Origin of the sequence: Ensifer sp. M14 (assembly GCF_003355565.1) — a bacterium.
Lineage (GTDB): Bacteria > Pseudomonadota > Alphaproteobacteria > Rhizobiales > Rhizobiaceae > Ensifer.
Map to the genome: position 1 here is coordinate 100,369 of NZ_QJNR01000018.1, position 115,343 is coordinate 215,711.

Annotated in this window: 103 protein-coding genes and 1 pseudogene (2 of these 104 only partly in view); 40 read left to right on the forward strand and 64 right to left on the reverse strand. The window is 61.0% G+C overall.

Annotated elements, in window-relative coordinates; all coding sequences use genetic code 11:
• The 6 genes from BLJAPNOD_RS32950 to BLJAPNOD_RS32975 all read right to left on the reverse strand — a co-directional run.
• Positions 1–247, reverse strand: partial view of a polysaccharide pyruvyl transferase family protein gene (locus tag BLJAPNOD_RS32950; RefSeq protein WP_077502430.1) — the 5' end (the start) only. 926 nt of this gene lie to the left of the window's left edge; only the first 247 of its 1,173 coding nucleotides appear in the window; it begins with the start codon at positions 245–247; its stop codon lies off the left edge, out of view.
• A gap of 104 nt (positions 248–351) precedes the next feature.
• The gene (locus BLJAPNOD_RS32955) at positions 352–1,530 is read right to left on the reverse strand and encodes a polysaccharide pyruvyl transferase family protein (protein WP_115422925.1); all 1,179 of its coding nucleotides are present in this window, start codon (positions 1,528–1,530) and stop codon (positions 352–354) included.
• 36 nt (positions 1,531–1,566) lie between these two features.
• Positions 1,567–4,242 carry a glycosyltransferase gene (locus tag BLJAPNOD_RS32960; RefSeq protein WP_115422926.1) on the reverse strand — a complete coding sequence of 892 codons (2,676 nt, stop codon included), beginning with the start codon at positions 4,240–4,242 and terminating at the stop codon, positions 1,567–1,569.
• Positions 4,232–5,689, reverse strand: coding sequence for a DUF6212 domain-containing protein (locus tag BLJAPNOD_RS32965; RefSeq protein ID WP_115422927.1), 1,458 nt, complete (start codon positions 5,687–5,689; stop codon positions 4,232–4,234). Before BLJAPNOD_RS32965 ends, BLJAPNOD_RS32960 begins: the two co-directional genes overlap by 11 nt.
• Before the next feature lie 216 nt (positions 5,690–5,905).
• Positions 5,906–7,135, reverse strand: a complete 1,230-nt coding sequence (locus tag BLJAPNOD_RS32970) for a glycosyltransferase family 4 protein (RefSeq protein ID WP_115422928.1) — start codon at positions 7,133–7,135, stop codon at positions 5,906–5,908.
• Between the two features lie 47 nt (positions 7,136–7,182).
• Entirely contained in the window at positions 7,183–7,755 is a 573-nt protein-coding gene (locus BLJAPNOD_RS32975; protein ID WP_077502435.1) for a MarR family transcriptional regulator, read from the reverse strand.
• Positions 7,756–7,948: 193 nt separating this feature from the next.
• Between BLJAPNOD_RS32975 and BLJAPNOD_RS32980 the strand changes: the two genes are divergently transcribed.
• The 11 genes from BLJAPNOD_RS32980 (at position 7,949) to galU (ending at position 22,862) form a co-directional block, all read left to right on the forward strand.
• Positions 7,949–9,721, forward strand: coding sequence for a type I secretion system permease/ATPase (locus tag BLJAPNOD_RS32980; RefSeq protein WP_077502436.1), 1,773 nt, complete (start codon positions 7,949–7,951; stop codon positions 9,719–9,721).
• Positions 9,718–11,118 carry an HlyD family type I secretion periplasmic adaptor subunit gene (locus BLJAPNOD_RS32985; protein WP_115422929.1) on the forward strand — a complete coding sequence of 467 codons (1,401 nt, stop codon included), beginning with the start codon at positions 9,718–9,720 and terminating at the stop codon, positions 11,116–11,118. The genes BLJAPNOD_RS32980 and BLJAPNOD_RS32985 overlap by 4 nt, the downstream gene beginning before the upstream one ends.
• A gap of 267 nt (positions 11,119–11,385) precedes the next feature.
• Entirely contained in the window at positions 11,386–12,045 is a 660-nt protein-coding gene (locus BLJAPNOD_RS32990) for a calcium-binding protein (protein WP_077502438.1), read from the forward strand.
• A gap of 196 nt (positions 12,046–12,241) precedes the next feature.
• Positions 12,242–14,356, forward strand: a complete 2,115-nt coding sequence (locus BLJAPNOD_RS32995) for a glycosyltransferase family 2 protein (protein ID WP_244611196.1) — start codon at positions 12,242–12,244, stop codon at positions 14,354–14,356.
• Positions 14,353–15,192, forward strand: coding sequence for a class I SAM-dependent methyltransferase (locus tag BLJAPNOD_RS33000; RefSeq protein WP_115422931.1), 840 nt, complete (start codon positions 14,353–14,355; stop codon positions 15,190–15,192). The genes BLJAPNOD_RS32995 and BLJAPNOD_RS33000 overlap by 4 nt, the downstream gene beginning before the upstream one ends.
• A complete protein-coding gene (locus BLJAPNOD_RS33005) occupies positions 15,189–16,442 on the forward strand; it encodes a glycosyltransferase family 4 protein (RefSeq protein ID WP_115422932.1) in 1,254 nt (417 codons plus the stop codon). The genes BLJAPNOD_RS33000 and BLJAPNOD_RS33005 overlap by 4 nt, the downstream gene beginning before the upstream one ends.
• Before the next feature lie 9 nt (positions 16,443–16,451).
• Positions 16,452–17,180: a hypothetical protein gene (locus tag BLJAPNOD_RS33010; RefSeq protein ID WP_115422933.1), complete on the forward strand. Its 729-nt coding sequence runs from the start codon at positions 16,452–16,454 to the stop codon at positions 17,178–17,180.
• Between the two features lie 185 nt (positions 17,181–17,365).
• Positions 17,366–19,423, forward strand: coding sequence for a hypothetical protein (locus BLJAPNOD_RS33015; protein WP_147294631.1), 2,058 nt, complete (start codon positions 17,366–17,368; stop codon positions 19,421–19,423).
• Positions 19,423–20,730, forward strand: a complete 1,308-nt coding sequence (locus tag BLJAPNOD_RS33020; protein ID WP_115422935.1) for a glycosyltransferase family 4 protein — start codon at positions 19,423–19,425, stop codon at positions 20,728–20,730. Before BLJAPNOD_RS33015 ends, BLJAPNOD_RS33020 begins: the two co-directional genes overlap by 1 nt.
• Positions 20,731–20,754: 24 nt before the next feature.
• On the forward strand, positions 20,755–21,942 hold the full coding sequence (locus BLJAPNOD_RS33025) for a polysaccharide pyruvyl transferase family protein (protein ID WP_115422936.1): 1,188 nt from the start codon (positions 20,755–20,757) through the stop codon (positions 21,940–21,942).
• A 17-nt stretch (positions 21,943–21,959) separates the two neighbouring features.
• On the forward strand, positions 21,960–22,862 hold the full coding sequence (gene galU / locus BLJAPNOD_RS33030; RefSeq protein WP_199566095.1) for a UTP--glucose-1-phosphate uridylyltransferase GalU: 903 nt from the start codon (positions 21,960–21,962) through the stop codon (positions 22,860–22,862).
• A 120-nt stretch (positions 22,863–22,982) separates the two neighbouring features.
• Here galU and BLJAPNOD_RS33035 read toward each other — a convergent pair whose 3' ends face one another.
• A complete protein-coding gene (locus tag BLJAPNOD_RS33035) occupies positions 22,983–25,433 on the reverse strand; it encodes an FAD-dependent oxidoreductase (RefSeq protein ID WP_115422937.1) in 2,451 nt (816 codons plus the stop codon).
• Positions 25,434–25,521: 88 nt separating this feature from the next.
• On the reverse strand, positions 25,522–26,304 hold the full coding sequence (locus BLJAPNOD_RS33040; RefSeq protein ID WP_115423180.1) for a DeoR/GlpR family DNA-binding transcription regulator: 783 nt from the start codon (positions 26,302–26,304) through the stop codon (positions 25,522–25,524).
• A gap of 209 nt (positions 26,305–26,513) precedes the next feature.
• Between BLJAPNOD_RS33040 and BLJAPNOD_RS33045 the strand changes: the two genes are divergently transcribed.
• The gene (locus BLJAPNOD_RS33045; RefSeq protein WP_158556212.1) at positions 26,514–27,563 is read left to right on the forward strand and encodes a GlxA family transcriptional regulator; all 1,050 of its coding nucleotides are present in this window, start codon (positions 26,514–26,516) and stop codon (positions 27,561–27,563) included.
• 88 nt (positions 27,564–27,651) lie between these two features.
• On the opposite strand, the gene BLJAPNOD_RS33050 is transcribed toward BLJAPNOD_RS33045, so the two are convergent.
• Positions 27,652–28,662: a C-terminal binding protein gene (locus BLJAPNOD_RS33050; RefSeq protein WP_115422939.1), complete on the reverse strand. Its 1,011-nt coding sequence runs from the start codon at positions 28,660–28,662 to the stop codon at positions 27,652–27,654.
• Positions 28,663–28,696: 34 nt separating this feature from the next.
• On the reverse strand, positions 28,697–30,058 hold the full coding sequence (locus BLJAPNOD_RS33055; RefSeq protein WP_115422940.1) for an aspartate aminotransferase family protein: 1,362 nt from the start codon (positions 30,056–30,058) through the stop codon (positions 28,697–28,699).
• A 140-nt stretch (positions 30,059–30,198) separates the two neighbouring features.
• On the opposite strand from BLJAPNOD_RS33055, the gene BLJAPNOD_RS33060 reads away from it, so the two are divergent.
• Positions 30,199–31,089 carry a LysR substrate-binding domain-containing protein gene (locus tag BLJAPNOD_RS33060; protein WP_115422941.1) on the forward strand — a complete coding sequence of 297 codons (891 nt, stop codon included), beginning with the start codon at positions 30,199–30,201 and terminating at the stop codon, positions 31,087–31,089.
• A gap of 533 nt (positions 31,090–31,622) precedes the next feature.
• On the opposite strand, the gene BLJAPNOD_RS33070 is transcribed toward BLJAPNOD_RS33060, so the two are convergent.
• The 7 genes from BLJAPNOD_RS33070 to BLJAPNOD_RS33100 form a co-directional block, all read right to left on the reverse strand.
• Positions 31,623–33,638: a putative 2-aminoethylphosphonate ABC transporter permease subunit gene (locus BLJAPNOD_RS33070; protein ID WP_115422942.1), complete on the reverse strand. Its 2,016-nt coding sequence runs from the start codon at positions 33,636–33,638 to the stop codon at positions 31,623–31,625.
• A gap of 2 nt (positions 33,639–33,640) precedes the next feature.
• Positions 33,641–34,804, reverse strand: a complete 1,164-nt coding sequence (locus BLJAPNOD_RS33075; RefSeq protein ID WP_115422943.1) for a putative 2-aminoethylphosphonate ABC transporter ATP-binding protein — start codon at positions 34,802–34,804, stop codon at positions 33,641–33,643.
• 80 nt (positions 34,805–34,884) lie between these two features.
• The gene (locus tag BLJAPNOD_RS33080; RefSeq protein ID WP_199566102.1) at positions 34,885–35,895 is read right to left on the reverse strand and encodes a putative 2-aminoethylphosphonate ABC transporter substrate-binding protein; all 1,011 of its coding nucleotides are present in this window, start codon (positions 35,893–35,895) and stop codon (positions 34,885–34,887) included.
• Positions 35,896–36,242: 347 nt separating this feature from the next.
• A complete protein-coding gene (gene phnY, locus BLJAPNOD_RS33085) occupies positions 36,243–37,697 on the reverse strand; it encodes a phosphonoacetaldehyde dehydrogenase (protein WP_115422945.1) in 1,455 nt (484 codons plus the stop codon).
• Between the two features lie 10 nt (positions 37,698–37,707).
• Positions 37,708–38,976, reverse strand: coding sequence for a phosphonoacetate hydrolase (phnA, locus tag BLJAPNOD_RS33090; protein WP_115423181.1), 1,269 nt, complete (start codon positions 38,974–38,976; stop codon positions 37,708–37,710).
• A gap of 21 nt (positions 38,977–38,997) precedes the next feature.
• Positions 38,998–40,200 carry a 2-aminoethylphosphonate--pyruvate transaminase gene (locus tag BLJAPNOD_RS33095; protein ID WP_077504588.1) on the reverse strand — a complete coding sequence of 401 codons (1,203 nt, stop codon included), beginning with the start codon at positions 40,198–40,200 and terminating at the stop codon, positions 38,998–39,000.
• A gap of 101 nt (positions 40,201–40,301) precedes the next feature.
• Positions 40,302–41,960 (reverse strand): Na/Pi cotransporter family protein, encoded by a 1,659-nt coding sequence (locus BLJAPNOD_RS33100; protein WP_115422946.1) that lies wholly within the window; start codon positions 41,958–41,960, stop codon positions 40,302–40,304.
• 112 nt (positions 41,961–42,072) lie between these two features.
• On the opposite strand from BLJAPNOD_RS33100, the gene BLJAPNOD_RS33105 reads away from it, so the two are divergent.
• On the forward strand, positions 42,073–42,963 hold the full coding sequence (locus tag BLJAPNOD_RS33105; RefSeq protein ID WP_077504627.1) for a LysR substrate-binding domain-containing protein: 891 nt from the start codon (positions 42,073–42,075) through the stop codon (positions 42,961–42,963).
• A 185-nt stretch (positions 42,964–43,148) separates the two neighbouring features.
• A complete protein-coding gene (locus BLJAPNOD_RS33110; protein WP_244611211.1) occupies positions 43,149–43,913 on the forward strand; it encodes an inositol monophosphatase family protein in 765 nt (254 codons plus the stop codon).
• Here the strand turns inward: BLJAPNOD_RS33110 and BLJAPNOD_RS33115 are convergent.
• The 7 genes from BLJAPNOD_RS33115 to BLJAPNOD_RS33145 form a co-directional block, all read right to left on the reverse strand.
• Complete coding sequence (locus BLJAPNOD_RS33115) at positions 43,894–44,493, reverse strand: hypothetical protein (RefSeq protein ID WP_244611197.1); 600 nt, start codon at positions 44,491–44,493, stop codon at positions 43,894–43,896. The two genes, BLJAPNOD_RS33110 and BLJAPNOD_RS33115, sit on opposite strands and share 20 nt — an antisense overlap.
• A gap of 224 nt (positions 44,494–44,717) precedes the next feature.
• A complete protein-coding gene (locus tag BLJAPNOD_RS33120; RefSeq protein ID WP_115422949.1) occupies positions 44,718–45,773 on the reverse strand; it encodes an ABC transporter ATP-binding protein in 1,056 nt (351 codons plus the stop codon).
• Positions 45,774–45,809: 36 nt separating this feature from the next.
• Positions 45,810–46,619: an ABC transporter permease subunit gene (locus tag BLJAPNOD_RS33125; RefSeq protein ID WP_115422950.1), complete on the reverse strand. Its 810-nt coding sequence runs from the start codon at positions 46,617–46,619 to the stop codon at positions 45,810–45,812.
• Entirely contained in the window at positions 46,616–47,470 is an 855-nt protein-coding gene (locus BLJAPNOD_RS33130) for an ABC transporter permease subunit (RefSeq protein ID WP_244611198.1), read from the reverse strand. Before BLJAPNOD_RS33130 ends, BLJAPNOD_RS33125 begins: the two co-directional genes overlap by 4 nt.
• Positions 47,471–47,487: 17 nt before the next feature.
• Positions 47,488–48,630 carry an extracellular solute-binding protein gene (locus BLJAPNOD_RS33135; protein ID WP_115422951.1) on the reverse strand — a complete coding sequence of 381 codons (1,143 nt, stop codon included), beginning with the start codon at positions 48,628–48,630 and terminating at the stop codon, positions 47,488–47,490.
• A 36-nt stretch (positions 48,631–48,666) separates the two neighbouring features.
• On the reverse strand, positions 48,667–49,599 hold the full coding sequence (locus tag BLJAPNOD_RS33140) for a carbohydrate kinase family protein (RefSeq protein WP_158556214.1): 933 nt from the start codon (positions 49,597–49,599) through the stop codon (positions 48,667–48,669).
• Complete coding sequence (locus BLJAPNOD_RS33145) at positions 49,596–50,981, reverse strand: 6-phospho-beta-glucosidase (RefSeq protein WP_077504596.1); 1,386 nt, start codon at positions 50,979–50,981, stop codon at positions 49,596–49,598. Before BLJAPNOD_RS33145 ends, BLJAPNOD_RS33140 begins: the two co-directional genes overlap by 4 nt.
• A 124-nt stretch (positions 50,982–51,105) precedes the next feature.
• Here BLJAPNOD_RS33145 and BLJAPNOD_RS33150 point away from each other — a divergent pair, with 124 nt between their 5' ends.
• The 5 genes from BLJAPNOD_RS33150 to BLJAPNOD_RS33170 all read left to right on the forward strand — a co-directional run bounded on the left by BLJAPNOD_RS33150 (position 51,106) and on the right by BLJAPNOD_RS33170 (position 57,653).
• Positions 51,106–51,897, forward strand: coding sequence for a GntR family transcriptional regulator (locus BLJAPNOD_RS33150; RefSeq protein ID WP_115422953.1), 792 nt, complete (start codon positions 51,106–51,108; stop codon positions 51,895–51,897).
• 141 nt (positions 51,898–52,038) lie between these two features.
• Positions 52,039–52,272: a BrnA antitoxin family protein gene (locus tag BLJAPNOD_RS33155; protein ID WP_077504597.1), complete on the forward strand. Its 234-nt coding sequence runs from the start codon at positions 52,039–52,041 to the stop codon at positions 52,270–52,272.
• 360 nt (positions 52,273–52,632) lie between these two features.
• Positions 52,633–54,537, forward strand: a complete 1,905-nt coding sequence (locus BLJAPNOD_RS33160) for a sigma-54-dependent Fis family transcriptional regulator (protein ID WP_115422954.1) — start codon at positions 52,633–52,635, stop codon at positions 54,535–54,537.
• Positions 54,538–54,696: 159 nt separating this feature from the next.
• Entirely contained in the window at positions 54,697–55,773 is a 1,077-nt protein-coding gene (locus tag BLJAPNOD_RS33165; RefSeq protein ID WP_115422955.1) for a 2,3-butanediol dehydrogenase, read from the forward strand.
• A 77-nt stretch (positions 55,774–55,850) separates the two neighbouring features.
• Positions 55,851–57,653, forward strand: coding sequence for an NAD(P)/FAD-dependent oxidoreductase (locus BLJAPNOD_RS33170; RefSeq protein ID WP_115422956.1), 1,803 nt, complete (start codon positions 55,851–55,853; stop codon positions 57,651–57,653).
• Between the two features lie 86 nt (positions 57,654–57,739).
• Here BLJAPNOD_RS33170 and BLJAPNOD_RS33175 read toward each other — a convergent pair whose 3' ends face one another.
• From BLJAPNOD_RS33175 to BLJAPNOD_RS33185, 3 genes are all read right to left on the reverse strand, one after another.
• Positions 57,740–59,146, reverse strand: coding sequence for an FAD-dependent oxidoreductase (locus BLJAPNOD_RS33175; protein ID WP_115422957.1), 1,407 nt, complete (start codon positions 59,144–59,146; stop codon positions 57,740–57,742).
• Positions 59,147–59,149: 3 nt separating this feature from the next.
• A complete protein-coding gene (locus BLJAPNOD_RS33180) occupies positions 59,150–59,527 on the reverse strand; it encodes a cupin domain-containing protein (protein WP_158556215.1) in 378 nt (125 codons plus the stop codon).
• A gap of 75 nt (positions 59,528–59,602) precedes the next feature.
• A complete protein-coding gene (locus tag BLJAPNOD_RS33185) occupies positions 59,603–61,324 on the reverse strand; it encodes an amidohydrolase (RefSeq protein ID WP_199566096.1) in 1,722 nt (573 codons plus the stop codon).
• 201 nt (positions 61,325–61,525) lie between these two features.
• Here BLJAPNOD_RS33185 and BLJAPNOD_RS33190 point away from each other — a divergent pair, with 201 nt between their 5' ends.
• Positions 61,526–62,422, forward strand: coding sequence for a LuxR family transcriptional regulator (locus BLJAPNOD_RS33190; protein ID WP_158556216.1), 897 nt, complete (start codon positions 61,526–61,528; stop codon positions 62,420–62,422).
• Between the two features lie 52 nt (positions 62,423–62,474).
• On the opposite strand, the gene BLJAPNOD_RS33195 is transcribed toward BLJAPNOD_RS33190, so the two are convergent.
• From BLJAPNOD_RS33195 to BLJAPNOD_RS33240, 10 genes and pseudogenes are all read right to left on the reverse strand, one after another.
• Positions 62,475–63,269, reverse strand: a complete 795-nt coding sequence (locus BLJAPNOD_RS33195) for an ABC transporter permease (protein WP_115422960.1) — start codon at positions 63,267–63,269, stop codon at positions 62,475–62,477.
• 9 nt (positions 63,270–63,278) lie between these two features.
• On the reverse strand, positions 63,279–64,163 hold the full coding sequence (locus BLJAPNOD_RS33200; protein ID WP_199566097.1) for an ABC transporter permease subunit: 885 nt from the start codon (positions 64,161–64,163) through the stop codon (positions 63,279–63,281).
• A gap of 11 nt (positions 64,164–64,174) precedes the next feature.
• Positions 64,175–65,242 carry an ABC transporter ATP-binding protein gene (locus BLJAPNOD_RS33205; RefSeq protein WP_343215840.1) on the reverse strand — a complete coding sequence of 356 codons (1,068 nt, stop codon included), beginning with the start codon at positions 65,240–65,242 and terminating at the stop codon, positions 64,175–64,177.
• 39 nt (positions 65,243–65,281) lie between these two features.
• Positions 65,282–66,388 (reverse strand): polyamine ABC transporter substrate-binding protein, encoded by a 1,107-nt coding sequence (locus BLJAPNOD_RS33210; protein WP_199566098.1) that lies wholly within the window; start codon positions 66,386–66,388, stop codon positions 65,282–65,284.
• 277 nt (positions 66,389–66,665) lie between these two features.
• Positions 66,666–67,688, reverse strand: a pseudogene (locus BLJAPNOD_RS33215) (fatty acid desaturase).
• Between the two features lie 281 nt (positions 67,689–67,969).
• The gene (locus tag BLJAPNOD_RS33220) at positions 67,970–68,776 is read right to left on the reverse strand and encodes a PhnD/SsuA/transferrin family substrate-binding protein (protein ID WP_115422962.1); all 807 of its coding nucleotides are present in this window, start codon (positions 68,774–68,776) and stop codon (positions 67,970–67,972) included.
• 308 nt (positions 68,777–69,084) lie between these two features.
• Complete coding sequence (locus tag BLJAPNOD_RS33225; protein ID WP_115422963.1) at positions 69,085–70,086, reverse strand: TRAP transporter substrate-binding protein; 1,002 nt, start codon at positions 70,084–70,086, stop codon at positions 69,085–69,087.
• A gap of 17 nt (positions 70,087–70,103) precedes the next feature.
• Complete coding sequence (locus tag BLJAPNOD_RS33230; protein ID WP_115422964.1) at positions 70,104–71,933, reverse strand: TRAP transporter large permease subunit; 1,830 nt, start codon at positions 71,931–71,933, stop codon at positions 70,104–70,106.
• A gap of 25 nt (positions 71,934–71,958) precedes the next feature.
• The gene (locus tag BLJAPNOD_RS33235; RefSeq protein WP_115422965.1) at positions 71,959–73,089 is read right to left on the reverse strand and encodes an LLM class flavin-dependent oxidoreductase; all 1,131 of its coding nucleotides are present in this window, start codon (positions 73,087–73,089) and stop codon (positions 71,959–71,961) included.
• Positions 73,090–73,099: 10 nt separating this feature from the next.
• A complete protein-coding gene (locus BLJAPNOD_RS33240; RefSeq protein WP_115423183.1) occupies positions 73,100–73,945 on the reverse strand; it encodes an ABC transporter substrate-binding protein in 846 nt (281 codons plus the stop codon).
• A gap of 221 nt (positions 73,946–74,166) precedes the next feature.
• Here BLJAPNOD_RS33240 and BLJAPNOD_RS33245 point away from each other — a divergent pair, with 221 nt between their 5' ends.
• Positions 74,167–74,532, forward strand: coding sequence for a metalloregulator ArsR/SmtB family transcription factor (locus BLJAPNOD_RS33245; protein ID WP_115422966.1), 366 nt, complete (start codon positions 74,167–74,169; stop codon positions 74,530–74,532).
• Positions 74,533–74,539: 7 nt separating this feature from the next.
• Positions 74,540–75,199, forward strand: coding sequence for a glutathione S-transferase N-terminal domain-containing protein (locus tag BLJAPNOD_RS33250; protein ID WP_115422967.1), 660 nt, complete (start codon positions 74,540–74,542; stop codon positions 75,197–75,199).
• A 20-nt stretch (positions 75,200–75,219) separates the two neighbouring features.
• Here BLJAPNOD_RS33250 and BLJAPNOD_RS33255 read toward each other — a convergent pair whose 3' ends face one another.
• The gene (locus BLJAPNOD_RS33255; RefSeq protein WP_115422968.1) at positions 75,220–76,410 is read right to left on the reverse strand and encodes a cystathionine beta-lyase; all 1,191 of its coding nucleotides are present in this window, start codon (positions 76,408–76,410) and stop codon (positions 75,220–75,222) included.
• 105 nt (positions 76,411–76,515) lie between these two features.
• Entirely contained in the window at positions 76,516–77,421 is a 906-nt protein-coding gene (locus BLJAPNOD_RS33260; RefSeq protein ID WP_244611212.1) for an ABC transporter substrate-binding protein, read from the reverse strand.
• Positions 77,422–77,558: 137 nt separating this feature from the next.
• Between BLJAPNOD_RS33260 and BLJAPNOD_RS35285 the strand changes: the two genes are divergently transcribed.
• The 4 genes from BLJAPNOD_RS35285 to BLJAPNOD_RS33275 all read left to right on the forward strand — a co-directional run bounded on the left by BLJAPNOD_RS35285 (position 77,559) and on the right by BLJAPNOD_RS33275 (position 81,726).
• Complete coding sequence (locus tag BLJAPNOD_RS35285; protein WP_147294633.1) at positions 77,559–78,002, forward strand: hypothetical protein; 444 nt, start codon at positions 77,559–77,561, stop codon at positions 78,000–78,002.
• Positions 77,954–78,766 (forward strand): aminoglycoside phosphotransferase family protein, encoded by an 813-nt coding sequence (locus tag BLJAPNOD_RS33265; RefSeq protein ID WP_115422970.1) that lies wholly within the window; start codon positions 77,954–77,956, stop codon positions 78,764–78,766. The genes BLJAPNOD_RS35285 and BLJAPNOD_RS33265 overlap by 49 nt, the downstream gene beginning before the upstream one ends.
• 400 nt (positions 78,767–79,166) lie before the next feature.
• Complete coding sequence (locus tag BLJAPNOD_RS33270) at positions 79,167–80,330, forward strand: MFS transporter (protein WP_077504633.1); 1,164 nt, start codon at positions 79,167–79,169, stop codon at positions 80,328–80,330.
• A gap of 280 nt (positions 80,331–80,610) precedes the next feature.
• Positions 80,611–81,726, forward strand: coding sequence for a Glu/Leu/Phe/Val dehydrogenase dimerization domain-containing protein (locus tag BLJAPNOD_RS33275; RefSeq protein WP_115422971.1), 1,116 nt, complete (start codon positions 80,611–80,613; stop codon positions 81,724–81,726).
• Between the two features lie 124 nt (positions 81,727–81,850).
• Here the strand turns inward: BLJAPNOD_RS33275 and BLJAPNOD_RS33280 are convergent, their stop codons facing one another.
• From BLJAPNOD_RS33280 to BLJAPNOD_RS33305, 6 genes are all read right to left on the reverse strand, one after another.
• Positions 81,851–82,105: a hypothetical protein gene (locus tag BLJAPNOD_RS33280; protein WP_077504618.1), complete on the reverse strand. Its 255-nt coding sequence runs from the start codon at positions 82,103–82,105 to the stop codon at positions 81,851–81,853.
• 83 nt (positions 82,106–82,188) lie between these two features.
• Complete coding sequence (locus tag BLJAPNOD_RS33285; protein ID WP_115422972.1) at positions 82,189–83,055, reverse strand: glycine betaine ABC transporter substrate-binding protein; 867 nt, start codon at positions 83,053–83,055, stop codon at positions 82,189–82,191.
• 64 nt (positions 83,056–83,119) lie between these two features.
• On the reverse strand, positions 83,120–83,998 hold the full coding sequence (locus BLJAPNOD_RS33290) for a proline/glycine betaine ABC transporter permease (RefSeq protein WP_115422973.1): 879 nt from the start codon (positions 83,996–83,998) through the stop codon (positions 83,120–83,122).
• A gap of 25 nt (positions 83,999–84,023) precedes the next feature.
• Entirely contained in the window at positions 84,024–85,256 is a 1,233-nt protein-coding gene (proV, locus tag BLJAPNOD_RS33295; RefSeq protein WP_077504621.1) for a glycine betaine/L-proline ABC transporter ATP-binding protein ProV, read from the reverse strand.
• 441 nt (positions 85,257–85,697) lie between these two features.
• The gene (locus BLJAPNOD_RS33300; RefSeq protein WP_244611199.1) at positions 85,698–86,249 is read right to left on the reverse strand and encodes an SH3 domain-containing protein; all 552 of its coding nucleotides are present in this window, start codon (positions 86,247–86,249) and stop codon (positions 85,698–85,700) included.
• 12 nt (positions 86,250–86,261) lie between these two features.
• Entirely contained in the window at positions 86,262–86,762 is a 501-nt protein-coding gene (locus tag BLJAPNOD_RS33305; RefSeq protein WP_115422974.1) for an invasion associated locus B family protein, read from the reverse strand.
• Between the two features lie 293 nt (positions 86,763–87,055).
• On the opposite strand from BLJAPNOD_RS33305, the gene BLJAPNOD_RS33310 reads away from it, so the two are divergent.
• Entirely contained in the window at positions 87,056–87,304 is a 249-nt protein-coding gene (locus tag BLJAPNOD_RS33310) for a BON domain-containing protein (protein WP_115422975.1), read from the forward strand.
• A gap of 200 nt (positions 87,305–87,504) precedes the next feature.
• Positions 87,505–88,293, forward strand: coding sequence for an FkbM family methyltransferase (locus tag BLJAPNOD_RS33315; protein WP_115422976.1), 789 nt, complete (start codon positions 87,505–87,507; stop codon positions 88,291–88,293).
• Between the two features lie 376 nt (positions 88,294–88,669).
• On the opposite strand, the gene BLJAPNOD_RS33320 is transcribed toward BLJAPNOD_RS33315, so the two are convergent.
• Both BLJAPNOD_RS33320 and BLJAPNOD_RS33325 read right to left on the reverse strand, forming a co-directional pair.
• Positions 88,670–89,095: a DUF4168 domain-containing protein gene (locus BLJAPNOD_RS33320; RefSeq protein ID WP_115422977.1), complete on the reverse strand. Its 426-nt coding sequence runs from the start codon at positions 89,093–89,095 to the stop codon at positions 88,670–88,672.
• 328 nt (positions 89,096–89,423) lie between these two features.
• Complete coding sequence (locus BLJAPNOD_RS33325) at positions 89,424–90,179, reverse strand: SDR family oxidoreductase (protein WP_115422978.1); 756 nt, start codon at positions 90,177–90,179, stop codon at positions 89,424–89,426.
• A gap of 234 nt (positions 90,180–90,413) precedes the next feature.
• Here BLJAPNOD_RS33325 and BLJAPNOD_RS33330 point away from each other — a divergent pair, with 234 nt between their 5' ends.
• The 7 genes from BLJAPNOD_RS33330 (at position 90,414) to BLJAPNOD_RS33360 (ending at position 95,471) form a co-directional block, all read left to right on the forward strand.
• Positions 90,414–91,004, forward strand: a complete 591-nt coding sequence (locus BLJAPNOD_RS33330; RefSeq protein WP_115422979.1) for a L,D-transpeptidase — start codon at positions 90,414–90,416, stop codon at positions 91,002–91,004.
• A gap of 124 nt (positions 91,005–91,128) precedes the next feature.
• Entirely contained in the window at positions 91,129–91,263 is a 135-nt protein-coding gene (locus BLJAPNOD_RS33335; RefSeq protein ID WP_115422980.1) for an ABC transporter, read from the forward strand.
• A gap of 126 nt (positions 91,264–91,389) precedes the next feature.
• Positions 91,390–91,974, forward strand: a complete 585-nt coding sequence (locus BLJAPNOD_RS33340) for a hypothetical protein (protein ID WP_115422981.1) — start codon at positions 91,390–91,392, stop codon at positions 91,972–91,974.
• A 76-nt stretch (positions 91,975–92,050) separates the two neighbouring features.
• The gene (locus BLJAPNOD_RS33345) at positions 92,051–92,632 is read left to right on the forward strand and encodes a protein-S-isoprenylcysteine O-methyltransferase (protein WP_115422982.1); all 582 of its coding nucleotides are present in this window, start codon (positions 92,051–92,053) and stop codon (positions 92,630–92,632) included.
• 10 nt (positions 92,633–92,642) lie between these two features.
• A complete protein-coding gene (locus tag BLJAPNOD_RS33350) occupies positions 92,643–93,428 on the forward strand; it encodes a hypothetical protein (protein ID WP_077504760.1) in 786 nt (261 codons plus the stop codon).
• Positions 93,425–94,315 (forward strand): SDR family NAD(P)-dependent oxidoreductase, encoded by an 891-nt coding sequence (locus BLJAPNOD_RS33355; protein ID WP_115422983.1) that lies wholly within the window; start codon positions 93,425–93,427, stop codon positions 94,313–94,315. The genes BLJAPNOD_RS33350 and BLJAPNOD_RS33355 overlap by 4 nt, the downstream gene beginning before the upstream one ends.
• 169 nt (positions 94,316–94,484) lie before the next feature.
• Positions 94,485–95,471: a TerC family protein gene (locus BLJAPNOD_RS33360; RefSeq protein ID WP_077504762.1), complete on the forward strand. Its 987-nt coding sequence runs from the start codon at positions 94,485–94,487 to the stop codon at positions 95,469–95,471.
• A 120-nt stretch (positions 95,472–95,591) separates the two neighbouring features.
• On the opposite strand, the gene BLJAPNOD_RS33365 is transcribed toward BLJAPNOD_RS33360, so the two are convergent.
• On the reverse strand, positions 95,592–95,819 hold the full coding sequence (locus tag BLJAPNOD_RS33365) for a DUF6500 family protein (protein WP_077504797.1): 228 nt from the start codon (positions 95,817–95,819) through the stop codon (positions 95,592–95,594).
• Positions 95,820–96,060: 241 nt separating this feature from the next.
• Between BLJAPNOD_RS33365 and BLJAPNOD_RS33370 the strand changes: the two genes are divergently transcribed.
• Both BLJAPNOD_RS33370 and BLJAPNOD_RS33375 read left to right on the forward strand, forming a co-directional pair.
• Positions 96,061–96,456, forward strand: coding sequence for a MarR family transcriptional regulator (locus BLJAPNOD_RS33370; protein WP_077504763.1), 396 nt, complete (start codon positions 96,061–96,063; stop codon positions 96,454–96,456).
• Positions 96,457–96,494: 38 nt separating this feature from the next.
• Entirely contained in the window at positions 96,495–97,790 is a 1,296-nt protein-coding gene (locus BLJAPNOD_RS33375) for an MFS transporter (protein ID WP_077504764.1), read from the forward strand.
• A 46-nt stretch (positions 97,791–97,836) separates the two neighbouring features.
• Here the strand turns inward: BLJAPNOD_RS33375 and BLJAPNOD_RS33380 are convergent, their stop codons facing one another.
• The 14 genes from BLJAPNOD_RS33380 to BLJAPNOD_RS33445 form a co-directional block, all read right to left on the reverse strand.
• Positions 97,837–99,150 carry a TRAP transporter large permease gene (locus tag BLJAPNOD_RS33380; RefSeq protein ID WP_077504765.1) on the reverse strand — a complete coding sequence of 438 codons (1,314 nt, stop codon included), beginning with the start codon at positions 99,148–99,150 and terminating at the stop codon, positions 97,837–97,839.
• On the reverse strand, positions 99,147–99,659 hold the full coding sequence (locus tag BLJAPNOD_RS33385) for a TRAP transporter small permease (RefSeq protein ID WP_077504766.1): 513 nt from the start codon (positions 99,657–99,659) through the stop codon (positions 99,147–99,149). The genes BLJAPNOD_RS33380 and BLJAPNOD_RS33385 overlap by 4 nt, the downstream gene beginning before the upstream one ends.
• A 160-nt stretch (positions 99,660–99,819) precedes the next feature.
• Positions 99,820–100,797 (reverse strand): C4-dicarboxylate TRAP transporter substrate-binding protein, encoded by a 978-nt coding sequence (locus tag BLJAPNOD_RS33390; protein ID WP_077504767.1) that lies wholly within the window; start codon positions 100,795–100,797, stop codon positions 99,820–99,822.
• Between the two features lie 233 nt (positions 100,798–101,030).
• Positions 101,031–102,308: an L-fuconate dehydratase gene (locus BLJAPNOD_RS33395; RefSeq protein ID WP_077504768.1), complete on the reverse strand. Its 1,278-nt coding sequence runs from the start codon at positions 102,306–102,308 to the stop codon at positions 101,031–101,033.
• Positions 102,309–102,329: 21 nt separating this feature from the next.
• Positions 102,330–103,175, reverse strand: a complete 846-nt coding sequence (locus BLJAPNOD_RS33400) for a fumarylacetoacetate hydrolase family protein (RefSeq protein WP_115422984.1) — start codon at positions 103,173–103,175, stop codon at positions 102,330–102,332.
• Between the two features lie 25 nt (positions 103,176–103,200).
• Positions 103,201–103,935: an SDR family oxidoreductase gene (locus tag BLJAPNOD_RS33405; RefSeq protein WP_115422985.1), complete on the reverse strand. Its 735-nt coding sequence runs from the start codon at positions 103,933–103,935 to the stop codon at positions 103,201–103,203.
• A 10-nt stretch (positions 103,936–103,945) separates the two neighbouring features.
• Positions 103,946–104,392, reverse strand: coding sequence for a MaoC/PaaZ C-terminal domain-containing protein (locus BLJAPNOD_RS33410; RefSeq protein ID WP_077504771.1), 447 nt, complete (start codon positions 104,390–104,392; stop codon positions 103,946–103,948).
• 2 nt (positions 104,393–104,394) lie between these two features.
• Positions 104,395–105,474 carry a Gfo/Idh/MocA family oxidoreductase gene (locus BLJAPNOD_RS33415; RefSeq protein WP_115422986.1) on the reverse strand — a complete coding sequence of 360 codons (1,080 nt, stop codon included), beginning with the start codon at positions 105,472–105,474 and terminating at the stop codon, positions 104,395–104,397.
• The gene (locus BLJAPNOD_RS33420; RefSeq protein ID WP_077504773.1) at positions 105,467–105,817 is read right to left on the reverse strand and encodes an L-rhamnose mutarotase; all 351 of its coding nucleotides are present in this window, start codon (positions 105,815–105,817) and stop codon (positions 105,467–105,469) included. Before BLJAPNOD_RS33420 ends, BLJAPNOD_RS33415 begins: the two co-directional genes overlap by 8 nt.
• Positions 105,818–105,828: 11 nt before the next feature.
• On the reverse strand, positions 105,829–106,941 hold the full coding sequence (locus tag BLJAPNOD_RS33425; RefSeq protein WP_115422987.1) for a mandelate racemase/muconate lactonizing enzyme family protein: 1,113 nt from the start codon (positions 106,939–106,941) through the stop codon (positions 105,829–105,831).
• Between the two features lies 1 nt (position 106,942).
• Positions 106,943–108,040: a sn-glycerol-3-phosphate ABC transporter ATP-binding protein UgpC gene (ugpC, locus tag BLJAPNOD_RS33430; RefSeq protein ID WP_077504775.1), complete on the reverse strand. Its 1,098-nt coding sequence runs from the start codon at positions 108,038–108,040 to the stop codon at positions 106,943–106,945.
• Between the two features lie 4 nt (positions 108,041–108,044).
• Positions 108,045–108,911: a carbohydrate ABC transporter permease gene (locus BLJAPNOD_RS33435; protein WP_025428739.1), complete on the reverse strand. Its 867-nt coding sequence runs from the start codon at positions 108,909–108,911 to the stop codon at positions 108,045–108,047.
• The gene (locus tag BLJAPNOD_RS33440; protein ID WP_077504776.1) at positions 108,911–109,807 is read right to left on the reverse strand and encodes a sugar ABC transporter permease; all 897 of its coding nucleotides are present in this window, start codon (positions 109,805–109,807) and stop codon (positions 108,911–108,913) included. Before BLJAPNOD_RS33440 ends, BLJAPNOD_RS33435 begins: the two co-directional genes overlap by 1 nt.
• A gap of 177 nt (positions 109,808–109,984) precedes the next feature.
• Complete coding sequence (locus BLJAPNOD_RS33445; RefSeq protein ID WP_244611213.1) at positions 109,985–111,265, reverse strand: sugar ABC transporter substrate-binding protein; 1,281 nt, start codon at positions 111,263–111,265, stop codon at positions 109,985–109,987.
• A 206-nt stretch (positions 111,266–111,471) separates the two neighbouring features.
• Here BLJAPNOD_RS33445 and BLJAPNOD_RS33450 point away from each other — a divergent pair, with 206 nt between their 5' ends.
• Together BLJAPNOD_RS33450 and BLJAPNOD_RS33455 are read left to right on the forward strand one after the other, a co-directional pair.
• Positions 111,472–112,260 (forward strand): IclR family transcriptional regulator, encoded by a 789-nt coding sequence (locus tag BLJAPNOD_RS33450; protein ID WP_077504778.1) that lies wholly within the window; start codon positions 111,472–111,474, stop codon positions 112,258–112,260.
• 116 nt (positions 112,261–112,376) lie between these two features.
• Positions 112,377–113,213, forward strand: coding sequence for an amidohydrolase (locus tag BLJAPNOD_RS33455; protein ID WP_115422989.1), 837 nt, complete (start codon positions 112,377–112,379; stop codon positions 113,211–113,213).
• 210 nt (positions 113,214–113,423) lie between these two features.
• On the opposite strand, the gene BLJAPNOD_RS33460 is transcribed toward BLJAPNOD_RS33455, so the two are convergent.
• Positions 113,424–114,560 (reverse strand): ABC transporter substrate-binding protein, encoded by a 1,137-nt coding sequence (locus tag BLJAPNOD_RS33460; RefSeq protein ID WP_115422990.1) that lies wholly within the window; start codon positions 114,558–114,560, stop codon positions 113,424–113,426.
• A protein-coding gene (locus BLJAPNOD_RS33465; protein WP_115423185.1) for a CaiB/BaiF CoA-transferase family protein crosses the window boundary here: on the reverse strand, positions 114,557–115,343 show its 3' portion. 374 nt of this gene lie beyond the right edge of the window; 787 of the gene's 1,161 nt are visible here — the last part of the coding sequence; its start codon lies beyond the right edge, outside the window; its stop codon occupies positions 114,557–114,559. The genes BLJAPNOD_RS33460 and BLJAPNOD_RS33465 overlap by 4 nt, the downstream gene beginning before the upstream one ends.

Genomic DNA, 115,343 nt, shown 5'->3' on the forward strand with positions numbered 1-115,343 from the left:
CGTCCGAGGATCGGTTATTGGCCAGATGCCAGAATGGCACATAGGTGACGTCATGTCCCCGCAGGCTTTGGGCTGCTCCCTCGCCGATCAGATAGTTGCCGGTATTGGCAATCTTCCGGACCTGGGAGAGGAAGTCCTTTTTCGCCGTCACCTCGTCGAAATAGGGACGATGGTGCACCGTTTTGCCGGCAACCGAGCCGATCGTGCGCTGCAGATACGAGGGGATCCCTGTAAGTAAGATACGCATAACTGTCCTTTGAACGAGCCCTTGGGAGGATGCCAGGTTCAGCCAGAGCGTTTCCGGCTTGAACGAAGCCCTCGGAAACGCTCTATCTCTTTGTTTTAACGAAGTTACTGGCCGATGCCGATTTCCCGCAAAGTCGAGCGGAATGCGCGCTCGCGATCGGAGTATCGGTCGACGAGTTCCGAAGCATTGAGCTTAGACAGATGGGCGGCAACGAATTCGCTGCGGTTCTCGGCCCCGTCGATCTCGTTGATGTCGACCGCCGGCAAACCGGTGTAGCCGAGCATTTCGCGCATCCGGTCGTCGACCGCAACCATCAGGCTCGGCACGCCCGCCTGCATGGCGATGATCGAGCCGTGGAAGCGGCGACCCAGATTGAAGTCCATCGACGAAGCCCAGGCGCGCCATTGGTTGGTGTCGAAGAAGGTGCGCACCTGGAAAGGTTTGCCGAGCCTGTCGGCGCCGGGGTAGGCGAGATTGCCCACCATCGTGCCCGACGCGGTGTCGTAGACACGCCCCTCGGCATTGGGCTCGACGCTCATGTCGAAGTGGAGAAACTCATCCTGGACCACATATTGCGGGACGCTGTCGCCGCCGGGCAGCGCCTTGGCATCGAGCACCGTATCCTGGTTGCCGCCGAGGTAGCCGGAGAAGATGGTGCGCGCCTTGCTGACATCGACTTCCGGCAGTTTCTTGAGCGATTTGCGCATGTTGTCGGGCATGAAGTAGACGGATGGGCAGCCCGTCGGCCGGACGAACTTGAAGCCCTGGTCCTTGAGAAAACCTTCCGTCTCGAAGCCGCGTGTTAGGAAGAAATGCTCACGGTCCTTGAGGATGGCGAGGAGCCGCTTGGTACCCTCCGGCAGATTGTTCTCCAGGTCCTTGCGGTTCTGCTGGCCAATGCCGAGCATGACGATCGGCATCTTGAGCTTCTCGAGCACATCGGCTTCAGCATCAGCCGAAAGGCCCTTGCGCAGCAGGTTGGCGCAGGTGAAGACGCAGATATCGAAATTGGCGTTGAACTCGTCGAGGCCGACACCGTTCTTGGCGCAATTGTAGAGATGCCAGAACGGCACGTGCTTGGCATGGGGTGAAAGCGCGCGCAGCGCACCTTCACCGATGAGGTAATTGCCGGTGTTGCTGATATTGCGCAGCTCCTGCAGAAACTCCTCTTTGGTCTCCGGTTGTTTCTGGCGCTCCGCATAGGAGACGGACAAACCGTGAGCGCCATTTACGAGGCGCGTGTAGTGACCGGGAATACCCGTCACGAGAATCCTTGCAGGCATGCAATCGACCTTTCTGCTTAAAAAACTGGCGTGGGCTCAACCGGCCGCCCGGATGCCGGCATCAACCGCCGGATCCGAGGGAAAGACGGCCGTTCTTGCCTGGGACGAATTGTCGACCGAGGTGTCGCACCACGCGAGAAACTGCGAAAATGAGGATGTCCACGAACGACGGGCTGCAGTCTTGATGCAGCCTTCGATCAGCGGAGCAAGTTGGTCAGGGTTGCGGGCTACCGCTTCGATGACTTCGGTCATCGACCGGACGACTTCGGGATCGGCCGCCGCATGGATCAGCACACCGTCTTCGCCATCGACGATCAGTTCATCGACGGCCCCGACCGATGTGGCGATCGGAACGCATCCGAGCTGCTGCGCTTCGGCTATGACGAGCGGTGCCCCCTCCCAGCGCGAGGGCATGACGAGCACATCCGCCCAGGACAGCGCCTTGATGAGTTCCTTGGTGGCAAAGGCCGGTGGACGGACGTCAACCGAAAGATCCTTCAATCGTTCAGTCCAGGAGACGCTGGTATCGGCGAGAATTTCCCCGCCGATGGCGCGCGCCTCGAACGGAACATTCCTTGCGCGGAGCTCGGACAGGGTCGCGGCCAGCCGATCGATGCCCTTCTGACGGTCGAGCCGCCCTAGGTAGAGCACGCGCAGCTGCGCGTCGCCGCGCGGCTGTCTCCGGGCTGTGAAGACTTCGGTTTGAACTTTCGGCGGGACCGAAAAGCCGGCGCTGTTTGCGACCGCGAAGACCTTTGCGTGCGGCACGCCGAAACTGTGCAGATAGGTCTTGAGCTGTTCCGAGCAGGTCAGGAAGGCGTCATAGCAATGTTCGTGGGCAATGGCGGCAAAAGGCTGGCCTGCCGGACGCTTGAAGGCGGTGTTGTCGACGACGTGTAGATAGCATGCCGTGCGCGTCCCCTCGGAGCGCAGCCGGGCGATCAGGGGATGGACGGCCATGACATGGTTGTTGATCACCAGGTCGAAACCCGAAAGCTGGCCCTTCAACGCTTGCCAATCGACACCATGCTCTTCGGCGATGAAGTCCTGGCCGAGGAAGGAGCCTGACCCACCCCATGCGGGAACGCCGAGATCCCAGAAGTGGATGTGATCAAAGCTCTGATCGAACTCGTCGATGACGTCCATCTTCGCGCTGCCGAGTACGAACAGATGCGTCTCGAAACCGGTTCGCTTCAGTTCTCGCGCCACGGCATAAACGACCTTCTCGGCGCCGCCGAAGGAGGCGTTCGGCACCAGAAGTGCTGCGGTCCGCTTGCCAGCGCTGTGCCCGAGCGGCAGGACGGGCGAGCCACCGACTTCCCTCCGCAGTTCCCTATAGAGCTCGCCATAGGGCACCAACCGCGAAGGCCGCCATGTCCAACGCTTGCCCGAGGTGTGACGCAAGGGGCTTGAAGCAATCGCGTTGATGCAATTGACCATCATCTGCTGCGGCGTGATCAGCGATCGGCGCGGCAGGCTCTTGGGGAAAGGAAAGCGAACCTTCAGCAACGTCACCGTCGGCCAGACCTGCTGGTTGCCGATCGATGCGAACCACTCCACCGCATTGTTCAGGATCACGTCCCTGACGAGCGGGGTCGGAACGAAAACGAGGTCCGCAGATCCTACATTCTGAGATCCAGCCGGCAGGGCAACCGCCTCGATCCCGCGCTTCGCGCCGTCATTGGCAAGCTGCACGAACAACGCGTTGGTATTTTCGCTCAACCGCTCCAGGTGGGCGAGAATGTTTGGAAGCATGCGTGAGCGCAGCAAGAGGTCGAACGCCGAACCGCTGCCTGCCACGAGAAAGGGCGGGAAATGCACGTTGTCCGGTTCGCCGACATTCGCCCAGAACGCTGGGATGATATCATCGAGGCGAAGCACGGTTGGCGACTTGGTCGGATCGGTAAACAGCGAGATCGACGCATTTTCTGTACGCGCGAAGAGATAGCGCGGGGCCTCCTCATGCTCGAAGTCCACGAGCATCGGCCGTCGATAGAGGGCCTTGTGGCGTTTTCTGAGGTAGCTGACGGATGTGGCGCGCTCCCGGTTGGCTTCCTTGAACCGGCTTTCGGCACGCAAGCGATACTCAAAGACCGTGTCGTGGCAGGGCACCCCGACGAAGCCGTTCTCGATACAGGACAACCAGAATTCCCAGTCTTCAAAGCCGTTCTGCCGGTCGTCGCTGAAGCGCACGCCTGAGCGGAAAACGTCGATGGAAATCAGGGAGCCCGTATCGCAAATATTGTCCGTGATGCAATGCGCCAGCCTAGAGTATTGATTGCCGTAATGCGCACGCCAGGATACGGAGAACGTGTCGATATTGGTATAGACCCAGCCGCAGGCAGTATCGATGAGCTTCTGGTAAAGCGTTTCGATCGTTCGCGGTAGAACACGATTGTCGGCGTCGAGGAAATACACCGCCCGAGCCTCGGGCAGGCGCTCGACAATGAAGTCGATGGCGCGATTGCGGGCACCACCCGGTCCCGCATTGCGGCCGAATATCACGTGAATGAATGGATGGGTCGCGGCGTAGAGCAACAGCTGGTCGAATGTCTCGTGGCACGGGTCTCCATCGACCGAAACAACGATCGCAAGTCGGGATTTGCTGAGGTCGGACGCCAGTGCGGATTCGATCGCTTCCAGGACAAGCGCTGCATGACCGTAGAGCGGCATCGCGATCGCGATGAGATCAGCCTCCGGATTACCGGACATTCAGGGCCTCCGTCGATTGCTTGACCAGCCGGAAGCTCGACACCTTGAGCCAGCAAAAATCGACGCTGTCGCCCGCCGCCCTGCTAAGGATGATCAGATCCATCGGAACACGGATCGCCTCGTCCATCTGCATGCTGATGCTGATCGATTGCTGAGCACCGACCTCTCGCCAACCGCTGAACACGGTCGAGGGTTTTACCGTCCCCTTGCGGGCGAGTTCAGCGACCTCCGCGCGGGCGTTCGAACTGGCCGGGCTCAACAGAAAGCTGACGGCTGCCGGCGCGCCTTTGGGGTGATCGATAATGGCGCTTGCCGACAACGAGACCGTTCCAGGCTCGATGGCGCGATTGATCGCGCCGGCCGAAATGCCGCTTGCCAGGGGATGACAGACGATTGCGTGTTCGTGGTCGAGAAACCGGATGGTCTGGAAATCCGGGACGATCTGAGTGACGGAAACGTCGGCAATCTGGCTGAGCTTGTCCAGCCCGAGCCTGTAATCGACGGTGAATTGCCCTTCCAGCAAGCTGGTGGGGGCAATCATGTTCGCAGTGCTGGCAGGCTTGACCCCAGGCAGACCCGTGAACACTCTGAACGCGAGCGGGCGCAGATCGAGGTCAGGATGCGGGTGCTCCGAGCGCGCCGAGTATCGCTCGCTGGCGATATGATGCCCAAGCGAAAGGCCAAGTGCGTCCGAGCCGCTGGCGGATACGCGCAGACGAAGGGTCCTCGCCGCGCCACCGCAGGCACGCGGCAGCGAAAAGAAGTTCCAACCGGAAACCAGGCCGCCATAGGGAACGTTCCATTCCGCAATGCCTTCTCCGCTCTCCAGATAGCTCAAGGTAACAATCAGCTCTCCACTGCCCTTCGGCAATGCGTGGAGATGAAGGGAAAAGCCTGCCACGCCGAGGCTTGAGACGGGAAGAAGCTGCTCGATGAACGCGCTGCTCAACAGCTGTCCCACGCCCTCATCCTTTGGATCGGCAAAGGGATCATGGGCAAAGACTTCGGCAACCGGCTCCCAGTTTCGGGCATGGAAGGCGTCTTCCAGGAGACGATAGTTTTCAAAGAGTTCTTCACGCTCGCGCCGGAGCATTGCAAGCTCGGACGTGATCGAGGACGTGTATCGGGCCAGACGCCCGACCCCGTCTTCGACAAGCGCGCGCAGAAGAGCAGAGCTTTCCGTCACATTGGCGGGATCAAGGCGCAAGACCGCCAACTCCGGAACGGTGCGCAAGGCAGAAAGCCGCGCCAGCCCCTTCTTCAGATCCGCCTCGCCCTTGTCGGAAAATGCAATCGCAGCGATCGGAAAGCTATCCTTCAACATATCGAAGGAACCACCATCGGTTTCGAGGTAATCCACGAGATGGGCGACGTTGCTGCCCTGCAGGATCGACCGATCGCGATCCGATGCCAGCAACAGCTTCTTCAAACCGAGCCGATGGCCCATGGCGGATTGTCTTACTTCTTGCACGTAACGCCCTCAGAAGAAACGATAACGCATATCGGTGGAGTTCCGGATGGACGGCAGATATACTGTCGAAACCACTCATCACACTGACTACGTAGCAGTGAATTTTGCGATGCACAACGGTAAAATACTTGCCAACCACAACAATAAACTTCACATATACTTCAATATTTGAAGTATTAGTTGACGCCGTTGCTACGGCGTAGCTGGACGGCCTGTCATCGCCGTTATCAGCTCTCGCTGGCGGAGCAGGCAGTCCTCCAGCCGGAAGCGCCGCTCGACGGTTCTTCGCGCGGCCGCCCGCATGCTGATGGAGGCCTGTGGATTGCTCAGCGCGCCAAGCACTGCTTCGGCGAGTGCGTCGACATCGAAGAAGGGCACTAGGATGCCGTTGTGACCTGTCCGGATGACTTCGCGAACCGGAGACGTGTCGGAGCCGATGATCAAGGCGCCGCAGGCCATGGCCTCCAACACAGACCACGAAAGCACGAAGGGATAGGTCATGTAGACATGCGCCGCCGAGACCTGGAAAAGCTGGCGAAGGATGTGATGCGGGACAACGCCCGGAAAGATGATGTTGTCTGCCGGCACGTCGAGGGAGGCGAGCAGATGGGATTTCCAAGAGCCGCCGCCAGGAGGAGGAGGTCCGTAGCTGGTGCCCTCCCCTCCGACAAAGACGAAGATCGCATCGGGACGTTTACGCACGATTTGAGCGGCGGCCTGCAGCGCCTGAGGGAACCCACGGTAGGGCTCAAGGTCGCGCGCGACAAAAGTAACGACGGGCGGATCGTTGGCCTTCAGCACGCGACCATCAGGAAGCCTGACCGAAGCCGCAGGGTTGGGACGAAACAGCGCCGTATCGATACCCTCGTGGCAGACGGCAATGCGCTCACGCGTATCGGCGGGATAGAGGCTCCTTTGCCATTCAGTCGGGCTGATGCCGCCATCCATGGCTTCCAGTGACAGCAGCTGTGCGACGTTGCGCAGCCGCAATCTTTTGCGCTCTTCGAGATCAGGCTGGTCGTCGGCCGCAAAGCCGATGTCGGCGCCATGCGATCGATAGAAGAACTCGCAATACCCGAGGGCAGGAACGCGAGGAAGGGCATCCTTGACGAACATCATGCTGCCCCAGCCGATGTGGCCGACGACGATATCGGGCGTCATGTCCTGCCGCGCCATCGCGTCGAGCGTTTCGGCAACCCGGTGTCCGATCCGGGTGTGGTGATCCGGGACAGCCATGTGTCGGGCGATCGCTGCGGAGGCCCTTGGGCCAGCCTCGGCCCGGTGGCGAATGACGCGTACGGATGGGATCTTCTGATCCACGGTTTCAGTGATCAGGCTGACGCTGTTGCCCGACTGAACCAGGTCAGCCGCCAACGCGGCGAACTGGCCGAAGCCGCGCCGATGAACAAATGCCACATGCATGCTACTAATCCGCTACCTGAATGACGTGCACATTGGGTTCCGCCCGGTCACATGTCGTACCGTGACGCGCTGCCCCAGACGAGTTCGAGTTGATGCAGGGTCTGGAAGGCGGTCTCCAGGTTCTGACGATCCTGATGGCCGCGATTGAGTGCCCGCTCATAGGCCATCGCCGCATCGCGCAAGTTCGCCCGAAGCAGCCGGCCCTTTTCCGTCAGCTTGATGCGCGCCGAACGCTTGTCGCGCTGGGAGGCAACCCGGTCGATGTAGTCTCCATCGGCCAGTTGCTTCAGGTAGTACGATACGTTCGAGCCGACATAGTGCCCGCGATCCAGCAGCTCGGCGACCGAAAGCTCGGCATCGCCGATCGCCAGCAGGACCATGGCCTGGGCTGGACCGATGTCGTCGACGCGCAGCTTGGTCAGCTCGGCGCGCACCAAGCCGGAAAACCGCCTGCTCACCCTCTCCATCAGGCGCGCAAGCTCGAAATAGGTCAGCTGTCGGCAATCGCTCGCGGCGTCCGCTTGATCTTGGGCTCCTACCGCCGTGGACGCTTGCTCCTCCTGCTGGAGCAACGACACATCTTTGATCCCCGTGGACGGATAGAGTACTCTTTCATTCATCCAACTCTCCATTTCGAAATTTACTTCAAATCTTGAAGTAAATCTAAATACACCAACCCCCTCCCTTTGACCTCAAACTTGCATTACCTCTTACTTTCGTGCCACAAATAGCGAAGCAATACTATGCTCCAACCTAATTTAAAGCCAGCCGTCCTCCACGGAGGGCTTTAACGTTAACTTCAGGCAACCGCCCATGCGTGATACTGTTCGGAACGAGACGATTAGCAACGGTCAAATTTTAGGGGTTATGCGCCAGGACGAGATTATCAATCCACGATTGCTAATGCTGCAGGCCAAACGTGTGTTTCTTTCCGTATCGCTTTACGCTGCCTTGCTGAGTGTCTGCATAAGCCTGCTTCAGCTGACGATACCGCTGTTCATGCTGCAGGTTCATGACAGGGTTCTCAACAGTCAGAGCTTCGATACGCTCACGATGCTGACGCTGCTCGCGATCAGCGCATTGGTCGTCTATGGCGTTCTCGACTTGATCCGGGCCCTTGCATTTCAGGCGATGGGCAGCGCGATCGTGCGAAGGCTGAATGCCCCGGTTCTGGCATCGGCGGTGCAAGCCTCCGTAAATCAAGGGCTTTCGCGCGCGGCACAATCCCTTCGCGACCTGTCGGAATTGCGTGGTTTTCTCACCTCGTCGGCGGTCGTCGCGCCGCTCGACGCCGCCTGGTCGCCAATTTTTCTGGGGGCCCTATTCCTGCTCCATCCACTGTTCGGGCTCGTTGGGGTTGTATCGGTGGCAGTGCTGATTTGCTGCGGGCTGGTTAACGACATACTAACGCGCCAGCTGACCAAGGAAGCCAATCAGGCGAATGTCGAGGCCGTCTCCAAGATCGCCGGCTCGCTCAGACATGCCGAGGCGATCGAGGCGATGGGCATGCTGCCCGCACTTGCCAGGCGCTGGCGCACCCTGCAAATCCACGCTCTGGGCGCACTCGAAGCCGGAGGAAGCAGGAGCAAGGCGATGACGTCGCTGACGCGCAGCCTGCGGTACTCGATCCAGGTCATCACGCTTGCAACAGGTGCGCTGCTCGTACTTGATCAGGCCATCACCCCCGGCGCGATGATGGCTTCAAGCATCCTCGTCGGTCGCCTGCTTATCCCCTTCGACACGATCATCGAAAATTGGCGCCAGTGGGTGCTTGCCGTCGCCGGCTGGCGTCGGATCGAGGCGGCGATCGGCGAAGATCTGGCGATCCGCCAGACGACGCCGACACCGCATTCGGCTGGCGACATGATTGTGGATAAACTGGTCTACGCCGTCCCGGGCGTCGAGGTGCCGATCATCAAGGGCGTCTCCTTCTCGCTTTCCCCCGGCGAAGTACTGGGCGTCGTCGGCCCCTCGGCGGCCGGCAAGTCGACGCTTGCCAGGCTGCTGGTGGGCATCTTGAAGCCGACGTCGGGCGGTGTCTTTCTCGACGGTCACAACACCTATCTCTGGGAGCGCGGATCCTTTGGGGAAAAGGTCGGCTATCTCCCACAATCGGTGTCGCTGCTGGAGGGCACGATCCGCGAAAACATCGCCCGGATGGAAGACGGCGACCCCTACAGGGTCATCGAAGCCGCTCGACTGGCGGAAGTCCACGAGATGATCGGCCGCCTGCCCCTCGGTTACGACACACCCGTCGGCGATGGCCATCTGACGCTTTCGGGCGGACAGCGCCAACGCATTGCGCTGGCGCGCTGCCTCTACAATCGCCCGCGTCTCGTCGTTCTCGACGAACCCAATGCCAACCTCGATTCGCTCGGTGAGCGCGCGCTGGTGCGCGCAATCCAACGGATGCGCGACCAGGGCGCTATCGTCATCATGATCGCGCACCGACCATCGATCATGCAGGTCGCCGACAAGCTGCTTGTCCTGGAAAATGGTCGTATCAGCCAGTTTGGGCCGCGAACGGATATCTTGACCGCTGTGCCAGGTCCTGGCGAAACCTTGAGAGAGGTTGCTTCCAAATGACCGAAAAAGACCTGCTTCCGCTCGAACCTCAGTCCTCCACGTCCAATGTCAGCTCCCCGGTAAAATTGGTGGCGCGGTCCGCGCCGCCACCCGCCGAGGTCGATGACGCACGTGCCGAGCGCGCCCTTCGCCGCCTGATGGTCGCCGGGTTTGCAACGATCTTCGTATCCTTCGGCGGCTTCTTCACTTGGGCGGTATCGACCGAACTCAGCAGTGCGACGGTCGCCAACGGCAGCGTCATCGTCGATTCCAAGCGCAAGACGATCAGCCACTTCGAAGGTGGCGTCATGGGGCGCCTTCTGGTTCAGGAGGGCGAACAGGTCGCTGTGGGGCAGCCGCTCATCCTGCTGGAAGATACGCGGGCACGCTCTAACCTGAACGCTCTCACCAGCCGTCGCATCGGCCTGATCGCAAGGCTAGCCAGGCTCAAGGCAGAGCAGGACGGTGCAACTACGATCACCTTCCCGGACAACTTCCGCGAAGCAGGCGGCGTCGCCGTCGATGAAGCGATCAAGGCGGAGAATGTCTTCTTCGACAAGCGGCACGAGGCCAAGTCCGGACGTGTCGACGTTCAGACGAAAACGATCGAGGAATATGGCGAGCAGACGAAATCGCTGTTCACGCAGGTCGAAGCGACCGATCGCGAGATCGCCCTCATCACCGAACAACGCACCGCGATCGCCACGCTGGTCGAGAAAGGTTTCGTGCAGCGCGCCAAGCTCATAGAGGTCGACACGCGGCTGAGCGAGCTTGCAAGAACGCGCGGCGAACTGGCAGGCGACAAGGCGCGGGCGGAGAAAGCAAAGGCTGGCGCCCAGCTTGCTCTGATCGGCATCGAAAGCGAGTTTCAATCGACGATCGCCGGAGAGATTACGACGGCGCGCATCGACCTGACGGACGTCGAAGAGCAGATCATCGCGGCAAAGGATGTGCTGCGGCGCATGGAAATCCGCTCACCGCAGGCAGGCGTGGTCAGCAACATCTGGCTGCGCACCCCTGGAAGCGCCGTCACGCCCGGCCAGCCCCTCCTGGAAATCGTCCCCGAAGACGAACCACTGGTCGTCGAATTGCGGGTGAACCCGCGCGATATTGACAGCATATCGGTGGGCTCGCCGACGCAGATCAGGCTGACCGCCTACAATCAGCGTTCGCGCCTGCCCTTCAACGGCGAGGTGACCTATGTTGCCGCAGACCAGTCGGTCGACGAGAAGTCGGGCGTCTCCTATTTCACCGCTCGCGCCAAGATCGATGCGACGTCCCTTGCCGCCGATCCCGATGTCCGCCTCTACCCGGGCATGCCGGCCGAAGTTTTGATCGTTCACAAGGCGCGTCGTGCGATTGACTACCTCGTGTCGCCGCTGACGGAGAGCTTCAATCGCGCCTTCCGGGAAGATTGAATCAGGCTTACAAGGACGAAGTATGCAGTAAATTACTACAAGTTTTGAATTATTGTTGCGCCAAAATGCCGATACAATTGATGCAAACTAAGTATATGTTAAATCGATGATCAAATACCCATAAATAATGACAATAACAACGCGAAGATTTCACGTTTTAATCATGGAATCGCTGTTGAAATATACTCTAGGCCGATGCACACTCCCGAAGCATCAACATCGACCCGGTCGGTGGACATGCGATTTATCCACCAAGAGGAGAGGCAGATGGCCACACTAGAAGGCGGCGCATACGACGACGCGCTGTTCGGCTCTCGCTTCAACGATTTCATCCATGCCCGAGCGGGTGATGATTTCGTGAGCGGCGGCAACGGACATGACATCATTTTCGGCGACGAAGGTGACGACCAGCTATTCGGCGGAAACGGCAACGATTCGCTGTTTGGCGGCGAAGGCGACGACGTTCTCTATGGCGAGAACGGCAACGACATCCTGACCGGCGGATGGGGTGACGATCTCCTGTTCGGCGGCAATGGCAGCGACATTCTGCTTGGCGGTCAGGGCAACGACTTCCTGTCCGGCGGCAAAGGCAGCGACACGCTGTTTGGCGGTGATGGCAACGACGTCCTCAACGGCGGCGCTGGCGATGACCTCCTGGTTGGTGGAGCCGGCAACGACGTTTTCGTTTTCGATGGCGGCGGCGGCAACGACGTCATCCTCGACTTCACACCCGGCGAAGATCTGCTGCAGATCTCCAAGGGCATCAACGGTCTCGACATCACCTCGCCTGACGACCTCGCCTCGCGCATCACCCAGGTCGGCGGCAATGTCATCATCGACCTCGGCCATGGCGATTCACTGACCCTGGTCAATGTCGACGTGGACGACATTCACGCAAATCCCGAGAACTATTTCACGGTTCACTAAGCGTGGACGATGCGTGCCCTGCATTCCTCCCGCAGGGCGCGCACTCCAAGAGGGATCGAATTTGCCGTTCAGCGATATCAAGCAGCCGAATACCGATCTTCGGGACGCAAGGGCATTCCGTCTAGGATCGGACCTGGCTGTTCTCATCTGGGACCTGCCTTCGGCATTGCCAATTCCCACACGGCCAATGCTGACGATGGCAAAGCCGCCCGTCCCACTCGTCAGCGTGACGCTATCGCTCGCCAACGGACAGCAGCGAACGCTATGGGCCATGCGGACGACAAGAGTGCCGATGCCGGCCGTCATTGCCACGGAATGCAGCGATAGGGCGGTCCAGATCAACATCGAACCTGCGAGCAACCTGCCCCCCCTCGACATGGAGCAACTGTTTCTGGAACTCGCGCCGGAAGCGCGCATCCGGTTTCTCAACGTCGTGCTGACAACCTGGCGAAGCGCATTCAAAGTTGCCGGAGATCCCTATTTCTGCCTGATCGTCGAAGACGCTCTCAATGCGTTGGCACCCTTGCCTCGGCCGGCGCGCATAACCTGCGAACTTGGCCGCGGACGGTACCTGGTCGAGACGACGATCAACGCGGAGTTCGACGACAAGCTTTCGATTTACGTGGTCGGCGCGGCAAGTGTCAGCCAGTTGCGGCCCAAGGCTATCGTCCGGCGCCGCACGAAAGGAGCCTGGCAGGCCTGCCACTTCATAGCCGAAATGCCGAACCTCAGCCCCCCGCTTCAGCTTGTGCTGCTCAGCAAGAACGGCGCCGCCATCAGGCAGCTTTCCGAGCGCGATGCGCAATGTCCGGGCCTGACGCGCTGGTGGGCGGACAATCGTGACGCGGTCGAACTGCGAGAATTGCTCATTCAGCACCTCGCCACCTGGCCGAACGGCGGACCGGCAACCGCGATCGACCTGCAAATCCGCGCGCCCCTCAAAGAACGCCACGTCCAGAGAGCGGCGCAACAGCCATCTGGACAGGTAGACTTGGCGCTCGCCCTTTCCGACAGCCTGCTCGTCGGCGGCTGGTATCACGATCCGTCCTCCATGCTCGCCGGCATCGACTACCTGCAGGCAGATGGCAAAGCCGTGCCGCTCGACGGCAACATCTACGAATTCCCCGGTTGGGCGCAGACGCAGGCCGACAAATCGAAGACGGATGTGACCGGCTTCGTGGCCCGCCTACCCCTTGATCAGCCGCTCGGCCCGCTGCTGCAGCCACGGTTTCAGATGCGGTTCGCATCAGGCGCTGTGAAATCCCTCATCCCGCCGCCGCAGCCTTTCGAACCGGTGTTGCAGCGAAACCAGATCCTGCGCGCAGTTCCACCGCAACACGCGATCGACGACGCCTTCCGCACGATCCTCGCGCCGGCGCTGAGAGAAGTCGAGCAACGTCTCGGCAAGACGGTCGAGGTAAAGCGCACGAGAGACTATGGCCTGCCGCAGCAGGCGCCGCTCGTATCAATCGTGATCCCGCTCTACAAGGTCCTCGACTTTCTCCGCTTCCAGTTGTCGGGCATGGCGACAGACCCCTGGCTGATGGAAAATGCCGAACTGGTCTTCGTGCTCGATTCTCCGGAAATACAGGACGAGACCGAGCATCTTCTCGGCGGGCTGCACCTGTTGCACGGGCTCCCCATGCGACTGGTGGTCATGAACCGGAACGGCGGTTACGCGCGGGCCTGCAACACCGGCGCACGCATGGCTCGTGGCTCCATGCTTGTCATGCTCAACTCCGATGTCGTCCCTTGCGAACCGGGCTGGGTGCAGACCCTGATAGAACCGATCATGCGCGGGGAATTCGGTGCGATCGGCCCGAGGCTGATCTTCGAAGACAGGTCTCTACAACACGCTGGCCTCTATTTCGGCCGCGACCAGCGCGGGATCTGGCTGAACCACCACTTCCATAAGGGCATGCCCAGCAATTATCTGCCGGCGCAATTGGCTCGAGCCGTTCCCGGCGTCACCGGAGCTTGCCTCGTCACCTCGAGGGATATCTACGACAGCGTCGGCGGCTTCACCGAGGACTACATCATCGGTGACTATGAAGACAGCGACCTCTGCCTGAAGATCCGCCGGGCCGGCTTCGAGATCGGCTACGAGCCGTCGGCATGTCTCTATCACTTCGAGCGCCAATCGATTCGGCGCAGCCAGGACTACATGCGCGGGGTCGCCAGCCAATACAACTCCTGGCTCCACACCCAGCGCTGGGACGATGACATCGCCGCGCTGATGGCGCGCGATGTTCGACCGCAAAGAGAACCCGTGTCCCCCGATGACCGCACACTTGAATGGACAAATGCATGATCGATGCCCTGCCGCGCGATGAAATCGGTACACCGCCGCCCGTTGACGATGCGCATCTTTCCTGGCTGACCGACAGCGTTTCGCGCAACCGGTTCCTTCCGCAGCCGGACGCCAACAGCATTTTCGTCGGCGACGGCGATTTCCGGGCGATCGGCGCCGAGTTTCTCGGCCATTTTATCCGAAAGGGCGGCTTGCGGCCGCATCATCGCGTCCTTGATATCGGCTGCGGCATCGGCCGCATGGCCGTTCCGCTCACCCAATATCTCGATGGCGACCGCGGCCGCTATGAAGGCCTGGACCCCGTGGAGGGTGGTATCCGGTGGTGCAGGTCGACAGTGACGCCGACCTACCCGAACTTCGCCTTCCAGCGCCTCGACATCGCCCATGACCTCTACAACCCTTCCGGCAAGATCAGAGGGCGTGAGCTGAAACTGCCGTTTGCCGACGGGCAATTCGATTTCATCATCATGACATCGGTTGTCACGCACCTGCCAGCAGACGAGGTGATGGCCTATTTGGCTGAGATCTTCCGGGTGCTGGCACAGGGCGGCCGTTTGTTCATGACCGCCTTCATCGTTGATGACGTCGCCAGACAAAACGCCACGGGCCGCCGCGACCCGCGCCTCGCCTTCGCGCGCGCCGGCCAGGGCCCCTGCTGGTTCGTGCCGGACCAGCCGCCGCTCGCAGCGGTCGGTTTCGACGATGGTTTTCTGGAGGGTGCGCTCGATCGCACTGGCCTCTCGGTCGTGCTCAAATCCTTCGGCCATTGGCGTGCACCGGGCGGCACCCACTATCAGGACATTCTCGTGGGCGAGCGTCGACGGAGCGCTGCATGACCAAGCGCATTCTCGTCGTGGCCCACAATCATCCGGCCCTTCATCCCGGCGGCACGGAAGTCTTCGCGCACGATCTCTTCCGCGCCTACCAACGGGCAGGACACGAGGCGCTGTTCCTGGGTGCGGTCAACCAGGTTCATCGCGAGGCAAGGCCGGGCACGAGTTTCCAGGCCATTGGGCCGACGGGCGACGAAATCCTGCTTTGGGCGGGTCATTTCGATCGCTTTTTCATGAGCCAGATCGATCTCTACGGGTTCGTCCCTGATCTCACCGAACTGCTGCGCGAATTCCAACCGGATGTGGTGCACCTTCACCATATCCTGCTGATGGGCGTCGAGTTCCCGCATATCGTGCGCAGGACGCTGCCGGCATGCAAGGTCGTCATGACGCTGCACGACTATTACCCCATCTGCCACCATGACGGGCTGATGGTGCGTACCGACAAGCGGGAACTCTGCCACGGATCGAGCCCGGACCGCTGCCATGCCTGTTTCAAAGACATCAAGCCCGATCGCTTCGCCTTGCGCGAACAACATCTCAAGGCGCTACTGGGCACGATCGATGGTTTCGTCGCACCGAGCGAGTTCCTGAAGCGTCGATATGTCGAATGGGGAATTGCCGAAAGCCGTATTTCGGTCATCCCCAACGGCCTGCCGGCCCGAGCATTCGAGACCAGCAGTAACAAACCCAAGGCCGGCCGCCCCGTCTTCGGCTACTTCGGCAACCTCAACCCTTGGAAGGGGACCAAAGTGCTGCTGGAAGCGGCGCGTCAACTGATCGTTGACGGCGTCGACTTCGAGCTGCGCGTCCACGGCGGCGCCCCGTTCCAGACCCCTGAATTCGTTGCCGACATCGCGCGCCTGTTTTCCGAAACGGCACCCCAGGTGCAGCGACGCGGACCATATCGGCGGGATGATGTCGCCGCCCTTATCGGCGCCGTCGACTGCACGATCGTGCCCTCCATCTGGTGGGAAAATGCACCGCTGGTAATCCAGGAAGCACAGGCGCAGGGCCGCCCGGTGATCGTTAGCAATATCGGCGGAATGGCTGAGCTTGTGAGGAACGGCGTCAACGGCCTGACCGTCGCTCCCGACGATCCGCGCCAGCTTGCGGGCGCCATGCGTCAGATCATCGAAAAGCCGACGCTACTGCGTCAACTGTCAGGCAGAGCCGTTCGGCCTGATGATATCGACACGACTGCTGGGCGTTACCTCACTCTTTTCGATCTCCAGCAGGTTCAGGCCGCATAAAGAGGATTCATGGCTGAAGTCGCACAAAAACTCGATACGCCGCCTGAGAACGATGGCGGCAAACCGGTCAACGGCCGCGTCGATGCCGTCGATGGCGGACGTCTGTTCGGCTGGGCGTTCGACCCCGCTGCCCCGGATCAACGGCTGAAGGTCCGCGTCCTCCTCGACGGCGCACCGGTCGCCGAAGCCATTGCCGACCGTAACCGGCCGGACCTCAAGCGAAACGGGATCGGAGACGGCAAGCACGCTTTCGAGATTGCCCTGCCGGAGGCGGTGCAGAAGCGCCGCCGCGATCTCGTCGTCATGGCGATCACGGGAGACGGCGCGGGCCAGCCTCTGCGCGTGCCGCAACCGGACGAGCAAGCAGCAGAAGCGCTGATCGCCGCACCGTTGACCAGGGTGCTCGACAAACTGGACGTGCTGATGGCTGCGCAGCGGCAGCTGCAGATTTCTCAACGTTCGCTGCAGCGCGTACCTCATATCGGCGCGGATGCGGCGGAGGGCGACGGCGCCGAAGACCCGAGCGCCGGCATCGACGGCCTTCGTGCCGATGTGAGCCAGCGGCTTGACGAACTGGACGTGCACCTGTTGCGGATGGATGGCGTCGTGGCTGGTATGGAGAAGACACTTGCCGCTCTGCAGAAGCGGGCGGGCGGCGACACCAAGCCGCTTGTGCTGCTTCTCTTCGTTCTCATGGGGTTTGCAGCGGGCGCGCTGCTGACCTTGCTGGCGAGATGATCATGCGGCAGGCAACGGCAATCGACGAAAAGCCCTATGGTCCCACCGGTTCCCCAACTGTGGCTAAGTCCGTGCGCTTCGGGAAGGGCCGAGCCATTTGCTGTCGGATTGATCCAGACACCGTGCTCATCCTTGGCAGCGGCCGTCCGAGGGGCCATGCGCTTTCGGTCAGGGCTGATGGCGCATTGTCCGCGCAGGACGCCGCCTTTGTAGCAAACTGGGCCTTGCCGGCGTCGTCGCCTTCAGCGACGCACGGTTTCGCAGCACTTCTGACGCAGCCAAACGCCGGCACGCCTATCACCATGGTCGACGTTGATGACGGGCGCACGCGTGAGCGTTTCATCGTCGCGCCAAGACAGATCTCGACCGAAGAAGCGGCAGCCCTCATCGCGCAGACCGCTGCAGGAGAGACCGTCGCGGTCATCAGTCGCCTCGCCGACCAGCTCATGGCACAGCCGACGAACCGCGGCAGGGTTTCTGCCGGACTTTCCCTGATCCGGGCGCTGCAGCCATCCGACGGCTTCATCGAACTGGTCGGCGAGACCCATGACGGCGTCATCGTCATCATGGGCTGGAGCCGCGCGTTCGTTCCCGGACGTTTCCAAGCCTATCTTCTTGCCGGCGCAACGACTGTCGCCGATTGTTTCGTCGCCAGTTTTGCGCGGCCCGATATACCGGACGGCGAACTGGGCTTCATCGCCGTTCTCGAGACAGACGGAAGGGTGCGCGCCGACACGCTCAAAGGTGTCATATACAACGCCGGTGGCGGCTGGCACATGACGCCGGCCCATTCTCGCGTGCAGGTCAGCGCGGCCCTGGACACCCCGGACCATATCCGCTCTGTGCTGCTCGAAGCCCGGGCGACGCCGGAGGTCATGCTGCGCTTGCGGTCCGCGGCCAACGGCTTTACCGGCAAGGATACGGTATCGAGCCTCCCCGTCCCGGTTCGCATGGACGTCGACCGGGTCTTCGAGACCGATGACAGCGACATGTTGATTTCCGGCTGGCTGCTCGACCCGGAGCACCACGTTCTGGCTGTCAAGCTACGGCGGCCTGGCGGAGAGGCCAGGCTCGACGACAGGTGGACGCGGCTCGATCGGATCGACGTTTCGCAAAGCTTCGCCGATCAACCCGCGTTCCGGGCGTCGCTCGACAGCGACGATCAAGCCCACGGATTTGTCGCCCATGCCAAACTGTCTGGTGGCAAACCCGACGCAGCGCCTTTTCTGGAACTCAGCTTGCGAGACGGGCGCCGTGCCTTTCTGCCCCTGATGCCCAAGCGGTTGCCTGCCCGAAGGGCCGCACTCCAACAACTGTCGCTGTTCGATGCGGCCAACTGGGCACTGCCGGCGATTGTCGATCACCAGATCGTTCCGCTGCTTTGCAACGCCGCCGTCGCCGCGCCCCGCATGGAAACGGTTGTCGACATCGGGCAGTTCGACGAGAATACCGGCATCCCTATAATCGTCGGCTCCACTGTCGGCATGCCGGAAGTCGGCCCGCTGCTTGCGTTGCTCGCGCTCGATCCGCAGACCCGCTGCGCGCCGCTTGTGATCGTCGTGAGCAAGCCCACCTTCCAACGGGATCTTGTGCGATTGCGACAGTTGGCACGGTTTTACCGGCTTTCAGTCAGACTGGTCTGTGCAACCGGAGCGCTCGATCGGTTCGATCTCCTGTCGGTTGGGGCAGCAGAGGTTTCATGCGAGACCGTTGTCACCATGTCTGGGTCACTCGTCCCGGCGGCCAAGGGGTGGTACGGCGCACTGACGGCGGTCGGAGTGGACCACGTTGGAAGCGTGATTTCGCCGATGCTTGCCTACGACGATCATTCGGTGAAATGGGCCGGGAGCTGGCTTTCCGAGGGTGGCGACCAGCTGCTGCTCGATCGCTACGCCGGTTATCCGTTGATGGCGATTGCGGCGCTGCAATTGACGCGCGTCGACATTGCGTCGCTCGAATGCTGCATCATGCCGCGCGCAGTCCTGAAGGATGCGATGCGTGATTGCGGCGTCTATCTCGGTTCAAAACAGAAGGCGCGCGAGATCGGCCTGAGGATCAACCAGGCAGGCATTGCCGCCTGGTTGCTGCCGTCGATCCAAATGCTCGGCTGCGACGAGCCGATGTCGGGAGAGCAGAACGGCAAGCTTGCCGCCCTCGCCGAACGCATCGACGTCGAGATACTTAAGTCACGGTGGCGAAACGGCCATGAGAGCCATCATTCATTTGACAGGATTTCCGCATGATGGGGCAAAAGCTTCGCGTCCTGGTGATCTCGCATGCACATCCCACGTTTTCGCTCGGTGGGGCGGAGGTCGCCTCGCATAACCTGCATCGCAGCCTGAACGCGATGGAGAATGTCGAATCCGTGTATCTCGCGGCGGCCTCCCCTCCACTTCAACGACACGCGTCATCGGCGCTCATGAGTGCCCGTTTGCCACAGGAAGAGGTGTTGTTCCACACGGATGCCTATGATCATTTTCACCTGGCGAATGAGGATGTCGAAGCGATTGAGCGCGATCTGCTGCGGTTCGTCCGCGATGTCAAACCGGATGTGATTCATTTCCATCACGTTCTCGGTTTTGGCCTCGAAGCCCTTTATGCCGTGCGCAACGCTCTGCCCGACGCCGCAATCCTTCTCACGCTGCATGAATTCGTCCCGATCTGCCACAACCACGGTCAGATGGTGAAGCGACCGACAGGCCAGCTCTGCGAGCAGGCCTCGCCCACGGCCTGCAACAGCTGTTTTCCGGATATCCCAGCATCAAGGTTCCTGCGGCGCGAGGCGCTCGTGCGCACCATGCTCCTCGACATGGTCGATGCATTCGTTTCGCCGAGCGCTTTTCTCGCCAAGCGCTACGCCGAGTGGGGGATCGACGGGCAGCGCATTCGGGTCATCGAAAATGGGATCATGGGGAAGGAAGCGGCTCCTGTCCGCGACGTTACGCGAAGCGACGGCCGTCGCAATCGCTTCGCGTTCTTCGGCCAGATGACGCCGTTCAAGGGCGTGGACGTGCTGATCGATGCCGTCGGCCGGGTGCCCGATGAGATATGGGGTGACGACGCCTATCTGATGATCTTCGGCGCCAATCTCGAGCGCCAGCCGGTCGAATTCCAGGAGCGGATGAAAAAGCTGATCGAGCGAGCCGGTCGGCGCGTCCGCTTCTACGGCAGCTACCAGAATGCGGATCTGCCAAAGCTCATGCGCTCCGTCGATTGGGTGATCTTTCCATCGATCTGGTGGGAGAACTCGCCCGTCGTCATTCAGGAAGCGCTGCTGCACCGCCGCCCGCTCATCTGCTCCGACATAGGCGGCATGGCCGAAAAAGTCCGCGATGGTGTCGATGGACTGCATTTCCGCGCCGGCAACGGCCAGCACCTTGCGGATCGGATCGTCGAGGTCCTGAACGACGACACGGTCTGGGGCCGTTTGCGCAGCACCATGCGAGGCCCCTTCAGCGCCGAGGATTGTGCGCGCGAACACCTCAACGTCTATCGCAGCCTGCTCAGCGAAAAAACCAGTGCCGCGCAGCGCGAACATCGCGTCTCGTGACAGTTCCAACGACGGAATAGGCTTTTGGCACGCATTTTGGTCATGATCCCCGCCGGCGAGGTCTACGCACATGACAGCGTTCGCTGGTATCAACACTGGGACATCTCGTCTCACATCGATACCTACCACAATATGGGCGATGCGTTCGTCTTCGACTCGTCGCTGAAGCTGCTGCGTTTCGAAAAACTCGGTGTTCTGGAGATATCAGAGTTCAGGCCACGCGAGATCGCCCGTCTTCGGGAGGAATACGACTACGTGTTCCTGCGCGGATCGAACTACATTCACGATGCCATGGACTGGGAAGCGGCAGCGACGGTTCTGAAGGCGCTCGGCCTGCCCATCATCGGCTTCGGTATTGGCGCACAGGCGCCGGTGGACGGAAAAATCAGGATCTCCGACGACACCCGCACCGTGCTGCAGTTGATGTCTGAATCGACGACGACGATCGGTGTGCGTGGGGCCTATTCGGCCGACGTTCTCTGGAGCCTTGGCATCCGCAACATCAGAATTGTCGGTTGCCCCACCGCCTTCCGGCGGAACGACCCGGAACTGCGCATCACGCTGCCGCCGTTGGAGCAGGTCCGCAACGTCGGTGTCACTGTCCGGCGAGAAGTCTCAAGCGCCTACGCCAAGGACATCGAGCGTTATCTCACTTTCCATCGTGATCTGGTGAAAGCCACGGCCGGACGCTTCGAGACGGTGCTTTTGGCGCAAGGCGAGGTCGAGGAAAAGAAGCTCGTGCTGGGTGACGAGGCACAACGCGAAGAAGCGATCACGGCGCTCAAGGCCGACCATTGGACATCATCGTGGTACCTCGATGAGACGATGCTGGACCTCTACCGGCAAAGGCTTTTCTATTCCGATGTCGTTGCCGACTACGAACGGTTGATCCGCGCCCAGGATCTGGTGCTCGGCTACCGCCTGCACGGCAACCTGATGGCGCTGGCGAACGGGGTCCCCTCGATCTACTGCACCTATGACAGCCGGACGGCCGAATTCTCGGACACATTCAAGATCCCGAGTTTCCACGTCTTCGGGCAGACGGCGTTCTGCCTTGAGGACTATTGGGACCAAGCCCTTTTCGACCGGTACAACCGTGCCTGGTTCCACACCTATGGCGAAATGTGCCGGTTCCTCTCCGAAAATGGTGTCGCGCATAAGATGCACGACATTCTCACGACCCCACAGTCGAAAATCTCCCGAGTTGCTTGAAGCGAAGAGGTGTGAATATGCAAAACGCGAAAATCCCGAACAAGGTGCGCAAGGCGATCATCCCGGCCGCCGGGTTCGGCACCCGAATGCTGCCGGCGACGAAAAGCGTTCCCAAGGAACTGCTACCGATCGTCGACCGCCCCATCCTCGACTACATCGTCAGCGAGGCGTTTGCCGCAGGAATCGAACACGTGATCATCGTCACCGGACGCATGAAAGGTGCAATCGAAGACTACTTCGATCACGCATTCGAGGTCGACGCCACGCTTCGCAAGGCCGGCAAGAACCCGCTGGCCGACCGGTTGGCGACGGCAACGCCCGATGCGGGAAGTATCTCGTTTGTGCGCCAGCAACAGGCCCGTGGTCTTGGACACGCAGTCTGGACTGCGCGTCACATCGTCGGCGACGAACCTTTCGCGGTTCTGCTGCCTGACATGCTGATGGTCGATCACGAGCCTTGCCTCAAATCCATGACGGATCTTTACCAGCGGCACGGCGGCAATGTGGTGGCGGTTGAACGGTGCTTGCCGGAAGAGGCCCACAAGTTCGGCATCGTTTCCCTGAAGCAGACGAGGGCCGGTGCGCTGGTCGACGGTCTTGTAGAAAAACCTGCCCCGGGGACAGCGCCAAGCAACCTGTTCATTTCCGGCCGCTACATTTTGCAACCCGAGATCTTCTCGATCCTCGAGAACCAGACACCGGGTGCTGGCGGCGAGATCCAACTGACCGACGCCATGATCACGCTGATGGCAAATCAGGAGATCCGTGCCTTCGAATTTGCCGGCCGGACATTCGACTGCGGAAACCCGACAGGTTTCGTCGCGGCCAATCTGCATATGGCGATGACGCGCACCGACATTGCTGCGGGCATATACGGCGAGATGCATGCGATCATGTCGCCCGCGCGCGCTATAGCTTGATTTCAGCACATATTAGCGCAGTGACGCGTGCGGGTTTCCCCGCCGGTTTCGACCGGCCAACGCCTCCTGATGCCGACAGGCTGGCGAAGCACCGGAAGCTTCGCCAGTCGCCGCCGAGGCCTATGCTTTGACGCGCGAGCCCGTCGGATCGTAGGCCGGCGATCGGTGCGCTGTCGCTGTGAACCGGACACCGGCGACCTCGACTTCGAAGCGGCCCCCTTCCAGGAACTCCTTGCTGATGCCCGAGGAGTGTTCAATGAGCCCAAGTGCGACGGAACGGCCGAGCGTGTGCCCGTAGGCGGCCGAGCGGACTTCGCCAACCGGCTTGCCATCGCGAAGGACGAGCTCGCCGCCCCATAACATCGGCGACGGATCATTGACGGTAAACTGGACGATGCGCCGCGTGGGCACGCCCCGCGCCTTTGCGGCGATCACCGCGTCGCGGCCGATGAAGCCGCCCGGTTTGTCGAGCGAAAGCGCGAAGGCAAGCCCCGCCTCGTAAGGGGTGATATCCGGCGTCAGCTCGCGGCTCCAGGCGCGATAGCCCTTTTCCAGCCGGAGCGCCTCCAGCGCATAATAGCCGCAATCGGTCAGCCCAAAATCGCGTCCGACATCGTGCAGCGCCTCGTAGACACCCACGGCGAACTCTGTCGGGACGATCAGTTCCCAGCCGAGTTCGCCGACATAGGTCATGCGGTTGGCATAGGCCGTGGCGTAGCCGATGTCGATTTCGCGGATCGTGGCGAAGGGGAAGCTTTCGTTGGAAAGGTCAGCAGAGGTAAGACGGGTGAGAATATCGCGGGACTTCGGCCCCATCAGCGCCAGGACTGAATAGGCCGAGGTAACGTCGGTGAGCGTCACATGGGCGTCTGCCGTCAGGTTCTTGCGGATCCAGTCCGCATCGTGCACCGCTTGCGCCGAACCGGTGACGAGAAGAAAGCGGTCGGTCGCAAGACGCATGACCGTCAGGTCGCTCTCATAGCCGCCGCGATCGTTCAGGAGCCCGGTATAGATGGATCGGCCGATGGTAACGTCGATATCGGCCGCGCAAATACGGTTGAGGGCGACCGCGGCATCCCGGCCTTGGATGAGAAGCTTGGCGAAGGAGGTCTGATCGAAGATGCCGGCCGCCTCGCGCGTCGCCTTCATCTCGCGCTTGACCGCTTCGTGCCAGTTCTGCCGGCCGAAGGCATAATCCGTGACCGGCTTTTCGCCCTCGGTCGGAAACCAGTTGGCGCGCTCCCAGCCCATCTTCGAACCGAAGCAGGCGCCCTTGGCCGCCAGCCGGTCATAGAGCGGCGAGCGGCGGAAGGGACGCGCCGTATCCAGCTCGCGATTGGGCCAGGGCATGGCGTAGTGCAGCCCGAGCGTCTCCTTGACGCGGTCATGCAGCCAGCGCGGATTGTTGTTGAAGTTTGCGAAGCGGCGGATATCCACCGGCCAGAGATCCATTGTCGGCGCGCCGTTGACGATCCATTCGGCCAGCGCCCGGCCGGCGCCCCCGGCACTGGCAATGCCCATCGAGTTGAAGCCGGCGCCGACGTAGAAATTCTTCAGCTCCGGCGCCTCGCCGAGCATGAAGTTGTTGTCCGGCGTAAAGCTTTCAGGACCATTGTAAAACTTCTTCACCTCTGCTGTCGCCAACTGCGGCACACGCTGCAGGGCGTTCTGCATCAGGATTTCGAACTGGTCCCAGTCGTCGGGCAGCAAGGCGAATTCGAAATCGTCGGGAATGCCCGCCATGCCCCACGGTTTCGCCTCCGGCTCGAAACCGCCCATGACCAGCCCCCCGACCTCTTCCTTGAAGTAGATATAGCCGTCGGGATCGCGCATGACCGGCAGATCCGGATGCACGCCTTCGATCCTGCCGGTGACGATGTACATGTGCTCGGCCGAATGCAGCGGCACCGATACGCCGCACATCAGCCCGACCTTGCGCGCCCATTGGCCGGCGCAATTGACGACGATCTCGGCTGAGATCGTCCCCTGGTCGGTTTCGACGCCGGTCACGACCCCATCGGCAACAGAAATCCCGGTCACGCGGACGCGCTCGATGATGCGAGCACCGCGGTTGCGTGCCCCCTTTGCCAGCGACTGGGTCAGGTCTATCGGGTTGGCCTTGCCGTCGCCGGGCAGCCAGACGGCGCCCGCCAGATCGTCGATCGCCATCACCGGCCAGAGATCCTGGGCCTCCTTTGCCGAGATCACCTCGATGGCGACGCCCTGGGCGCGGGCGGACGCGGCGGTGCGCTTCAGCACCGTCATCCGGTCGGTAGATCTTGCCACCGAAACGGAACCGCAGTTCTTCCAGCCGGTGGCAAGCCCTGTTTCCGCCTCCAGTTCGCTATAGAGCTGTGTCGAATATTTGATGAGGCTCGTCATGTTCGCGTGGCTGCGCAGCTGGCCGACAAGGCCGGCCGCGTGCCAGGTGGTGCCGCCGCTCAATTGCCCCTGCTCCAAGAGTACGACGTCCGTCCAGCCGAGCCTGGTCAGGTGATAGGCGACCGAACAGCCGATAATTCCGCCACCGACGATGACGACCTGTGCCTGCGTTGGAAAATTCTGAGCCATGAAACGACCTCCCGAAGCGATGGAAGGCCACACCATAACAACGGAAGTGCAAATAACAAGACAAAATGTTACAAAGAATTACACTACATCACTCTGCAACAATCACGGTCGGCCCCTTGCGCTTCAGCGCCTCGCAGATCGCCTCCGGCGGGCGCCGATCGACAATCACGCCGGTTGCAAGTTCGAATCTAGGAATCCGCAGCGGAGTCAGCCGGCCGAACTTCGAGCTGTCGAGCACGAAATATGCTTTGCCCGCCGTCGCCGTCATGCGCGAGCGCTGCTCCGCGCCGTTGCGGGTAAAGTCCGTCACTTCACCGTCAGGGGACAATCCGCCGCCACCGAGGAACGCCACATCCACCCGGAAGTGGCTGATTGCCTCGAGCGCGTCGATGCCGACGGCCGCCTCTTCCGCCGGATCGATCTCGCCCCCAAGCATATGCACCCGCACCTGCGGCTGACGACACATCTGCAGCGCGATTGACAGCGAAGTGGTACAAATCGTTAGATCTTTCCGGTCCGTCAGCGCATGTGCCACGGCAAGCGTGGTGGTGCCCGAGTCGAGAAACACCACCATTCCGTCGCGCACGAGAGCTGCTGCGGCCCTGCCGATGGATGCCTTAGCCGACGCGTTCTCACCTCGCCTTTCGGTGAAGGCAGCTTCGGTCGGCTCGAACAACGTCGCCCCGCCATGAACGAGATCCAACTGGCCGCGCTCCGCCAGATGTTTCAGGTCACGCCGGATCGTCTGCCGCGACACGTCGAAATGGTCGGCAAGTTCTGTAATGCTGACAGTGCCATCGGAGACCAGACGGCGGAGGATCTCGCCATGGCGGCGGGGAGCGAGGGCGCGAGCGCTTTGACTATCTGACATGTCGTTATCTGCGACCATTTTCGGCGTTTTGACAAGATGTGCCTCTCAGGACGAGACATCGCCTGATTGAGTCGTGTTTTGCGCAGTGAACCCGGCCCAATCGCGCGGTCACGCAAAATTACGCACCGGGAAGTCTATTTATGTTGCATAATGTAACTATTATTTGCATCATGTACCTAGCGCCGATGAACTCAAAAGGAGGAAGGGCAGTGCAGAAGGCATGCACACAAGGCCGCCGGTTTACCTTCTACCTTCTCGACGGCTACACCCAGCACGCATTCAGCTCCGCACTCGAGCCGCTGCGGCTCGCCAACGACGTGATGGGCAGGCCCTATTACAGCTGGCGTCTGCTGACACGTGACGGCCAACCGGGGCGATCAAGCTGCGGGATGCGCGTGGCGGCCGATGGAGCGCTCACGTCGGAACAGGACGGACTGCAGCAGCTAGATCGTGCTCACATGACCGTTGTCTGCGGCGGCAGCGCTGTTCCTCCAGCGGACGGAAAGGCCGAAGGCTGGCTGCGGATGTCGCGGCGAGGCCGGATCCCCATCGCCGGGCTCGCAGGCGGCCTCTACAGCCTCGCGCGCGCCGGCCTGCTAGGCGGGCGTCGCTGCGCCGTACACTGGGAACACTTTCCTGATTTCTCCGAGCGGTTCTTCGAAACGAAAGCCCGCCAGACGGCATTCGAGATCGACGGCGAGCTCTACACCTGCGCCGGCGGCAATGCCCCGTTCGACATGTTCCTGCGCATCGTCGAGGACGACCTCGGCCGCGACGTGGCAAACCGCGTTTGCGAAGTAGCGCTGTCGGAGCACGTGCGCAGGGCTGGAGAACGCCAGCGGCTGCCGCTTCAGACCCGGGTCGGCATCGACAACCGTCTGCTGATCGACATTATCGAGCAGATGGAGGCGAACATAGCCGAACCGTTGAAACTTGCCGAAATGACACCATCGACAGGCCTGTCGCGCCGCCAGGTCGAACGCCTGTTCAAGCGAGAGATGGGGCGCTCCCCCAAACGCTACTATCTCCAGATGCGGTTGGAGCGCGCGCACCTGTTTCTCGTCAATTCGACGCTTCCGGTCTTCGAGATCGCGGTGGCCTGCGGATTCTCCTCGGCGTCGCATTTCTCCCGGACCTACCGGGAGACATATGGCTACACACCGCAGCACACGCGCACGGCGGAACTGGAGCGCCGCCGCCGCGCCCTTTCGGACGGCGAGGAGAGACGAACGGTCTCGGAGGAGCGTCGCGTCGCCTGATACCCGGCGTCGACACCGTATCCGACGCGTCAGAATCGACCGCTGCGACGTCCTTGGGCAGGGGCAAGCGACGACATGCGAGAATGCATCAAACGAACAGGACGTTGCGCGCCTGTGCACGCAGGCGTGGGTCGTGCGACCGGATTGTCACAGGCCGGCTTTCCAGGAGCTCGCAGCAACGGGCCAGCGTCTCCTGCGAAAGCCGCTGCATCGCCTCGCTGGTGAAGAATGCCAGGTGCGGAAAGAGGATAACATCGGGACGTCCGAAGAGGGCGCTGAGGGGATGCCCTTCCCTCGCCAGTGGCTCTTGACCATAAACGTCCAGCGCGACGCCTTTGAGACGATCTGCCAGCACCGCTTCGACCAACGCCGCCTCGTCGATGAGCGCCCCACGCGAAACATTGACCAGAACCGCTGTCGATTTCATGCAGGCAAGCTCCGCCGTGCCGATCAGATGGCGCGTCGATGCGTTCAAAATGGTGTGCAGCGAAACGAAATCACTTTGCCGCAGCATCGCGTGAAGATCGTCGACCTTCTCGATCCCGTATCCTGCCATGACCGACGCTTCGACATGCGGATCGTAGCCGAGAATGCGCGCGCGGAAACCGGCTCCCGCCATGCGCGCCATGCTGCGGCCGATCCTTCCGGTGCCCACCAACCCGACCGTCGCGCCCGCGATGTCGTGGCCGAGCCAGCGCCGCTCCGGCCATATCCAGCCCTCGTGTTCCACCGCCTGCCCAATCTCCGGCAGGCGCCGCGCAAGCGCAATCATCAGGGCGAAGGCCGCCTCGGCGACGGTCTCCTCCGCGTAGTCCGGCACGTTGACGACGGGGATGCCCCGCGCCATGGCGGCCGGTATGTCGATTGCGTCGATACCGACGCCATATTTCACGATGCCTTTCAGGCGCGTTGACTGAGCGATGATGCCGGCGGTGATCGGCGTGTAGCAGGTCAGCAGCAGATCCGCGTCCGCCACCTCGCGCATCAACCTGTCCGGGGAGACGCCGCCGGGCAGCGTGACGAGTTCGACGCCGCGCGCCCGCAGCCCCGCGTCGATTTCCGGACATTCGAGTTCCTGATCCGTGCGAACGGCTTTCATCGCATTGCTCCCGGTTTGTCCGATGTCGATCCCGTCAACCCGCAAGGATCGACTGTTCGACGATCGTCAGCGCCCAATCGAGCTCCTCGCGAGCGATCACCAGCGGCGGCGAGAGCGTCATGACGTTGCCCCCGCTGATCTTCAGGCTCAGCCCTGCATCGAGACAGCGATAATAGGCGCGTTCGGCCAGCGCATTGTCCGGCGCAAAATCGACGCGATCGCGAACGAGTTCGACGCCGAACAGCAGGCCGCGGCCGCGGACATCGCCGACCGCAGTGCAGCGTTCGCCGAATGCGCTCAGCCGCTCCATCGCATACCCCCCGAGTTCGACCGCCCTCTCTGCAAGTCCCTCCTCGACGATGATCGAAATGGTGGTCAGCGCCGCACGTGTCGTCACCGGGTTTTTTTCATGGGTGTAGTGGCCGATGGCATAGTCGCCCGCCACGTCCAGATCGCGCCGGGCGACCACGCCGGCGATCGGCAGGATGCCGCCACCGAGTGCCTTGCCGAGTACGAGTATATCGGGGACGACGTCGTCATGCTCGCAGGCGAAAAAACGCCCGGTCTTGCCGAGGCCCGTCGGAATTTCGTCGAAAATCAGCAGGGTTCCGTGCCGATCGCAGGCCTCGCGTACCTGTTTCCAGAAGCCCGGCGCCGGCGGATTGGGCGTTGCCCGCATGGGCTCGGCGACCAGCGCGGCAAAATCGCCTTCGCGGGCGAGCACATAGGAGATCATGCTGGCGCAGGCGCGGGCAGAAGCTTCGAGCGTGTCCTGGCCATAGGCGCAATGACGGTTGGCCCAGGGCGCGACATGTTCGGCGCCTGGCAACAACGGCCCGGCGATACCCGAGCGAAAGGTGGCCTCGCCGCCGACGCTCGACGCACCAAACCCCGCACCATGGAAGGCATCCCAGAAAGAAAGAGTCTTGAAGCGACCGGTCGCAGCGCGCGCCAGCTTCAGCGCGACCTCGATCGCATCTGAACCGCCCGTGGTAAACAGCACCTTGCCGAGATCGCCTGGCGCCAGTCGACCCAGTGTTTCTGCAAGCTCGACGGCGGGTTCGCAGGTGAAACGCCGCGGCGCGAAACACAAGTCGTCGATCTGGGCCTTGATCGCCTGTTTCAGCCGGGGATGCCCGTAGCCGATATGGTGGACGCTGTTGCCATGGAAGTCCATGTAGCGGCGGCCAGCGGTATCCTCGATCCAGATGCCCTCCGCTTTGGCGATGGCCGTCAGGCAGGGGCTGGAAAGGCTCTGGTGGAGAAACGCATCTGCGTCCCGTGCCACCAGCGATGTCGTCCGCTCATCGCTGACCCGAGCGTTCCAAGTCCGCCTCGCTGGCGAGGTGTTGGCTTCGCCCTCCGTGTGAACCAATGCGGCTGCTGTGGCTCTCATCTTCTCTCCGATCGACGCGATATTGTGCTTGGACGCGTAACCTATCGCATCTATCGGGAGCGGATTAAAATCGATATTATCGCAACGAATTAAGATTTTCTCGATACATAGAAATCTCACACCAACGGTCTTGTCCTCTCATGCGTTATGTCCAGCTTCGGGCTTTCCACCACGTGGCTCTCGCCGGCAGCTTTTCTCTGGCCGCGCGCGCCTTGCACCTCACGCAACCGGCCATCTCTGACCAGGTGCGCTGGCTGGAAGAGGAGTATGACGTTGCCCTATTTGTGCGAAAACGTCGGCAAATCGAGTTGACGCCCGCGGGCTCCCGGCTCCTTGTGACGACCCGTCGCCTCTTCGATGCCGAAGGCGAGGCGCTCGACGTCCTGCAGGAAGAACGATCGCTGCGGGCAGGCGCACTCAGGATTGCCGCCGATTCGGTCGATCATGTGCTGGACGTCCTTACCGTTTTCCAGGAGCGGTTTCCCGGCATCCAGATCAAGATCGTAGGCGGCAATTCTCACAGCATCGTGGAGGCTCTGCTTGCCTATGACGTGGATATCGGCGTCCTCGGCGAACTGCTCGACGAGCGCCCGTTCGACGTTTTTTCGCTCAATGTCTCCCCTGTTGTCCTCTTCGCCGCGCGCTCTCATCCCCTTGCGACGCGGGAGAGCGTCCCCCTCGAAGCGCTGAGCGCATGGCCTCTGGTCATGCGTGAGCAGGGTTCACGAACCAGGCAGATGTTCGAGAAGCTCGCCGAGGCACAAGGCGTGCCCCTCCGCTTTGCAATTGAGGCCGAAGGCCGCGAAGCCGTCCGGCGGATCGTTGCCGCCGGCGCGGGTCTTGGGATCGTTTCGGAGGCGGAGTTCGACAACGATCCACGGCTGGTAAAAATCGCGCTCGAACACCAACCCCTTTCGATGCATGAAAAGCTGATCTGCCTGAAGGATCGCCGCAACAGCAAGTCAATCCAGGCGTTCTTCGCAACTGCTCGGTCTTTGACGCGCGAGGCGAGTTGCGGTCAACTTTCTTGAGCCCCCTACCTCGCGGTCATTTCGGACAGCCAATCCCGAAATGCCCTGACTTTCGGCAGTTTCGCCTCGGGCCTCGACGTCAGGAACGAGTATGACCCGGCGGCTTGAAGCCGGACATCGAAAGGCTCCACCAGCAAGCCGGTCGAAAGTTCACGCTCGACAAGTGCTGCACGGCCGAGCAAGACGACATGACGGATGGCTCATCGGCGCGCCGATCATGTGCGAGGAATTCGGCACGCGACCACCTGTCACCGATCCTGAAGTCGCAGGGCATCGCAAGGGCCAAGCTCGCCCTGATCCGCGACAGCGAACTTGAAGTGAATTGGAAGGTGGTCGTCGAGAACAATCGCGAGTGCTATCACTGCGAGGCCAATCACCACGGATCTGCCGGTCGACGTCCTCGTTCGGTTCTCCACGAACAACATCACACCAATTCGTGTGACCGACGTATCAGTCTCAATCCAACACGTTTGACTTACCAGAGGCGGCGGCACGCGGGCGAAGGGGGAAACCTCCTCCCGCGATGTGTCAGCTTATCGCCAGGCCTGCGTACGGGCCAACAGACCACGGGCGAGCAGCGCATGGATGAGCTTGGCGGCGACGTTGGTATAGAAGATCATCATGCCCATGGCCGCCGCCGGTGCGATATCGCCCGCATCATCCATGTTGAGCACGGCGACCGAGGCAAGCTTGGTATCGGAAGCATAGAGGAAGACCACCGCCGAGACCGTCGTCATGGCATTGACGAAGAGATAGATCGCGATGTTGAGGATCGCCGGCAGACAGACTGGCAAAGTTACGCGGAAGAACAGCCGGTGGAAGGGCTGCTTCAAGGAGGCAGCGACGGATTCGAATTCCGGATCCATCTGCTTCAGCGCCGTGAGCGCCGTCAGGTGCGCGACGGTATAGAAGTGCGTGACCGTCGAGACGACGAGGATCGTCATCGTGCCGTAGATGGCGTTGAGCGGATTGGCCGGATTGTTGAAGAAGAAGATGTAGGCAAGTCCGAGCACCATGCCCGGCACGGCCATCGGCATCATCGCCAGAAAATGGAAGACGTTCCGGCCGAAGCGGAAAGCATCCGCCTTCTCCACCATATAGGCGCCGGCGAAGACGATTACCGAACCGAACAACGCTGTCAGCAGCGCAAGCCTGATCGAGTTGGCATAAGCAGACCAGCCGCCGCCGTCCATCAGGTCAAAGGCGAAATTCTTCGCGGTCAGGGTCAGGTCGTAGGGCCAGAACTTCACGACCGCTGCGATCTGGCACATGGCGATCATGCCGAGGATGAAGAAGCTGACGAGGCATGCGAAGGCAAAACAGATTGTGTCCATGCGGACATTGGGCTTGGGCACATAGGGCACCGCCCGCGCCGAAAGCAGCGCCACCTGGCGCTTCTGCATGCGGCGGTCGACGGCGAAGGCGAGGATCGCGGGGACCAGCAGAATGACCGAAACGACCGCCCCCATCTCGAAATTCTGCTGGCCGATCACCTGCTTGTAGATATCGACGGCGAGCATGCCATATTGACCGCCGATCACCTTGGGCAACCCGAAATCGGTGATGACAAGCGTGAAGACGACAAAAGCGGCCGAGACGAGACCAAAGCGGGCGCCTGGTAAGGTGACGGTCGTGAACGTGCGCCACTTGCTGGCCTTGAGCGATGCGGCAGCTTCGTAGTGGCGGGCATCTGCGATGGAGAGCGCGGTCAGGATAATCAGAAAGGCATGCGGCAGGGTAAAAAAGACCGAGCCTATGACGATGCCGATCGGGCCGTAGATCGAGTAGCCGAGAAGCCAATCCTTGAAGATACCCTGGTTGCCGAAGAGGTATACGAGCGCGATGCCGGGCAAGAGCGACGGAACGAGGATCGGGATGGCGAGGATGCCGCGGAACAGGCCTTTGAGTGGCATGCAACTGCGCGTCAGCCCATAGGCAAGAGCGAAGGCGATGGAGATCGTCACCACCGTACTGATCGCCGCCATCAGCACCGAGTTATAGATCGAGCGGGCAAGTGCCGGCGTCGAAAAATAGGTCTTGAAATTGTCGAGGCCGAGCGTTCGTGCCGGCCTCAGCATAATGCGCCTGAAGGTGCCGGAATCGTATTCACGCCATTCGGTGCCTTTCTCCAGCGTCGAACCCGCGAGAAAGGCCGCATCATCCGTGGTGCCACGAATACGGTAGTGGACGGGGCTGCGGAAGCTGAAGTCCGGGAAGAATTTTGTGGCTGCGAGCCGGCCATCGGTGCTGCTCGCAAGGTCACCTTCCGCGACAGCGCCAAGCGTCCTGTTGAGGGCATCCGCCGTCACGACCGGACCCCATTTCGCGCCCGTTTCGTCGCTGACCTGAAACTCGAAGGCCGCGAGATCGAAGCGATAGGTCGACAGCGATTTCGACAGCATGACGAAAAGCGGCGCACCCAGGGCGACGACCAGGTAGAGCCCGATGACGGCCATGAGGCCAAACTTGATGCGGTCATCGCGGGACGTTTCCTGCCGCAGTCGCTTGCCGGCTAGCGGCAGGTATGGTGCTTCGAGGGCAATGTTCATCCTCAGGCACTCCTTGGAAAGAGCAACAGACGATCTCGCGGGATTTCTACCTGGATCACCCCACCCGTCTCTATGTTCAGTCGGCGCACCGCATTGACGGAAAAGTCGGCAACCAGCGTGCGCTCGCCAAGCCGCGGCGCCGTCAGGCGCGTGCGCCAGAACATACCCAGGAACTCCATCTCCCGAACTTCGGCATCGATAAGGTTTTGTGGCGTCGCAGGCCGGTCGACCGCACTAACGACGTGGGCATGGGCCCCATGCGGAATGATATCGACCGGGCGCACCACGGCCGTCGCAGTCGCGCCCGCTACAAGATCCCTCGTTGAACAATCGAAGGCCGAGTGACCAATCTCGACCGCCCCGTCCTTCAACACCTTTGCAGGGAATTGGTTGGTCTCGCCGATGAAGTCGGCAACGAAGAGGGTTTTCGGGTGGCTGTAGATTTCGGTGGGTGATCCCACCTGCTCGATAACGCCGTGGTTCATCACCACGATCCGGTCCGCCATCGCCAGCGCCTCTTCCTGGTCGTGCGTTACCATGATGGTGGTAACACCGAGCTTTCGCTGCAGCGACTTGATTTCATGGCGCAAGTGCACCCGCACCTTGGCGTCGAGGGCGGACAGCGGCTCGTCCAACAGAAGCAGACCGGGCGATATCGCGATAGCGCGTGCAAGGGCGATGCGCTGCTGCTGGCCGCCGGAAAGCTGGGCCGGATATTTCTTGCTCTGTTCGGAAAGTCCGACCGTTGCCAGAAGCTCGGTGACGCGCGTGGCAATCTCCGCTCTTGAGCGCCCGGTGTTTTCAAGACCGAAGGCGATGTTCTGCTCTATGGTCAGATTGGGAAAGAGCGCATAGGACTGAAAGACAATGCCGTAGTCCCGGTTGGAGGCAGGCAGTGTCGAGATGTTGCGGCCGCCCTGCAGGATCCTGCCAGCGGACTGAAGGTCGAGGCCGGCGATCGCCCGCAGGAGGGTCGTCTTGCCACAACCCGAGGGACCGAGGAAACAGATGAATTCCCCCTTGGCTATGCTCAGCGATATGTCACGAAGGGCGACGAAGTCGCCATAGCTTTTCCAGAGATCGGAGATTTCCAGATAGGGCGCCGCCACTTCCGGGGCACGGGCAATGCCCGTAGGCGTCGGTTCGATCGACAAGGCATGTCTCATCTGCAAGCTCCGCTGGCTGTCAGGCAATTTTCGAGAATGCGAAGGACGGAGTGCGAAGCACCCCGCCCGGGCGATCGATGTCAGCTCTTCGGTTCCGACTTGGCGTCGTAACGCTTCTGCCATTCCTTCAGGATGGTGGCGCGATTGTTCGCGGCCCATTCGAAGTCGTTGTCGATCATCTTTGCAGCGATGTCGGAGGGCAGATGTTCGACCGGCTTGGCGACGCCCGGATAGGCGACCACGGCATAGCCGGCATTGTACATTTCGTTGGCTTCCTTGGTGACCGACCAGTCGACCAGGGTCTTTGCAGCCTCAAGGTTGGCCGTGCCGGCGATGATCGCCGTTGCCTCCGCTTCCCAGCCCGAACCTTCCGTCGGGAAGATGATGTCGATCGGTGCGCCGGCGCTCTTGGCCTTAGCGCCGGGGAACTCGAAGGAAACACCGACCACGGCCTCGCCGGCGCCTGCCATCTTGCACGGCTTCGAGCCGGAATGCGTGTAGGCGGAAATGTTCTCGTGCAGCTTGTCCATGAAGGACCAGGCCTTCTCCTCGCCCCACATCTGCATCCAGCCCGATACGTCGAGGAACCCTGTGCCGGATGAGGCCGGGTTCGGCATGATGACATGCCCCTTGTACTCGGGCTTCGTCAGGTCATCCCAACTCTTGGGAGCCTTCAGGCCCAGTTTTTCGCCCTCCACCGTGTTGTAGCACAGGGCCGCGACATAGGCATCCATGCCGACCCAGCTCGGCGGGTTGTCCTTGTCGACGAATTTCTTGTCGAGCGCCTCGACGCCCTTCGGCTGGTATGCTTCCAGCATGCCCTCCGTTTTAAGGAGCAGCAGCGATGTTGCGGCGAGCCCCCAGACGACGTCGGCCTGCGGATTGTCCTTTTCGGCGAGCAGCTTGGCCGTCATGACGCCGGTCGAATCCCGGACCCAGTTGATGGTGATATCGGGGTGCGACTTCTCGAACGTCGCCTTGTAGCGATCAAGGTCGACAGCCTCGACGGCGGTGTAAACGGTGAGTTCGGTCTGGGCGGAAGCAATGGCAGGAAGCGCCACGGACATGGCGCCGGCAAGCATAAGAAACATGTGTCTGTTCATGCTGAAAATCTCCTCTGGAGGCCTGGAAAAAATCCGGGAAGCATGGCTGGCAATCTGTCGCTGCCCTTGTCTTGCACGCTTCAAGAGGCATTCTGCGTGGGTCGTTTCAATTAGTAAAATTTATTATTCTTATCGTTGGCAAAGTAAAAACGATGGATATTTTGCCGCAATATTGCGCACCTAGCGCGCAATTGATGATGAAACCGCCATTGGCTGCACCGTCCGGCGGCACATGCCGAAAAGGGCTGCAACAGGCCAAGAAAAAGGGAGCTGTCGATCGACAGCTCCCAGAAGAGGTGGCCAGGCAGGGGACACCCGGATCACCGGGGTCGATATCACCAGGGCAGGGAAAACGTCTTGACGTTGGTGAAGCTCTTCATCGCCTCGATCACACCCTCCTTGTAGCCGTTGCCGGAATCCTTGATTCCGCCGAAGGGGGACATCTCGATACGATAACCGGGCACTTCCCAGATGTTGACCGTACCGACCTTGAGCCCGGCGATGTACTTCTGCATCCGACGGAAATCGTTGGTGCAGACCCCCGATGACAATCCGAACGCGGTCGAGTTGGACAGCGCAATCAGGGCATCGTCGTCATCAGGCGCTCGTACGATCGGGATGATCGGGGCGAACGTTTCCTCCATCACCAGCTCGCTCGAATGCGGCACGCGATCAACCACGATCGGCGGCAGCAGGGCGCCACGGCGGCCGGGGTCGTAAAGGATCTCCGCTCCTTGCTCGGCCGCCTTATGCACCCGGCGCTCGAAGGTTTCGGCGGCACGGGCGTGCACGACCGTCCCCAGGTCGATCGCACGATCCATCGGGTCACCGAAGCGAAGTTTCTTTGCGCGCTCCAGCACCAGCGGCACGAACCGGTCGGCGACGCTCTCTTGGCAGAGAATGCGCTTGACGGCCGTGCAGCGCTGGCCCGAATTCTTCGTGGCGCCGGCAACAGCAAGATCCGCCGCCTTTGCCAGATCGTCGTCGGAGAGGTCGTTGAGAATGATCAGGGGATCGTTGCCACCGAGCTCGAGGATCTGGCGCTTGTAGTGGGCGTTGGCCGCGATCAGCTTGCCCACCGGCACGCTGCCGGTAAACGTGATGAGGTCGAAGTTCGGGTTGGTCATCATCTCCATCCCGATATCCGCCGGCCAGCCGGTCACCACCGACAGCATTTCCGGCGGCAATCCGGCCTCGTAGAGAATGTCGGCGAAGACAAGTGCGGTCATCGGCGTCAGCTCCGTCGGCTTCAGCACCACGCAATTGTTGGTGGCGATCGCCGGAGCCACCTTGTGCGCCACCATGTTGAGCGGGTGGTTGAAGGGTGTGATCGCCGAGATCGCGTTGAGCGGCTCGCGCATCGTGAAGATCTTGCGCGCCTTGCCATGTGGGGTGAGGTCGCAGGAGAAGATCTCGCCGTCATCGCGAATGCACATCTGGCCCGACAGGGTCAGCACGTCGAAGGCGCGCCCCACTTCGTAGAGCGAATCCTGCTTCGAGATGCCGAGCTCCAGCGTGATGATGTCGGAGATCTCCTCCTTGCGCGCAACCAGCATCTCGGCCGCCTTCAAGAGGATGCGCTGGCGTTCGTATCGCGTCAGCTTCGGCTGGTAGGCCGCCGCGATCTCGAAGGCCTTGCGCGCATGCTCGGCATTGCCTGCCGGAACGGTGCCGATGACGGCATCGTTCCAGGGATAGTGCACCTCGATCACCCCCTCAGCATCGACCTTTTTGCCGGCGATGCGCATGGGCTCGTGGCGTAGAGCGAATGTCGTTTCCACCTTGGTCATTGTCCGCTCCTCAATTTGCCGGCTGTGCCGCCGCGACCAGCGCATAGTAGAAGGCGTCGAAATTGCGCAGGGATGCCGCGGAAGTCAGTTCGGGCAGCTTGCGGTTGGAGATGAATGGAACCTGTTGTTCGGTCAGACCACCATGTGAGCGCAGCGGCTCGTTCAGCGCGGCAAGATCGTGTCGGTGCTCGCTGGTGCCGAGTGTCTTGTTCTCCGAGGAGATGAGCACGATATCGCCGATGCGATCATCCGGCAGTTCGAAACGGATGCAGGCCTCCGGTCGCGAAAGCACGACGTCGATGCCCTCGATCGCCGCCAGCCGCTCGATGATCTCTTCCTTGTCGGCGCGTTCCGGCAGATATGCGGTTGCGAACGAACCAAGTGCGCCGTGATGGACGACATAAGGATCCGTGATCGGCAGGATGACGCGGGCTGCATCCTTGCCGAGCCATTCGTCGAGCACGTCCTGCACGTAGATGACATCGGGCGAACCGTCCGCCTTGTGCTTCGGTTTCATGCCGTGATCGGCCGTCACGATGATCGCAGCACCGAGCGCGTCGAGTTCAGTCAGGTACTTGTCGAACATCTCGTAGAAGGCGTTTGCCTGGGGAACGCCCGGCGCATATTTGTGCTGCACGTAATCGGTCGTCGTCAGATACATGACGTCAGGCGCGAATTCCTTCAGCAGCTTCACGCCGGCGGCGAAGACGAATTCCGAAAGTTCCGCGGAATAGACTTCCGGCACCGGCCGGCCGAGCCAGGCCGAGGCATTCTCGATGCCGTGCTCCGCCTTGGTCGACGTGTCGGATTTTTCGGACGAGAAGCAGATCGCCCTGCCCTCGTCGAACTTCAGGCCGTCGCCGAGAAGCGCACGCAGCTTGTCCTTGGCGGTGACGACCGCGACCTTCGCACCGGCATCGTAGAACGCCTTGAAGATGGTCGGCGCGCGCAGGAAGCGCGGATCGTTCATCATCACTTCCTTGCCGGTCTGCGGTTCATAGAGATAGTTGCCGCAGATGCCGTGAATGGCCGGCGGACGACCGGTGGCGATCGACAGGTTGTTGGGATTGGTGAAGCTCGGGATGACGCTGAGCGCCGTGCGTTCCGTGCCGGTCTGGCGCATACGGGCAAGCGTCGGCATCAGTCCGGCCTTGATGGCCTCGTCGAGATAGGCCGGCTCGCAGCCGTCGAGGCAAATGGCGATGGCCGGGACGTTCGGCCAGGGATAGCTGCGCCGGTTGGCGGTGACGGCGACGTTGATTTTAGACATCTGGTTCATCGGGAAAATCCTATCGTTCATTCAGGCGGCGAGACGGCTGCGTTCGGCAAGGGCGACCGCCGGCGGGGCGGCGCTGGCAACCCCCATTTCGGTGAGGGATGTGCGCGCGGCCTCGACCACGCGGCGCATGACATGCTCGTCCATGCGGCCGATGCAGCCGACGCGGAAACTGTCGACGACCGTCAGCTTGCCGGGGTAGATGATGAAGCCCTTTTCCTTCATCAGCTCGTAAAAGCGGTCGAAGGCGAAAGCGGGATCGGCCGGGCTGAAGAAGGTGACAATGATCGGCGACAGCCAGCGATCGGCGAGCAGCGTTTCGAAGCCTGCCTCGCGCATGCCGGCGACCATGACGTCGCGGTTGCGGGTATAGCGGGCACCACGGGCGGCAACGCCGCCTTCCTCACGGTGCAGCCGCAGCGCCTCCAGGAACGCAGCGACAACGTGGGTTGGCGGCGTGAAGCGCCACTGGCCGGTCTTGTTCATGGCGTCCCACTGCGCGTGCACATCGAGGCTGAGCGAATGGCTGCGGCCCTTGGCGGCCTCCAGTTCGGTCTTGCGGGCGATGACGAAGCCGAAGCCGGGCACGCCTTCGATGCATTTGTTGGCGGACGAAACGATCGCCTCATAACGCAGATCGGCAATTCCGGCTGGAACGGCACCGAAGGCGCTCATGGAGTCGACCAGCAACTTACGCCCATTGGCATAAACGACCTCGGAGATTTCCTTTAGCGGATTGAGGATGCCGGAGCTGGTCTCGCAATGAACGACGATGACATGGGTGATAGCAGGATCCGCATTGAGTGCTGCCGCAACCTCGGGGCCACGCGGCGGCATGTAATCGCCTTTGTCGATCGTCACATGGTCGCGGCCGAGATAGCCGAGCGTCTGGGCGATGCGCTTGCCGTAGGCGCCGTTGATCAGCACCAGCACCTTGCCGTCGCGCGGAACGAAGCTGCCGAGCATGGCCTCGACCGAGAACGAGCCGCTGCCCTGCATGGGAACGCAGTCGAACTCGCCCTTGGTGTCGCCGGCAATGTCGAGAAGCTGGCGGCGCAGTTCCGCGGTCATGGCGCGAAAGTCGCCGTCCCACGAGCCCCAGTCGCGGAGCATCGCCTCCTTGACTTCGTAGGCCGTCGTCAGCGGGCCGGGCGTGAGCAGATAGGGTTCGCCCAGTCTTGGCGTTTCCAGCGGTGCGATGGTTCTGTCAGAAGCGGTGTTTGGCATTGTCCGTCCTCACGTTGGCGTCTCCGGGGATGACAATGCGGCGGCTTGATATATATGTAAAATCGTTCTTTTGTATGAATCTATCGATTTGGCTTATGATGCTACGCCGCCGGCACCAGACGGCTTTCGAGCAGATCCCCGGTCTCGCGAAGGCGCGGATAGGCCATGGTCGTGACCAGCGAATTGAGTTCCTTCAGCGCGCGCACGATCTCCAGATGCATGTCGCTGGACTGGATGCTTGCGGATACTCCCTGCCTGAGCCGCTCCAGGTGGCTCTGGCTGCTTTCCTGCACCAGCCGGCGGACATGCTCCTTCTGGCGCACCATCTCCCGGGCAATCACCGGTTCAGGCGAAACGAGCAGACTGGCGGCAAGCTTCACATTCGAAAACACGGCCACGTGCAGCGCCATCAGTTCGTTCCAGCCCGCTGGCGAAAAGGCCCCGGCACCCTCCAGCCGCTCCTCCGCCATGCGCAGCAGGCTCTTCGACACGACATCGCCGGCATATTCCAGATGAATGGCCGCCTCGGTGAGCTCGATGCCGCGCCGCGACTGCTCGTCGGTCAGGATGCCGCGATTGACGGCAGCGATGAAGAGCTTGATCTCGCTATGGGCGCGATGGATGTCCCCATCAATGCGACGCAGCGCATCGACGGTCTCGGGCGTTGGCGAGGCAATCACATCCATGACCGGTTCAAGCATGTGTGTAATCAGGTTTCCCATATGCAGCACTTCCCGTGCGGCGGCGGCCAATGCCTGGGCAGGCTTGTCGACCAGAGACTGGTCCAGTGCGCTGACATGCGCCAGGAGGCCGGCTTCTTTTCCCGCGACGTTTTGCGGGGTGAGCAGACGAATGAAGCGCGCCATCAGGCCACACGACACAAGCCCCAGGAGGACCAGCGCGGCGTTAAAGAGCACATGCAGATTGACGAGCTTGGCAGCGACCGTCGCACCGGGCAACCACGCAAAAGACACCTGCAGGGAAAACAGCGAGAAGACCGCGGCACTGAACAGCGCCCGAAAAACGAGATTGCCAAGCGGCAGCCGCCTGCCCTCCACTGGCAGGCCGCGCGTCAACCACAGAGCGATCAGCCCGCCGCCAAGATTGACGCCAAGAACGAGGGGGATGCCGACGTCGAGCGGCAGCAGGCCTTTGGCCGCAAAGGTCACGATCAGAAGGATCGCTGCAACGCTGGAATGCAGCCCCCAGGTGAAGAGCGCGGCAACGATCATCACCGTCAGCGCGTCCTTGCTCAGCATCTCGATCGCCGCCGGCAGCAGCGGGCTTTGGCCGAGCGGAAGGGTCGCGTGGCCGATCATCTGCAGCGACAGCAGCAACAGGCCGATGCCGAGAATCGCCCGCCCCGCCTCGACTGGCTTTCGAACACGCGCCTTGAGATGCAGGAGGCCGCCGCCGGCAATCAAGAGCGGCGCCAGCCAGTGCAGATCGAAACTCAGGATTTTCACGACGAGCGCCGAGCCGAGGTCGGCGCCGAGAAGCACCGCCAGACCGACATCGAGTGCCATCGCCCCGCTGACCGCAAAGCCAGCGGCGAGCATCGCGACCGCCGTCGAACTCTGCAGTGCGATTGCGATCAGACAGCCGTAGGCTGCTGCGCGCGGCCTGCCGCCAGCGCCGCCGACGGCCCGGGTGACGACATCGCCGCAGGCGGCCTCGACACCCTTCTTGACGAGACTGACAGCGTAAAGCAGCAGGACCGTTGCAGCGGCAAGCTCGAGGGCGACAGCCGAGAGGTTCATGGGCGCGCTCCGGAAAGGTTTGGCTCCGGAAACTATCTTTTGCCCCTTTACATAAATCAAATCGTTCGTTCTGATGGTTCCATCGACAAAACTTATCCTTGAGGGTGTTACCGTGCGCTATGTCCAGCTCCGTGCCTTCCACAATGTAGCCATCCACGGCGGCTTCTCGCGAGCGGCCGAGGCGCTGTTTCTGACCCAGCCGGCCGTCTCCGACCAGGTACGCAAGCTGGAGGAAGAGTATGACGTTCTGCTCTTCAATCGGAACAAGAAGCAGGTGACGCTGACGCATGCCGGCCAACAGCTTCTGGAAGTCACGCGCCGGATGTTCGACGTCGAACAGCAAGCGCTTGATCTTCTTTCGGAATCACGCGCATTGAGGGCTGGAAAGCTCCGCATCGTCGCCGACGCCGCGCACCATCTACTGCACATCCTGGCCGCCTTCCGGCGCGCCTACCCGACGGTTCAGGTGTCGATTGACGCCGGCAACACCGAGACGGTCATTACCAGCCTGCACGCCTATGAGGCCGATATCGGGGTTCTCGGCGAAATCCCTCAGGTCGGCGACTTCGACGTTCTCAAGCTCAATTCGACACCGATCGTCGCCTTCGCGAGTCGGGACTATCCTCTTGCGGCGGGTGAAAGCGTCACCTTCGCGGAGTTGGCAAATCACCCGCTCGTCATGCGCGAACGAGGCTCGAAGACCCGCCAGAAGCTCGAGGCGATGGCCGAACAATGCGGCGTCACGCTCACGCCGCTGATCGAGGCCGAGGGGCGCGAGGCGGTTCGCGAGATCGTCGCCGCCGGTGGCGGTGTCGGCTTTGTGTCGTCCGCCGAGTTCGGCCAGGACAACCGTCTCGTGCCGATCAGGATCGATGCCCCGGAAATGCTGATGGATGAGGCGCTCATCTGCCTGCGCGAACGCAGCAACGGTAAGCTTGTTCATGCATTCTACGAAATAGCGCGCAAACTCACACAGAACCAAGCAGACGTGAAGGCACCGTGAGTTCCGTGATGGCGGCCCGTTTGGGGTGCGCGACGGCACCGGCTTTTGTTCGGCTGTCGCTTCTGCCCTCCTTGTGCACGGCATCAACTTGCCCATCTGGAAATGACCTGTTATGACCAGTTCGATTTATTCCTCTACCGGGAAGGCGAACGATGTCATTTCAGCCGAGCGACGTAACGTCAGCGATGATAGATGCGGCGCGCGCTGGCGGCGCCACGGCCCTTGAATACTATGCCGCAACCGAGACGATCGGCATGGTCGAAAAGGCACCCCGGGACTATCAGCTGGCAGCAGACATTGCGACGGAACGAACCATCGCTGCCATGCTCAAAGAGAAATGCCCGGACGCTGGCATTGTCGGCGAGGAAAAGACGAGCGACAGTGCAGGATCCGGACGACGGACATTCATCATTGACCCGATCGACGGGACGTCGAACTTCGCGTTTCATATTCCATTTTTCGCGCAGGTCATTTCGCATGTGGAAGACGGGCGGGTGACTGCGGGCGTCGTCTTCGACCCCGTCCGTGACGAAATGTTCGTCGCGGAGGCAGGCAGAGGCGCACATCTGAATGGCAAGCGACTGCCGGTTTGTAGCGAGGTGGTGCCAGAACGGTCGGTGGTCGGCGTCGGACTTCCGATCCCCGGGCAAGTCCAGGGTGTTTCGGTGGAACGCTATCACAGCGCCTTGCGTGCGGTGATTGATCGGGTGGCCGTCACCAGGCGTCTTGGTTCCGCTGCGCTTTCCGTCGCCTATGTCGCCGCCGGACGGCATCACGCCTGTTTCGAAGATGGGCTCGATACGCTCGACTACCTCGCGTCCGCCCTGCTGGTCAGAGAGTGCGGAGGCGTCGTCACGGACTTCCAGGGGAACGAGCAGAATGGCAATGGCGCAGTTCTCGCGAGCGTGCCGACCCTCCACCCCTGGCTGCTCAGCCTCTTTGCGGAATGACCCGGCTTAGCAGGCGCTCAAGAACACGCGGCTCGTCCGTGGTGATTTGATCAACGCCTGCTTGAACCAGACGGCCCAACGTCTCCTCGACCCTGCTGTGGTCGGCATTCAAGGTGTAGGCGTCCACCTTCATGCCCGCCGATCGAAAGATCGAAACGACGTTCACGCCGGCATCGAGCCCCGCAAGTATGATGGGGTATTCCAGATAGGCATATGCGGCGAATGGCACCGCGCGGGCAGCGTCGCGAGCGAAAGCCTCGAACGCTCCGGTTCGTTGCAGCGATGCCAGCGTATCGTCGCGGCAAGGGTCATAGCCGACCTTGAGCCCCGAGAGCCCCGCCCCGAGGCTGAGAAGCCCGGCCGGATCATCTCCCGAAAGGATGAAGCGGCTAGCGCAGGACGCGAGACAATCGTGAAACCGCTGACGATGCTCTTCCGAAAGTGTTCCTATGTCGTCCTTGAAATCCAGTTGCATCAATGCGTCCGGGTGAACCGCCTCGCCGCCCATCGCGGCGGCAAGATCGCCAAATAGCATGGGTCGCACCTCTGTCAGCCTGCCATCATCGCTGCGCATCAGCATTGATCCGACGTCCGACGACGTGAAGTCGCGCACCGGACCGGCAGCATTGGTTTCGCGATCGACCGTCGCATCGTGCAGACAGACGAAATCGCCGTCAGAAAGGGCGCGCAGATCCACTTCCATCGATGCGCCGCATGCTGCGCCCTGCAACATGCTGGTCAGGCCAAACGCGCAGTCGGTCCGGACCTGGCGCAACCGATGCCACTTGAGAGCGGGCCGAAAGCTCACCTCAGGACTGCGGCCGAACGGAAGACGTCGTGCCCGTCCTTGAAGACGGAGAAATGAACAGGATCGAGGAATATGTGCTGACCCGGCTCGAGCACCGTCTCGGTGTCGGCATGTATCTTCACACGATTGACGCCGTCGGTTGTCGCCTCGACGGTGCGGTACGCTCCGAAATGAACGACGCGGGTAATCTTCGCCGATGCCGAAACATCTCCGCCCTGAGCAGCGATCGCCAGCTTCTCCGGCCGAACCGCAAGTGTTGCCTCCCCATCCGGCAATGGAACTCTGACTTTGAAGCCGGCGGCATCCATCACGCCCGACGAAACATGGCCGTCGATCATGTTCATCGCGCCGATGAAGCCGGCAACAAACTTGTCCTGCGGCTGCGCATAGATATCGGCAGGTCCACCCACCTGATTGATCTTGCCAACCGACATCACAACGACCCGGTCCGCGATCGCAAGCGCCTCATCCTGCCCGTGGGTTACGAAGACGGTGGTGATCCCAAGCTCGCGCTGAATATTGCGCACTTCCTCGCGCAAACGCTCCCTGAGATGTTGGTCGAGGCTGGCGAACGGTTCGTCCATGAGCAGTATTTTCGGCTCCAGAACGATGCATCGCGCAATCGCGACGCGTTGCTGCTGCCCGCCTGAAAGGCGCAGCGGGCTTCGCTTGCCGTAGTCTGCGAGACCGACCAGATCGAGCGCCGCATCCACCTTGCGGGCAATTTCCGTTCGGCTCATCTTCCTGAGCTTGAGCCCGAATGCGATGTTCTCGAAGACATTCATATGTGTCCAGAGCGCGTGGCTTTGAAAAACCATCGCGGTCGGGCGGTTCTCCGGTGCGGTGGCCGTTACGTCGATACCGTCGATGAGGACGCTGCCTGCAGTCGGCATCTCAAAACCGCCCATGATCCGCAGGAGCGTCGACTTGCCCGATCCCGAAGGCCCGAGCAGGCAGACCAGTTCGCCCGATGCGATTTCGAGAGAGATGTCGCTGACTGCGGCCATGTTGCCGTAGCGCTTCTCGATACCCTTCAGTTCCAATTTCGCCATTTCAACAGACCTCCGACAAGACGCGTGCGTGCGGCGTCATGCGCCAAATCCTTTTGCAAACTGGTTCGACGCCAGGACCCGGCGCGCAAACAACAATGCGATGAATGACGGCACCCAGAGCAGAACGGAGAGCACTGCCCCGTATTGCACGACGATCTGCCCGGTGATCATCTGCAACATCACCATGGGCATCGTGCGCAGCTTGGGTGCCCCGACCAGCCATGCGCCTTCCGTCTCGTAGAAAGTCGAAACGAATGTGAGCAGCATCGCGGCCCCGATGGCAGGTGCTGCCTGAGGGATGGTGATGCGAATGAATGTTCGCACCGGCCCGGCTCCTACATCGCGCGCGGCTTCCTCCAGTCGGCGGTCGACGCCACGGAATGCCGCCGACGGCAGCCAGATCATGATCAGCATCGTGTTCAGCAGCTGCACGAGGACGATACCCCAGAACGTGCCCACAAGCCGCAGGCTGAGGAACAGCGTCGCGATCATCACGATCAGTCCGAACCGTGGAAAGGCGTTGATGGCGAGGAACGACATCATGAAGGTGCGGCGCCCGACGAACTCCATACGGGCAAAGGCATAGGCCGCCGGCAGGCAGATCACTGCCGATAGCAGTGTCACCGTGACCGAAAGCGCAAGCGACAGGCGCAAGGCCGAGAGAACATCGGCGCGCGCCAATGTCGTGTACCAATATCGCAGGCCCCACTCAGTCGGAAGCAGCGCCGGATAGGTCCACTTCTCGGCAAAAGCCCAGAGAAACACCGTCGCGATGGGCATCACCACATAGGCGATCAGGACAAGCATGATGATGCTGCCCACGATCGTGCTGGCACGGATCTTCATACGTCCTGCTTTCTCGTCAGCATGACGACATAGAGGATGCCAAACACGGAGCAGGTCAGGAACGTGATCACGGCCTGTGCTGCGGCAAAGTCTGGCTGGCGGACTTCCGAAAATGTTCTCAGCATGTAGGGACCCATCATCTCCGGAGACGCCGGCCCCAGCATGTAGGGGATGACGAACGAGCCGAAGAGGCTGATGACGTTCAACGCCATCACCACCAGGAGCGAGTCGACCATGAGCGGCAGGATGATGCGATGGAATATGACGACATAGCCGGCACCGACATCGCGGGCGGCCTCGATCGCCTCCTGTGACACCTTCGCCATGCCCGCGGTCAGGATAAGCAAGGTCAGAGGCATGTGATCCCAGACCAGGCCGATCACCGGTCCCCATGGCGTCAGATACGGCGAACTGTAGGAATTGAACCCGACCACTTCCAGCAATGACTGAAGCAGGCCGTTCGGGCCGATGTATCGAATGAGCGCATAGGCGACGATGATACCCGGCACGAACATCGGAAAAAGCGCCAGGGCCTGAACAACGGCGGCCAGGCGACTGCGGGTGAAATGCAGATAAATGGCGATCGGCAGACAAATGGCGATCAGCAGGATCAGCGTCACCGCCGTCGTCCACACAGTGCGAACGTAGTTGGCGACACTATAGGGATCGGTAAAGAACCGGTGATATCGAGTAAGGCTCCAGGAGACGGAGCCATCGGCTGCGGTCTCCTGGAGCGTTTGCACGATCGATACGCCGGCGGGATAAAGCAGCAGGCAGACCATGACTGCAAGCGGCGGGCCGATGAGCAGCAGCCCTTTCAGGTTTCGTGTAGAGGTGCCTTCGCTTCCCAAACCAGCGCTCCGATCTCTTAGTTTCGCGCGATCGCGGGCGCGACGTTGCGATACCAGCCGTCATTGACGGCTGCTTCCCACTCGCCGTCCGGGAAGGCCGGGATCGACTTCGGTATGATGTCGGCATTTGCGGTGCGGATCTCGTCCGAAAGATAGGACCATTCGATCGACGGGAATCCGGCGATCTGATCGACGATCTGTTCCTGGACGGCAGGAGAAATGAGGACGTTCGCGAGTTTGGTCGCAGCCTCGATATTCGTGGCATTGGTCGGGATGGTGCAATAGGCAAAGCCGCCGACGAATGCCAGATCCTGCAGCTGGGCCAGTTTGATGTGAGGCGGCAATTCGCCCGATTTCAGGCCGGACAGTGCCTGATCCGACCAGGTCGGCACCATCGAGACGACGCCCGAGACGAGCAACTGAAGCGACGGCGTGTTGCCGGCCGTATAGGATCCGCCCTGATAGAGCGAAGGTGCCAGTTCCTTCAGGATCTCCCAGGCTGGCGGCAGCATCGCGTCTGCCTTTTCCTTGCTGAAATTAGCCGCCGTGAATGCGGACGGGTCCCGACCGTTGGCTTCGTGGATCGCGCGCCGTACGAAATTGCCGCCGGACCCGCCCTTGTCCGGGCGATTGTAAATGAACTGGCCGGGGGTCGCCTTGATCCAGGCTGTCAGTTCCTCCCACGTCTTCGGGGGCGTTTGCACCTTGTTGGAATCATAGGCCAGAACGACCTGTGAGCCACGGTAAGGAAGACCGAAATTGGTATCGATCGCCAGCTTGTTGAGCTTTGCGTAGTTGCTCATCGATGCCTTTGAAAAATCGAGCCAAAGACCAGCATCGATCGCACCGACCGTATTGCGTGGATTGAAGGCCTCCATCACATCGACCTGCGGATCGCTCTTTGTCTTCAGGGCCGCAAGGGCTCGATCGGCCAGGGCCATCATGCCCGAGTTTCCATCGGATACAGTCACGTTGACGACAAGGTCCGGTAGCTCTTGCTGCAGGGCCGGAACGACGACATTGGACCAGAAATCTGCCACGTTCTGATCGCTCCCCACGATCACTTCGACCGCCCCGTCAGCGCTAAAGGCCAGCCTGGGGCTGATGGCAATTGCCGCAGCAGCTGCCGCTGCGGATGCAAGGAATTCCCGACGTTTCATATGCATGCTCCCACGTTGCGTTTGATGTGTCGTTCTCTACCAGGTGGCTTCTGCCATGCTTCGAAGAAGCTCACTTTCTCCGGGCAGCGCCTTGCCGCCATGTGCCGTCACCGAGGCCGACCCGCAGGCGACGGCGGCTCGAAGCGCCTTCTCCATGGACCAGCCCTGCAATAGTCCGTAGATGAAGCCGGCGTTAAAACTGTCGCCGGCACCCGTCGTGTCGACGACCTCGACTTGCGGCGCGCCGATTTCGATGACCTGGCCCGCGTGGAGTGCTGCGGCGCCCCGTGCGCCGCGCTTGATCACTGCTGTCGGGCAATAACCGGCAATGGCCAACAGTGCCCCATCATAGCTCTCGCTGTTTGTCAGCCGCGTTGCCTCGGTCTCATTGCAGAGGAAGCAATCGGTGTGGCGCAGAATGTCGGCGAGATTGCCGTCGGCGATAACCTCGTCGATGTGCTGGCAATCCAGGCAGCAAAAGACGCCGATGGAGCGGGCAAAGGCGAACAGATCTGCCAAGTCGTTGCGGCAGGTGAGCCCTTGCACGATGAGGACACGCGGCCAGAGACGCTCGATCTCGGCTTTGGACGGAAGCGTCTCGTCCCCCTGGAAGTGACTTATGAACCCGCGGTCCTGTGCCATGGAGAAGGCAGCGCTCAGGCGGATTCTTGGCTCTGCGCGCCGCTGGAACAGGGAAGCGTCGATATCATCCCGTGTCGCCGCTGCGATCATCAGCTGGCTGAAGAGATCGGTTCCGGTCTCGCACCACCAGCCGACCTTCACGCCGAGCAGGGAAAACGCGCGCGCCGTCGTGTAGCTGGCTCCCGGGACGGCATCGAAGTCCTTCGACCATACGTCGGCGCCGAGCCTTGGTATCTCGCCAAGACCGGAAAAAATCAGGTCGTAATAGTACTCGCCGGCGAGCACCACATCATATGGTGAGGCCTGGCCCTGCCTTGAAAGGATCAACGCCATTCTCCGGCAAAAGGCTGATGCGCAGCGATGTATTGCTCGACCAATGGCTCCGCGCGCGAATAGGACAACACAAGCGGGTGCGCGACCAGAGCCTCGACGGCCAGATCCTTCCGCCGCTCGGCAATCGCCCTGACGGCGAGGCGCTCATAACGTTTAATGTTGTGCACGAGTTGCGCCTGCGCCTCCGGCATCGCCCCGATCCTTTTCGCTTTGATGCCGTCGCGGCCAACGACGCAGCTGACTTCGACGACGTCATCGGGCCGAAGGCCGTCGATAGCGTCCCCGTTGCGCACGTTCAATCCGATATGGCACTCGGCTCCCGATTCCATCGCATCGATAATGTTGAGCGCAACACCGGCGTAACCCTCGCCGACACCGTCCGCGGCATGCGCACTGACCGCCCGGATGGCCCTGTCGGCATCTTCCATGCTGGGCGCTTCGGGTCGCGCGTAGTGCATGTAGGTCGCCTCGCGGCGCTGCTCATAGGCGAAGTAGGCGGCAAGGGCAGCATCCGCATCGCGCTCGACGCCGATGTCAGAAAGTTCCGCGATCAGGGTTCGATTGAGGTCACGCACTTCCTCGCCACGGGTGCGCGCATCGGCCTGGATGTCGCCAAGCGCCTTCTCGGCATAGTAGAAGTAGTAGAGATACTCGTTGAGCCAGAGCCGATGCCGCCGGATGATCGCCGGATCGAAAATGCGCTGCGCCGTTTCGGCAAGAAACGCATCGTCATCCAGGAGGCCTTGCAGAACCTCTTGCCCTCCGACGACCGCAGACCGGGTGAACGACAGGTGATTGAGGCCGAAGACTTCGGTCTGCACGTCCCTGACGGCAACACCGAGCTTTTGTGCTACCGCTTCCTGGGCAGCGTTGGCGCCGTCGCAGATGCCGACGACACGATCGAAGCCCGCGTCGCTCAGCGCCTGCGCCACCAGACCCGCGGGGTTGGTGAAATTGAAGAGCCAGGCATCCGGACTGACCTCTTTCAGCAACTGGGCATATTCAGTGATGACAGGAATGCTGCGCAACGCCATGGCAAAACCGCCGGGTCCGGTGGTCTCTTGGCCGAGAACGCCGTGCGACAAGGCAATCCGCTCGTCCTTGACGCGCCCATCCTCGCCGCCAGGCCGAACAGTCGTGACCACGTAGCGTGCACCCTCAAGGGCTTTCTCGGCAGTCACGGTGGCGGAAATGCGGACAGGCGACTGCATCCTGAGAGCAATCTCGCGGGCAAGCCCGCCGAAGATCTCGAGTTTCGATTGATCGACGTCATGCAGGCAGATTTCGGTAAGCCCGCTGCGCTCGGCCCTGCGAAGGGCCGAAGCCACGAATAGGGGCGCTCTTACGCCGCCGCCGCCAATCAAAGTGAGCTTCATTGGATACCTCAGTTGTCTCGTAACGCCAGTCGTAACTGGTCATATCCAGACATGTCAAGATAGCCCGTTGCCTTGCCGCCATATTTCGTGCAGCACTAGAATCGTCACAAACGGTACGGAAAAGATGCCCGCAAAGAAGCCGACAGTTCGAAGCAATCCGCTGGCGGAACGCGCCCGGCTGAAGCCGCTGGATCGCGATGACCAGCAACCTCTCTACAGGCAGGTCAAGCAGAACATCCTGGATCTGACCCGGGACGGCACCATCCCTGCGCACTCCAAACTCCCGTCCGAGCGCGAGCTGGTACAGGCCTATGATGTCAGCCGCATTACAATCAGGCAGGCGCTTGTCGAACTCGTTCAGGAGGGCCATCTGCAAAGCCAGCCTGGCAAGGGATTCTACGTCGCCGAAAAAAGTGAACCTTTCGAGTTGCACTTGCTGACGAGCTTTACGGCCAACGCGATCGCCAAGGGCATGGTGCCCGGCAGCCGCCTGCTGGAAGCCAAGATCTACGCCGCGCCTCCGGAGATTTCGCGCGCGCTCTATCTGCCGGAAGCCGCTGACGTCGTTTTGCTGAAACGCCTTCGCACGCTCGACGGCGTGCCGGTGGTCATCCAGTATGACTGGCTGCAGCCCGCCGCTTGCCCGGGCCTGCTGGACTTGGACTGGTCAACTGGGAACCGCTCGCTCTACGCTGAATTGCGCGAGCGCTACGGCCTGCGCCCCGTGCGTGGGCAGACAACAATCAGCGCCCGCTATCCTGATGAAGACGAGGTCGCGTTGCTCAAGCTGGAGCAGAAGACCGCCGTGCTGACGTTGGATCAGATCGCATTCTCAGCCGAAAATCGCCCTATCAACATATCAACCTCGGTGCACCATCCGAAGCGCTATCCCCTGAGCATTCAGCAAGGCGAGTAGCGACTGCATCTTTCCTTAAATCGGAATCGGTTTATGGAGAGAATTATGCAGCAAGTTTAAATTGTTACAGCGTCCTTTGCGCGTCATACTTGACGCGCGGCGCGGTAACGGAGCCCGGCCGGTTACGAAAAGGAAGTACCCATGGCGACGACACCCCGAAGACCAGCAAATCCGAAAGATGCGGCCGAGGCCCTGTTCAAGCCCGTAAAGAAAGCGGCCGCTCCTGCGGTCGAAAGACCTGCGCTCCCGAATACCAAAGAACTCGTTTCCTTAAAGATCGACAGCGATGTGCTGGCGCATTTCCAGTCCGACGGACCCGGCTGGCAAGAGCGCATCAACGATACCTTGCGCGCCGCCATGAAATCGTCGACGTGATCGTCGGCGCCGAACGCAGCATGCATTGACAGCCGACAATACGCTCGACGGAGGCTCGCACGTCAACGAGTGTGTTTTGCCTAAGGGGAAGACTTTGACAGAATGGCCGAAGCGTTGGTACGGCCTGGTCTCTTCAATGCTGCGTTCGATGTCGGGCTGCGATAAGGGCGTAAAGGTCGCCCTCAAGGGCGTTGGAACGTGATACCCGGCGAGGATCGAGACCGCCTCGGCGGCAAAGCCGCCACCGATCGCGTTCAATGCGCATGAAATGCCGCCCTGCCCTTTACAAAGCGGGTTCGGCATGGACTCATTCGCGTTTGGAGGAATGGAGGAGCATGGCAGTGATGCCATCGGAGTTCCATGGTTTCACATTCGGAACATGTTCGCGAAATTGAGCGGGTAGGACAGGGTCTGGCAACAGGGCGCGACGAGGTCGTCGTCAAGTCGTGGCTGCGCTGTCTCGATCAGCACAAGCTGGATCCGGCGCAGACCTGCGAAGCCTACATCCTGCCCGAACTTCGCCTGCGCGAGCATCGGCAGGAGGCCGAAGACCTTATCAGGATCGCGCGCTCGGGCCTTGAAAACCTCTACAATCAGGTCGCCGGACAGAACTACGTGCTGCTGCTTTCCGACAGGAAAGGCGTGACAGTCGAGTTTCTGGGCGATCCTTCCTTCGACAACAACCTGCGCCGAGCCGGTCTCTATCTCGGATCGGATTGGGCCGAAGCGCGCGCGGGCACTTGCGCGGTCGGTGCCTGTCTGGAGACCGGCGAAGCGCTGACGATCCACCAGAGCGACCATTTCGACACGACACACACGCCGCTCTCCTGCACTGCAGCGCCGATCTACGATACCGAAGGCGGCCTTTCGGCCGTTCTCGACATTTCGCTGCTCAGTTCCCCGATCCTGAAGGCGAGCCAGAACCTTGCACGCCACCTCGTCGCCGCCACGGTGCGGCGTATCGAGCTCGCCAACCTGATGGCTCGCACGCGCCATGAATGGGTGCTGCGGTTTGCCCGCTCGCCGGAGTTCCTGGACGTCGATCCCGAGGCCGCGATCTCGATAGACGGGCGCGGCCACATCATCGGCATGACCCATGGCGGCGCCCGCATCCTGGCGCGCTCGGCCGGGCTCGACTGGCGTGATCCGCAGAACCTCATCGGGCAGCCGATATCGCGCTTCTTCGATATTGGCGTTGATGGCCTGGTCGATCTGACGCGCCGCAGACCGACGCAGGAGCGGCTCTTGACCGCCCGGGACGGGAATGCGCTCTTCGCCCATGCGATCGAACCGCAGTTTGCTGTTGGCCGGTCTGCCGGCAAGATCGCAACCCTTTCGTCTACGCGCCGGCTCGGCGACGATGTGCCAGTGATTGCCGCCCTCGAGGACCGGATCGCCAAGCTGGCGCCAACCGCCCTGCCGGTGCTTATCCAGGGCGAGACCGGCTCCGGGAAGGAGCACCTCGCCCGGGCGATTCACGACTGCAGCGGCCTCAAGGGCCGGTTCGTTGCGATCAACTGCGCAGCGTTGCCCGAACACCTTATCGAGAGCGAACTCTTCGGATATCTGCCCGGCGCCTTTACCGGCGCATCGGCCAAGGGGCGCAAAGGGCTGATGGAACAGGCGGATGGCGGAACGCTGTTCCTCGACGAGATCGGCGACATGCCCCTCCTGTTGCAGACCAGATTGCTGCGGGTCCTGGCAGAACGGGAAATCCTGCCGCTTGGTGGGGTGGAACCGAAACCGGTTAACCTGCGCATCATCTCGGCGACACACCGGCCGTTGCAGCAGCTTGTTCAGGAGGGACGGTTTCGCGAAGACCTGTTCTATCGCCTGAATGCCGCCGTGTTCCGTATGCCACCGCTTCGCGACCGGCCGGATTTCGAATGGCTGCTTGCGGCACTGCTCGACGGGCACCGGACGGAAGGGCGATCTTTGCACATTTCGTCGGACGCATTGGCCGTGCTGAAAGCCCATGGCTGGCCGGGCAACATCCGCGAACTGGACAACGTCCTGGCTGTCGCGGCTGCCGTCTGCGACGAAAGCAGGATCGAGCTCGCCGACCTGCCGGAGCACCTCATGACCGCGCCGACAAGCAAGACGGAGGGGCCGACCCCAAGCGCACAGTCCGACGACGGCGCAGCGCTCCAGATCGTGCTCTCGTCCTGTGGCTGGAACATTTCCGAAGCGGCCCGACGCCTGGGTGTCGATCGCTCCACGGTTCATCGCCAGATCAGGCGCCACGGGCTGCGCGCCAAACACTAGCGCGCAACAGGTGTGGTACAACACCTGTTGCAGCCGCTCAGGTGACCAACTTCAACAAAATTCCTTAAGGTGCTGATTACAAAAACCAATCACTCCTGAGTCAATTCTGGCACGTGCATTGCTCCGTATTGTTGCAACAAAAGACAGAACGGAGGAAGCATGCGCGCACTGAGATTTCACGCAGCCAGGGATTTGCGGCTTGAACAGATCTCGCCGCCCGATCGCAACCCGGGGCCGGATCAGGTCCTCATCCGCAACCGCTTTGTCGGTATCTGCGGCACGGACTTGCACGAATATGCCTATGGCCCGATCTTTATTCCCAAGGAGCCGCATCCCTATACCGGCGCCCATGGCCCACAAATTCTAGGACACGAATTCGGTGGTGTCGTCGAAGCGATCGGCGACGGCGTCAGCACCGTCGCAGTGGGAGACAGGGTCTCCGTTCAGCCCCTGATCATGCCGCGCGCCGGCGACTATTTTGCCGATCGTGGCCTCTATCACCTCAGCACGGACCTCGCACTCGCGGGGCTCAGCTGGCAGTGGGGCGGAATGGCAGACTATGCCACGCTCAACGAGTACAACGTCCAGAAGATCCCGGATGCCATGAGCGACGAGGAGGCCGCCCTTGTCGAACCGACTGCGGTGGCCGTCTATGCGTGCGATCGCGGTGGCGTGACGGCAGGAAGCAGCGTGCTCGTCACCGGTGCAGGGCCGATCGGGATGCTGACGCTGCTGGCCGCAAGGGCAGCCGGCGCCGCACAGCTTTTCATCTCCGACATCAACGATGCGCGGCTCGCTTTCGCAAAAGCGATCCTGCCGGATCTGACCACGATCAATCCCCAGAGGGACAATCCCGGCGACACCGTTCGCGCGATGTCGGAAGGCAATGTCGGCTGCGATGTCGCGATCGAATGCGTCGGCAACGAGCATGCGTTGAAGGCCTGTGTCGATGCCGTGCGAAAACAGGGCGTCGTCGTGCAAACGGGACTGCATCCGCACGAGAACCCACTCGACTGGTTCCAGGTCACCTTCAAGGACATCGACCTGCGCGGCTCCTGGGCTTACCCGACCCACTACTGGCCGCGCGTCATCCGGCTGATCGCATCGGGCCTGCTGCCTGCGAGCAAAGTCGTGACGAACACCATCACTCTTGATCAGGCCGTTCACCAGGGTTTCGACGCCTTGCTGGATCCGACAGGAAAGCAGCTGAAAATCCTTATCGACCTTTCAAAATAGCCCCATTGCGGTGTCGGGGAAGGAGGAGCTTTCCCGAAGTCTGCCATCAGACATTCGAGCAAAACGGAGGAGATACCATGCTTGAAGACAGCCCAAACACGAAGATAGACGCAGCCCTGACCAAACTCGGCAGAGCGCTGGAGCGCGGAGATATCGAAGCGACGGTCAACTTGTTCCAGGCGGACTGCTACTGGCGCGATCTGGTCACATTCACCTGGAACCTGCGCACGATGGAGGGCCAGGATCAGATCCGCGACATGCTGACGAGCCAGCTGAAGACAATCAAACCGTCGCGCTTCCGCCAGGATGAGAAGGAACTGGCAACTGACGGCGACGGCATCACGCAAGGCTGGTTCGAATTCGAAACCGATGTTGCCCGTGGCTACGGCCATGTCCGCCTGAAGAACGGTCTGATCTGGACGCTTTTGACCACGATGAGCGAGCTCAAGGGACATGAGGAACCCAAGGGTCTGAAGCGGCCCATGGGGGCTGAACACGGCCACGACCCCAATCGCAAGACCTGGAGCGAAAAACGCCAGGAGGAAGCGGCGCGCCTCGGCTACGAGACGCAGCCTTATGTCGTCATCATTGGCGGCGGTCAGGGCGGCATTGCCCTTGGCGCGCGCCTGCGCCAGCTCGGCGTGCCGGCAATCATCATCGAGAAGAACGAACGCCCCGGCGACAGCTGGCGCAAGCGATACAAATCACTCTGCCTGCATGACCCTGTCTGGTACGACCACCTGCCCTACATACCCTTCCCGGAGAACTGGCCCGTCTTTGCGCCGAAGGACAAGATCGGTGACTGGCTGGAGATGTACACCAAGGTGATGGAGCTCAACTACTGGAACTCGACCACCTGCAAATCCGCCACCTATGACGAGGACAAGCAGGAGTGGACCGTCGTTGTCGAGCGTGACGGCAAGAAAGTGGTGCTGAGACCAAAACAGCTCGTGCTGGCCACGGGCATGTCCGGCAAAGCCAACATTCCCAAGTTCAAGGGACAGGATATCTTCAGGGGCGAGCAACAGCATTCCTCGCAACATCCGGGCCCCGACGCTTACAAGGCGAAAAAAGTGGTGGTGGTCGGGGCCAACAATTCGGCTCACGACATTTGCGCCGCACTCTGGGAGGCGGGCGCCGACGTCACCATGGTCCAGCGCTCCTCGACCCACATCGTGCGCTCGGATTCGCTGATGGAGATCGGGCTCGGCGACCTCTACTCGGAGCGGGCGGTGGCGGCCGGCATGACGACACGCAAAGCCGACCTCATCTTCGCCTCGCTGCCCTATAAAATCATGCACGAGTTCCAGATCCCGCTCTACGACAAGATGCGCGAGCGCGACGCCAAGTTCTATTCGGATCTCGGAAAGGCCGGATTCATGCTCGACTGGGGCGCCGACGGCTCCGGCCTGTTCATGAAATACCTGCGCCGCGGCTCCGGATATTACATCGACGTCGGCGCCTGCGACCTCATCATCGACGGCTCGATCAAGCTGAAATCCGGCTCGGACGTCGATCACCTCACCGAAGCGTCGGTTGTGCTCAAGGACGGCACCGAACTGCCGGCGGATCTCGTGGTCTATGCCACCGGCTACGGTTCGATGAATGGCTGGGCGGCAGATCTCATCAGCCGCGAGGTCGCCGAAAAGGTCGGAAAATGCTGGGGTTTGGGCTCCGACACGCCAAAGGACCCCGGCCCGTGGGAAGGCGAACAACGCAACATGTGGAAGCCGACACAGCAGGAGGCCCTCTGGTTCCACGGCGGCAACCTGCATCAGTCGCGGCACTATTCGCAGTACCTCTCCCTGCAATTGAAAGCCCGCCAGGCCGGCATCGAAACGCCGGTCTACGGATTGCAGGAGAGCCATCACCGCGGCTGATGCCTTGAGGATAGGCCGGAGCCATGTCTCCGGCCAATCCCGTCACGCCGTTTGCGCTGTCCGATATTCAGAGCGCTCTGCCCTTCTCAGCTCAAAGGAAAACCCATTGCCGAAACCAGCCGGAGCCAAGGCTTGCGCCAACCGCCTTTTCGGTCGGCAGTGTCGAGCGCGTACATCGTGACCTGCGCCCCGAGCCAGCGAAACGGTTCGGGCGGCACGACGTTGGGCAGCTGTGTTGCAAAATCCAATCGGCTCTCCGAAGTCTTCGAGCCGTCGAGAATGTCGAGCGCGATGCGCGCACCGAACCTCGAAGCGGAAACCCCAAACCCCGAATAACCGCCAGCATAAACGACCTTGCCTGCGTGATACCTCTGGAAATGCACCGCCATGCGCGTGCTGAGATCGATCGGGCCGCTCCAGGCATGGGTGAACCGGAGGCCCTGCAATTGCGGAAACGTGTCGAAGAACGCATTGGCAAGCGGTTCGTAGGTCTGGACATCGCTATCGACGCCCGGTGACGTCGTGCCCGCATAAGCATAACCGAGCCTCCCACCGAAGATGACGCGGTTGTCCTTCGTCAGGCGCATATAGTTCATCTGGGTCCGGGTGTCGTAGACACCCTGCCGGTTCTTCCAGCCGATCGACGCCATCTGATGTTCGGACAGCGGCTCGGTGGCGAGGACACGATCCCGGATAGCGACAACTCGGCGCCTGATCGCCGGATGGCCGGAGGCAAACGCGTTGGTGGCCAAAAGCACCTTCGGTGCGGTCACCGAGCCAAAAGGCGTCTTGACCTCGATCCTGGCTCCGACTTCTTCAAGCGCCAGCAACTCCGTCCCCTCAAAGATTTCGACACCGAGAGAAAGCGCGGTTCGCTTCAGGCCCCAGGCAAGCAACGCCGGATGGACCGTTCCGCTGATATCCTTCGACCAGATTCCGGCCTTGTATCGCGGCGAGCCGATCTGTGCCTGCACAGCGTCCTCGTCCAGAAACACGGCCTGGTGCCCGTATTGCAGGTGAAGCTCGTGCTCCCTGTGCAGGGCCTCGATATGATCTGCATCCACCGCGACTGTCAGTTCACCACCCCACTCCGCGTGGCAGTCGATACCATGGTCGGAAAGGGTCTGCATGAAGCCGTGCATGTTCTCCTTGCCGAGCCGCTCCAACTCGGCAATGTCGTTGGGAAACACGCGCACCGCATTGGAAAGGCCGTGCATGACCGATGTGGAAACGACGCCGCCCGGTCTGCCGGAAGCGCCGTTGGCGACGGCGCCTTTCTCGATCAGCACCACATCGAGATCCGGCTGAGCCTGCTTGGCCTGGATCGCCCCCCAAAGGCCGGTGAAGCCGCCGCCGACGATCAGCAAGTCAGCCTTTCGATAGGCCGAAAGCGGTGGCAGTGCTTCGGGCGCATCCGGCCGATCCAGCCAGAACGGCGACATCGCCACGTCGGCAAGGGATGTCACCGACGATCGTTGCGTTTTGTACGCCATGGATCACCCGTCGGTCTTTGCGGTGTGCAAGACGTAGACTTTGCGCATCGTCTCCAGCACCTCGAACCGAACCTCCACCCCCTTCGGCAGCAGGTAGCTTTCGCCGGCCTGAAACGTCTCCACCGATCCGTCCGGGCTGGTGATCGCGACCTTGCCGGAAAGGATCACGCTGTACTCCACACCATCGGGATAGGAGAGCATTTCGGCATAGGGCGTCGATTGCCATGTACCGACGACGATCGAACCGTCGGCGCTCTCGAAGTGGACATCGCCCATCTCGTCGGCAAAACCCGACAGGATCGCTTCGACCGGCACGACGCTGCACTTTTCCAGCTCGCGCAAGCCGACGCCGTTGCGGTCGATTTTCATTATCTTGCTCATGTATGCTCCTGAATGCATGGTCAGCTGTTGGCGGGACACGAGGCTGCTTGGTCCCGCCCGATGCGGTTGGGGCGGTTATTTTGCCCGATAGACTTCCGTTCCCGCGACATATGTCGCCTCGACGTGCCGCTTTCGAATGGACCGATCGACGGGGTCTGGGAGCTTGGCGTCAAGCACGACGAAATCGGCCCATTTCCCCGTTGAGATCGAGCCGATCTGATCGGCCCACGGCGTCATGTTGGCGCCGGCCTGGGTGTAGGCAAACAGTGCCTCATCGAACGTGACGGCCTGCTCGGGATGCCACGGGCCGTCGCCAAGCCCGAAGGGGCTTTCGCGGAAGACGGCATCATTGATCTGGGTCAGCGGGCTCAGCGGCGAGGTCGCCCAGTCGGATCCGAACACGACCGGAACCTTGTGCTGAAGCAACGATTTCCAGACATAGGCATGGGACTCGCGCTCAGGGCCAACCCGCTCGGTGATGTATTTTCCGATCGTGCCGGTGGCATGGTTCGGCTGCATCGACGCCACGATGCCAAGCGTCTTGAACCGCTCGATATCGGCGGGGTTGATGATCTCGATATGCTCGACGCGGTTGGGATACTTGCCGGGCGACTGTCCCTTTTCGAATGCATTCAGCGTCATCTGCACGCCGGCATCGCCGATGGCGTGAACGGCGGTCGGGAAGCCGTTTTCATTAGCGGCCTTGATCAGTGTGGCGAGATCCGCCTCCGACTGGAAGGGCTCCCCCTTCCAACCTGTTCGATCCGAGTAGTTTTCAAGCATATAGGCTGTATGGGTCGAAAGCACGCCGTCGACGACCGACTTGGCATAGCCGACGGTCAGAAGCGGACCCTTGACCTTGGTTTCACCGCTGGCAGCGACACGGCTGTCGACAGCTTCGCGATCCTTTGCCGCCGCCGGAATGTTGGCGGCCTTGTCTTCGAAGAAGCCGTACCAGACCCGGAGTGACAGGGACTTGTCTTCGACGAGCTTCAGGTAATCGTAGGCGGCGGCGATGGACGACATGTCGTGAACGCCGGTCAGGCCGACGCTGTTGGCGAACTTCACGGTCTGCAGCAGCGCTTCGGCGCGTTCCTTGTCGGAATAGGCCGGCTTCTTGTTGGTGACGAGGTCGCCTGCGCCTTCGAGCAGGATCCCGGTCGGTTCCCCGGTCTTGGCGTCGAGAACGATCTCGCCGCCCGCAGGCACCTCGGATTTTGCCGTGACGCCGGCGATTTCCAGTGCCTTGCTGTTTACCCAGATCGAGTGGAAATCGATATCGCGCAGAACGACGGGGCGGTCCTTGACCACGGCGTCGATGTCTTCCTTCGTCGGAAGCTTGCCTTCCTTCAGCGTATAGTCCCAACCACCTCCGGTGATCCACACGCCCGGCGGCAGGCGTTCGTCCGCCTCCTTGATCCTCTTCAGCCAGGTTTCCTTGTCAGGGATGTAGGAAAGGTCGACGCCGGTGACATAGTCAGTGCCGCTCGTCAGATGCGTATGTCCGTCGATGAATCCGGGCGTAACCGTCTTGCCGGCAAGGTCGAGCACCGTGGTCTTGCCGTCGGCGAGCGCCCGGATTTCGGCGCTGGTGCCGACTGCCACGAACTTTCCGTTCTCGACAGCGAAGGCTTCGGCGCGCGGCGTGTTCGGATCGACGGTCCGCACGTCGCCGTTGACGGCGATAAAATCAGCGGCCGCGTTCGCAACCGTAAAAGATGACCCGACCGCTAGCGCGGCGAGCATGGTGCCAGCCAGAAGCTGGTGCCGCAGAACCGGTGTTTTCTTGATGCGCACGTCTTTCCCTCCCGAGGTCCGAACAGATGAAGCGGATGCATGGAGTAAGCGGCAATGCGGCCGGAAGCGGAATACTCCAAAGGGCTAGGTCCGCCGATCGGCGACCACGGCAAACATCCGTGCCCAGTCAGAAACAGGCGGCGGCGGTCTCTTGCGACCGTTTTCAAACTGACCTACGCTCGCGCGAGGGAGGACGCAGGCATGAATGGGAGTATCGCGACGAGCGAGCCAGGCGCGGCGACGCAGTCGCCTGCGATCAATGAACTGGCGATGTCACTGATCGGCAATATCGGTCGAATGGATTTCCAGGAACGCCTGGCCGAGGCGCTGAAGCAACATGTTTCCGTGGATGCGGGGCTGATCCTGCTGTATCGGGGTGAGAGCGCGCCGAAGATACTCTTCAACGATTGGCAGACACATCGCGGCCTGTCGGACATCCGGCATTACCTTCAGGGGCCTTACCGGCTCGATCCGTTCTATCAACTCGCGGTCGAGAACGAGGATGATGGGCTCTATCGCCTGAGCCAGATCGCGCCTTCGTTCGATCGTACGCAGTACTACCGCGAGTACTACCAGCACTCCGGGCTTCACGACGAGTTCAACTTCATCGTCAGCCTCGACGACGCCTCGAAGATCGCGATCTCCCTCGGCCGCAAGCGGTCGAGCATCGCCTTCAGCGAGCAGGAAGTGCAACTTCTCGAGAGCCTGGCGCCGATCCTGCGGACGGCAGTCATCCGCCATTTCCGCGACCTCAGGCCCGAGACGCTGGATGGCGAGGGCTCCGCCTTGCAGAAGGCGCTCGCCCAGGCGATCGGCAATTTCGGCCGCAGCATCCTGACGGAGCGCGAATGCCAGGTCGCTCAACTCGTGTTGCGCGGCTATTCCGTCAAGGGTGCTGCAACGCAGCTCGGCATCTCACCGGCAACGGTGAAGCTGCATCGCCGCAACCTCTACGCAAAGCTGGACATTACGTCACAGACGGCACTGTTTGCCTTGTTCATTGACGCCGTCTCGTCGGCGAAGAACGTCTATGAAGACCCGCTGTCGGGCTACCTTGCCAAGCGCGGGCAACTGACGGGCGAGCTTGCCTGCAACTGACGTAGTCTGCTGCAGGCTACCGAACTCCTGTGGTCTCGCGGTGCAAGACCGCCTACACGGCAAGGCTGCTCTTTGTCGAGGGCCTGGACACGATGCGTGACGCCACCAGGCCGAAGACGACGACGCCAAGGATGATCGTCGAGATGGCGTTAACTTCCGGGGTCACCCCGAACTTGATCTGCGAATAGATCTTCATCGGCAGTGTTGAGGCTCCTGGGCCGGTCGTGAAGCTCGATATCACCAAGTCATCAAGCGACAGCGTGAACGACAGCAACCAGGCCGAGACGAAGGCCGGAGCCATGTTCGGCACCGCCACCTTCATGAACGCCATAAATGGTGGGCAGCCGAGATCTCTTGCTGCCTCCTCCAGCGACGGGTCGAGTTCGACCAGCCGGGATTGCATCACGACCGCCGCAAAACACATGGTGAAGGTCGCATGGGCAAGCGTGATCGTCACCGGACCGCGATCGATGCCCAATGTCACGAACATCAGCAGCATCGACACGCCCATCACTACCTCCGGCATCACCATCGGCGCCACCAGCATGCCGTTGAAGATATGGTGCCCGCGAAAGCGGCGAATTCTCACCGCCACGATCGCTGCGAGCGATCCGAGCACGGTCGCAAACGTCGCCGAGATCGCCGCCACCAGAAAGCTGATCTTCGCGCCCTCGACGATCGACTGGTTGCTGATCGCGGCCGTGTACCACTGGGTGGAGAACCCTCCCCAGACGGTGACCAGCCGCGAGGCGTTGAAACTGTAGACGACCAGAACCACGATCGGCAGGTACAGAAAGGCGAGCCCGGCAAAGATGGAAAGCCGATTGAACCAGGATGGCTGGGGCATAGTCGCTCCTCACTTAGTGGTTCGAGACAAACGTGTCTGGAACAGGACGATGGGTATCACCAGGATGATGAGGAGCAGCACGGTGACGGCAGAGGCCACCGGCCAGTCCCGGTTGTTGAAGAACTCCATCCAGATCGTCCTGCCGATCATCTGTGTGTCCGCGCCGCCCAGAAGGTCGGGCACGACGAATTCACCGATGACCGGGATGAAGACTAGTGCCGAGCCGGCGGCAACGCTCCTGAGGCTGAGCGGAAAGGTGACGCGCCAAAACGCTGCCAGGCGCGAACATCCGAGGTCGCGCGCCGCCTCGATCAGGGTGCGGTCGCTGGCACTGAGATTGGCGTAGATCGGCAGCACCATGAACGGCAGATAGGTGTAGACGATGCCGATATAGATCGCCGTCTCGGTGTTCATGATCCGCAGCGGCTCGGAAATGACGCCGAGGTTCAGGAGTAGCGAATTCAACAGCCCGTCGTTGCGCAGGATGCTCATCCAGGCATAGACGCGGATCAGCATAGAGCTCCAGAACGGCACGATGACGAGGAAGATGAGGACGGACCGCGTTTGCGGAGCGCAGCTTGCAATGCCATAGGCCAGCGGATAGGCGATCGCCAGCATCAGCGCGGTTGAAATCGCCGCCACTTTCAGGCTGGTGAGGTAGGCAAGCAGATAGGTATTCTCGCTGAGGACGAAGATGAAGTTCTCAAGATTGAGCCTGATGCTGAGCAGCGATCCCTGCCATTCGTAGAGCGGCTCATAGGGTGGCATGCCGAGGCGAACGGACGAGAGGCTGATCGCCAGCACGAGCAGAAAGGGCATCAGGAAAAAGACGGCGAGCCAGCCGTAGGGGACGAACACCAGCGCGCGTCGGCCCAGATCGGGTTTTGATTGCATGATGTCGTTCCCTAGTCGGCCAGCAGACGGGCGGCCTGCGGCATCCATGAGGCAAACACGGTGTCACCGATCGACAGATCGTCCTCCGCGCCCAGGTTGACGCGCAACGCGTCCAGCGTTGCCCCGCTCTTGAGGCGAACTCTGTAATGCCGCCCCGATCCAGCGTAGCTGAACTGTTCGATAACGCCCTCAAGACCGCTGCCCTGCTTGGTCAGCTCGACCCTTTCCGGCCGCACCGACACCCAGAAGCGCCCATTGGTGGAGACATGGTCCGCGGCGGCGGCAAAGACCGAACCGCCCGCCTCTGCACTTTCGACCGCCAGCTCGTTGCCCGAACGCCTGGTGGCGCCACCTTCGAACACGTTCGCCTCACCGAGGAATTTCGCGACATAGCGGGAAACAGGTGTTTCGTAGACTTCGGCTGGCGATCCGATCTGCAGCACCTTGCCCTGTCGCATGATCGCGATACGCGATGACACGGTCATGGCCTCATGCTGGTCGTGGGTGACGATGATGAATGTCAACCCCAGCTCGCGCTGAAGCCTGACCAGCTCGTGCTGGGTTTCCGTGCGCAGGTTTTTGTCGAGCGCGCCGAGCGGCTCGTCCAACAACAGCACCTTCGGCCGCTTGACCAGTGCCCGCGCCAAAGCCACGCGTTGCCTTTGCCCGCCGGACAGCTGTTGCGGCTTGCGATCGAGCAACGCGGTCAGTTGCAGCTTTTCGGCCACTTCGCTGACGCGCTGCCGAATCTCGGCCCTTGCCAGCCGATCCTGCTCAAGCCCGAAGGCAATGTTCTTGCCCACCGTCAAATGGGGAAACAGGGCGTAGGACTGGAACATCATGTTGGTTGGCCGGCGATGGGCCGGAACGTCCGTGACCTCTTCGCCGTCAAGCCGGACGGCACCGGATGTCGGCGTCTCGAAGCCGGCGATCATGCGCAGCAAGGTCGACTTGCCGCATCCGGATGGACCAAGAAGCGAGAAGAATTCCCCCCTCCCGATGCCGATCGAAACGTCGTCAACGGCAGTGAAGAAGCCGAAAGATTTGGAGAGATTCTCGATGGATACGTAGGATTGCAATGCGAATGTCCTTCTGCTTCCGCTTCTCAGGCGACGTGCTCAGCTGCCGGCCCTGAACGCCGTCCATACCCGTGTCCGCTCGCGCGCCTGACGCGGCGGCAGCGACTTGTCGACGAAGAGCTTGGCGCGCACTTCGGCGGACGGATAGACGTTCGGGTCCGTGCGGATCGCTTCGTCGACGAGAGGTGTCGCTGCGGCGTTGGCATTTGCGTAGAACACGTGATTGCTGATGTCGGCGACGGTCTTCGGCTCGAGAACGTAGTCGATGAAGGCCAGGGCCTGCGCGGGATCGGGCGCATCGGCGGGCACGGCCATCGTGTCGAAGGAAATGATCGTGCCTTCCTTCGGGATCGAATAGCTGACCGCGACACCATTTTTGGCTTCTTCCGCACGTGCCGCAGCGATGCCCGCGTCGCCGCTCCACATCATCGCCAGGCACAGCTGGCCGGATGCCATGTCCGCCACCAGCTGGCCGCTCTGCATGTGCCGAATGTATGGGCGCAGCGTCAGCAGCAGATCCTTGGCCTTGTCGAGATCTTCCTGTTTTGTCGAATAGGGATCGAGACCGAGATAGTTCAGAGCAATCGGGATCACTTCGTTGGGCGCATCGACGATGCCGATACCGCAGTCTTGAAATTTCTGCGCCAGTTCCGGCTTGAAGAACATGTCCAGGCTGTTCGTCGGCGCGTTGCCGACCCGCTCTTCGACGAGCTTCGGATTGTAGGCAATCCCCGTCGTCAGCCACATGTAGGGAACAAGGTATTGATTGCCCGGATCGTGTTCGGCAACGAGCTTCAGGAGGTCCTTGTCCAGGTTGTCATAGTTCTTGAGGCTGGTGGTATCGATGGGCTTCAGCGCACCCGATTGGATGAGCCGCTCGCCGACAGTCGCGCTTGGAAAAGCAACGTCGAAACCACTTCCGCCTGCCAGCAGGCGCGTCTCAAGAACCTCAAGCGAATCGAAGAAATCCACTCGGGCGTCCACGCCCGTTCGCTTGACGAAGGTCGAAACCGTGTCTTCGGCGAAATAGTCGGAGAAATTGTAGATAAACAGCTTTTCGTCGGCCCTCGCGCCCTCCTGTCCATAGAGCAAGGCGATCGAGGCGATAGCAACCGAGTGCATCAGCGAACGGTACGAACCGGACATGTTCCCTCCCAAGGCAGAATGGCCTTTGTTTCGGGAAAACCTGCTGGCGTAACCGGGAAGCGTCAACACTCCCTTTGGCTAGGCTTGGGCGGCGGTCCGGCCGCGAGGCACATGACCTCCAGCGCCAAGATGCTTCATGCCGGACGACGTCGGGGCGGTTGCGATCAGAGCATTACCGCCATGTTTTCAGGCACATGGACCCAGAATAGGCGCATCCTCGGCTCCCCGCTTTTGCCGTCCTCAGGCTGCTCGCTTCTGTCCCACAACGGACCTCGTGTCACCTAACCGGCGATGGCGCGATTTCGTTGGCCCCTGCGTCGGTTTCAACCTCAGGCCGAAAATCAACGACCCCGGATCCGCGCTGCCGGTGAAGAGGATGGCGGGGATCATCGTGCGGGCGGAACAGGAAACGTCGGGCGACATCGAGATAGCCGTCGTAGACCAGGCCGCCGTTGACAGCGATGAGGGCGTCCCTGTCTCGGCGGTAGAGCAGTGGTATTCTGTACCAGGGAACTCCAGGCCGCTTGTGATGCAGCACATGGAGATTGTTGTAGAGAAATAGGAGCCCAAACAATGGGCTGTTTTCTACGATCGCCGTACGCTCGTCGTGGTGGTCGGCATAGCGATGCTCGGCATAGGAACGCAGCCTGGTGAGAGCCGCACCGACATAGACGAAACCGAAGACGTAGAGCCACAGCGGCATGCCGCAAACTTAGATCACCCAGACGAGGACAAGGGCAACGCCGATCGCATGCCGCATCCAGATTGCCGCCCTCTGACGGTCACCTTTGAGTACGAGTGTCGCTTCCTGCACCAGGAAGCTGACAATCATGACAATAGGTCCGAGGGTCAACCGTCCCAGCAAGGTGGTGTTCCAGGCTGCCAGCAACCGACCGGTGCCTCCCATGCGCTCCCAGGCGGTTTGGGTGAAGTAGGACGATTCCGGATCCTCGATCGGATCGGTCAGGTGCTCATCGCGGTGATGGGTCAAGTGCCCTTCGCGATAGATCGCATAGGGAAGCCAGAGGGACAGTGGCGGCCAGCCGACCGCATCATTGACGAAGCGGTTGCGGGTGGGATGCCCGTGAATGACTTCGTGCTGGAGCGATCCGTGCCAGGCGATCAGCCAGCCGCCAATGCCGAACACGGCCATCACGGGCAGCGACTGCCAAAACCAGGTCACCGCGAAAAATCCGCCATAGATGATGATCGCCAGCGTGACAGTTTGCCATTCGACACGGGAGATTGCGGATATCGTGCGTTGCAGGGGAAGCGTGTCGTCGGGCTCGCGATTGATCATGAAACGGATTCCGGGAAGAAGGCGAATGGATGCATGCCGACAATATATGATCCGGGCACGGCATCCGCGCCGCATCGCTTTGCAATCAAACGGCAAAATGGAAAACCCGGTTGCGTAAACAACAGCGATTAGAGAATATATATTCTATGTACTTTGTCGATTATTGGCCCGATCACCTTATGGGTGCTTCGACCCCGCGCACCTGTCGGAAACCCGTTCCACAAGCTCTACAGCGCGCCCGGCAGCCATTTCCCGCCTTCCCTAAAGCAGGCCGTCCTACCTCAGCCGATTGACGGGTAGCCTTGGCGCGCAGCATCGCGATCGAAATCCGCCAGCATCTCGTAGTCGGCATCGCCGAGCAAGCTGATGCCCTGCAGCGAGAGCCTGTCGCAGACCTCGGCAAGTTCCGGATCGGCTATCGTTTCCGACAGGGCCCTGCGCAGGATCACCAGGTCCTTTGCCGGCGTCGACATGGCCGTGATGAAAGGCAGGCCCGGCCCTTTGGCCGTTTCAGCCAGGATGCGTAGGCCAGCGACGCGATCGGGGTCGAAGCGCAGGGTGTTGCCGAAAGTCACGCAGTCGATCGCCGCCACATCTGCCGCCCCACGCGACACGGCATCCATGCTTGCAAGATGGCCGCCGGTCTCCAGCACGGTTGAGAAGAACCGGCCATCGACGGCATGAGGCGCCACAAAGGCGCGAAACAGATTGTATCCGGAATTGCTGCCGGGCTCATTGATCGCTGCGCGCCCGCCCCGCAGTTCCTCGATCGACGTTGCCGACGACTGAGCATTGACGACGATGAAACTGCATTTGAGCGGACCGTCACATCCGGGAAGCCGATAGACGGGCGATGCGACCAGCTGCACCTTGCCACGGAGCTGCTGGACATAGGGGTATCCGCAGGTCTGGCCGAACAGCAGGTCCGGGCGAAGCCACGCCTCGTTGTAACGGATATGCTCGTCAAGCACCTCGGGCGCCTCCAGCCCGTCGGCGCAAATGCGTTTGCTCAGCGCGCGCCAGAACAGTCGCGTCGCCTCCGCGACCGGCGGCGGGCTGGCATACATTGCGAGGCTGGCGAGAGACATGGCAGAACTCCGGAAAAGCACCTCAAAAACCTATGCAATGCATAGAATTAAACCGCAATGAGGTTTCTTCGGTGAAAGTTTGTCGTGGCGCTTCCGTCGCTGGCACGCGCATCCCTCAGGGGATCGGTAGTGCGGCAGGCCTCTCACGGCTTATCAAGGCCTTCAGGCGACGCCGCAGGAAGTGACGCGTGGGCTTCATAACCCTGTGCAAACGCGATCGGTCCCGCGGCGGGATAGCCTGCTCGTGCGAGCAGGCTATGCTGTAAGCAGCATCACAGACTTCCGCCCTGACCCCCTATGCGACCAGATCAGGAGATCGCCTGCACAGACTTGATCCGGTCGATTCCCCCGACAACAGGGGCAAATTCGTCCCAGACACCAAGGGCACCCTTCTGCCACTCATCCAATGCTTCCGGCTTCAGGATTTTGCCGCCGTTCTGAATGGCAAGCTCGACCGACTTGGCTTCGTCTTCGACGATCAAATGATTGAAATATGTCGCCCCTTCCTTCGAGGCCTGTTCAAAGACCACTTTCTGTTCGTCGGTTAAACGGCTCCAGAAGTCGGAGGAATAGTAGACGACGCCGGATGCCCAGATATGACCGGTTTCGGTCAGGTAAGGCACCACTTCGTAGAGCTTGAAGCCGGCATAGGCCGACTTGGTGAGGTCCATGGCATCGGCGACGCCGGTTGCCAGTGCATTGTAGGTCTCGGTGATCGGAATGCCGATCGGCGTGGTGCCGAAGGCGCTCCAGAGCTTGGTATGAAGCGGGCTTTGAATGACCCGGATCCGCTTGCCCTGAAGCTGGTCGGGCTTTGTTACCGGCTCCTTGGTCAGCAGATGGCGGGCGCCGTAGTTGATGAAGTCGGCGACGACGAAATTCTGTGCCAGCAGTTTCTGCTTGAGGTCGACGCCGATCTCGCCATCGACAGTCTTGCGAACGTGGTCGGCGTCGCGAAACAGAAACGGCAGGTCGAGCAATTGCAGTTCCGGCGCCCAGCCGGACAGCGAAGACACCGTAGAAAGGCTTGCCTGGACCGAACCAAGCCTGACGCCTTCGGCGACTTCCTTCTCGCCACCGAGCGCGCCGCTCTTGACGATGTTGAAGCGGAACTGTCCGGGCAGCCTGGCTTCGACCAGCTCGCTGATCTTCAGCCAGATCTTCGTCTCGGGCTTGTCGTCGCCGAAGAGCGAAGCGATCGTGATCGCCGTTGTCCGGGCATGGGCCGGACGCAGGACCGCGGGTGCGGCCAGAGCGGCTCCGGCAATGGCTGTCGTCTTTAGGAAGGCACGTCTGTTGAAAGCGTTCATGACGAAGATCCTGTTGGTTAGAAAACAATTGCCCAGGCGCAAAGGATCGCGAGGGAGACAAGAAGAGCGCAGAGATAGGGAACCACCGCCTTGAAGAGTGCGGGGGCCGGTATTGCCGTGACGCCACTGACGACGAAGATCAGCATGCCGAGCGGCGGCGTCAGCCCATGGATCATCAGGTTGACGACGATGATGACGCCAAAGTGGATCGGATCGATCCCGGCGGCGACCGCTGCGGGCAGAAGGATGGGCCCGAAAAGCAGGATCGCTGCACCGATATCGAGCACCAGGCCAACGACCAGAAGAATGACGTTGGACAGCAGGAGAACCGCCAGCGCGCTGCCGCCGAGCAGCAGCGTCAGATCGGACACCAGGCCGGCGACGTTGTCGACCGCAAGCAGGAAGGCAAACGGGCCAGCGGTTCCGATCAAAAGCCCGATCGCGGCTGCTTCAGTGGCTGCCTGGCGAAACGCGGCATAGAAGGAGCGAATGCCGAGCCGCGCGGCAAGCCCAAGAAACAACGTGTAAAGCGCAGCCAGTGCCGCAGCCTCCGTCGTGGTGACAATGCCGAAGCGAATACCGAGAACGACGATGACGCCGAGGCCGAAGGCGGGAATGGCCTGTCTGGCCGATTGCCAGCGTTGCGCGCTGGTCGCACGGGCTTGCGGCACCTGTTCGCGCACGGTCAGATGGATCGCAACCGCAAGGCAGATCGCCATCAGGCCGCCGGCGAAGAAGCCACCGACAAGCAAGGAGCCGACCGAGAGGTTGGTTGCGGTCGCGAGGATCAGAAACGCGATCGATGGCGGGATGACATTGTCGAGCACCGACGTGGACGCGATGATGGCCGCCGCCTGTGCCGGCGGATATCCATGTTTGACGAGCTCCGGCTGGAACGTCGAGGCACCGAAGGCGGCGTTGGCAACGGAAGAGCCTGATGCCCCGGAGAAAAGCACGCTTGTGAGAAGCGTGGTCTGGGCAAGACCGGCGCGCCGATGACCGACGATGGAGGCCGCGAAGCGCACGAGCTGATTGGTGACGCCCGATGCTGTCAGCAAACCGCCAGCAAGCAAGAAGAACGGTATCGCCAGAAGCAGAAACTTCGAGATCCCCGTCACCGTCGAAGACACGATCGCGGGTTCCGGAAGGCTGCTGCCAAAGGCGATGGCAACATAGGCAGCCGCAAGAAACGCGTGTGGCAGCGGCGCGGCCAGCACCAACCCAAGGGCAGCCACGAGACCGAGAACGATGCTTGGGGGCCAGTCGACCTCGACCGCGACATGAGGAATCGCCGCATAAACCGCAGCACCGATCACAAGGGAAAGCAGACCTTGCAGACTTCTGCCTTCGCCGACGCGCTGGAGAACAAGGACAAGGAGGATCAGCAAACCGCCGCCGCCAAGGAAGCCGAACCGATACCATTCCGGCACGCCCAACGTTGGCGAGACGCCGCCGAGCATGCTCATGATCTCGTGGCCACCGAAGGCCAGCACCAGCGCGGTGACGACCGTGAAGGCATCGGCTCCGACTTGCGTCACCGGATAGAGCCGCGACGGCAGCATCTTGGCAAAGACGTCCAGGCGCATGGCCAGCGCGCTGTTGAGGCTCAACGGTGCGCCGAGTGCGATCAGCGCGACGTGCAGCCAGATCCCCAGATCTTCCGCGCCGACGAGGCCGCTATTGAAGAAATAGCGCATGCAGACGCTGGAAAGCACGACCGCAAGCAGGACCGCGAGCGCAGAGGCTGCCGCGATGCCGAGGCCCTCCTCTAGCGATTTCAGGATCCGCTGCGCAACGACGCGTCCGATGGAGGCCGGCTCGCTCGAGTGGATTTCGGTGATGGCCACGTGGAGATACCTTATGACGAGAGGCTCATGCGCTCTTCACGGTGGAGAGATCCCGGTCGAACAGGGTGGACCAGGTGAAATTGCGGGCCGGGGCAATGTCGCGCTGAACGTCGAGGCGCGGCAGGACCTTTTCGCCGAAGCGATAAGCCTCCTCCAGCAGCGGCATGCCCGACAGGATGAAGGTTTCCACGCCCGCCTGCTGATAGGCTTCAAGCGTGCGCAGGACCGTATCGGGCGAACCGACAATGGCCGTGCCGGGACCCGGCCTTACCAGGCCGATGCCTGCCCAGAGATTGGGAGCGACTTCGAGATCGCGCAGATTGCCCGGCTTCAGCCCGCCATGCATCGCCGTCATGCGTTGCTGCCCGACGGAATCGCTTTTGGCGACAAAACGTTGATTGGCGGCAATCGCGGCGTCGTCCATGCGCGCATAAAGATCGGCTGCCGCCTCCCAGGCTTGCTCGTCGGTGTCGCGCACGATGACATAGAGACGAATACCGTATTGGAGCTCACGCCCGTAATGGGCGGCACGGACCTTCACCGCCTCGATCTTGTGGCCGATTTGCTCGGGCGTCTCGCCCCAGGACAGGTAGGTATCGACATGCTTGGCCGCGACATCGATCGCCTTGTCCGATGAGCCGCCGAACCAGAGCGGCGGCGGGGCGATCGTTTCACTGACGGGAAGCGCGAGCTTGGCGCCCTCGGTCGAGAAGTACTTGCCCTTGTGGGTGACGCTTTCGCCGGCAAACAACCGGTGCCAGAGCTGCAGATACTCATCCGCCATGTCGTAGCGCTCGTCATGCGGCAGCATCATCCCGTAGGCGCCGAGCATCTTTGCATCGCCGGAGACCACGTTGATCAACAGACGATCGCGGGAAAACTCCTGGAAGGTGGCGGCCATCTTGGCGAGGAGCGTGGGGGCGACCAGCCCGGGATGGATCGCGACCAGGAAGCGAAGGCGTTCGGTATGGGAGAGCAGCGCGCTTGCCAGCACCCAGACATCGTGGGCGCCCGTTGCAAACAAGGCACCGGTATAGCCGAGGTGATCGTAGGCTTGCGCCAGTTGTTTGTAATAGCCGTAATCGACCTTGCGGGAACCCTCCGGCTGCCAGGGATAAGCGCCATCAGGCGCGCACATATACCAGAATACGTTCACGTTCAGGTCCTCAATATGCTGTCTTCAACGGTTGGCCGACCGTAATGGAATGATGGAAATGGCCATGGCGGTGAAGCGTGTCTGCTTCTTCCTGCTGCTCGGCAAGAACTGCGCCATCAATCGGACCGACGGCAAAATCGCGCGAGCGCACGACCCGTTCCCACACATCAACGTCCGTACCAGTGCGGTCGTCGGCGGCAAGCAGCTGGGCCGCCGCCTTCGGTTCGGCGGCGATTTCGCGGCCGATCCGGTTGAGCTCGGCTGCGATGGTTGCGAGTTCGCCGGCAGACAGCCCTGTTCGCCGCAGTGTCCAAAACAGCGAACGGTTGGGAATTGCCGCTCCGCAGCGCAAAAGCAGACGCAGATCGCTTCGCTCGATCGCCTTTTCGAGGCGCGGCGACATCGCCACCCAGGCGTCGACACGACCTTCAAGCAACTCCGTCAACGAATCCCGCGTGCCGCTCTCGATCCGCTCGACGTCGGACAGAACAAGGCCCTGCCCTTCCAGACTGCGGGCCAGCAGATAGGTGTGAAAGGACCCGTCGATCAACGAGATCCTGCGCCCGACGAGATCGGCGACCTTTGAGATGTCGCTCGATGCACGCACGAAGATTGCGCCGTTGGCTGGACGGGGAGCTGAGGCGGCGATGTACTCTACGCCAAGACCACGGGCATCCGCCTCAAGCGGCGGCGTGGAACCGGTGCCGCCGAAATCGATGTCGCCCTGATCGATCAGCGCGGCGGTATCCCGCCCCTCGCCGTAAGGAACGAATACAGGATCGAGTTCGGCGAAAGCACCCGGCCACAGGCGCGACAAGCGCAGATGCAGGTTGTTGGGGTGAACACCAATTCTCATGACCATTCCAATCGAAGTCTTGCAGTGCCGATGCGGATAATCTACTTTTTTATAAAATGAATGCGAGCAAGGTCGTGCCCATGACGGTAGAGGGGCGAGATATTTAATCTATAAATTCTACCGATATTAAAATGTTCTGCCGCAAGGGCGTTTCCCGCCGGTCGGCGCATTGAAATCGGCGAGATCTCACTTTACTTTTTTATGAAGCGAGAGAGGCAATTATGACGAAACCGGCACCGACGAAGGTCTGTCGCAGCGTTGGCGAGGCCAGCGAGTTGTTGAAATTGATCGCGAATGCCAATCGCCTGGCGATCGTCTGCTATCTCATGGAAGCGCAAGCCTCGGTCTCGGCGCTGGAAACCGAGCTCGGCATCCGCCAGCCGACGCTGTCGCAACAGCTCGCAGAGTTGCGCGAGGCCGGGATCATCGAGGGGCGGCGTGACGGCAAGGCGATTGTATACAGAGTCGTCGATCCCCGCGTGGAAACCGTCGTTCTTGCCTTGCGCAAGATGTTCGACGGGCTCGACGACGTTACCGGCCGCTTCGGCATGGCGAAGTTGCCGGTCGACGAACTGATGTTCGATTGAGCACTACATGATTGATTTTTATACCTGGATCACGCCGAACGGGCTGAAGGTCGCAATTGCCCTCGAAGAATTCGGTCTGCGTTACCGAGCGCATGCCATCGACATCACCAAAGGCGCGCAATTCTCACCGGATTATCTGGCGATCAATCCGGGCGGCAAGATACCGGCGATCACCGACCACGCCACCGGCATCACTCTGTCGGAGTCCGGCGCCATCCTCTTCTATCTCGCAGAAAAGACCGGCCGCTTCCTTCCACCAAGCGGCGCTGCACGGCACCAAACGATCGAATGGTCGACGTGGCAGGCGGCCAGTTTTGCCCCGACGCTTGGCCACGCCCACAATTTTCTGACCTACAACCCTGGCATGGCACCATTTGCCGAAGAGATCTTCCGCAAAGACACGCAACGGCTATACGAAACACTCGATAAGCGGCTTGAAGGCCGCGACTATATGGTCGACGACTACTCGATTGCCGACATGGCGACCTGGCCATGGGTTTCACGCTTCGTCCGTCACAAGGTCGACCTATCTGACTATCCGAATGTCAGGCAGCGGTATCTGCGTCTCGCGCTTCGACCGACCGTCAAACGGGGCTATGAAGTGCCCCATTTCACCGGCGCCATCCCCTGCCCTGATCAATTAAAGGGTCCGGAAGAAGAGCTTTGAAAGGAACGAGCGGCAGCCACTCAGATTGCCGCTGCAGCCGCGAAAGCGCGCTCAAGATCGGCCTTGAGGTCCTCGACTTCTTCGAGGCCGATGTGGATCCGCAGCACCGGCCCCTCGGTCGGCGCGCTCAGGATGTGCCGGTCAGCGAGGTCCACATGGAGCGCCAGGCTCGCAAACCCGCCCCATGAATAGCCGAGCCCGAACAGCGACAAGCCATCGAGGAAAGCCTGCGCGCTGGCTTTGAACTCATCTGGTCGTGCGACGTTCAGCACGAAGGAAAAGACGCCGCTCGCACCTTTGAAATCCCGCTTCCAGATGTCGTGGCCGGGAAAACTCGGAAGTGCCGGGTAAAGAACACGGGCGACATCGTCGCGCGTCTCCAGCCACAGCGCGATTTCAAGCGCGCTTTTCTGGTGGCGTTCGAGGCGCACGCCCATCGTGCGCATTCCGCGCAGGGCCTGGTAGGCGTCATCCGGTGCGCCACATATTCCGAGCGCGCCATTCATATGCCTGAGGCGCGGCCAATATTGCGCATTGGCGGATACCGTCCCCATCAAGATGTCCGAATTGCCCGTCGGGTACTTGGTTGCCGCCTGGATCGAGACGTCCACGCCGTAGTCGAGCGGCCTGAAGAACAGCGGCGTCGCCCAGGCGTTGTCCATCGTCACGACAGCTGAAATGCGGTGCGCGGCTGCTGTGATCGCGGGCACGTCCTGCATCTCGAAAGTGTTGGAACCCGGCGCCTCAAGATGAACCAGTTTGGTATTCGGCTTGAAGTGCGTTTCGATCGCGGCCCCAATGGCGGGATCATAGTATTCAACCTCGATGCCGAACCGCGCCAGCATCGTATCGCAGAAATGGCGAACGTTACCGTAGACGGAATCGACGATCAGCGCATGGTCGCCCGGAGACAAAAGCGCCAGGAACGCGAGCGTGACCGCTGCGAGCCCTGACGGTACCAACAGGGTGCCGGCGGCCCCTTCAAGCTCGTTGATGGCCTCGCAAAGTGCATCCGTCGTCGGCGTACCGCGTGTGCCGTAGGTGTATTTCTGGTCGTGGCCCTCCATCGCCTTGGCGTTCGGGAAGAGCACCGTGGAGGCACGTACCGTCGGCGGGTTGATGAAGCCGTGATAGTCGAACGGATCGTATCCCGCCCGCGAGAGCTTCGTGATGGTTCCGAGTTTCTTCGAGATATCGTCGTTGTCGTTCATGAAATCCTGCAATTCCCAACCGAGGCAGACCCGGCATTCTTAAATGGAGCGCATGCGAAAGCCGGCGCCCCATAGCGCCGGCTCGAGATTGCACTGATCAGCGTTTCACGAACCGCTCTTCGGCAGGCCGGGTGGATTGGTCTGGGCTTTCTCGATTGCTTCGGGACCGAGTTTCCAGGTCTCCAGGATCTTGCGATAATCACCGCTTGCGATCAGGTCGTTGATGACACCGGTCAGCGGTTCGGCAAGGCCGCTGCCTTTGCGGGTCGTAACGGCAATTTCGGCCGAGATCGGCCAACCGCCGCTGACAGTGCCGACGAGCTTGGTCTTGCCGTTGATTGCTGCGGAATAGGCCTGTGTCGCGTTGACACTGAACACAACGTCCGCTCGGCCCGACTGGACCGCCAGATCCTTCACGGCATCATCGTCGTAGTACTTCACCTCGATTGCCGACAGGCCGGCGGCGAGGTTTTGCCTGTCCCATTCGAGCAGGATCTTTTCCTGATTGGTTCCGGCATCGGTAATCACCTTCAGACCGGCGATGTCCTTCGGCGCCTTGATCGCCTGGATGCTGCTGTCGGCCTTGACGTAGAAACCGAGTTCATCCTTGCGATAGGTCGAGAAGTCAAACTTCTCCTTGCGCTCCTCTGTCACCGTGACGTTGGAGATCACGGCATCGAACTTGCCGGACACCAACCCAAGAGGCCAATCCGCCCAGGCGACGGAAACCAGTTGCAGATCGCGCCCGAGGCTGTCGGCAATCGCTTGCGCCAGATCGACGTCATACCCGATGACCGTCTTGCTGTCCGATGCGTAGTCGTGCAGCGGAAGATGGCCGCTGGTGCTGATGCCGATTGTCAGCGCGCCGTCCTGGACAAATTTGTAGTCCGCGGGGACCTCTGCGATGCGCTTGTCGTTCTTTTCCACCCGCAACCTGTTTGCCTGCTCGGGACTGAGATCGAAAGCGTCGGCCGCAAAAGCCGCCGATGCACCAAACATGATTGCGGCCATCGCGCCGGCTGCCAGAAGTTTTCTATTGTGGAGAATGCCCATTCCGCCCGTCCCTTCATCTCTCGGTTTCAAGCCAGGTGCTCAGCCCTGATCTGACACGGACTATTGTCTATTAAAATAGTAGACATAAGAAATGATTGATCGTCATTCTGCCGGAGTGGGAAAAATCCGTTCGGGATGCGCCGAAGCGCTTTCGAAACCAATATATCAAACAGTTTTCATACTTAGTTGTACTTATTGAATTTTTACATTCTCGCTTGAACACACGCGGCTTGCGGTCGATCAAAACGGCCCGCCGTCAGCCGCCCGACATCCATAAGACCTTCGTTGGCGAGACCATCGTCGCCGGTCAAGCGCGATTCTTCGTCAACGATGGTTCCCAGACCCGGATCAGCGAACACGACAAGTCCAGGGCGGACGATCTCGACATCTCGTCGCTATGCGTGGGCGCAGAAGAAATGACCCTCCGGACGCGGCTTTGTTCCTCGTTCGAAGTGGCCTATAGCGGTCATTGCGCACATGGACGAAGACCATGGCCAACGGCAACCGCTTCAGGACCTATATCGACCGTTGGGCGCTGACGCCCGATGGGGATCCGATTGTCACGCATTCAAGCCGCCTCCTCCCGGTGCTTTGCAGCGGCGCGCCTGCCATGCTGAAGGTTGCGACGGCGCCGGAGGAGAAATGGGGTGCCGGCCTCATGTTATGGTGGGACGGGGTCGGCGCTGCGCGCGTGATCGCGCATGATGACGACGCCATCCTGCTTGAGCGCGCGGTCGGCGGCCGCTCGCTCGCGGATATGGCTGCGAACGGCGCCGACGACGAAGCCAGCATTATCATCTGCAACGCCGTTGCGGCTCTGCACAAACCACGCACGGCACCAGAGCCTTGCCTCACCCCGCTCGCTGAGCGCTTTCAGGCGCTCACGACGGCACCGGAGGGCGAGCGGTTGGAGCGATCCGCCGAAGCGGCGCGCTTCCTTCTTTCCGACCCCCGTGAGGTCGTCCCCCTTCACGGTGACATTCACCACGGCAACATTCTCGATTTCGCGGATCGGGGGTGGCTCGCTATCGATCCGAAACGGCTGAAGGGTGAACGTGGATTCGACTACGCCAACCTCTTCTGCAATCCAGACCATCCAATCGTCACGGCTCCCGGTCGTCTGGCAAGGCAGGTGGCGCTGGTGGCTCAAGCCGCACAGTTGGAGCGCACACGCCTGTTGCTCTGGATACTCGCCTGGGCTGGCCTTTCAGCGACATGGCACATCGAGGATGGAGAGGTGCAGCATATTGCGCCAACCCTGCAAATCGCGGACATCGCCGCAGCCGAAATCGACAAAGGCTGAAGCCGCTCGCCGGTCAGTGGGATTGAAGTCGTGCCCGGCGTGCGCCCTTTCGCGGCCGGCGCGCGAGCCACCGCATTCCTCACCTGATCGTGCTCTTCGCGACAATTGAACCAACCGCCTAGCGTTCATGTTCATTCTTTTCATCGCCCTATCGAAAGCTGATGAACAGCGCACAACAAGCCGCGTACGGAGGTCACGTGCGCTACCAGCAATTTCTCACGGCTTTGGCGCATCTTGGGCATCGTATACTGAGCGATCTCGGCAACGCCCGGTTGACAGCCCCGCGGCCTTGTCGCAGAAATTATGAAAATGATTTTCAGACTCGCTCGCGCCCCACCGGGCCGTCGAGACAATGACAAACGGGCAAGTTGGCGACACGATACCGCGAGGAGCAATGCGCATGACCAGTCAACGGCTCATCATGCTGATCTTTTTCCTGCAGCCGATCGCTTTCGGCGCCTGGCTGCCGCGCATTCCGGACATTCAACAGAAGCTCGGCCTCGGACCGGCGGACCTGGCAATCGCACTGCTGGGAATGCCTGCAGGCATCCTGCTCACCCTGCCCTTCGCGGGCCGCTTCGTCGCTCGGATCGGCGGCCGCGCCACCATTGTCTATGGGTTTGTGGCCTTTCTGGGCATTGTCTGGCTGCCGACATGGGCACCAAGCATCGAGATGCTTTTCGCGACGCTCGCTGTCGTCGGGGTGGCGCTGGCGACATTGGAGTTGGGCCTCAACGTCGAAGCCGACGCGATCGAGAAGCGATCCGGCCAGCTGATCATGAGCACCTGTCATGGCTTTTGGAGCCTCGGCATCATGGCGGGTAGTCTGGTCGGTATTGGTTTGGCGGCGATCGGCATATCGCCTGAATGGGCCGTCCTCATGACAGCGGCGGTGATGTTGCCCATCAGCCTGCTGGCAGCAAGGATGCTGCCCGATCTTCGTGCCACGGAAAAGCCCGATGCGCCCATCGTTGACGAAAGACGCCGCGGGCCAAGCCGGGCGTTGCTTGGCATCTGCTTCTTCGTTTTCGGCATTACAATGACAGAAGGCGCGGTGGCGGACTGGTCGGCGGTTTACCTGCGCGACGTGTTCGGGCTCACCGGCGCTGGCGCCGGCTTCGGCTATTCGATCTTCGCATTCATGGTTGCCGCAGGACGCTTTGGCGGCGACCACCTCAAGGCCAGCTATGGACCGATTGCGGTGGCTCGCGTTTGTGGCGTCGCGAGTATCGCAGGGCTGGCCCTGGTCGCCACGAGCCCTGCCGCCTGGGTGGCTCTCGTCGGTTTCGCAGCCATGGGTTTCGGCGTCTCGGTCGGCTTCCCGCTCGCGGTCACGGCCGCTGCCGACCAGAACGACCGGCCAGCGGCGGCCAGTGTCGCCATCCTGTCGTTCGTGGCACTTCTCGGTTTTCTGATTGGACCGCCAATGATCGGCCTGGTCGCGGAACACAGCGACATGCGCTTGGGCCTGGGTATGCTCATTCCATTCCTCGCCGTGAGCCTGGTGTTGACCGGCAAGCTGAAACCAGCGACGAACGCAGTTCCCGCGCCGGCATCGACCTGACGACGCAAACGCCTGTGAAAGCCCGCTCAATGGGCTGCCTTCGCACTTCCCGCTTGTCCCCGCAGCGAAGCCTGTTGGGCAGAACACGCCGCCGAAACTCGTCGCAACAACATCTGATCGGAGCAGACAGTCTCGGTGACAGAAGGGGCTGTCCTTTGCGATTGTTGCGTGGCGATTTGCTCCGGCGAAATGCACGATCGAGCGACGGCCCTCATTTCGAAACCAAAAATCGTCAAGAATGGTTAGCCTTGAAGCCGTCAACCATTGGGGAGGAAAACCAATGCAAAACGTGCAGAATCTGCGCCGTGAAGTCCCCGGCGCTTCCACCTTCGATGTCACCGACATTACGGCCGAAGCGGCAGCCCTGCCCGGCTTCGACGGTCACGAACAGGTCTGGCTGGGTCGCGACACCGAGCGTGGACTGGAGGCAATAGTCGCTGTTCACACGACGGTCCTCGGCCCGGCATTGGGAGGGACGCGCATCTGGCCGCATGTCAGTTTCGCGGCCGGCGTCACCGACGCGCTGCGCCTTTCACGCGGCATGAGCTTCAAATCCGCCATTGCCGGTCTGGCGCTTGGCGGCGGCAAGGCAGTCATCATCGCCGATCCGAAAAGGGACAAGACGCCAGCGATGCTGGAGGCCTACGCCGAGATGCTGAATGCACTGGTAGGCCAATATATCACGGCAGAAGACGTCGGCATGACGCTTGCGGACGCGGATTTTCTCGCCGAGCGCACGCCGAATGTCAGCGGGACGACCCGCGGCGGCAGCGGCAATCCATCGCCCTTTACGGCATTGGGCACATTCCTCGGCCTCAAGGCTGCGCTGCGTCATCGCACAGGCAGTGACGATCTGAAGGGCATCCGCGTCGCGATACAGGGACTAGGCTCGGTCGGTTGGGGGCTAGCCAAAAGGCTTCACGCCGAAGGTGCCAAGCTGATTGTCTCCGATCTCGACCCGGCACGCACCGAACGCGCTGCTCAGGAACTCGGTGCTACAGTCGTCGAGGGCCAGGAGATCATTGCTGCGGATGTCGAGGTATTCGCGCCCTGTGCACTCGGTGGCGTCCTGTCAGCCGCCACGATCCCGCTGCTGCAGGCCAGGATCGTCGCCGGAGCCGCTAACAATCAGCTTGCCACGGTCACCGACGGCGAACGTCTGCGAGAAAGAAACATCCTCTATGCGCCTGACTACGTGATCAACGCCGGCGGTGTCATCAATGTCGCTGCGGAAATCGGAAGCGGCCGCTACAGCCTCGACAACGTGATGGCGCGCGTCAGCCAGATCCCCTCGACGTTGACGCGCATCTTCGAGCGCGCCGCGCAGGAAGGCCGCACGACCGACGACGTGGCCGAAACCATGGCCCGGGAGATCATCGAGACAGCTCGACGGTAAATTGGGACCCAAGGCTCGCCGTCCGTGGCGGTGCTATCTCGGGCGTTTTGCAAACGCACGAGCGCACCGAGAAGCCGGATCGGCGACCTGACCGACGGAGACAAAGGGGCGCGCTGTTCGCTATTCAGCGTGGCCCCAATCCTCGACCTGTCAGCAGCCATGAGAGGCTGACGCTCAACACGCCGGCAATCATCGCCAGGCGATTGGCGCGTGGAGCGGCTCGATCATTTTCCCAATCGAACCACGTCTTCGTTTCCACGCCAACGATCTTGGCGGCGCTTTGTGCCGAGACATTCAGTGCGTCGCGCGCGAGTGACATGCGGCCGCCGATCGTATCGTCCTGTACGCAGGCCACGTTTTCCCAATTGTTGAAGTTCATCGGTATCCCTTTCCATTCTGGCGCTAGCGGTGCGCCCGGCGCCCTCTTGCAGACGCCGGGCTGATCTTCAGCGGACGATTGGCTTAGTCTCCGAGCCAGACCTTCACCTGATCGGGATGATCGGCGATGTATTTCTCAACTGCGGCGTCGTAGGAGGTCTGCTGCGCCTCGAACATCGCGGCTTCCAGGTCACCGATCGGCAGCTTCATTCGGGAAAGGAAAGCGGCGACTTCGGGATTATCGTGCTTGAACCCCTGGCGCGCCAGCACATCGACATGCTCGGCCTCACCAAGCGAGCCCTTCGGATCGGCGATATAGCGAAGCTCGTATTTGCCGAACATCCAATGGGGGCTCCACGACGTTGCGACGAACCATTTCTCGGTCCTGACGGCGCGGTCGACCGAGGTCAGCATGCCGGCCTCGCTGGAGATCTGAAGCTTGTAGTCCTCAAGCCCATAGTCCCGGAGCGCCTTTTCCGAAAGGCGCGTCAGGCCTGCACCGGGATCGATGCCCTGGACCGTTGAGCCGAGCTTCTGCTTGATTTCGGGCTTCTGCAGATCCTCGATCGAGTTGAGCTCGCTTTCGGGAATGTACGCAGGGACGACCCAGCCGAGCTTGGCGCCTTCGTAAACGGTGCCCAGCGTCTCGACCTTGTCTTTCACCTTGCCGTAGTAGTCGGCATGGGTCTGCGGCAGCCAGGCCATCATCATCGCATCGAGATCGCCGCGGCTCACCCCTTGATAGAGCGGCGCCACGTCGGTCTGCACGAGTTCGACCTCCCGCCCCAATTCGTCCTTGATGATCTTTGCTGCGAGCTTGGTCACGAATTCCGCGTCGGACCAGGCGGCCCAGCCGATTTTCACGGGCTTTGCCTCCTCGGCGAAACTGGCACCGACCGGGCCGGCAACAAACATGGCTGCAAGGCCGATGGTTGCGATTGTCTTGAACATATCAATCCTTCCTATGCATTTCGGATGGGGACGGGCACGACCCGCCGTAGAGTGTGCGCGGCGCTCAAGCCGTACTGGCCTCGGGCTCGCGCAGTCCAACCTTCAAGAAAGGCAGCCGCCAGGTGGCCCCCTTCCTTCCAAGGCTCTGGGTGAGGCGGTCGAGGATGACGGCGAGGATGACAACGGCCAGGCCGCCTTCGAAGCCGGTGCCGACATCGAGCCGTTGGATACCCGTCAGCACGGTGTTGCCGAGGCCGCCGGCGCCGATCATCGATGCGATGACCACCATGGAAAGTGACAACATGATCGTCTGATTGATGCCCGCCATGATCGATGGCATGGCATTGGGGAGCTGGACCTTGAGGAGAAGCTGGGTTGGCGTACAGCCAAAGGCATTGCCGGCCTCGACGAATTCCACATCCACCTGCCGGATGCCGAGATTGGTCAGGCGCACGACCGGGGGCATCGAAAAGATGACGGTCGCAATGGTGCCGGGAACGGCGCCGAGCCCGAAAAACATGGCCGCCGGGATGAGGTAGACGAAGGCCGGCATTGTCTGCATGAGATCAAGCCCCGGGCGGATGATCGCAGCAACGGGATCTCGTCGCGCCATGGCGACGCCGAGCGGCAGGCCGACGATCATCGCGATGACCGTCGAAGCAATGACCAGAGACAACGTCTCCATCATCGCTGCCCACAGCCCCATCTGCCCGACCAGCGCGAGCGACAGGCCGGCAAAGACCGCAAAGCCGAACGAGACGCGCCATAGGGCGAGAAGGGCGAAGATCGCGATCCCGACCGGCATCGGAATTGCGAGCAGGCCGCTCTGCAAACCGTTCGTGACGAACCCGATCGACGCTGCAATGAGATCGAGTGCGGGCGAAAAATTGTCGAGGATGTAATTGACGGCCGAATCGATGCCGTCTCCGATGTCGAAGCTCATGGTTTTATCCGATTGGCTGGGAGTTTCAGTTGGCGCGGTCGAGCGTCTCAAGCAGCACCGACTTGCTGATGGCGCCGACATAACGGTGCTGGTCGTCGACAACGGGAACCGGCCACGCGCTCGCCGCCACTTGCCCAAGGACACCAGAGAGCTGCTCGCTGGCACGGATCGGCGCCGCATCTGCAAGAAATGCCTTGCGATACGGGTCGTCCGCCTTCGAACGGATCTTCTCCATCAACGACGTCTGGCTGACCATGCCATGGTATTTCATGTCGCGGCCGACGATGATCGCAAATTCCCGGTCGCGGCTCTTCATCTGCTCCAATGCGGCTGCGGCGGAAACACCCTGACGCTCGATGATGGTGATCTGGTTCTTTCGCGCCACGTCGCCGGCCTTGAAAACCTGGGAGACGTCGACATTTCGGAAGAACGACCTGACGTAGTCGTTAGCCGGATTGCCGACAATTTCGTCCGGCGTGCCAACCTGAACGACGTTGCCGTTCTGCATGATGCAGATACGGTCACCGATGCGCATCGCCTCGTCGAGATCGTGGCTGACGAAGACGATCGTGCGGCTTTGTTCGGATTGCAGTCGGACGAGCTCGTCCTGCATTTCCGTGCGGATGAGCGGATCAAGTGCCGAGAATGCCTCGTCCATCAGCAGGATCGACGGTTCACTGGCCAGCGCCCGGGCAAGGCCGACACGCTGTTTCATGCCGCCTGAGAGCTCGTCGGTGCGGCTTTCACAATAGCCCTTGAGCCCGACGGCTTCCAACGCCGCCATGGCCTTGGCTTTGCGCTCGACTTCCCCAACGCCAGCGACTTCCAACCCGAAGGCGGCGTTGTTCACGACATTGCGGTTCGGGAGAAGCGCAAAAGACTGGAACACCATGCTGATGTCCCGGCGGCGGAGTTCGATCAGAGCCTTGCGCGACATCTTCGTGATGTCCTGGCCGTCGATCTCGATTGAGCCGGAGGTCGGCTCGATCAGTCTGTTGAGCAAGCGTAGAAGTGTGGATTTCCCGGAACCGGACAGGCCCATGATCACAAAGATCTCACCCGCCTTGATATCGAAGCTGGCGCTGTTGACGCCAATGGAGCAACCGGTTTCTCTGTGAATGTCTGCCTTGCCCTTGCCGGAGCGAAGAAGCTTCAGGCCATCTTCGGGATATTCACCGAAGATTTTGTAGACGTCCTTCAATCGTATCTTTGTCGAACTCTCGGACGCACTGTTCTCATGTTCAGTCGTAAAAGCCATAAAAAATTGCCGCCTGCTCAATAGCTGACGCACTCTCCTTGTTTGTGATCTTCAACATTCCTCAAGCAAACGTCGCTCAAGAAAGCGCTTTCTACAGACGCGAATCCCGTACAGCGGGGTGCGAATAAGTCAATCCTCGGCAATCGTCAGATGAGTATCATTATAACGATACGTGCTGCGTTGGTTGGCGCGGAGAAACTCTGTTTCTACAATGGCTGCTGACGGCCGAGGCGCAAAGGATGGCCTTTATTACGACACAGAGTTCCAGATGTCCATTGAAAATTCTATTCTTTTGGCAATCGGGATATGCCCACGCAATTCCACGACGCCCGGCGGACAGCCGAACACACCGCAAAAGAACGCTTATGCAGGCCCTCTTTGTCTCCCTGCCCAAGGGGGGCTTTCGGGCAATGAACGACAACGTTGCGGGAACGCTGACGGTTAGCCAACGACCTCATTGCGATAGACGCCCCATAAATCCACTTGCCTGACATATCCGGCGAGGCCATGTCGCCTGATGGTGACTTCGCACCAGGTTCCGTCGCAATGATCAAGCCTGACGAGCACGCCGCCCTGCAGGCGGGCGCGCTCGGATGCGGCCGGTGCAGGCGCAGTTCGCAGCGCTGTGTTCGTTTGCAGCCAGCTGCCGACCGTGGCCGTTCGTTGACCTGAAAGTAACGCCGCAGACATCCAGCCGGTTGTTCCGTCCGCATCGCGAACCATTCGCCAATTGCCGGACTCTTCCACCACCTCGAGCGGCAGGCCGGGAGTGACGTAGAGCCAGATGATCGGATAATCTGTGGACGGCCCGATCCGAAGCCTCGCAGCACCGCTCTTCAGGGATACGAATCGGGGGATTGCAAGGCCGGTGACGCGCCCGACGCTCCTTGCATCGGCGACCGGTGCCGGCAAATTTTTCCGGCTCCCTTCGCAATTCTCGAGCGCAAGCCACGACAGCAGCGCGCAGGACATCTGGACGATCATCGAGGCCATCTGGCGCTCAGCTCATCGTGCGCAGCGGGCAGCACCCTTGAGCGCTGCCGTCATGCCTTTCAGCGAGAACGAGTAAATCGTTTCCGTGCCGCGGCGCGAGCGCGCATTCAACGTCATCGTCGCCCCCGCCTTCATCGCCGCAACGAGTTCGGCATCGCGGACCTCGCGCCGTGTCCATGCGGCCCTGCCCTGCGGCGCCAAGGTGAAAGCCTTGTCGCCAACCGTAGCAGTCAGGGTCGAGCCGGGTTCGAGGTCGTAGCCCATAATCGCTTGCGGCACGTATCCGCTGCTCGAACGCGGCGGCGGTGCGACAAGGAAGAAGTTGTCGCCGTGGTCGACGTGATCGGGCTTCATCGTCGTTGGGATCGAGAGAATGTAGCAGGTGTCGCGGCCATCGTTTTTATAGGAGTACACGCCCCAGGCGCCGAAGGAATTGAGCTTCACGGGCTGCGCCTGCGCAACGGCGCAGCTGGTCAAAAAGATCGCGCAGGCAGCAATAACACTGGATTTCATCTTGTTTCCTTTAGCATGGAGGGGTCAGGCGGCGCGTCTCGACCGCGCACAAGATGCGCCATTCGCGGTCGCAATCATTGTCAAAACGTTAACGAAAGGCCCCCGGAAATTTGCGCCACCGCCAACGACCGAGACCGAAGCCCAGCGTGCGCCGGATCAGGCCGGCGAATGAGGCGCCGATAAAAATATCGTGACCTGATTGTGTTCGCCTGATGGGTCGACACCCCGTCGTTTGCCAGCGAACATGAACGGGAGATGAACGGATATTTGACCAATGCCCGGAGTTACCGCCCATGTTCGGCTTAACATTCGCGTCGCACACTACCTCGCAACGCTATGACATTGTTGGCGTAATGGCCGTTACCACTGCGATTGCCTATTGCGAAAACCTGACGGAAATCGATATTTCTGTGACGCACGAACGCGGCGTGATCTACCTCGACGGCGTTGTGCCCTCGATCACCGCGTGGGAGGAGGCCCAGAAAGTCGCCAACGAAGTTACCGGCTCACCAATCCGAAACCGGCTCCGCGTGGCCAGTTGACTGATTGCCTTAAGAAAAACGAGAGCTTCGGATTTGCCAGCGTCACCTCGCTGTCAGGCGCTTTGCGCTGACCTCGACACAGGCGCACGTTTCTATCCGAACGCGAAAGGAGCGGACAGACCTGGCCGCTGAACCCAACGGGTTAACGCGATGGAAAGCCGATGCTGCTAGCACTTCTGGGTTGAATTGGGAGACCCGAAATGCTGCCTGCAACATGGAAGCCGATTGAAGTCGGTGGCCTGATCCGGCTTGGATCTCCGCGTGACGGAGGCTATGTCGTTCCCAAGCGCGCGGTGCTTGCCTCCAAGTCCTTGATCAGCATGGGATTGAACGACGATTGGCAATTCGAGAAGTCGTTTCGCCGACTTGCGGATGCGGAGGTCGTTTGTTTCGATCACTCTGTCACCTGGAAGTTCTGGCTCCGGTACTATGTCGAACAGGTTTTGCGCCTTCGTTGGCTCAGGTTGGGGCGCTACCTGGATTATCGTTTGTTCTTCAGTCGGCCAGGCGTGGAGCACCGGCAGATCAGGATCGGCTATGATCAACCTGGCGAAGTTAACGTCCCGAGCCTGTTGAAGGAATTTTCGGGCAGCAACATCTTCCTGAAAATCGATATCGAGGGATCCGAGTACAGAATCCTCGATGACATAGCGATGAATTCGAGCCGCTTTACCTGCGTCGTGATCGAGTTTCATGATGTCGACCTCCATCGAGATCGTATCCTTCGGTTTGTCGAGGGGATGACGAATTTTTCAATCGTCTTTCTTCATCCCAACAATTTTGCCGGCACTGATGACCAAGGCGACCCGCTGGTTCTGGAGATGTGCCTCGTCCGGGACGACCTGCTCGACCCCGCGGTGCCTGGCGAACCAAGGCCCGAACTACCGGCAAATACGTCACGCCGCGCTGATATCGAGTTGCGATTCGCTCCAGCCGATACAAGTCAGCCGCCCGAGTTTCGCCGCGACCGCGCGGTTGGAGCCGAGTGACCTCGGCGTGGAAAACATCTACGTCAACAGCATTGCGCCGGGAGCGACGCGCACGGGCTCGCTGGGATCGATATGAAGCGATGCCGTTGCGGGAAAGAAGCTGATGCACACGCCCATCCGGCGGATGGAGCAGCTTATCCGCCTTCCGTGATTCTACTTGAAAGCGGGGTTCTCTCGGCGAACCGCAGAAAAGGACCGACGCTGCGCTGTTTCTGTGCGCGCCTGCGGCAAAATGGATCAGCGATCAAATTCTTACAGTCTCGGTCAGTGGCGTGCAGGAGCTGGATTGTGGAAGCGCCTAGTCAGTTCTTGCGCTCGACCACCGGCGGAGTCCAGGGGCCGGAGGCCCCTGCCCGCCTGCGCTACCGCGCCCTGCTTACTGCTGAGCCGGCGCACCGGTTTGGAGTTTTTCCTCGATTTTTTTGGCAACTGCGGGGTCGGCCTGTGCGGCTGACAGGATGGAAGAATATTCCTCAACTGATATGGCGCGAGAGGATTCCACGGCCTCGACCATCTCTTGGCTCGCTTCGGCCTCCAGCTTTTCCTTTGCTGCAGCGTCCGTCGTTGCGTCTATTTTCGCGGAATACTCCTGCCTGACCTTGTCGACCTGGAGGTAGGCAACCGCAAAAGCCTGGAGCTTCTGGTCGCTGATGGGAGCGCTTGCGCCCTTGCTGTCAGCTTGCCCCTGGGTCGGCGGCGTCGTTTGCGACTGGGCAGTTTCCAACGCGAATGCCGGGTTAAAGGCCGCGACACTGAAGACTGCGGCGGTCAGCGATGCAACGAGTGTGTGTCGAATATTCATGTCTATTCCTTTGTGACGTGTTCGTCGGCGATTTAGTGCCGCGCTCGATTGCTCCTTCAAACGGGATGCATGTGGAACGTCACGGACAATGAAACCCTCGAAAGGGCCCGCTGCGGCAGCGATTGGGTAATTTGCTGACCATTGAGCGGCGGCTTTGTGGCTCCCACTGAGGCCCGCAGTCGACATCGGCGCGCCTGTGCGGTGATGGCGCACATGGCAGACAGCAACGTCAGTCGCGGCGTAGCTTGCCCAATTTTCGACCGTGAACGTTGATCAGTCCGCGCGACGGTCGAATGATTGCCACCTGAACCAAGACCCGTCTTGCCGTCTAATGGGCAGTATAGGCTCCATCGACCAGGTGGTAGCTACCGGAGATAAAGCTGGCCTGCTCGGACAGCAGAAAGCAGACGAGCGCTGCAACTTCGTCCGGCGTACCGCGTCGCCCCATCGGCTGAAGCGCTTCCAAACGTCGGTTGCTCGTCAGATCGGGCTGTCCGGATACCAAAGGCGTTTCGATCCAGCCGGGGCCGACAGCATTGATGCGGATTCCTCGTCTTGCATATTCGATGGCCGCGGTCTTGGTCAGGCCGACGATTGCGTGCTTGGCGGCCGTATACGCGGATGCCATGGGCAAGCCGACCGAACCGAGGATGGATGACATGTTGACGATCGCACCACCACCCTGCCCCAACATCGCGGCAATCTGGTATTTCATGCAGTAGAACACGCCATTTAAGTTGACGTCTATCAGCCTCTGCCAATCGTCGACCGGGTAATCCCCTGTCACTCTGCGCACGCCGTCGACACCTGCATTGTTGACCGCCAGATGCAGGCCACCGCATGTATTGACAACGGACGCGACCAAATCTTCAACCGCAGCAGCGTCGGCGACGTCGACCACAAAGGGATAGGCTTTCCCGCCGGACGAACAGATTTCGTCCGCCACCGCTCGCGCGGTATCGGCATTGACATCTGCCACAGCCACCGTCGCCCCTTCCGCGCCGAGTTGGCGAGATATGGCGGCACCTATTCCAGAGCCCCCTCCTGTTACAAGTGCGACTTTCGCTGCGAAGCCAAGCTTCATTGTATGCATCCTCGTTGCCGACTCTAATCGACCAGAGACAGACACAAGCTGCAAGATGTTTCGTCGGTTGTCATCGGTTTTGTCGGACCGCTCCGCGACCCTTCAAGTCCAATCGCCCTGATCCATCCGTATTACCAGGCGTTCACCGCCACGGAACAAAGCATAGCATCTTGGCCGAAGGACACTTGAGTGTTAAAGACGAAGCAGTGCTCACCGATTTACTAGCAGGTGGATATGGACAGTCGCGGCGTTACCCGCCGAGCGATTCTGCTCGGCAGCTTGGCATTAACTGCATCTGGGTGCACATCAACGGCAGAACGATATGGCGGGCCGATTCTTTCCGCCTTCGGCGGTGGACCGACGTCTCGCTATCGCCGTCGGAATGTCGGTTATGACGGAAGCGAACCCCCTGGGACAATCGTCGTCAACACATCCGAGCGCTATCTTTACCTCGTCGAGGGCGGCGGTCGGGCCATTCGCTATGGCATCGCTGTCGGAGAAGATGGCCGGACGCTCAAGGGGCCGGCCTCGATCGGCCGCAAGGCCGAGTGGCCATCGTGGACGCCGACCGAAAACATGATGGAGCGCAAACCGCACTTGCGACAATACGCCGGAGGCGTCAGCGGTGGGCCGCATAATCCACTTGGAGCAGCCGCCCTTTATCTCTACCGGGGCGGGCAGGACTCCCTGTTCAGGCTGCACGGAACGAATGAACCCTGGACGATCGGTCAGGCAGTATCAAGTGGCTGCGTCCGCTTGACGAACGAAGATATCGTCGATCTGTACAACCGCACTCCCGTCGGAACGAAGGTTCTCGTGATTTGAACACGCATTTATGTCGGACGATGCAAAATGTGTTCTTTTTGCACTAGGCGTAAGCGTAGAACGCCCTATTAATATAAGCGTTGCCTTCGATAAACCGATTCCATTCTAAGGAGAGGATGTCTTGATGAGCAGAAACCTAGTCGTAATCGTTACCTTGCTTTCGGTCGTCAGCCTCAGCGGCTGCGATACTATTGGCAAAGGCAAAGGCAAGTCGCCGCCGCCGGTAGAAACCGTCGAACCGGCGCCTGTCTACAAGTAAATTGAACTACGGATGGGTGGGAAGGATGAACGTCCTTCCCACATCATTCTAGCCGGCCGGATAGGCTTTGATGCTGTCGGGCCAAAATAAGTGTGCTCATCGGAGTTCAGGAGATTGAGCATAGTGATGCCGCTTTTGACAGGCCGACTAATACTGACGGTGGTGCTCGCATTTGCGGTTGCAGGCTGCCAATCAGAAGATCAGAAGCCGCAGCCGCGTTTCGTCTCGAGTAGCAGCAGCGCACCTGCTGTGACCGCAGGCGCAGTCCGCGAAAGTGGTTACTTCATCGAATTTCGATCCCGCTACGCCCTGAGTTATGGCCACACCTACGTCGTTTTCGGACGCACGAACAGCAGCGGCGGCATGATCAACCCCGAAGTGGCTGGACTTGCACCAGCAACCGCGAGCCCGACCCCCTATGTCCTCGGGCACTTTGTGCCCGTACCCGCGGAAACCGGAGCGAGCGACGGTGACCTCGAAGAGGAATACAGGTCGGCAAGCTGGCGCGTCATGCTGACAGAAGCAGAGTACAACAAGACGGTCGCCTATATCAGGCAGCTCAAGGCCAAATCGAAATTCTGGCAAGCGTCGGTTTACAACTGCAATGCGTTCGTCTCGGATATTGCCCGTTCGATGGGATATAAGACGCCCAGCATCTGGCTAAGACCACAGCAATTCGTTACCAAGCTTCGGCAAATGAATGCGGGCTAAAGGTGATCAGTGCAGAGTTGCATCCGACCGATAGCAGATCGCAGAAAGGCTCTGGTGACTTGAAGTGATCGTATCGATGGCCGCTCTCGGCAAAATCGTCTGGGTGATTGGGATCATCGCCTGGTACTTTATTCGCGTACCATTCGAACGCCGCGCAAAGCGCGTCAACGTCGTCAGCAACCGCCGCTCGCCGGTGGACATGTTTGGGCTTGCATCGGGACTGGGCGGCCTTGCGATCGTTCCCGCCCTTTATGTCGCCACCGGATTTCCACAGGCAGCCGACCATTCCGCCAGTCCGTGGACCGTGATCGCCGGAACGATTGTTTTCTTCTTTGCCCTTTGGGTTTTTCGCCGGACTCATAAGGAGCTCGGGCGCAACTGGTCCATCACACTGGAGATCCGCGACAAGCACGAATTGATCTCCGGCGGTCCTTACGCCTTTGTTCGCCACCCGATGTATACCTCCTTCATGTTGATGGGCGTTGGCCAGGCCCTATTGCTGCCCAACTGGGTGGCAGGGCTGGCGGGCCTATTCGGGTTCGCGGTACTTTTCTTTCTGAGGGTCGACAAGGAGGAGCGTATGATGTTGGAGATTTTCGGTATTCAGTACCGTGACTACATGCAGCGGACCAAGCGCATCGTCCCCTACCTCTACTAAAGGCGATATCATGCAAGGCCGAGCCATCAAGCTTTCGGTGCCTAGGCGCCTTGTCTGCGACCTGATGCGGTTTTCGATCGGGGTTCCGCGCGTCACCGTCCAACGGCAGATGAACCTCGATCCCCTGCAAAAGGCCAGGCTGGCGCAGTCGAACAGGCCGTCCTGGACCGTCCTTTTCCTGAAGGGATATGCGCTTCTTTGCCGGGAGACGCCGGAGTTCCGGCGTGCATACGTCAAACTTCCGTGGCCCCAGCTCTACGAATATCCCGAAAGCGTCGCCTCCATCGCCCATGAGCGCGAGTACGAGGGCGAGCGGGCTGTCCTGTTGAGCAAGATCAAATGTCCGGAAGGCCGGTCTATCCCTGAACTTGCCGCATTGATCGATGACGCGCGGTCGCGACCGGTGACAGAAATCAAGGAATTCCGACGCGCCCTGAAAATCGCTCGCGCACCAGGGCCAATCCGCTGGCTGCTCATGTGGCTTGGCCTCAATATGGGGTCACGGCGAGCGCACTATTTCGGCACGTTCCAGCTGTCGGTCTATTCCGGCCTCGGGGCAGAATCACTCAACCCGCTGACCCCCCTCACGACCATTTTCAACTACGGTCGTATCGCGGAGGACGGTACGGTGACCGTACGCATTCACTACGACCACCGGGTCATGGACGGCGCCAATGTTGCCCGCGCGCTTGAGCGTTTCGAAGCGATCCTCAACGGTGATGTCGCTGAGGAAATGTCGAGCCAGGCTCTCGGCGCAGCGGTTCCCGCAGCAACACTTTCACGGAAGACCACATGACGGCACTGGATGAACCCCGTCTGGCAATTGTGGTCGTTGGAGCCTCACGCGGTATCGGCAGGGCGATTGCCAAAGTCGCTGCGCGCGACGGGGCCCCGATCGTTCTGGTTGCACGCTCCCTTGACGATCTGGCGGCAGCGGCGAGCGAAATTCGCGAGGCTGGTGGCGAAGCCTTCACGCTCGAGCTCGATCTCTTCTCGACCGATGCTTCCGTGCGTCTGGCGGGCTTCCTGAGCGCAAACAAACTGTCATGCGATGTGCTCGTCAACAGCGCCGGCTATGGTTTGCGTGGGGGCGCAACGACGCTCCCCGTCCCCGAACAGCTGGGGATCATTGACCTCAACATACGCGCCCTTACCGACTTGTCGCTTCATTTCCTGCCGGCAATGGTGGCGCGCGGCCGTGGCGGCGTGCTTAACCTCGGATCCATCGCCGGTTTCATGCCCGGCCCGGGCATGGCGCTCTATTACGCCAGCAAGAGTTACGTGCGGTCGTTCTCCTTCGCTCTCCACCAGGAGTTGCGCCGCACCGGCGTCACGGTGACATGCGTTGCTCCCGGACCGGTTGCGACAGAATTCCTCCGCCGCTCCGGCGCGGATCGCGTAACGCTTTTCAAGGTGTTGCCAAGGGTCGATGCGGATTACGTTGCCGAGCGGGCGTGGCGCGGCTTCAAGGCGGGGCGACGCCTGGTCATCCCCGGCATCTCCGCCAAGCTGGCTGCCTTTGCAGCCGCGTGGCTGCCATCTGCAATCATGCTGCCCCTGATCGGTCGATTGCAGCGACGCAGCAACGACCCCTGCCCCTGCGGTTCCGGTATCAAGTTCAAGGATTGCTGCGGGGGCCGTTCGCGCAGCGCCGAGTTGCGACAAAGCCCCGGAAACCGCTGAAATGATTGGCAACGCCGACGCATAAAAAAATCTGCGCGGCACTTGAAGTGCGGCCCGCGCTCCCCCACCTAGCGAACAACCCGCTGGTCCGGGCCCCTCTGGCGAGAGCTTCCGGCGCTTTTGCGATGTCGGACCTTATCCGACATCTGCGCCGGCGGAGCTTTATTCCGTGGATACTTCCCTGTTGTTTATCGAGTGGTTGGGCAAACCAGTCTGGATGTGGCTCAGCTTCATCACGCTGGTCATCGCCATCCTCTCCTTCGACCTTGGCGTCCTGCACAAGGAAAACAAGGAGATCGAAGTCGGCGAGAGCATCAAGCTCTCCGCGCTCTACATCTCGCTCGGTCTCGCCTTCGGCGGCTGGGTCTGGTGGTATCTCGGTGCCGATGCCGGCCTTGCCTATATGACCGGCTTCGTCGTCGAAAAGACGCTCGCACTCGACAACGTCTTCGTCATCGCACTGATTTTCTCATTCTTCGCCGTTCCACGCCTCTACCAGCACCGGGTGCTTTTCTGGGGCATCCTCGGCGTTATCGTTCTGCGCGCCATTATGATCGGTGTCGGTGCGACACTTGTCGCCGAGTTTTCGTGGCTGCTCTATATCTTTGCTGCCTTCCTTATCGTGACCGGCCTGAAGATGCTGTTCATGAAGGAAGCTGAGCCCGACATCTCCAACAACGCACTGGTGCGCTTCATGCGCCGCCGCTTCAACGTGACGGAGAGCCACCACGGCGAACACTTCTTCGTCAAGCAGGCGGATCCGAAGAGCGGCAAGCTGGTGTGGTTCATCACGCCCCTGTTCATGGCGCTGGTGCTCATCGAAGTCGCTGACGTGATCTTTGCCGTCGATTCGGTGCCTGCGATCTTCGCCATTACCACCGACCCGTTTCTCGTCTACACCTCGAACATCTTCGCTATCCTTGGCCTCAGGGCGCTCTATTTCGCTCTGGCCGCAATGATCCACCGTTTCCGCTACCTGAAGCCGGCGCTTGCCGTGGTGCTGATCTTCATCGGCTCGAAGGTCTTCGTTGCCGATCTCGTCGGCCTCGAAAAATTCCCGGCGGCTCTTTCGCTGGGCATCACCTTCGCGATCATCGCAAGCGGCGTGATCTGGAGCCTGGTCAAGACGCGTGGGGAACCGGTTCCGGCCGAGTAATCTTCGTACTCCATAGGCCAGGAGGCTGCCCGAAAGGGCGGCCAATCCCCGTCAGTGACAATGACCGGACCGCGGGTGCACGAAAATGCGCCCGCGGTTCGCGTTTATGGGTTATGGGTCTTATGCCTCGTCGCCCAGCGCGACGACCAAGGCACGCACCTTCGTCGCCTTCTCGAAGTGATCGAGTCGGTGGGTTCTGATCCACCACTCGGCCGCCTCCATCAGCAATTCCGGATCGTCGTTTTTGTTGGCAAAGAAGGCATAGAACGAGAGCCCGACGCCCAATCCTTTTTCCGCGATCTTCCGATCGCAAACTTCCAATATCTTTCGTTGCAAGGCAGCTCTCATGAGCGGGCTCCTATTCGATTTGCTGACGACCTTCTCCATGGGCATGCCTTCGCCCCTGCTCGATAAAAGAGCCTCTCGCCATTCAAAGGGTTAGGCATAACGTGTCGGACGGTGCAATCCGTGCTTCCAGCGCTGCACAGATCATCGGTGGCATTTCCGGATTATTCCTGGTCAATCTTTCTTCGCCTCCCCGCGCCCCGTCGAACTTGACGTCGATGATTTGCGTGTATATACACGCATCATGTCCTATTGTTATTGCATCCTCCTGCGGAAGGCCTCGAGACGCGTGACGACGCTCTATGACGAAGCGCTCGCGCCGATTGGCGTCAATCTCGCGCAGTTCAGCCTGCTCAGAAATATCCAGCGGGCCGAGCCGATTTCGTTGACGGATCTGGGTCAGCGAACCGAACTCGACCGCTCGACGGTCAGCCGGAACGTCAAGGTCCTGGAAAAGATGGGGCTGGTTGCGATGACCAACGGCCAGGATCAGCGGGAAACGGCCGTCGAACTGTCCGACAAGGGGCGGCAGGCCCTCAAGGACGGCGCACCACTCTGGGACGGAGTTCAGACGGCGATCGAGACGAAACTCGGCGATGACGCGTCCAGGCAACTGACCGCCTTGCTACAGGCTCTCTGACACATTCAACACAATCGATCGATGGAAGGAAATGGCCGATGTTCGGACCGGTGCTTGCGCGCTATCTCGCCAGACGCGACATCCATTATGGCTGGGCTATCGCGGCCGTCACGTTCCTCGTCATGCTGGCGACAGCCGGAGCGATGGGGTCCGCCGGCGTCCTGATCAAACCGCTCGAAACCGAATTCGGCTGGTCGAATGCAGAGATCTCGTTTGCGCTTGCTATCCGCCTCGTGCTGTTCGGCCTGCTGGGGCCGTTCGCGGCGGCCTTCATGAACCATTTCGGCGTCAGGAAGGTCGTCTCCTCGGCGCTCATTCTGATCGTCAGCGGCATCGTCGCGTCCTTCTTCATGACCGAGTTGTGGCAGATGGTGGCCCTTTGGGGCGTGGTCTTGGGTGTCGGCACGGGCATGACCGCGCTGGTGCTTGGCGCGACAATCGCAACCCGCTGGTTCGACCAGCGGCGCGGCCTCGTCATCGGCCTGATGACCGCCAGCAATGCCACCGGGCAATTGGTGTTCCTGCCGCTGCTTGCCTCTCTCACCGAGGCGATCGGCTGGCGCACGGCGCTGACCGTCGTCATCGCGGTTCTCACCTTCGCCTTCATCCTCGTACTGCTTTTCATGCAGGATCGGCCCGCGGACGTCGGCCTGGCGCCTTATGGCGGCCGCACGATTGTGCCCGCCCCGGCGCAAAAGCAACGCTTCGGAGCCCTGTTACTTTCGCCGTTGATGGCGCTGCGGGATGCCGCCCGGACGAACACGTTCTGGGTGCTGTTTGCAACCTTCTTCGTCTGCGGCTTCAGCACCAATGGCCTGATCCAGATGCATTGGGTGTCGATCTGCGGCGACGTCGGCATCGCCGCCATCAGCGCGGCCGGCTTGCTGGCGCTGATCGGCGTATTCGACCTCGTTGGCACGGTCTTTTCCGGCTGGCTGTCCGACCGCTACGACAATCGCTGGCTGCTCTTCTGGTTCTACGGCCTTCGCGGATTGTCGCTGTTGTTCCTGCCGTTCAGCGGCTTCAATTTCTACACCTTGTCGATTTTCGCCATCTTCTATGGCCTCGACTGGGTCGCGACAGTACCGCCGACGGTAAAGCTGTCGGCCGAACGCTTCGGTGCGGAACGGGCGGCTTTGGTCTTCGGTTGGGTGTTCACCGGTCACCAGCTCGGCGCGGCAAGTGCTGCGTTCCTCGCAGGTGCCAGCCGCACGTCGCTTGAGACCTACACGCCGGCGCTCATTGCCGCCGGGCTGCTGTGCATCGTTGCAGCGATGCTGGTTCTGACCATCGGCAAACGCGCGCCAGCGACCCTGGTGCCGCAGGCGGCATGAGGCTTGTGTTTGCCGGCCGCAGATTTCATCTGCGACCGGCAACAACCTATTGAACTGCCGTCGTCCCGTAGACGAGGTTCGGCAGCCACAGCGAAATCTGCGGGAACATGCTGAGCAGCACCAACAGCACCATCATCATTCCGAGGTAAGGCAGCACCTCGCGGGCATAGGCCATCATCGGAACCTTCAGCACCATCGATGAGATGTACATCAGACCGCCGACCGGCGGCGTGATGCCGGCAATGGTCAGGTTGGTGATGAACACGACGCCAAAATGCACGCGGTCGATGCCGACGCCGTCGATGATCGGGATCAGCATCGGCGTCAGGATGATCAATGCCGCCGAGCCCTCGATTGCCGTGCCGATGACGATCAGCAGCAGGTTGATCAGAAGCAGCATCAACAGCGGATTGTCGGTCGCGGCCCCAAGCCAGCCGGACATCGCCTGCGGCACCTGCTCCCAGGCGAGGTAGAAACCGAAGGCGGCAGCCGCGCAGATCATGATCATGACGACTGCGGAATCGCGAACTGACTCAGCAAGCACCTCGGGGATCTGTCGGATGGTGAACTCGCGGTAACCGAAGACGGCGACGAACAGCACATAGACGACGACGACCGCCCCGGCTTCCGTGGTCGTGAACAGCCCGTAGCGGGTGCCGACGAAGATGACGACGGGGATCGACAGCGCCCACAGGCCGTCAACGAGGGCCTTCATGGCTTCGGCACGGGTTGCCCGCTCCTTGCGCAGCGGCTTGTAGCCGCGCTTCTTGGCAATGAAATAGGTGGTGATCATCAACCCGCTGGCCAGCACAAGGCCGGGGACCACGCCCGCCGCAAACAAGCGTCCAATCGACGTTTCTGCAAGAAAACCATAGACGATCAAGCCGATAGAAGGCGGGATCAGGCTGGTGATGATCGCAGCCGACGAGGTGATGACCGCGGCAAAGGCGCGGCTATATCCCCGCTCCGACATTTCGACGCCGAGTGTTTTGGCCAGCATTGCCGCATCGGCGTTGGCAGACGCGGTCAGGCCGCCGAGCAGCGTGCCGAGCACGGTGCACATCTGGGCAAGCGCCCCGGTCATGTGGCCCACGAGCACGTCGGCGAGGTTGAGCAGACGACGGGTGATGCCCGAAGCGTTCATGATGCAACCGGCAAGCACGAACAGCGGCAATGCCAGCAGCGACACCGACTGGCTGCCTTCGGCCATTTCCTGGGCGAAGTTGGCGAGCGGGATCATGTCCATGTTGATGAGGAAGAAGGCCAGTGCGCCGATCGCCATCGCCCAGGTGATCGGCGTCGACAGCAGGAAGAGCACGACGACCAGCAGCGACGGTCCGGCAAGATGAAAGAAGGTCATATCAGCGATTCCACATTGCGATGAACCCGGGCGGTCCACGGTCTCTCGACGATCAGGTGCTGGACAAACATGCCGGCGGATGCGAGCGCGAGCGGGCCATAGGAGAGGCTGCGCGACAGGTCGAGCGCGATGGTATGAACCTGGCGCGACGTCCAGGCTTGCCAAGCAAACAGCACTGTCATCACAAGGAAAAAGACGGCAAGCAACAGGTAGTTGAACCAGGCAATCGCCTTCTGCCAGCTGACGGGCAAGGCCGTGACCAGCACGTCGATTGCCGCATGCGTGCCCAGGCGTACGCCGGCAACGGCGCCGAAAAACACGAGATAGGCAAACGCCATGATCGCCAGCTCATAGGTCCAGGCTGCCGGCTGCGGGAAGATGTAGCGGCTGACGACGCCCCAGAGGATGGAGAAGACGATGACGATAAGGGCGACGACACCGATCGCCTCGTCGGCACGGCGCAGGCTGAGAAGAGGAATGGTCTCTTCCTGTGGGTGTGAGGTTTCCATTGAGGCCTCGGTCATTTGAAGAGAGGGGTGCGGGTGGCGTCACGCGCCACCCATTTTCGGCTGGTAGTGCCGGTCTCACATCGTCTGTGAGATTATCTGCCGATGGTGTATCGGCGTTCGCGTCGACGCCGGACTGGCAGCAGAGGGCGAGTTGCCCGCCTTACTCGATCATCGCTTTCTGGACGCGATCGTAGATCCCCGGAGTGATGTTCGGGACCTTGTCGTAGGCCACACGCGATGCCTCGACGAAGGCAGGCACATCGACGTCGGTGACGATCTCGACGCCGGAATCGGCCAGCTGCTTGGCATAGGCATCGTCGGTTTCGAGCGTCATCTCAGTCAATTCCTTGGCGATCGTCTGGCCTTCCTCGAGCAGGATCTTCTGCAGATCTTCTGGCAGGCTGTTGAAGAACTGGCTGGAGGCCACCCAGGCCGTGAACATGATCTGGTGCCCGGTCTTCGATACCACCTTGCGGGTCTCGTTCAGCTTCGCGCCGGCGATCGAGCCGAACGGGCCTTCCGCAGCGTCGACGACGCCGGTCTGCAGCGCATTGTAGACATCGCCCCAGGGCAGTTCCGTCGGGCGCGCGCCGTAGCTGCCGAAGGTCGCCATCATGATCGGCGAGGACGGCACGCGGATGGTCACGCCGGCAAGATCGGCGGGGCTGCGAACTGGCTTGTTCGAGATGATGTGGCGGTAGCCGAAGAGGCCGTTCGGCATGATGATCTTGATGCCCTGCGCCTCGAGCTTGCCGGACAGCTCCTTGTAGAGATCCGATGCGAACAACCGGTCCGTGGCCTCAAGGCTCGGATAAACGTAGGGGCCGGCGAGGATCGACATGTCGGGCACGAACTGGCCGAGTTGGCCATAGTCGGTGGCGCTGAGCAGGCTCGCGCCGCTCATCACCATCTCGTTGACCTTCTTCTGCGCGCCGAGCTGGTCACCGGTCATCACTGTGATGGCGATGCGTCCCTCGGAGCGCTTCTCGACCCGCTCGGAGAAGGTCTTCATCGCTTTCACGATCGGTTCGTTGGGATTCACCTGCGAGGTTGAAAACCGCAGGCTGTATTCCTGCGCATTGGCGCTACCGCAATAGGACAGAGCGGCCATGGCAGCCGCGAGCACGAACTTCTTCATTGGATCCTCCTCATCCGGACTCCCCTCCGGAACTCATTCATAAGCGAATGAATAAGTTATTTACGAATGAGTCGCGAGCGTCAAGTGGAATGTCTCGGTGCCATCCGCGTCCGCGCCCCTTCGCGCCGGTCGATGACGCGAGAAATGACAAAGCCGCCGCGGGAATCCGCGGCGGCTTCAAACAATCAATCTGAATTCACAACTTATATATGAATATCGCGTCTATCGGGCCACTAGCCGTGGAAGGTGTAATCCTCAATGGATTGCGGCTTCATCTCAATCGAAAAGCCTGGGCGCTCTGGCGGCATGTAAGCGGCATTGCGGATGTCGCACGGTTCAAGGAAGTGTTCGTGCAGGTGGTCGACATACTCGATCACACGGCCCTCCTTCGTGCCCGACACCGCGATATAGTCGATCATCGACAGGTGCTGAACATATTCGCACAACCCAACACCGCCGGCATGCGGCCACACCGGAAGCTCGTATTTGGCCGCCACAAGCAGCACCGCCAGCACTTCGTTCAGCCCGCCCATGCGGCAGGAATCGATCTGGACGACGTCGATCGCGCCTTCGGCGATGAACTGCTTGAACATGATACGGTTCTGGCACATCTCCCCGGTCGCGACTTTTACCGGAGCGATAGCTTCGCGGATCTTGCGATGGCCGGCGACATCGTCGGGGCTGGTCGGCTCCTCGATGAAGAACGGCTTGGCAAAGGCCAGCTGCTTGACCCAGTCGATTGCTTCGCCGACCTCCCAGACCTGGTTGGCATCGATCATCAGGTAGCGATCAGGTCCGATGACTTCGCGGGCAATGGTCAAGCGACGGATGTCGTCGGCGAGATCGCGCCCGACCTTCATCTTGACGTGGTTGAAGCCCTGGTCGATCGCTTCCTGCGCCAGTCGGCGCAACTTTTCGTCGTCATAGCCGAGCCAGCCGGCCGACGTTGTGTAGCAGGCGTAGCCTTCGCTCTTCAGCGTTGCAATACGATCGGCCTTACCTGCCTCGGCACGCTTCAGGATCGCCACGGCTTCGTCGCGGGTCAGCACGTCGGTCATATAGCGGTAGTCGACGATGTCGGCGATCTCTTCCGGCGACATGTCGGCGACCAGTTGCCAGACGGGCTTGCCGGCTTCCTTCGCCAGCAGATCCCAGATCGCGTTGACGATGGCACCGGTGGCGAGATGGATGGCCCCCTTTTCCGGGCCGATCCAGCGCAACTGGCTGTCGCTGGTCAGATGCCGCCAGAACCGGCCGGGATTGGCGAGGATTTCTGCCGTATCCTTGCCGACGACGAGATGCTGCATGGCCTTGATCGCCATGCAGCAGATATCGTTGCCCCGCCCGATCGTGAACGTCAGGCCATGGCCCGCCAATCCGGGCTGATCAGTGTCGAGGATGACATAAGCCGCGGAATAATCGGGATCCGGGTTCATGGCATCGGAACCGTCAAGGCTCTGCGATGTGGGAAAGCGCAGATCGAAGACGCGCAGATCGGTGATGCGGGTCATGTTAGCTCCAATATGTATAAATCAGTCGTCCGCGCGTACGGACTGCTTCTGGGCGCCGAGGCCTTCAATGCCGAGTTCGACGACGTCGCCGGCCTTGAGGTAGCGCGGCGGCTTCATGCCCATGCCGACACCCGGGGGTGTACCGGTCGAGATGATATCGCCCGGCTGCAGCGACATGAACTGCGACAGGTAGGATACGAGATAGGCAACGCCATAAACCATGGTCTTTGACGAACCGTTCTGCATCGTCTCGCCATTGACCTTGAGCCACATCGGCAGATCTTGCGGATCCGGGATTTCTTCCTTCGTCACCAGCCAGGGGCCGGTCGGGCCGAAGGTGTCGCAGGACTTGCCCTTGGTCCACTGTCCCTGGCGCTCGATCTGGAACGCACGCTCCGACACGTCGTGGATCGTGCAATAGCCGGCGACGTAATCGAGGGCTTCGGCTTCGCTGACATATTTCGCCTTGCGGCCGATGACGATGCCGAGTTCGACTTCCCAGTCGGTCTTCTCCGAGCCGCGCGGAATGACGAGGTCGTCGTTCGGGCCGACGATGGCCGACGTCGCCTTCATGAAGATGATCGGTTCGGAGGGAACGGTCGCGCCGGTTTCGGCGGCGTGGTCGGAATAGTTGAGGCCGATGCAGATGAACTTGCCGGTACCAGTGACGCAGGGGCCAAGGCGCGGGCTGCCGGCGACGGCCGGAAGACTTGAGAGGTCAAGCTTGGCAAGGGCTGCGAGCGCATCCGGATCCAGAGCCACGCCCGAAAAATCTGCGACGTGAGCCGAGAGATCGCGTAGTGTGCCGCCGGCGTCGATGATGCCGGGCTTTTCCTGTCCTGGTGCGCCATAACGAAGAAGTTTCATGATGTTCTATCCCTGATGTGAGTGCTCAGATGGTCCAGCCGCCATCGATGGCATAGGCCTGCCCGGAGGTATAGGTGGCGCCCGCGAGGTAAAGCGCGAGATCGGCAATCTCTTCCGGCGTGCCGATCCGGCCCATCGGCTGGCGCGCGATGAAGGCGGCTCTCGCCGCGTCGTAATCGCCCTGCGCCCGCATGCGGTCCTGCAGCGACGGGCTTTCGACCGTACCGGGGCAGATGGCGTTGCAGCGGATGCCGTCGGCGACATAGTCGGCGGCGACGGATTTGGTGAGCCCGATGACGGCCGCCTTGGTCATGCCATAGGCAAAGCGGTTCGGCACGCCCTTGATGCTCGAGGCGACCGAAGCCATGTTGATGATCGACCCGTCCTTGCGTGCAAGCATGCCCGGCAGCACGGCGCGGATGGTGCGGATCATCGCCTTGACGTTGAGATCGAAGGCGAATTCGAGGTCGGCATCCTTCATGTCGAGGATCGAACCGGCATGCACGAAACCCGCGCAATTGAAGAGCACGTCGACCTGGCCGATCTTGGCGACCAGCGCCTCGACGGCGCCGGCATCGAGAACGTCGAGCCGATGCGTTTCGACCGCTGCTTCGGCCGCGAGTGCTGCCAGCGCTTCGACGTTGATATCCGTGGCATGCACCTTCGCGCCCGCCTTGGCGAAGGCAAGTGCCGTGGCGCGGCCGATGCCCTGGGCGGCGGCGGTGATAAGGACGACCTTACCCGAAAGACCCGTTGTCATTGTTGACCCCTCATGCTTTGCGTTCGACGACCAGGATATGGTCGGCGGCAAGGACGACCTCGCCACGCTGGTTGATAACTTCGCACCGTTCGACGATACGCCCCGCCTTCGGCCGCTTAGGATCGTCCTCCTTGGCGGAGATCGTCACGCGGGTGCGGATGGTGTCGCCGATATGAACCGGACGCACGAACCGTAGCCGATCGTAGCCATAAGAAAAGGCGACCGGGTTGATCAGCGAGGCCGTCAGGCCGACGCCGATCGAAAAGATCATGGTGCCATGGGCAATTCGCTGCCCGCCGGGCAAGGTCTTGGCGAACTCCGCATCCATGTGGTGCGGGAAGAAATCGCCCGTATGTCCGGCATGAACGACAAAGTCGGTCTCGGTGATCGTCCGGCCGGAGGTCAGCCTGACATGGCCAAGTTCATAGTCTTCGAAATGGATTGTCTGCTCTGACATCGTCACCGTCCGGGAAGTGGGGCGATCGCCGTTGCGGGTCGCGCGCTGGATTGATAGGCGGCCTCTACCAGCGCCATTGTCTGCCAGGCGTCATCGACGGAGCCGATCAGATGTTGGTCTTCGCCACTGACGAAACGCTGCAGATTGGCCATGCGATTGCCGAACGCATCCGGGAACCAGGCGCCCTTGAGCGGCACGTCCACCCATTCGCTGCCGCCGGCCGGCCGGATCCAGAGTTCGTCAGGCTCGCCGCGCGGATAATCGAGATTGACGCCCAGCTTGACATAGGCAGCGCCCTCTGTTCCCGAAATGCGGAACTCGCAGGCCTGAAACTTGCGGCCGAAATCATGGTCGTGATTGACCGAAAGCACGCAGCGCACGCTGTCGCCATAGTCGAGAATGGCAGCCGTGCGGGTCTGCGCGACCGCGTGATTGGGATGACCGATCGTCTTGGCGTGAACACCTTCTGGGTTACCGAGCAACCCGCGGATCAGGTCGAGATAGTGGATCGAGTGCATCGCGATCTCGATGCGCGGCAGGCCCTTGAGGAAGGGCCAGAGACCCCACGGCGTTGCGAGCGCCAGCCATGCGTCGAAATCAACGACCTGGCCGAGGTGGCCCTTGGCGATCGCATCGCGCAGCGCCAGCATCATCGGGGCAAAGCGCAGCTGGAAATTGACCGCTGCCTCCAGTTGCCGGTCACGGCAGATGTTGAGGATTTCCGTAGCTGCCGTCAGGTCCCCACCCATCGGCTTCTGTATCAGAGCGCCTGATCCGGCCGGCAGTTTCGACAGGATTGCAGCGTGCGCAGCCGGTGGCGTCGCCAGATCGAAGATTGCATCGGGGGTCGCCAGCGCCTCGGCTTCGGTCGCAAACGCCCCAACACCCCATTCGGCTGCAAGCGCTGCCGCCTTATCTGCGTCCGGATCGAAGATGCCGGCGACCGGAAAGCCTGCCTTGCGGTAGGCCGGCAGATGCGCATCGCCGACGATGCTGCCCGCGCCGAAGATGACGATCGGCCGCGGCTTTTCGGGCACCGGCCAGGATTGCTGCAGCGATGCGGGGTCGAAACGATCAGTCACGAGTGGAAACCTTCCCATCATGATGGAAAACCTCTTCCATCATTGCCCACCACTCGCCATCCCCGCGCGTTTCGAGCGGCTTCTGGCAGGGCATGCAGACCGACCACCACTCCTGGTTCTTGGGATGAGCGGCCATTTTCGACATATCGGCGGCGAAATCGTCGCCAACATATTCCCAGTAGCCGAAGAGCAGGTTCTCCGGTTCCTTCAGGAAGATCGAATAATTGGTGACATTGCACTCGGAGATCAGCGCCAGGATCTCCGGCCAGACGGCGGCATGCAGCGCCTTGTACTCGGCGATCTTTTCCGGCTGAAGGCCGATGACCATTCCCATCCGTTGCATGACGATCTCCCCTACTTCGCAAATTCCCGGGTGAACTCGTCGATCGAGCGTGCCTTCACCGCGTCCCAGTCCCAGGCAATACCGATGCCGGCTTCGGATGGTGCAATGGCGCGGCCGTCGCGGATCTCCATGCCCTTCTCCGTCAGTTCGTCCAACTGCGGAATGTACTCGACATATTTGCCGTTCGGCACGGCGCAGACGAGACTGACATGCAGCTCCATCAGGAAGTGCGGGCAGACGGGAATATCGAATGCTTCGGCCGCATGCGCCACCTTCAGCCACGGTGTAATGCCGCCGATGCGGGCGACGTCGACCTGGACGATCGAGCAGGCGCCCTTCTGCATGTATTCGCGGAAATGCCGGATCGAATACATGGACTCACCAACCGCGATCGGCGTCGGCGTCGAACGCGTCAGGCGGATGTGGCCGTCGAGATCATCAGCTGGCAGCGGCTCCTCGATCCAGGCGAGATCCAGTTCCTTCAGGCGCGCCGCCCGGCGGATGGCCTCGTCGACGGTAAAGCCCTGATTGCAGTCGGTCATGATCTCGAAGCCGTCGCCGAGCGCCTTGCGCATCGCCGACAGACGATCATAGTCCTCGGAGCCGTGCGGCTTGCCGATCTTGACCTTCGACCCGGAAAAGCCCTTGGCCTTGGCCTGAAGCGCGTCCTCGACGAGGGCTTCCTTTTCGATATGCAGCCAGCCGCCTTCGGTGGTGTAGAGCGGGCAATTGTCTTTCGCACCGCCCGCGAGCTTCCAGAGCGGCAGGTTCTGCTTTTTGGCACGCAGATCCCAGAGCGCCACGTCGACGGCGGCGAGCGCCAGCGCCGTGATCGGGCCGATGGTGGTGGCGTGGGTGGCAAATTCCATCTTGTGCCAGATGGCCTCGATGCAATCGGCGTCCTCGCCGATCAGGATCGGAACGAGGTGGTCGGACAGAAGGCGCATGACGGAGGATCCGCCGGTGCCGATCGTGTAGCTGTAGCCGGTGCCCGTGGCGCCGTCGGAATCCGTGATGGTGACGATCGGGGTTTCCTGGCTGACGAAGCTCTGGATCGCGTCGGTCCGCTTCACCTTCGGCTGCAGATCGACCATGCGCAGTTCAATTTTTTCGATCCTTGCCATGTCAGCCTTCCAGAGCCTTTCCTGTGTCGATGTCGAAGAGATGGGCGCGGGAGAGATCGAAGCTCATGCGCACGCTTTCGCCCGAGCGCAACGGACGCGGGTTGAGCATCCGCGAAACCCAGTCGCGACCATTGAATTGGATGAAGACCAGCGTCTCGTTGCCGAGCGGCTCGGTGATGGTGACCGGCAGATCGACCTCGTGCACGGCCGAGGCATCGCCGGCGTGAAGGCCGTGGCCCGTTGGGTAGATATCATCCGGGCGAAGGCCGAACGTCACCTTCTGGCCGGCGCGAAGAGCACCGGCAAACCGCGGCGGAATCGGCAGCCGGACACCGCTTGCAAACACCAGTTGGCCATTGTCGACGATGGCCTCGTCCATGTTCATCGGCGGCGAACCGATGAAGCCGGCAACGAACTTGGTTTTAGGCTTCTGGAACACCTCCTCCGGTGTTCCGACCTGCTCGATATGGCCGTCGCGCATGATGACGATGCGGTCGGAAAGCGTCATCGCCTCGACCTGGTCATGCGTTACATAGATCATCGTCGCCTGCATGCGGGCATGCAGCTTCTTGATTTCGGTGCGCACCTGGGTGCGCAGCTTGGCGTCGAGGTTCGACAGCGGCTCGTCGAACAGGAAGACGTCCGGCTGGCGCACGATCGCGCGGCCCATCGCCACGCGCTGGCGCTGGCCGCCTGAGAGTTGCGACGGCCGGCGCTCGAGCAGATGGCCGAGATCGAGGATCGCTGCGGCCTCATCGACACGTGCTTTGATGTCGTCGGCGGAGCGGCCGGCGATCTTCAGCGAGAAGCCCATGTTCTCGGCGACCGTCATATGCGGATAGAGCGCATAGGACTGGAAAACCATTGAGATGTTGCGGGCGCGCGGTGGCAAGTCGTTGACCGCGCGACCACCGATCTCGATGGCGCCGCCGCTGACGTCTTCGAGGCCGGCAATCATGCGCAGCGTCGTCGACTTGCCGCAACCGGACGGCCCGACCAGCGCGATGAACTCGCGGTCCTTCACCTCGAGATCGATGCCGTGAACGACTTCGAGCGCGCCATAGCGTTTGACCAGTTTCCTGAGGGTGACAGGAGCCATGAATTTATCCTTTCACCGCGCCGAAGGTCAGGCCCGAAACGAGGTGCTTTTGAATGATGAAGGTGAGCGTGAGCGCCGGGACAATCATGACAACGGCGAGCGCGCACATGCCACGCCAGTCGATCGTGAACTCGGCGGTGTAATCGAGCAGGCCGACCGGCAGGGTCTTCGAGTTGACCGAGCGGGTGATCTGCGAGGCCAGCGCATATTCGTTCCAGGATGTGAGGAAGGCGAAGATGCCGGCGGATGCGATGCCGGGACCGGCAAGCGGAAACTCCACCTGCCAGAAAGCCTGCCAGGGTGTGCAGCCGTCGATCTGGGCAGCTTCGGCCAGATCCTTCGGCACCTGGCGGAAGAAGCCGTCTATCAACCAGATGGTGAAGGGCACGTTCAGCGCAACATAGGTCAGGATCAGCGAGAAATGCGTGTCGATGATGCCGGTGCGGGCATAGATCATGAACAGCGGCAGCGACAACGCGATCCCGGGCACGGCTCGCGTCAGCATGAAGCCGAGGAAGATCGCCGACTTCGCCTTGAAACGATAGCGGGCAAAGGCGTAGCCACCGGCCATGCCGATCGCCAGAGCGATCACCGTCGATGTCACCGAGATGATCAGCGAATTGCGGAAATAGTCCCAGACGGGGACCCCGCCTTGGCCCGCGCCGGCAAACATGGCGCGGTAGGCGTCGAGCGAGATGCTTTCCGGGATCCAGACCGGTGGCTTGGCCATGATCTCGACGGTCGGCCGCAGCGACGACAACACGATCCAGAGGCCGGGCAGGCAGATCACGGCCATTGCGAGGAACAGACCGATCAGATGCGCCGTCTTCAGGAGACGCCGACGCAGACGATGCGAAGAATTGATATCCATTACCACTCGGCTCCGATCTGCTGGCGCGCGGCGGCGAGCTTGCGGAAGAAATAGACGGTGAAGACGATCGACAGGAGGATGGCGACATAGGCCATGGCGTTCGCCATCCCCATGCGGGCGTCGGCATAGGCCGTGCGGCCGATCAGGGTCCATAGCAGTTCGGTGCGCTTGGCAGGTCCCCCATCGGTCATGATCTTGACGATGTCATAGGCGCGGGCGACATCGAGCGAACGGATCGTCATGGCGATGAAGGCAAACGGCATGAGATAGGGCCAGGTGACGTAGCGGAAGGTCTGCCACGGCGTGCAGCCATCGACATGCGCCGCCTCGACCGGATCCTTCGGCATCGCCAGGAGCCCGGCAAGAATGAGGATCGCGAAGACAGCCGTCGACGACCAGACTTCGGCAATGATGATCGAGATCATCGCGAGGTTGCCGTCGATCAGCCAGGGTATCGCACGATCCGTCAGCCCAAGCGACTGCAGCGCATTGTTCACGAAACCGATGTTGTCGTTGAACATGAACTTGAACTGGAAGCCGACGAGCACCGGTGAAAACATCATCGGGAACATCATGATGGTGCGCAGCAACCTTTGGCCGTGCGTCGCCTTGTTGACGAGGAGCGCGAGGCCGAGGCCAAGCAGCATCTCCGTATTCAGCGCGACAGTGAGAAGAAGGACTGTGCGGCCGAAGGCAACCCAGAAATCCCAGTTGCTGAGCACAGTGATGTAGTTGCGCAGGCCGACGAAGATCCAGAGCGTTTCAGGCTTGGTCAGCCGGAACGGCGTGAAGCTCGAATAGAAGGAGAAGAGCAACGGCACGACGATGACCGCTGCCAGCACGACAAAGGCCGGCAGCAACAGAAGGACCGGCGCGGACAGTTTCTTGAGCTTCATCAGGCATTCCTGAGGTGACATTGTAGCGCCGCGCGTCAGGCGTGACACGAGAAAGACGCTGCAAGACTTTAAACTTTCGACATATTTCCTGGATCAAGTTCGACCTCAGAGATTATGCCGTTAACGTCGAAGGCGGCGCCGACACCTTCGTATCGGCGCCGCCTTCCTTATCTCAGATCAGAGCTTTCCAGCGTCTTCCAGGATGCCGGTCGCCTTTTCGGCGGCGCTATCCAGCGCTTCCTTCGACGTCTTGTCGCCGAGGATGGCGGCCTGGAGTTCCGGATAGACGGCGTTGGAGATTTCAATCCATTCTGCCGTCTGCGGAACCGGGAATGCGTGCTTTGCCGCTTCCTGGAAGGCCTGCAACACCTCGGTCTTGTAGGCATCGCCTTCGGCTGCCTTGATGTTGTATTCCCAGACGGCAGTGCGCGTCGGCAGCGGGCCTGGCGCCGATTCCAGCTTCTGGCTGTCCTCGTTGGTCAGCCACCAGACGAGGGACGCTGCCGCCTCCTTGTTGGCGCAATCCTCGGTGACGGAGAAGCCGTGGTGACCGGACCAACCGGTGCGCTTGCCCGAAGACCCGGCAGGCTGAACCTTGACGCCGACATTACCGGCGACCTTCGACGACTTCGGATCGTTGAAGAAGCTCGCCCAGCCAGGCCAGTCGAGGTTGACGGCGATCGAACCGGACGCAAAACCCTGGCCGAGATCGTCCCAGAGGTAGTTGGTCGTGCCCGGAGGAACGGCCTTGTCCTTGTAGAGCTTGACGAACCAGTCGAGCGCCTTGATGCCAGCCTCGGAATTGAAGGCCGGACGGCCGTCCTTGTCGAGATACTCGCCGCCTTCGGCGACCAGCATTTCATAGAAGCGGCCGTTGATGGCCTCTTCCTTGCCGGCGAACTGTGTGCCGTAGAAATTCGGCGGTGCAGCGAAGAACTCGGCCTGGTCGCTGACCTGGGCCCAGGTATCCGGCGGCGTCAGGTCGTAGCCGTATTTCTCCTTGAACGCTGCCTTCTTGGCGTCGTCCTGGTAGAGGCTCTTTTGATAATAGAGCGCCGAGACGTCGAACTGCGCGCGCGGAAGCATGACGAGCTTGCCGCCGAGCGTCGAGGCGTCGATCACCGCAGGAACGAATTTCGCGACCTCTTCCGGCGGCAGCAGCGCGAGAAGGTCGGTATAGATGTCTGGATACTGAGGCGCGAAGGAGGAATGATTCGAACCGACGCACCAGCTGATGCCGCCCGTGGCGATATCAGACTTGATCTCCTTGTCGAGTTCGAAGTGATTCTTCTTCGACAGGATGTTGACCTTGGCGCCGGTCGCCTTTTCCCATTCCGCGATCCGCTCATAGAGCTTTTCGTATTGCTGTCCGCCGATCAGCTTGGCGTCGATGGTGATGCCTTCGAACTTGCCCGGCAGTTCCGCGGCATTGGCCGCTCCCACTGCGCAGGCAAGCATGATGACTCCGGCCGATACGCCGGAAAGCAGCCTGTTCATAACCTCTCCTCCACTGAAGCGCGCCCTCATCCCGGCACGCATTTCTCATTTGTGAGAAACTAATTCATATACAAACAACAATTTTATCACCCGTCAAGGGTCAACTTTCTTTTGTCGGCGGCTTTCTCTGCGTATATGGATATTCATATTCACTAAGGAGGACGCTCATGGACACCGAAGAGTCCGATCGCTACCGCGCCCCCGCGCTCGACAAGGGACTTGATATTCTCGAACTGCTGGCAAGCGTCGATGGCGGTTTGACGCAGGCAGAGATTTCGAAGCGGCTCAACCGCAGCCCGAACGAATTCTACCGGATGCTCGACCGGCTCGTGCGCCGCGGCTATGTCACGCGCATCGATGGCGACCGCTACTCGCTGACGCTGAAGCTGTTCGGCCTCGCCCAGCTTCACGCGCCGGTGCGGCGTCTCGCTTCCTATGCGACTCCGCTGATGCGCGACCTTGCGCAGCGCTCGAAGCAAGCCAATCAGCTCGCCGTGTTCGATCGCGGTTCGGCGGTGGTCATCGCCCAGCAGGAAGCGCCGGATTACTGGGGAATCTCGATCCGGGTCGGCTCCCATATCAGCCTGTTCGATACCGGCTCCGGTCACATCCTGCTTGCGTTCCGCACACCAGAGGAACGCGAAATGATGATCGCCGAGCACGCGCGCAGCAAGGACGAGATCTCGCTCGGCCCGGAGTTCTATGCGCGGCTCGACCAGATCCGCGAGCGCGGCTATGAGATGATGGCGAGCGCCCAGACGGCCGGCGTCTACAACCTCTCGGCACCCATTCTCGGCCCGGATGGCCGCGGCATCGCCGCATTGACCATTCCCTATATCGCGCTGGTCAATGCGCCATCGGCTCCCGATATCACCGAGACGATCTCGCTCCTGCGCAGCGCTGCGACCCAACTTTCGGTTCTTGCGGGGTCGGATGTGGCGCAATCGACGGAATGAAAAGGGAGCAGGCTACGCCTGGCATCGGACGGTCGAGATCGCGGCTCGATACGTATTTCTTATTTGAATGATTTCTTCTCTTGTGGGAATGTAAGACATACGGAGGAGACCGCATCGTGATCGTCGATACACATCTTCATCTCATCAACAAGTCCGCCCTGACATACCCCTGGCTGGCGGGCGTGCCGGCACTGGATCGGGACTTCCTCTATTCGACCTACGAGGCGGAAGCCCGGCGTGTCGGCATCGAGACGGCGCTGCACATGGAAGTCGATGTAGATCCCGGCGAGATGGACCTGGAGACGTCGGAGGTCCGGGAGCTATCGCAAAGACCGGACAGCCTGCTCAAAGGCGCAATTGCCGCGTGTCGCCCGGAGGCCGATGGCTTTGCAGCCTATCTCGAGCGGCAGGTGGGCAACCCCTTCGTCAAGGGGTTTCGCCGCGTTCTGCATGTGGTCCCGGACGAGCTGTCGGAAGGCGCCGTCTTCCGCGAAAACATCAGGCGCCTTGCCGGTAGCCGCTTCACCTTCGATCTCTGCGTCCTGCCACACCAGATTCCCAAGGCCATCGCCCTTGCCGATCTGGTGCCGGACCTGCAGTTCGTGCTCGATCATTGCGGCGTTCCCGATATTCGGGGCGGCGCCGAGCATCCGTGGCGTGACCACATGAGCGAGATCGCCAAGCGGCCGAATGTGGTCGCCAAGATATCCGGCGTCGTTGCCTATGCAGATGAAAGCTGGACTGTCGAAACGCTCAGGCCCTATGTCGAGCATACGATTGCGGCCTTCGGTTGGGATCGCGTGGTCTGGGGCAGCGACTGGCCAGTGTGTACGCTCGGCGGCAATCTTTCGACCTGGGTCGCGACCACCCATGCGCTGATCCATGGCTGCGGCGCGGATGAGCGGACAAAGCTGCTTTCGGCCAACGCGCGTAGGATCTGGAATCTCGGATAAACAGGGAGCGGCGCCCAGCGCCTATCTGCGGTCTCTATACGCCGCCGCGCGTTCCGGCTGCCCCGCACAGACCGCTGCAGTCCTTCGAGTAGGCGCGTGTTCGTCGGCCAATCGATTGTGACCGCCGACAACTCGACGCATTGAAACAGCAGGAGCGGATTTTCCATGGACACCGGGGATGAGCCGAACGCTCATCCCCGGTGTTTCGCTTTACCCCGCGACGAAGCTTTCGGCGAACAGCCGATTGAGATCGTCGACGACGACCCTCGCTTTTTCCTTGCGCAAGAGCCCGTCATTGATGCGATCCGAGGCTGCCTGCTGGAATGGCATGTAGCCATCGTGTCGAGGCCGCACCCAGGCAGTTTCAAGCGTTGCACGGGTCGCGCGATAGAAGTCTGCGGTCGCCGCGTTGACGGCATCGTCGTCCCAGGCGTCGCCATGTCCCGGCTGGCCGCCGCCAAAGGCATAGGCCTGGCGCTGAACTTCGCCGCTTGCGACCCAATAGGCAAAGTCGGTCGCGGCCGCGATGTTGGAGGAGAAATCGGACACGGCGATACCCGTTCCGCCAAGCGCTGAGCCTGCCGGGCCGTTCGGGCCCGCGACCGGGATGTCGCCGAACCGGACGAGCGACGGTCGGAAGCTGGCGACGGAGTAGCTGACATAGCCGTAGATCAGCGGCGCGCAGACAGCCGTTGCGCCCGGGGCCGACATGACTTCAAGAACAGCGATGGGGTCCATCTCGAAACAAGCGGGATCGATCAGGGAGACGAGCTCGGAGAGCATTTCGAAGGCAACGACGCCGCCATCGGCGTCTACGAGGTCTGCCCGCCCATCCACGGCGCAAGCATGGCCGAGATTGCCGCAGAGTGTGTAAAAACTCATCAGCGAATGCGGCGGCCGCATCGGCAGCAGGACTTTCCCCTTGCGTGCGAGTTCCAGCATATCGGACCACGTCGACACTCGATCGCCAAGATCCGGACGCCAGGCCTGGACCTGTGTCGCTGCATCGATCGGGAAGGCCCACTGGCGTCCCTTCCAGGCATAGCTCGAATAGGATTGCCCGACGGAGCCGGCTGCGAGTGCTGAGCGTTCAGCCTCTCGACCAGGCACATCGAGCGGCGCGAGGCACCCCTCATTGGTGATCTGCCCGACATGCGGATGATCGATGACGATCAGGTCGTAAGCCCTTGCCAGCTCTTCGACCGGAAAAGTCTCGAAATCCTGCAGCGAGCGCTTCTCCCAGTGAATGATGACGCCAGTCTTTTCCTGCCAGAGCTTTGAACAGGCCACCATTGGGTCGTAGCCGCGCGGATGGCTCCAGGTCATGCCCTTGAGAGCGACGTTCATAGACCGAACTCCTCGCGGATCGAGGCGCTGTGTTCGCCGATCCTCGGCGCGGCGCGGTCGACCTGAGCGCGCCGGCCATTGACCCTGAGCGGCGACCGCGTCGTCAGGATCGACACGTCGTCTTCGCGGTTGACCGTTTGCAGCATGTCGAGCATGCGGAAACCGTCGCTCTCCAGCAGTTCGTTCCAATTCAGCACGCGAGCACACCAGATGTCGGCCGGCTCAAGCACGGCCAGCCAATGATCGACCGTGTTGCCACTGATGCGCTCCGCAATCAGTGCCTTGATCTCGTCGCGTGCCGAAAACCACGACGACGGCTCGTCGCAATAGGGCGCTAGCTGCGGCATCTCCAAAAGCTGTGCGAGCTTGGGGATCGGCGTCATCGCGATGGCGAGGTAACCGTCGTTGGCAGGATAGACGCCATAAGGGGCCGAGAGATAGGCGTGGGCGCTGCGGAAATCGGAGCGCTTGGGCAGCCGCCTGCCGTCGTTGAGGTGGGTCGTCAGCACCTCGAACTGGAAATCCACCAGCGCTTCGAGCAGGCTCGTTTCGATCAGGCTGCCCTTGCCGGAGATGCCGCGGCGAACGAGGCCGGCAAGAATGCCTTGAGCCGCGGCAGCGCCGGCGAGCATGTCGCCAATCGCAAGACCGAAGGGAACCGGCCCTTGCGCCTCATCGCCGTTCAGCCACATCACGCCGGAACGCGCCTGCGCCAGCAGGTCCTGGCCGGGCCGCCTGACCCAGGGCCCTTCCTCGCCGTAGCCGCTGATCGAGGCGTAGACA

Coding starts and splice junctions, on each gene's coding strand:
- BLJAPNOD_RS32955 (WP_115422925.1), bottom strand. CDS start 1,530: ATGCCTGCAAGGATTCTCGTGACGGGTATTCCCGGTCACTACACGCGC.
- BLJAPNOD_RS32960 (WP_115422926.1), bottom strand. CDS start 4,242: ATGTCCGGTAATCCGGAGGCTGATCTCATCGCGATCGCGATGCCGCTC.
- BLJAPNOD_RS32965 (WP_115422927.1), bottom strand. CDS start 5,689: ATGGGCCATCGGCTCGGTTTGAAGAAGCTGTTGCTGGCATCGGATCGC.
- BLJAPNOD_RS32970 (WP_115422928.1), bottom strand. CDS start 7,135: ATGCATGTGGCATTTGTTCATCGGCGCGGCTTCGGCCAGTTCGCCGCG.
- BLJAPNOD_RS32975 (WP_077502435.1), bottom strand. CDS start 7,755: ATGAATGAAAGAGTACTCTATCCGTCCACGGGGATCAAAGATGTGTCG.
- BLJAPNOD_RS32980 (WP_077502436.1), top strand. CDS start 7,949: ATGCGTGATACTGTTCGGAACGAGACGATTAGCAACGGTCAAATTTTA.
- BLJAPNOD_RS32985 (WP_115422929.1), top strand. CDS start 9,718: ATGACCGAAAAAGACCTGCTTCCGCTCGAACCTCAGTCCTCCACGTCC.
- BLJAPNOD_RS32990 (WP_077502438.1), top strand. CDS start 11,386: ATGGCCACACTAGAAGGCGGCGCATACGACGACGCGCTGTTCGGCTCT.
- BLJAPNOD_RS32995 (WP_244611196.1), top strand. CDS start 12,242: ATGGCAAAGCCGCCCGTCCCACTCGTCAGCGTGACGCTATCGCTCGCC.
- BLJAPNOD_RS33000 (WP_115422931.1), top strand. CDS start 14,353: ATGATCGATGCCCTGCCGCGCGATGAAATCGGTACACCGCCGCCCGTT.
- BLJAPNOD_RS33005 (WP_115422932.1), top strand. CDS start 15,189: ATGACCAAGCGCATTCTCGTCGTGGCCCACAATCATCCGGCCCTTCAT.
- BLJAPNOD_RS33010 (WP_115422933.1), top strand. CDS start 16,452: ATGGCTGAAGTCGCACAAAAACTCGATACGCCGCCTGAGAACGATGGC.
- BLJAPNOD_RS33020 (WP_115422935.1), top strand. CDS start 19,423: ATGGGGCAAAAGCTTCGCGTCCTGGTGATCTCGCATGCACATCCCACG.
- galU (WP_199566095.1), top strand. CDS start 21,960: ATGCAAAACGCGAAAATCCCGAACAAGGTGCGCAAGGCGATCATCCCG.
- BLJAPNOD_RS33035 (WP_115422937.1), bottom strand. CDS start 25,433: ATGGCTCAGAATTTTCCAACGCAGGCACAGGTCGTCATCGTCGGTGGC.
- BLJAPNOD_RS33040 (WP_115423180.1), bottom strand. CDS start 26,304: ATGTCAGATAGTCAAAGCGCTCGCGCCCTCGCTCCCCGCCGCCATGGC.
- BLJAPNOD_RS33050 (WP_115422939.1), bottom strand. CDS start 28,662: ATGAAAGCCGTTCGCACGGATCAGGAACTCGAATGTCCGGAAATCGAC.
- BLJAPNOD_RS33055 (WP_115422940.1), bottom strand. CDS start 30,058: ATGAGAGCCACAGCAGCCGCATTGGTTCACACGGAGGGCGAAGCCAAC.
- BLJAPNOD_RS33060 (WP_115422941.1), top strand. CDS start 30,199: ATGCGTTATGTCCAGCTTCGGGCTTTCCACCACGTGGCTCTCGCCGGC.
- BLJAPNOD_RS33070 (WP_115422942.1), bottom strand. CDS start 33,638: ATGAACATTGCCCTCGAAGCACCATACCTGCCGCTAGCCGGCAAGCGA.
- BLJAPNOD_RS33075 (WP_115422943.1), bottom strand. CDS start 34,804: ATGAGACATGCCTTGTCGATCGAACCGACGCCTACGGGCATTGCCCGT.
- BLJAPNOD_RS33080 (WP_199566102.1), bottom strand. CDS start 35,895: ATGTTTCTTATGCTTGCCGGCGCCATGTCCGTGGCGCTTCCTGCCATT.
- phnY (WP_115422945.1), bottom strand. CDS start 37,697: ATGACCAAGGTGGAAACGACATTCGCTCTACGCCACGAGCCCATGCGC.
- phnA (WP_115423181.1), bottom strand. CDS start 38,976: ATGAACCAGATGTCTAAAATCAACGTCGCCGTCACCGCCAACCGGCGC.
- BLJAPNOD_RS33095 (WP_077504588.1), bottom strand. CDS start 40,200: ATGCCAAACACCGCTTCTGACAGAACCATCGCACCGCTGGAAACGCCA.
- BLJAPNOD_RS33100 (WP_115422946.1), bottom strand. CDS start 41,960: ATGAACCTCTCGGCTGTCGCCCTCGAGCTTGCCGCTGCAACGGTCCTG.
- BLJAPNOD_RS33110 (WP_244611211.1), top strand. CDS start 43,149: ATGATAGATGCGGCGCGCGCTGGCGGCGCCACGGCCCTTGAATACTAT.
- BLJAPNOD_RS33115 (WP_244611197.1), bottom strand. CDS start 44,493: ATGCTGATGCGCAGCGATGATGGCAGGCTGACAGAGGTGCGACCCATG.
- BLJAPNOD_RS33120 (WP_115422949.1), bottom strand. CDS start 45,773: ATGGCGAAATTGGAACTGAAGGGTATCGAGAAGCGCTACGGCAACATG.
- BLJAPNOD_RS33125 (WP_115422950.1), bottom strand. CDS start 46,619: ATGAAGATCCGTGCCAGCACGATCGTGGGCAGCATCATCATGCTTGTC.
- BLJAPNOD_RS33135 (WP_115422951.1), bottom strand. CDS start 48,630: ATGAAACGTCGGGAATTCCTTGCATCCGCAGCGGCAGCTGCTGCGGCA.
- BLJAPNOD_RS33145 (WP_077504596.1), bottom strand. CDS start 50,981: ATGAAGCTCACTTTGATTGGCGGCGGCGGCGTAAGAGCGCCCCTATTC.
- BLJAPNOD_RS33150 (WP_115422953.1), top strand. CDS start 51,106: ATGCCCGCAAAGAAGCCGACAGTTCGAAGCAATCCGCTGGCGGAACGC.
- BLJAPNOD_RS33155 (WP_077504597.1), top strand. CDS start 52,039: ATGGCGACGACACCCCGAAGACCAGCAAATCCGAAAGATGCGGCCGAG.
- BLJAPNOD_RS33160 (WP_115422954.1), top strand. CDS start 52,633: ATGGTTTCACATTCGGAACATGTTCGCGAAATTGAGCGGGTAGGACAG.
- BLJAPNOD_RS33165 (WP_115422955.1), top strand. CDS start 54,697: ATGCGCGCACTGAGATTTCACGCAGCCAGGGATTTGCGGCTTGAACAG.
- BLJAPNOD_RS33170 (WP_115422956.1), top strand. CDS start 55,851: ATGCTTGAAGACAGCCCAAACACGAAGATAGACGCAGCCCTGACCAAA.
- BLJAPNOD_RS33175 (WP_115422957.1), bottom strand. CDS start 59,146: ATGGCGTACAAAACGCAACGATCGTCGGTGACATCCCTTGCCGACGTG.
- BLJAPNOD_RS33180 (WP_158556215.1), bottom strand. CDS start 59,527: ATGAGCAAGATAATGAAAATCGACCGCAACGGCGTCGGCTTGCGCGAG.
- BLJAPNOD_RS33190 (WP_158556216.1), top strand. CDS start 61,526: ATGAATGGGAGTATCGCGACGAGCGAGCCAGGCGCGGCGACGCAGTCG.
- BLJAPNOD_RS33195 (WP_115422960.1), bottom strand. CDS start 63,269: ATGCCCCAGCCATCCTGGTTCAATCGGCTTTCCATCTTTGCCGGGCTC.
- BLJAPNOD_RS33200 (WP_199566097.1), bottom strand. CDS start 64,163: ATGCAATCAAAACCCGATCTGGGCCGACGCGCGCTGGTGTTCGTCCCC.
- BLJAPNOD_RS33210 (WP_199566098.1), bottom strand. CDS start 66,388: ATGTCCGGTTCGTACCGTTCGCTGATGCACTCGGTTGCTATCGCCTCG.
- BLJAPNOD_RS33220 (WP_115422962.1), bottom strand. CDS start 68,776: ATGTCTCTCGCCAGCCTCGCAATGTATGCCAGCCCGCCGCCGGTCGCG.
- BLJAPNOD_RS33225 (WP_115422963.1), bottom strand. CDS start 70,086: ATGAACGCTTTCAACAGACGTGCCTTCCTAAAGACGACAGCCATTGCC.
- BLJAPNOD_RS33240 (WP_115423183.1), bottom strand. CDS start 73,945: ATGAGAATTGGTGTTCACCCCAACAACCTGCATCTGCGCTTGTCGCGC.
- BLJAPNOD_RS33245 (WP_115422966.1), top strand. CDS start 74,167: ATGACGAAACCGGCACCGACGAAGGTCTGTCGCAGCGTTGGCGAGGCC.
- BLJAPNOD_RS33250 (WP_115422967.1), top strand. CDS start 74,540: ATGATTGATTTTTATACCTGGATCACGCCGAACGGGCTGAAGGTCGCA.
- BLJAPNOD_RS33255 (WP_115422968.1), bottom strand. CDS start 76,410: ATGAACGACAACGACGATATCTCGAAGAAACTCGGAACCATCACGAAG.
- BLJAPNOD_RS33260 (WP_244611212.1), bottom strand. CDS start 77,421: ATGGCCGCAATCATGTTTGGTGCATCGGCGGCTTTTGCGGCCGACGCT.
- BLJAPNOD_RS33265 (WP_115422970.1), top strand. CDS start 77,954: ATGGCCAACGGCAACCGCTTCAGGACCTATATCGACCGTTGGGCGCTG.
- BLJAPNOD_RS33270 (WP_077504633.1), top strand. CDS start 79,167: ATGACCAGTCAACGGCTCATCATGCTGATCTTTTTCCTGCAGCCGATC.
- BLJAPNOD_RS33275 (WP_115422971.1), top strand. CDS start 80,611: ATGCAAAACGTGCAGAATCTGCGCCGTGAAGTCCCCGGCGCTTCCACC.
- BLJAPNOD_RS33280 (WP_077504618.1), bottom strand. CDS start 82,105: ATGAACTTCAACAATTGGGAAAACGTGGCCTGCGTACAGGACGATACG.
- BLJAPNOD_RS33285 (WP_115422972.1), bottom strand. CDS start 83,055: ATGTTCAAGACAATCGCAACCATCGGCCTTGCAGCCATGTTTGTTGCC.
- BLJAPNOD_RS33290 (WP_115422973.1), bottom strand. CDS start 83,998: ATGAGCTTCGACATCGGAGACGGCATCGATTCGGCCGTCAATTACATC.
- proV (WP_077504621.1), bottom strand. CDS start 85,256: ATGGCTTTTACGACTGAACATGAGAACAGTGCGTCCGAGAGTTCGACA.
- BLJAPNOD_RS33300 (WP_244611199.1), bottom strand. CDS start 86,249: ATGGCCTCGATGATCGTCCAGATGTCCTGCGCGCTGCTGTCGTGGCTT.
- BLJAPNOD_RS33305 (WP_115422974.1), bottom strand. CDS start 86,762: ATGAAATCCAGTGTTATTGCTGCCTGCGCGATCTTTTTGACCAGCTGC.
- BLJAPNOD_RS33310 (WP_115422975.1), top strand. CDS start 87,056: ATGTTCGGCTTAACATTCGCGTCGCACACTACCTCGCAACGCTATGAC.
- BLJAPNOD_RS33315 (WP_115422976.1), top strand. CDS start 87,505: ATGCTGCCTGCAACATGGAAGCCGATTGAAGTCGGTGGCCTGATCCGG.
- BLJAPNOD_RS33320 (WP_115422977.1), bottom strand. CDS start 89,095: ATGAATATTCGACACACACTCGTTGCATCGCTGACCGCCGCAGTCTTC.
- BLJAPNOD_RS33325 (WP_115422978.1), bottom strand. CDS start 90,179: ATGAAGCTTGGCTTCGCAGCGAAAGTCGCACTTGTAACAGGAGGGGGC.
- BLJAPNOD_RS33330 (WP_115422979.1), top strand. CDS start 90,414: ATGGACAGTCGCGGCGTTACCCGCCGAGCGATTCTGCTCGGCAGCTTG.
- BLJAPNOD_RS33335 (WP_115422980.1), top strand. CDS start 91,129: ATGAGCAGAAACCTAGTCGTAATCGTTACCTTGCTTTCGGTCGTCAGC.
- BLJAPNOD_RS33340 (WP_115422981.1), top strand. CDS start 91,390: ATGCCGCTTTTGACAGGCCGACTAATACTGACGGTGGTGCTCGCATTT.
- BLJAPNOD_RS33345 (WP_115422982.1), top strand. CDS start 92,051: ATGGCCGCTCTCGGCAAAATCGTCTGGGTGATTGGGATCATCGCCTGG.
- BLJAPNOD_RS33350 (WP_077504760.1), top strand. CDS start 92,643: ATGCAAGGCCGAGCCATCAAGCTTTCGGTGCCTAGGCGCCTTGTCTGC.
- BLJAPNOD_RS33355 (WP_115422983.1), top strand. CDS start 93,425: ATGACGGCACTGGATGAACCCCGTCTGGCAATTGTGGTCGTTGGAGCC.
- BLJAPNOD_RS33365 (WP_077504797.1), bottom strand. CDS start 95,819: ATGAGAGCTGCCTTGCAACGAAAGATATTGGAAGTTTGCGATCGGAAG.
- BLJAPNOD_RS33370 (WP_077504763.1), top strand. CDS start 96,061: ATGTCCTATTGTTATTGCATCCTCCTGCGGAAGGCCTCGAGACGCGTG.
- BLJAPNOD_RS33375 (WP_077504764.1), top strand. CDS start 96,495: ATGTTCGGACCGGTGCTTGCGCGCTATCTCGCCAGACGCGACATCCAT.
- BLJAPNOD_RS33380 (WP_077504765.1), bottom strand. CDS start 99,150: ATGACCTTCTTTCATCTTGCCGGACCGTCGCTGCTGGTCGTCGTGCTC.
- BLJAPNOD_RS33385 (WP_077504766.1), bottom strand. CDS start 99,659: ATGGAAACCTCACACCCACAGGAAGAGACCATTCCTCTTCTCAGCCTG.
- BLJAPNOD_RS33390 (WP_077504767.1), bottom strand. CDS start 100,797: ATGAAGAAGTTCGTGCTCGCGGCTGCCATGGCCGCTCTGTCCTATTGC.
- BLJAPNOD_RS33395 (WP_077504768.1), bottom strand. CDS start 102,308: ATGACCCGCATCACCGATCTGCGCGTCTTCGATCTGCGCTTTCCCACA.
- BLJAPNOD_RS33400 (WP_115422984.1), bottom strand. CDS start 103,175: ATGAAACTTCTTCGTTATGGCGCACCAGGACAGGAAAAGCCCGGCATC.
- BLJAPNOD_RS33405 (WP_115422985.1), bottom strand. CDS start 103,935: ATGACAACGGGTCTTTCGGGTAAGGTCGTCCTTATCACCGCCGCCGCC.
- BLJAPNOD_RS33410 (WP_077504771.1), bottom strand. CDS start 104,392: ATGTCAGAGCAGACAATCCATTTCGAAGACTATGAACTTGGCCATGTC.
- BLJAPNOD_RS33420 (WP_077504773.1), bottom strand. CDS start 105,817: ATGCAACGGATGGGAATGGTCATCGGCCTTCAGCCGGAAAAGATCGCC.
- BLJAPNOD_RS33425 (WP_115422987.1), bottom strand. CDS start 106,941: ATGGCAAGGATCGAAAAAATTGAACTGCGCATGGTCGATCTGCAGCCG.
- ugpC (WP_077504775.1), bottom strand. CDS start 108,040: ATGGCTCCTGTCACCCTCAGGAAACTGGTCAAACGCTATGGCGCGCTC.
- BLJAPNOD_RS33435 (WP_025428739.1), bottom strand. CDS start 108,911: ATGGATATCAATTCTTCGCATCGTCTGCGTCGGCGTCTCCTGAAGACG.
- BLJAPNOD_RS33440 (WP_077504776.1), bottom strand. CDS start 109,807: ATGAAGCTCAAGAAACTGTCCGCGCCGGTCCTTCTGTTGCTGCCGGCC.
- BLJAPNOD_RS33445 (WP_244611213.1), bottom strand. CDS start 111,265: ATGCTTGCCTGCGCAGTGGGAGCGGCCAATGCCGCGGAACTGCCGGGC.
- BLJAPNOD_RS33450 (WP_077504778.1), top strand. CDS start 111,472: ATGGACACCGAAGAGTCCGATCGCTACCGCGCCCCCGCGCTCGACAAG.
- BLJAPNOD_RS33460 (WP_115422990.1), bottom strand. CDS start 114,560: ATGAACGTCGCTCTCAAGGGCATGACCTGGAGCCATCCGCGCGGCTAC.